The sequence below is a fragment of the Streptomyces sp. NPDC001903 genome (genome assembly GCF_042891345.1).
GTDB lineage: Bacteria > Actinomycetota > Actinomycetes > Streptomycetales > Streptomycetaceae > Streptomyces.
In genome coordinates, this window is the sequence record NZ_JBIASZ010000004.1 from 155,837 (window position 1) to 270,383 (window position 114,547).

103 protein-coding genes, 2 tRNA genes, 2 pseudogenes and 1 riboswitch (1 of these 108 only partly in view) are annotated in these 114,547 nt (G+C 70.4%); of the genes and pseudogenes, 64 read left to right on the top strand and 43 right to left on the bottom strand.

Annotated features, from left to right (window positions below):
* Nucleotides 1-3 precede the first annotated feature (3 nt).
* The 8 genes from ACFYZS_RS10360 to ACFYZS_RS10395 all read left to right on the top strand — a co-directional run bounded on the left by ACFYZS_RS10360 (nt 4) and on the right by ACFYZS_RS10395 (nt 8,848).
* Nucleotides 4-708 carry a YcnI family protein gene (locus ACFYZS_RS10360; RefSeq protein WP_389009212.1) on the top strand — a complete coding sequence of 235 codons (705 nt, stop codon included), beginning with the start codon at nt 4-6 and terminating at the stop codon, nt 706-708.
* Nucleotides 709-817: 109 nt separating this feature from the next.
* Nucleotides 818-1,471 carry an SCO family protein gene (locus tag ACFYZS_RS10365; protein WP_389009215.1) on the top strand — a complete coding sequence of 218 codons (654 nt, stop codon included), beginning with the start codon at nt 818-820 and terminating at the stop codon, nt 1,469-1,471.
* Complete coding sequence (locus ACFYZS_RS10370) at nt 1,468-1,953, top strand: copper chaperone PCu(A)C (protein WP_389009218.1); 486 nt, start codon at nt 1,468-1,470, stop codon at nt 1,951-1,953. Before ACFYZS_RS10365 ends, ACFYZS_RS10370 begins: the two co-directional genes overlap by 4 nt.
* 22 nt (nt 1,954-1,975) lie before the next feature.
* Nucleotides 1,976-3,976 carry a copper resistance CopC/CopD family protein gene (locus ACFYZS_RS10375; protein WP_389009221.1) on the top strand — a complete coding sequence of 667 codons (2,001 nt, stop codon included), beginning with the start codon at nt 1,976-1,978 and terminating at the stop codon, nt 3,974-3,976.
* Nucleotides 3,901-5,256: an iron uptake transporter deferrochelatase/peroxidase subunit gene (efeB, locus tag ACFYZS_RS10380; RefSeq protein WP_389009224.1), complete on the top strand. Its 1,356-nt coding sequence runs from the start codon at nt 3,901-3,903 to the stop codon at nt 5,254-5,256. Before ACFYZS_RS10375 ends, efeB begins: the two co-directional genes overlap by 76 nt.
* A gap of 42 nt (nt 5,257-5,298) precedes the next feature.
* The gene (gene pheA, locus ACFYZS_RS10385) at nt 5,299-6,234 is read left to right on the top strand and encodes a prephenate dehydratase (RefSeq protein WP_389009227.1); all 936 of its coding nucleotides are present in this window, start codon (nt 5,299-5,301) and stop codon (nt 6,232-6,234) included.
* A gap of 527 nt (nt 6,235-6,761) precedes the next feature.
* The gene (gene serS, locus ACFYZS_RS10390) at nt 6,762-8,039 is read left to right on the top strand and encodes a serine--tRNA ligase (protein ID WP_030153291.1); all 1,278 of its coding nucleotides are present in this window, start codon (nt 6,762-6,764) and stop codon (nt 8,037-8,039) included.
* Nucleotides 8,036-8,848: an HAD family hydrolase gene (locus tag ACFYZS_RS10395; protein WP_389009230.1), complete on the top strand. Its 813-nt coding sequence runs from the start codon at nt 8,036-8,038 to the stop codon at nt 8,846-8,848. The genes serS and ACFYZS_RS10395 overlap by 4 nt, the downstream gene beginning before the upstream one ends.
* 147 nt (nt 8,849-8,995) lie before the next feature.
* Here ACFYZS_RS10395 and ACFYZS_RS10400 read toward each other — a convergent pair whose 3' ends face one another.
* The 5 genes from ACFYZS_RS10400 to ACFYZS_RS10420 all read right to left on the bottom strand — a co-directional run bounded on the left by ACFYZS_RS10400 (nt 8,996) and on the right by ACFYZS_RS10420 (nt 13,251).
* Nucleotides 8,996-9,664: a rhomboid-like protein gene (locus ACFYZS_RS10400; RefSeq protein ID WP_389009233.1), complete on the bottom strand. Its 669-nt coding sequence runs from the start codon at nt 9,662-9,664 to the stop codon at nt 8,996-8,998.
* Nucleotides 9,665-9,748: 84 nt separating this feature from the next.
* Complete coding sequence (locus ACFYZS_RS10405) at nt 9,749-10,468, bottom strand: ABC transporter permease (RefSeq protein ID WP_389009236.1); 720 nt, start codon at nt 10,466-10,468, stop codon at nt 9,749-9,751.
* Between the two features lie 14 nt (nt 10,469-10,482).
* Nucleotides 10,483-11,394 carry an ABC transporter ATP-binding protein gene (locus tag ACFYZS_RS10410; RefSeq protein WP_229337996.1) on the bottom strand — a complete coding sequence of 304 codons (912 nt, stop codon included), beginning with the start codon at nt 11,392-11,394 and terminating at the stop codon, nt 10,483-10,485.
* The gene (locus tag ACFYZS_RS10415; protein ID WP_389009239.1) at nt 11,391-12,278 is read right to left on the bottom strand and encodes an ABC transporter permease subunit; all 888 of its coding nucleotides are present in this window, start codon (nt 12,276-12,278) and stop codon (nt 11,391-11,393) included. Before ACFYZS_RS10415 ends, ACFYZS_RS10410 begins: the two co-directional genes overlap by 4 nt.
* Complete coding sequence (locus ACFYZS_RS10420; RefSeq protein ID WP_389009242.1) at nt 12,268-13,251, bottom strand: ABC transporter ATP-binding protein; 984 nt, start codon at nt 13,249-13,251, stop codon at nt 12,268-12,270. The genes ACFYZS_RS10415 and ACFYZS_RS10420 overlap by 11 nt, the downstream gene beginning before the upstream one ends.
* Nucleotides 13,252-13,514: 263 nt before the next feature.
* On the opposite strand from ACFYZS_RS10420, the gene ACFYZS_RS10425 reads away from it, so the two are divergent.
* The 3 genes from ACFYZS_RS10425 to ACFYZS_RS10435 all read left to right on the top strand — a co-directional run bounded on the left by ACFYZS_RS10425 (nt 13,515) and on the right by ACFYZS_RS10435 (nt 17,239).
* Complete coding sequence (locus ACFYZS_RS10425; protein ID WP_389009245.1) at nt 13,515-14,372, top strand: M24 family metallopeptidase; 858 nt, start codon at nt 13,515-13,517, stop codon at nt 14,370-14,372.
* Between the two features lie 5 nt (nt 14,373-14,377).
* The gene (locus tag ACFYZS_RS10430; RefSeq protein WP_389010235.1) at nt 14,378-16,159 is read left to right on the top strand and encodes an SDR family oxidoreductase; all 1,782 of its coding nucleotides are present in this window, start codon (nt 14,378-14,380) and stop codon (nt 16,157-16,159) included.
* A 165-nt stretch (nt 16,160-16,324) separates the two neighbouring features.
* Entirely contained in the window at nt 16,325-17,239 is a 915-nt protein-coding gene (locus ACFYZS_RS10435) for a MerR family transcriptional regulator (RefSeq protein ID WP_389009248.1), read from the top strand.
* Nucleotides 17,240-17,389: 150 nt separating this feature from the next.
* Here the strand turns inward: ACFYZS_RS10435 and ACFYZS_RS10440 are convergent, their stop codons facing one another.
* Nucleotides 17,390-18,178 (bottom strand): aquaporin, encoded by a 789-nt coding sequence (locus ACFYZS_RS10440; RefSeq protein WP_389009250.1) that lies wholly within the window; start codon nt 18,176-18,178, stop codon nt 17,390-17,392.
* Between the two features lie 143 nt (nt 18,179-18,321).
* On the opposite strand from ACFYZS_RS10440, the gene ACFYZS_RS10445 reads away from it, so the two are divergent.
* The 3 genes from ACFYZS_RS10445 to ACFYZS_RS10455 all read left to right on the top strand — a co-directional run bounded on the left by ACFYZS_RS10445 (nt 18,322) and on the right by ACFYZS_RS10455 (nt 23,884).
* Nucleotides 18,322-18,861, top strand: coding sequence for an RNA 2'-phosphotransferase (locus ACFYZS_RS10445; RefSeq protein ID WP_389009253.1), 540 nt, complete (start codon nt 18,322-18,324; stop codon nt 18,859-18,861).
* A 119-nt stretch (nt 18,862-18,980) separates the two neighbouring features.
* A complete protein-coding gene (locus tag ACFYZS_RS10450; protein ID WP_389009256.1) occupies nt 18,981-20,858 on the top strand; it encodes an HSP90 family protein in 1,878 nt (625 codons plus the stop codon).
* A complete protein-coding gene (locus ACFYZS_RS10455; protein ID WP_389009259.1) occupies nt 20,855-23,884 on the top strand; it encodes a tetratricopeptide repeat protein in 3,030 nt (1,009 codons plus the stop codon). The genes ACFYZS_RS10450 and ACFYZS_RS10455 overlap by 4 nt, the downstream gene beginning before the upstream one ends.
* 52 nt (nt 23,885-23,936) lie before the next feature.
* Here ACFYZS_RS10455 and ACFYZS_RS10460 read toward each other — a convergent pair whose 3' ends face one another.
* The gene (locus ACFYZS_RS10460) at nt 23,937-24,842 is read right to left on the bottom strand and encodes an LLM class flavin-dependent oxidoreductase (RefSeq protein ID WP_389009262.1); all 906 of its coding nucleotides are present in this window, start codon (nt 24,840-24,842) and stop codon (nt 23,937-23,939) included.
* A gap of 148 nt (nt 24,843-24,990) precedes the next feature.
* Here ACFYZS_RS10460 and ACFYZS_RS10465 point away from each other — a divergent pair, with 148 nt between their 5' ends.
* Entirely contained in the window at nt 24,991-25,875 is an 885-nt protein-coding gene (locus tag ACFYZS_RS10465; protein ID WP_389009265.1) for a Cof-type HAD-IIB family hydrolase, read from the top strand.
* A gap of 59 nt (nt 25,876-25,934) precedes the next feature.
* Here the strand turns inward: ACFYZS_RS10465 and ACFYZS_RS10470 are convergent, their stop codons facing one another.
* The 4 genes from ACFYZS_RS10470 to ACFYZS_RS10485 are packed head-to-tail and all read right to left on the bottom strand — an operon-like array spanning nt 25,935 to nt 33,834.
* Nucleotides 25,935-27,671 (bottom strand): GAF domain-containing sensor histidine kinase, encoded by a 1,737-nt coding sequence (locus ACFYZS_RS10470; protein ID WP_389009267.1) that lies wholly within the window; start codon nt 27,669-27,671, stop codon nt 25,935-25,937.
* 24 nt (nt 27,672-27,695) lie between these two features.
* Nucleotides 27,696-31,259 (bottom strand): thiol reductant ABC exporter subunit CydD, encoded by a 3,564-nt coding sequence (gene cydD / locus ACFYZS_RS10475; RefSeq protein WP_389009270.1) that lies wholly within the window; start codon nt 31,257-31,259, stop codon nt 27,696-27,698.
* A 49-nt stretch (nt 31,260-31,308) separates the two neighbouring features.
* On the bottom strand, nt 31,309-32,310 hold the full coding sequence (cydB, locus tag ACFYZS_RS10480; protein WP_389009273.1) for a cytochrome d ubiquinol oxidase subunit II: 1,002 nt from the start codon (nt 32,308-32,310) through the stop codon (nt 31,309-31,311).
* 18 nt (nt 32,311-32,328) lie between these two features.
* Nucleotides 32,329-33,834: a cytochrome ubiquinol oxidase subunit I gene (locus ACFYZS_RS10485; protein WP_389009276.1), complete on the bottom strand. Its 1,506-nt coding sequence runs from the start codon at nt 33,832-33,834 to the stop codon at nt 32,329-32,331.
* 190 nt (nt 33,835-34,024) lie between these two features.
* Here ACFYZS_RS10485 and ACFYZS_RS10490 point away from each other — a divergent pair, with 190 nt between their 5' ends.
* The gene (locus ACFYZS_RS10490; RefSeq protein ID WP_229337969.1) at nt 34,025-34,393 is read left to right on the top strand and encodes a cyclophilin-like fold protein; all 369 of its coding nucleotides are present in this window, start codon (nt 34,025-34,027) and stop codon (nt 34,391-34,393) included.
* 29 nt (nt 34,394-34,422) lie between these two features.
* Here the strand turns inward: ACFYZS_RS10490 and hisC are convergent, their stop codons facing one another.
* Nucleotides 34,423-35,505 carry a histidinol-phosphate transaminase gene (hisC, locus tag ACFYZS_RS10495; RefSeq protein ID WP_389009279.1) on the bottom strand — a complete coding sequence of 361 codons (1,083 nt, stop codon included), beginning with the start codon at nt 35,503-35,505 and terminating at the stop codon, nt 34,423-34,425.
* Nucleotides 35,506-35,867: 362 nt separating this feature from the next.
* Here hisC and ACFYZS_RS10500 point away from each other — a divergent pair, with 362 nt between their 5' ends.
* The 3 genes from ACFYZS_RS10500 (at nt 35,868) to ACFYZS_RS10510 (ending at nt 39,404) form a co-directional block, all read left to right on the top strand.
* Nucleotides 35,868-36,983, top strand: coding sequence for a LacI family DNA-binding transcriptional regulator (locus ACFYZS_RS10500; RefSeq protein WP_099890691.1), 1,116 nt, complete (start codon nt 35,868-35,870; stop codon nt 36,981-36,983).
* 216 nt (nt 36,984-37,199) lie between these two features.
* The gene (locus tag ACFYZS_RS10505) at nt 37,200-38,417 is read left to right on the top strand and encodes a metallophosphoesterase (protein ID WP_389010237.1); all 1,218 of its coding nucleotides are present in this window, start codon (nt 37,200-37,202) and stop codon (nt 38,415-38,417) included.
* A gap of 150 nt (nt 38,418-38,567) precedes the next feature.
* A complete protein-coding gene (locus ACFYZS_RS10510) occupies nt 38,568-39,404 on the top strand; it encodes a hypothetical protein (protein WP_389009282.1) in 837 nt (278 codons plus the stop codon).
* 123 nt (nt 39,405-39,527) lie between these two features.
* Here the strand turns inward: ACFYZS_RS10510 and thiC are convergent, their stop codons facing one another.
* Entirely contained in the window at nt 39,528-41,315 is a 1,788-nt protein-coding gene (gene thiC / locus ACFYZS_RS10515; RefSeq protein WP_389009285.1) for a phosphomethylpyrimidine synthase ThiC, read from the bottom strand.
* Nucleotides 41,310-41,453, bottom strand: a riboswitch (TPP riboswitch). It overlaps the preceding gene by 6 nt.
* A gap of 72 nt (nt 41,454-41,525) precedes the next feature.
* Here thiC and ACFYZS_RS10520 point away from each other — a divergent pair.
* Complete coding sequence (locus ACFYZS_RS10520; RefSeq protein WP_389009288.1) at nt 41,526-42,935, top strand: YibE/F family protein; 1,410 nt, start codon at nt 41,526-41,528, stop codon at nt 42,933-42,935.
* Between the two features lie 94 nt (nt 42,936-43,029).
* Here the strand turns inward: ACFYZS_RS10520 and ACFYZS_RS10525 are convergent, their stop codons facing one another.
* From ACFYZS_RS10525 to ACFYZS_RS10540, 4 genes are all read right to left on the bottom strand, one after another.
* Entirely contained in the window at nt 43,030-43,479 is a 450-nt protein-coding gene (locus ACFYZS_RS10525; protein ID WP_365950912.1) for an SsgA family sporulation/cell division regulator, read from the bottom strand.
* A 97-nt stretch (nt 43,480-43,576) separates the two neighbouring features.
* A complete protein-coding gene (locus tag ACFYZS_RS10530; protein ID WP_389009292.1) occupies nt 43,577-44,323 on the bottom strand; it encodes an IclR family transcriptional regulator in 747 nt (248 codons plus the stop codon).
* Between the two features lie 296 nt (nt 44,324-44,619).
* The gene (locus ACFYZS_RS10535; protein ID WP_389009295.1) at nt 44,620-44,847 is read right to left on the bottom strand and encodes a DUF5326 family protein; all 228 of its coding nucleotides are present in this window, start codon (nt 44,845-44,847) and stop codon (nt 44,620-44,622) included.
* A gap of 164 nt (nt 44,848-45,011) precedes the next feature.
* On the bottom strand, nt 45,012-45,329 hold the full coding sequence (locus tag ACFYZS_RS10540) for a cupin domain-containing protein (RefSeq protein WP_389009298.1): 318 nt from the start codon (nt 45,327-45,329) through the stop codon (nt 45,012-45,014).
* 89 nt (nt 45,330-45,418) lie between these two features.
* Between ACFYZS_RS10540 and ACFYZS_RS10545 the strand changes: the two genes are divergently transcribed.
* The 5 genes from ACFYZS_RS10545 (at nt 45,419) to ACFYZS_RS10565 (ending at nt 49,105) form a co-directional block, all read left to right on the top strand.
* Nucleotides 45,419-45,799 carry a phage holin family protein gene (locus tag ACFYZS_RS10545; protein ID WP_389009301.1) on the top strand — a complete coding sequence of 127 codons (381 nt, stop codon included), beginning with the start codon at nt 45,419-45,421 and terminating at the stop codon, nt 45,797-45,799.
* A gap of 10 nt (nt 45,800-45,809) precedes the next feature.
* On the top strand, nt 45,810-46,301 hold the full coding sequence (locus tag ACFYZS_RS10550) for a low molecular weight protein-tyrosine-phosphatase (RefSeq protein ID WP_389009304.1): 492 nt from the start codon (nt 45,810-45,812) through the stop codon (nt 46,299-46,301).
* Nucleotides 46,298-47,470, top strand: coding sequence for a cystathionine gamma-lyase (locus ACFYZS_RS10555; RefSeq protein ID WP_389009307.1), 1,173 nt, complete (start codon nt 46,298-46,300; stop codon nt 47,468-47,470). The genes ACFYZS_RS10550 and ACFYZS_RS10555 overlap by 4 nt, the downstream gene beginning before the upstream one ends.
* Before the next feature lie 175 nt (nt 47,471-47,645).
* On the top strand, nt 47,646-48,551 hold the full coding sequence (locus tag ACFYZS_RS10560) for a LysR family transcriptional regulator (RefSeq protein ID WP_389009310.1): 906 nt from the start codon (nt 47,646-47,648) through the stop codon (nt 48,549-48,551).
* A 74-nt stretch (nt 48,552-48,625) separates the two neighbouring features.
* A complete protein-coding gene (locus ACFYZS_RS10565; protein WP_389009313.1) occupies nt 48,626-49,105 on the top strand; it encodes an NUDIX domain-containing protein in 480 nt (159 codons plus the stop codon).
* A 67-nt stretch (nt 49,106-49,172) separates the two neighbouring features.
* Here the strand turns inward: ACFYZS_RS10565 and ACFYZS_RS10570 are convergent, their stop codons facing one another.
* Together ACFYZS_RS10570 and ACFYZS_RS10575 are read right to left on the bottom strand one after the other, a co-directional pair.
* Entirely contained in the window at nt 49,173-50,543 is a 1,371-nt protein-coding gene (locus ACFYZS_RS10570; protein ID WP_389010240.1) for a globin domain-containing protein, read from the bottom strand.
* Nucleotides 50,498-51,148: an HAD family hydrolase gene (locus tag ACFYZS_RS10575; protein ID WP_389009316.1), complete on the bottom strand. Its 651-nt coding sequence runs from the start codon at nt 51,146-51,148 to the stop codon at nt 50,498-50,500. The genes ACFYZS_RS10570 and ACFYZS_RS10575 overlap by 46 nt, the downstream gene beginning before the upstream one ends.
* Before the next feature lie 154 nt (nt 51,149-51,302).
* Between ACFYZS_RS10575 and ACFYZS_RS10580 the strand changes: the two genes are divergently transcribed.
* From ACFYZS_RS10580 to ACFYZS_RS10590, 3 genes are read left to right on the top strand one after another with little or no spacing between them, the layout of a single operon-like run.
* On the top strand, nt 51,303-52,196 hold the full coding sequence (locus ACFYZS_RS10580; protein WP_389009318.1) for a GNAT family N-acetyltransferase: 894 nt from the start codon (nt 51,303-51,305) through the stop codon (nt 52,194-52,196).
* Between the two features lie 26 nt (nt 52,197-52,222).
* Nucleotides 52,223-52,684, top strand: a complete 462-nt coding sequence (locus ACFYZS_RS10585; RefSeq protein ID WP_389009321.1) for a GNAT family N-acetyltransferase — start codon at nt 52,223-52,225, stop codon at nt 52,682-52,684.
* A gap of 55 nt (nt 52,685-52,739) precedes the next feature.
* Complete coding sequence (locus tag ACFYZS_RS10590; RefSeq protein WP_389009323.1) at nt 52,740-53,915, top strand: winged helix DNA-binding domain-containing protein; 1,176 nt, start codon at nt 52,740-52,742, stop codon at nt 53,913-53,915.
* A 34-nt stretch (nt 53,916-53,949) separates the two neighbouring features.
* Here the strand turns inward: ACFYZS_RS10590 and ACFYZS_RS10595 are convergent, their stop codons facing one another.
* Together ACFYZS_RS10595 and dnaB are read right to left on the bottom strand one after the other, a co-directional pair.
* Nucleotides 53,950-55,335: a serine hydrolase domain-containing protein gene (locus tag ACFYZS_RS10595; protein WP_389009326.1), complete on the bottom strand. Its 1,386-nt coding sequence runs from the start codon at nt 55,333-55,335 to the stop codon at nt 53,950-53,952.
* A gap of 9 nt (nt 55,336-55,344) precedes the next feature.
* Nucleotides 55,345-56,808 carry a replicative DNA helicase gene (gene dnaB, locus ACFYZS_RS10600; protein ID WP_389010243.1) on the bottom strand — a complete coding sequence of 488 codons (1,464 nt, stop codon included), beginning with the start codon at nt 56,806-56,808 and terminating at the stop codon, nt 55,345-55,347.
* A 452-nt stretch (nt 56,809-57,260) separates the two neighbouring features.
* Between dnaB and ACFYZS_RS10605 the strand changes: the two genes are divergently transcribed.
* Complete coding sequence (locus tag ACFYZS_RS10605; protein ID WP_389009329.1) at nt 57,261-58,598, top strand: MATE family efflux transporter; 1,338 nt, start codon at nt 57,261-57,263, stop codon at nt 58,596-58,598.
* Between the two features lie 139 nt (nt 58,599-58,737).
* Here the strand turns inward: ACFYZS_RS10605 and rplI are convergent, their stop codons facing one another.
* The 4 genes from rplI to rpsF all read right to left on the bottom strand — a co-directional run bounded on the left by rplI (nt 58,738) and on the right by rpsF (nt 60,439).
* The gene (rplI, locus tag ACFYZS_RS10610) at nt 58,738-59,184 is read right to left on the bottom strand and encodes a 50S ribosomal protein L9 (RefSeq protein WP_030153214.1); all 447 of its coding nucleotides are present in this window, start codon (nt 59,182-59,184) and stop codon (nt 58,738-58,740) included.
* Nucleotides 59,185-59,202: 18 nt separating this feature from the next.
* Nucleotides 59,203-59,439 (bottom strand): 30S ribosomal protein S18, encoded by a 237-nt coding sequence (gene rpsR / locus ACFYZS_RS10615; RefSeq protein ID WP_005315025.1) that lies wholly within the window; start codon nt 59,437-59,439, stop codon nt 59,203-59,205.
* A gap of 43 nt (nt 59,440-59,482) precedes the next feature.
* Nucleotides 59,483-60,076 (bottom strand): single-stranded DNA-binding protein, encoded by a 594-nt coding sequence (locus tag ACFYZS_RS10620; RefSeq protein ID WP_030292604.1) that lies wholly within the window; start codon nt 60,074-60,076, stop codon nt 59,483-59,485.
* 72 nt (nt 60,077-60,148) lie between these two features.
* Nucleotides 60,149-60,439, bottom strand: coding sequence for a 30S ribosomal protein S6 (gene rpsF, locus ACFYZS_RS10625; RefSeq protein ID WP_004950685.1), 291 nt, complete (start codon nt 60,437-60,439; stop codon nt 60,149-60,151).
* 247 nt (nt 60,440-60,686) lie between these two features.
* Between rpsF and ACFYZS_RS10630 the strand changes: the two genes are divergently transcribed.
* The 3 genes from ACFYZS_RS10630 to ACFYZS_RS10640 all read left to right on the top strand — a co-directional run bounded on the left by ACFYZS_RS10630 (nt 60,687) and on the right by ACFYZS_RS10640 (nt 63,351).
* Nucleotides 60,687-61,001, top strand: a complete 315-nt coding sequence (locus ACFYZS_RS10630) for a hypothetical protein (protein ID WP_030857750.1) — start codon at nt 60,687-60,689, stop codon at nt 60,999-61,001.
* A gap of 131 nt (nt 61,002-61,132) precedes the next feature.
* On the top strand, nt 61,133-62,251 hold the full coding sequence (locus ACFYZS_RS10635) for a lipid II:glycine glycyltransferase FemX (RefSeq protein ID WP_389009334.1): 1,119 nt from the start codon (nt 61,133-61,135) through the stop codon (nt 62,249-62,251).
* A gap of 68 nt (nt 62,252-62,319) precedes the next feature.
* Nucleotides 62,320-63,351: an alanine racemase gene (locus tag ACFYZS_RS10640; RefSeq protein ID WP_030857746.1), complete on the top strand. Its 1,032-nt coding sequence runs from the start codon at nt 62,320-62,322 to the stop codon at nt 63,349-63,351.
* A gap of 4 nt (nt 63,352-63,355) precedes the next feature.
* On the opposite strand, the gene ACFYZS_RS10645 is transcribed toward ACFYZS_RS10640, so the two are convergent.
* Nucleotides 63,356-64,816 (bottom strand): glycosyltransferase family 87 protein, encoded by a 1,461-nt coding sequence (locus tag ACFYZS_RS10645; RefSeq protein WP_389009337.1) that lies wholly within the window; start codon nt 64,814-64,816, stop codon nt 63,356-63,358.
* 85 nt (nt 64,817-64,901) lie between these two features.
* Nucleotides 64,902-67,487, bottom strand: coding sequence for a transglycosylase domain-containing protein (locus tag ACFYZS_RS10650; protein ID WP_389009340.1), 2,586 nt, complete (start codon nt 67,485-67,487; stop codon nt 64,902-64,904).
* Nucleotides 67,488-67,760: 273 nt separating this feature from the next.
* On the opposite strand from ACFYZS_RS10650, the gene ACFYZS_RS10655 reads away from it, so the two are divergent.
* The 3 genes from ACFYZS_RS10655 to ACFYZS_RS10665 all read left to right on the top strand — a co-directional run bounded on the left by ACFYZS_RS10655 (nt 67,761) and on the right by ACFYZS_RS10665 (nt 70,866).
* Nucleotides 67,761-68,363, top strand: a complete 603-nt coding sequence (locus ACFYZS_RS10655; protein ID WP_030857740.1) for a PadR family transcriptional regulator — start codon at nt 67,761-67,763, stop codon at nt 68,361-68,363.
* Between the two features lie 49 nt (nt 68,364-68,412).
* Nucleotides 68,413-69,495: an inositol-3-phosphate synthase gene (locus ACFYZS_RS10660; RefSeq protein WP_389009344.1), complete on the top strand. Its 1,083-nt coding sequence runs from the start codon at nt 68,413-68,415 to the stop codon at nt 69,493-69,495.
* Between the two features lie 105 nt (nt 69,496-69,600).
* Entirely contained in the window at nt 69,601-70,866 is a 1,266-nt protein-coding gene (locus ACFYZS_RS10665; protein WP_389009347.1) for an MFS transporter, read from the top strand.
* A gap of 62 nt (nt 70,867-70,928) precedes the next feature.
* On the opposite strand, the gene ACFYZS_RS10670 is transcribed toward ACFYZS_RS10665, so the two are convergent.
* Nucleotides 70,929-72,371, bottom strand: coding sequence for a CCA tRNA nucleotidyltransferase (locus ACFYZS_RS10670; RefSeq protein WP_389009350.1), 1,443 nt, complete (start codon nt 72,369-72,371; stop codon nt 70,929-70,931).
* A 185-nt stretch (nt 72,372-72,556) separates the two neighbouring features.
* Here ACFYZS_RS10670 and ACFYZS_RS10675 point away from each other — a divergent pair, with 185 nt between their 5' ends.
* From ACFYZS_RS10675 to trxA, 7 genes are all read left to right on the top strand, one after another.
* On the top strand, nt 72,557-74,824 hold the full coding sequence (locus ACFYZS_RS10675) for a DUF6049 family protein (RefSeq protein ID WP_389009353.1): 2,268 nt from the start codon (nt 72,557-72,559) through the stop codon (nt 74,822-74,824).
* Between the two features lie 46 nt (nt 74,825-74,870).
* On the top strand, nt 74,871-77,045 hold the full coding sequence (gene murJ / locus ACFYZS_RS10680; protein ID WP_389009356.1) for a murein biosynthesis integral membrane protein MurJ: 2,175 nt from the start codon (nt 74,871-74,873) through the stop codon (nt 77,043-77,045).
* 117 nt (nt 77,046-77,162) lie between these two features.
* Nucleotides 77,163-78,899, top strand: a complete 1,737-nt coding sequence (locus tag ACFYZS_RS10685; RefSeq protein WP_389009358.1) for a protein kinase family protein — start codon at nt 77,163-77,165, stop codon at nt 78,897-78,899.
* 102 nt (nt 78,900-79,001) lie between these two features.
* Nucleotides 79,002-79,703, top strand: coding sequence for an RNA polymerase sigma factor SigM (gene sigM, locus ACFYZS_RS10690; protein ID WP_389009361.1), 702 nt, complete (start codon nt 79,002-79,004; stop codon nt 79,701-79,703).
* Nucleotides 79,700-80,659 (top strand): hypothetical protein, encoded by a 960-nt coding sequence (locus tag ACFYZS_RS10695; RefSeq protein WP_389009364.1) that lies wholly within the window; start codon nt 79,700-79,702, stop codon nt 80,657-80,659. The genes sigM and ACFYZS_RS10695 overlap by 4 nt, the downstream gene beginning before the upstream one ends.
* A 125-nt stretch (nt 80,660-80,784) precedes the next feature.
* Nucleotides 80,785-81,744 carry a thioredoxin-disulfide reductase gene (trxB, locus tag ACFYZS_RS10700; RefSeq protein ID WP_382986182.1) on the top strand — a complete coding sequence of 320 codons (960 nt, stop codon included), beginning with the start codon at nt 80,785-80,787 and terminating at the stop codon, nt 81,742-81,744.
* 52 nt (nt 81,745-81,796) lie between these two features.
* Complete coding sequence (gene trxA / locus ACFYZS_RS10705; protein WP_389009367.1) at nt 81,797-82,141, top strand: thioredoxin; 345 nt, start codon at nt 81,797-81,799, stop codon at nt 82,139-82,141.
* A gap of 87 nt (nt 82,142-82,228) precedes the next feature.
* Here the strand turns inward: trxA and ACFYZS_RS10710 are convergent, their stop codons facing one another.
* The 9 genes from ACFYZS_RS10710 to rpmH form a co-directional block, all read right to left on the bottom strand.
* Complete coding sequence (locus ACFYZS_RS10710; RefSeq protein WP_229337905.1) at nt 82,229-82,846, bottom strand: GNAT family N-acetyltransferase; 618 nt, start codon at nt 82,844-82,846, stop codon at nt 82,229-82,231.
* Nucleotides 82,847-82,951: 105 nt separating this feature from the next.
* Nucleotides 82,952-84,061 (bottom strand): ParB/RepB/Spo0J family partition protein, encoded by a 1,110-nt coding sequence (locus tag ACFYZS_RS10715; RefSeq protein ID WP_389009371.1) that lies wholly within the window; start codon nt 84,059-84,061, stop codon nt 82,952-82,954.
* Nucleotides 84,058-85,143 carry an AAA family ATPase gene (locus ACFYZS_RS10720; RefSeq protein WP_389009373.1) on the bottom strand — a complete coding sequence of 362 codons (1,086 nt, stop codon included), beginning with the start codon at nt 85,141-85,143 and terminating at the stop codon, nt 84,058-84,060. Before ACFYZS_RS10720 ends, ACFYZS_RS10715 begins: the two co-directional genes overlap by 4 nt.
* 246 nt (nt 85,144-85,389) lie before the next feature.
* Complete coding sequence (rsmG, locus tag ACFYZS_RS10725; protein ID WP_037835282.1) at nt 85,390-86,130, bottom strand: 16S rRNA (guanine(527)-N(7))-methyltransferase RsmG; 741 nt, start codon at nt 86,128-86,130, stop codon at nt 85,390-85,392.
* Nucleotides 86,131-86,242: 112 nt separating this feature from the next.
* Nucleotides 86,243-86,755 (bottom strand): protein jag, encoded by a 513-nt coding sequence (locus ACFYZS_RS10730; RefSeq protein ID WP_389009376.1) that lies wholly within the window; start codon nt 86,753-86,755, stop codon nt 86,243-86,245.
* 15 nt (nt 86,756-86,770) lie between these two features.
* A complete protein-coding gene (gene yidC, locus ACFYZS_RS10735; RefSeq protein ID WP_389009379.1) occupies nt 86,771-87,874 on the bottom strand; it encodes a membrane protein insertase YidC in 1,104 nt (367 codons plus the stop codon).
* 3 nt (nt 87,875-87,877) lie between these two features.
* Entirely contained in the window at nt 87,878-88,159 is a 282-nt protein-coding gene (gene yidD / locus ACFYZS_RS10740) for a membrane protein insertion efficiency factor YidD (protein ID WP_078613072.1), read from the bottom strand.
* Nucleotides 88,156-88,530, bottom strand: coding sequence for a ribonuclease P protein component (rnpA, locus tag ACFYZS_RS10745; protein ID WP_389009382.1), 375 nt, complete (start codon nt 88,528-88,530; stop codon nt 88,156-88,158). The genes yidD and rnpA overlap by 4 nt, the downstream gene beginning before the upstream one ends.
* Nucleotides 88,531-88,551: 21 nt before the next feature.
* Nucleotides 88,552-88,689, bottom strand: a complete 138-nt coding sequence (rpmH, locus tag ACFYZS_RS10750; protein ID WP_008741645.1) for a 50S ribosomal protein L34 — start codon at nt 88,687-88,689, stop codon at nt 88,552-88,554.
* Between the two features lie 355 nt (nt 88,690-89,044).
* Between rpmH and dnaA (ACFYZS_RS10755) the strand changes: the two are divergent.
* The 12 genes and pseudogenes from dnaA (ACFYZS_RS10755) to ACFYZS_RS10810 all read left to right on the top strand — a co-directional run.
* Nucleotides 89,045-89,578: pseudogene (gene dnaA, locus ACFYZS_RS10755) on the top strand (chromosomal replication initiator protein DnaA); the annotation flags it as partial.
* 117 nt (nt 89,579-89,695) lie between these two features.
* Nucleotides 89,696-90,829 (top strand): annotated as a pseudogene (gene dnaA, locus ACFYZS_RS10760) (chromosomal replication initiator protein DnaA); the annotation flags it as partial.
* Nucleotides 90,830-91,723: 894 nt separating this feature from the next.
* Entirely contained in the window at nt 91,724-92,854 is a 1,131-nt protein-coding gene (dnaN, locus tag ACFYZS_RS10765; RefSeq protein WP_389009385.1) for a DNA polymerase III subunit beta, read from the top strand.
* A 298-nt stretch (nt 92,855-93,152) separates the two neighbouring features.
* Nucleotides 93,153-94,028: a phosphogluconate dehydrogenase (NAD(+)-dependent, decarboxylating) gene (gene gnd / locus ACFYZS_RS10770; protein WP_389009388.1), complete on the top strand. Its 876-nt coding sequence runs from the start codon at nt 93,153-93,155 to the stop codon at nt 94,026-94,028.
* Nucleotides 94,029-94,102: 74 nt separating this feature from the next.
* The gene (recF, locus tag ACFYZS_RS10775) at nt 94,103-95,251 is read left to right on the top strand and encodes a DNA replication/repair protein RecF (protein WP_389009391.1); all 1,149 of its coding nucleotides are present in this window, start codon (nt 94,103-94,105) and stop codon (nt 95,249-95,251) included.
* Nucleotides 95,248-95,811 carry a DUF721 domain-containing protein gene (locus ACFYZS_RS10780; protein WP_389009393.1) on the top strand — a complete coding sequence of 188 codons (564 nt, stop codon included), beginning with the start codon at nt 95,248-95,250 and terminating at the stop codon, nt 95,809-95,811. The genes recF and ACFYZS_RS10780 overlap by 4 nt, the downstream gene beginning before the upstream one ends.
* 285 nt (nt 95,812-96,096) lie before the next feature.
* A complete protein-coding gene (gene gyrB / locus ACFYZS_RS10785) occupies nt 96,097-98,154 on the top strand; it encodes a DNA topoisomerase (ATP-hydrolyzing) subunit B (protein ID WP_389009396.1) in 2,058 nt (685 codons plus the stop codon).
* A gap of 44 nt (nt 98,155-98,198) precedes the next feature.
* Nucleotides 98,199-100,793, top strand: a complete 2,595-nt coding sequence (gyrA, locus tag ACFYZS_RS10790) for a DNA gyrase subunit A (protein ID WP_389009398.1) — start codon at nt 98,199-98,201, stop codon at nt 100,791-100,793.
* Between the two features lie 3 nt (nt 100,794-100,796).
* A complete protein-coding gene (locus ACFYZS_RS10795; protein ID WP_389009401.1) occupies nt 100,797-101,498 on the top strand; it encodes a DUF3566 domain-containing protein in 702 nt (233 codons plus the stop codon).
* 94 nt (nt 101,499-101,592) lie between these two features.
* Nucleotides 101,593-101,666: transfer RNA gene (locus tag ACFYZS_RS10800), tRNA-Ile, on the top strand.
* A 145-nt stretch (nt 101,667-101,811) separates the two neighbouring features.
* Nucleotides 101,812-101,946: a DLW-39 family protein gene (locus ACFYZS_RS10805; RefSeq protein ID WP_208809277.1), complete on the top strand. Its 135-nt coding sequence runs from the start codon at nt 101,812-101,814 to the stop codon at nt 101,944-101,946.
* A gap of 121 nt (nt 101,947-102,067) precedes the next feature.
* Nucleotides 102,068-103,372 (top strand): hypothetical protein, encoded by a 1,305-nt coding sequence (locus ACFYZS_RS10810; RefSeq protein WP_389009404.1) that lies wholly within the window; start codon nt 102,068-102,070, stop codon nt 103,370-103,372.
* Between the two features lie 4 nt (nt 103,373-103,376).
* Here ACFYZS_RS10810 and ACFYZS_RS10815 read toward each other — a convergent pair whose 3' ends face one another.
* Together ACFYZS_RS10815 and ACFYZS_RS10820 are read right to left on the bottom strand one after the other, a co-directional pair.
* Complete coding sequence (locus ACFYZS_RS10815) at nt 103,377-104,624, bottom strand: serine/threonine-protein kinase (RefSeq protein ID WP_389009407.1); 1,248 nt, start codon at nt 104,622-104,624, stop codon at nt 103,377-103,379.
* A 52-nt stretch (nt 104,625-104,676) separates the two neighbouring features.
* The gene (locus ACFYZS_RS10820) at nt 104,677-105,225 is read right to left on the bottom strand and encodes a transcriptional regulator (RefSeq protein ID WP_030857694.1); all 549 of its coding nucleotides are present in this window, start codon (nt 105,223-105,225) and stop codon (nt 104,677-104,679) included.
* A 164-nt stretch (nt 105,226-105,389) separates the two neighbouring features.
* Between ACFYZS_RS10820 and ACFYZS_RS10825 the strand changes: the two genes are divergently transcribed.
* A tRNA-Ala gene (locus ACFYZS_RS10825) sits at nt 105,390-105,462 on the top strand.
* A gap of 82 nt (nt 105,463-105,544) precedes the next feature.
* Here the strand turns inward: ACFYZS_RS10825 and ACFYZS_RS10830 are convergent.
* A complete protein-coding gene (locus ACFYZS_RS10830; protein WP_389009410.1) occupies nt 105,545-106,069 on the bottom strand; it encodes a GNAT family N-acetyltransferase in 525 nt (174 codons plus the stop codon).
* 148 nt (nt 106,070-106,217) lie between these two features.
* Here ACFYZS_RS10830 and ACFYZS_RS10835 point away from each other — a divergent pair, with 148 nt between their 5' ends.
* Nucleotides 106,218-106,652 carry a LysM peptidoglycan-binding domain-containing protein gene (locus tag ACFYZS_RS10835; RefSeq protein ID WP_389009412.1) on the top strand — a complete coding sequence of 145 codons (435 nt, stop codon included), beginning with the start codon at nt 106,218-106,220 and terminating at the stop codon, nt 106,650-106,652.
* Between the two features lie 93 nt (nt 106,653-106,745).
* Here ACFYZS_RS10835 and ACFYZS_RS10840 read toward each other — a convergent pair whose 3' ends face one another.
* Entirely contained in the window at nt 106,746-107,429 is a 684-nt protein-coding gene (locus ACFYZS_RS10840) for a DUF5324 family protein (RefSeq protein WP_389009415.1), read from the bottom strand.
* 175 nt (nt 107,430-107,604) lie between these two features.
* On the opposite strand from ACFYZS_RS10840, the gene ACFYZS_RS10845 reads away from it, so the two are divergent.
* Both ACFYZS_RS10845 and ACFYZS_RS10850 read left to right on the top strand, forming a co-directional pair.
* The gene (locus ACFYZS_RS10845) at nt 107,605-108,132 is read left to right on the top strand and encodes a peptidylprolyl isomerase (RefSeq protein ID WP_389010246.1); all 528 of its coding nucleotides are present in this window, start codon (nt 107,605-107,607) and stop codon (nt 108,130-108,132) included.
* 128 nt (nt 108,133-108,260) lie between these two features.
* On the top strand, nt 108,261-109,136 hold the full coding sequence (locus ACFYZS_RS10850) for a rhomboid family intramembrane serine protease (RefSeq protein ID WP_389009418.1): 876 nt from the start codon (nt 108,261-108,263) through the stop codon (nt 109,134-109,136).
* Between the two features lie 141 nt (nt 109,137-109,277).
* On the opposite strand, the gene crgA is transcribed toward ACFYZS_RS10850, so the two are convergent.
* On the bottom strand, nt 109,278-109,532 hold the full coding sequence (crgA, locus tag ACFYZS_RS10855) for a cell division protein CrgA (protein WP_359170072.1): 255 nt from the start codon (nt 109,530-109,532) through the stop codon (nt 109,278-109,280).
* A gap of 91 nt (nt 109,533-109,623) precedes the next feature.
* Between crgA and ACFYZS_RS10860 the strand changes: the two genes are divergently transcribed.
* The 6 genes from ACFYZS_RS10860 to ACFYZS_RS10885 all read left to right on the top strand — a co-directional run bounded on the left by ACFYZS_RS10860 (nt 109,624) and on the right by ACFYZS_RS10885 (nt 113,600).
* Entirely contained in the window at nt 109,624-110,412 is a 789-nt protein-coding gene (locus tag ACFYZS_RS10860; RefSeq protein ID WP_389009420.1) for a DUF881 domain-containing protein, read from the top strand.
* Complete coding sequence (locus ACFYZS_RS10865) at nt 110,369-111,160, top strand: class E sortase (RefSeq protein WP_389009422.1); 792 nt, start codon at nt 110,369-110,371, stop codon at nt 111,158-111,160. The genes ACFYZS_RS10860 and ACFYZS_RS10865 overlap by 44 nt, the downstream gene beginning before the upstream one ends.
* A gap of 89 nt (nt 111,161-111,249) precedes the next feature.
* The gene (locus tag ACFYZS_RS10870) at nt 111,250-111,426 is read left to right on the top strand and encodes a hypothetical protein (RefSeq protein ID WP_030153138.1); all 177 of its coding nucleotides are present in this window, start codon (nt 111,250-111,252) and stop codon (nt 111,424-111,426) included.
* Nucleotides 111,423-112,061, top strand: coding sequence for an aminodeoxychorismate/anthranilate synthase component II (locus ACFYZS_RS10875; protein ID WP_389009425.1), 639 nt, complete (start codon nt 111,423-111,425; stop codon nt 112,059-112,061). The genes ACFYZS_RS10870 and ACFYZS_RS10875 overlap by 4 nt, the downstream gene beginning before the upstream one ends.
* Entirely contained in the window at nt 112,058-112,870 is an 813-nt protein-coding gene (locus ACFYZS_RS10880) for a class E sortase (protein WP_389009428.1), read from the top strand. The genes ACFYZS_RS10875 and ACFYZS_RS10880 overlap by 4 nt, the downstream gene beginning before the upstream one ends.
* A 13-nt stretch (nt 112,871-112,883) precedes the next feature.
* Complete coding sequence (locus ACFYZS_RS10885; protein ID WP_389009431.1) at nt 112,884-113,600, top strand: class E sortase; 717 nt, start codon at nt 112,884-112,886, stop codon at nt 113,598-113,600.
* A gap of 97 nt (nt 113,601-113,697) precedes the next feature.
* On the opposite strand, the gene pknB is transcribed toward ACFYZS_RS10885, so the two are convergent.
* Nucleotides 113,698-114,547: the final stretch of a Stk1 family PASTA domain-containing Ser/Thr kinase gene (gene pknB, locus ACFYZS_RS10890; RefSeq protein ID WP_389009434.1), read on the bottom strand. 1,190 nt of this gene lie beyond the right edge of the window; only the last 850 of its 2,040 coding nucleotides appear in the window; its start codon lies beyond the right edge, outside the window; it ends in the stop codon at nt 113,698-113,700.

Consider the following 114,547-nt stretch of genomic DNA (forward strand, 5'->3'; position numbering starts at 1 on the left):
GCCATGAAGACCTCTCGCGTCTCCTTCGCCGCCGCCCTTGCCGCCGGCACCGTCCTCGTCCTGTCCGGCACCGCGTTCGCGCACGTCAGCGTGCAGCCCGGCGACGCCGTCAAGGGCGGCTACGCGACCATCAACTTCAAGGTCCCGAACGAGCGCGACAACGCCTCGACCACGCAGCTGGAAGTCAACTTCCCCGTGGACCAGCCGCTGACGTCCGTCATGCCGCAGGACATTCCCGGCTGGACCGTGACGGTCGAGAAGAGCAAGCTCGACAAGCCGCTCACCGTCCACGGCAAGCAGGTCAACGAGGCCGTCACCAAGGTGACCTGGAGCGGCGGCAAGATCGAGCCCGGCAAGTTCCAGCAGTTCCCGGTCTCCGTCGGCAAGCTGCCCGACAACGCCGACCAGATGGTCTTCAAGGCGATCCAGACGTACGACAACAACGAGGTCGTCCGCTGGATCGAGGAGACCAAGGCGGGCGCGGCGGAGCCGCAGAACCCGGCTCCCGTCCTGAAGCTGACCGCCGCCAAGGCCGCCGACGACCACCACGACGACGACAAGAACGCCGCCGCCAAGGACGACAAGGGCCACGACGAGGCCGCCAAGAGCACCTCCGACACGACCGCGCGCGCCCTCGGCGTCGCGGGCATCGTCATCGGCCTCGGCGGTGTCGCCTTCGGTGTCGCCTCGCGTCGCCGCGCCTCCTGACCCTGAGCGGCCCCAGGCCGTATCCCCTTGTCCAGAACGTGCGCTGCCGGCCCTTCTTCGTGGCCGGCCCGCCCGTGCACCACATCCCCGATCCCAGGGACATCCCTCCATGCGCACCACACGTGTGACGGTCGCCGCCCTCGTGGCGGCGGCCGCGCTCACCCTCACCGCCTGCGGCGGCGGTGAGACCGCCAAGACCAACGAGGTCACCCAACTCACCGGCCAGTCCAAGGCCGGCAAGGCCACGGTCCTCGACCGCCCCTTCGACAAGCCGGAACTGGTCCTGACGGACACCACCGGCAAGCCGTGGAACCTGCGCGAGCAGACCAAGGGCAAGCCGACGCTCATCTACTTCGGCTACACCAACTGCCCCGACGTGTGCCCCCTGACGATGAGCAACATCGCCGTCGCCAAGAAGGCACTGCCGAAGGCCGACCAGGACAACCTCCAGGTCGTGTTCGTCACCACCGACCCCGAACGGGACACTCCCGACTCCCTCGGCGCGTGGCTCAAGGCCCAGGACCCGTCCTTCACCGGACTGACCGGGGACTTCGCCACCATCCAGGCCGCCGCGCGCAAGCTCGGCATCGGTATCGAGGCACCGAAGAAGGAGGCCGACGGCACCGTCGTCTCCATGCACGGTGCCCAGGTCATCGCGTTCTCGCCCAAGACCGACGAGGGATACCTCCTCTACGGCGAAGGCACCACCGTCGACGACTACACCAAGGACCTGCCGAAGATCGTCAAGGGAGAGAACCCGTGAACGCCCGCACCACCCGCACCCTCGCCGCCGCCCTCTCCCTGACGGCAGCGCTCGCCATATCCGGCTGCTCCTCGGACTCCGACGCCAAGGCCGGCGCGGACAAGCCGAAGATGACGGTCAGCGGCGCCTTCATGCCGGAGCCCGTGAACGACAAGATGGCCGGCGCCTTCATGGTCATCAAGAACGAGTCCAAGACGGCCGACAAGCTCACGGCCGTCACCAGCCCGATCTCCGACGATCTCCAGATCCACGAGACCAAGGACCAGAAGATGCAGCAGGTGGCGGCCATGCCCGTGCCCGCCAATGGTGAGCTCCGGCTGGAGCGCGGCGGCAACCACGTCATGCTCATGGGGCTGAAGAGCGTGCCGAAGGTCGGCGACAAGGTCACCGTCGAGCTGCGCTTCGAGAAGGCCGACCCGGTCAAGGTCGAGCTGGACGTCAAGGAGCGTACGTACAACGCCCAGAACACCAGCGCCCACTGACGGACCGAGGTACTGACACGCCATGACGGCCATCGCCCCCTCCCCGGCCCGCGTCCGGGCCACGGCACTCCTGCCGCGGCTCGTGCTGGTCCTCGCAGCCCTGCTGGCGGCCCTGTTCACCGCCGCCGGCCCGGCCTCGGCACACGCCGCACTCACCGCGAGCGACCCCAAGGACGGGGCGGTGGTCGCCACGGCCCCCGCCCAGGTCACCCTCTCCTTCTCGGAGCAGGTCGCCATGGGCGACGACTCCATCCGCGTCATGGACCCACAGGGCAAGCGGGTGGACACCGGCGAGCTGCGCGACATGTGCAGCGGAACCACCATCCGCTACGGCACCGCGCTGCACTCCGGACTGCCGGACGGCACCTACACCGTCGCCTGGCAGGCCGTCTCCGCCGACAGCCACCCCGTCTCCGGCGCCTTCACCTTCTCCATCGGCGCCCCTTCGGCGACCAGCGTGGCCCTGCCCACCGCGCAGGTGGGCGGCGGGCCGGTCGGCATCGCGTACGACATCGCGCGCTACGCCGCCTACGCCGGTTTCACCGTCCTCGTCGGCGGCGCGGCCTTCATCCTGCTGTGCTGGCGGCGCGGTGCGGCGCAGCGCCCGCTGCAGAAGCTCATCGTGCGCGCGTGGGTCACGCTCACCGCCGCCACTCTCGTGATGCTGGTGCTCCGCACCCCGTACACCGGCTCGGGGAAGTTCGCCGACGCCTTGGACCTCGACGGTCTGAAGGCCGTCCTGGAGACCAAGACCGGCGCTTCCCTCGTCTCCCGGTTGCTCCTCCTCGGCGCAGCCGCGCTGTTCATCGCCGTGCTGTTCGGCGCCTACGCACGCAGGACCGCCGAGGCCGCGGAAGCGGACAAGCGCAAGGACAAGGGCAAGGGCAAGGACAAGGGCCGCGGGGCGGACAAGGAGCCGGAGGCCGGGGCCGACAAGGAGGCCAACGACCTGCTCTTCGGCCTCGGTATCGGCGGAACGGTCGTGGCCGGCGGCATCGCCGCCACCTGGGCCCTGTCCGAGCACGCCTCGACCGGCATCCAGCCCGGTATCGCCATGCCCGCCGACATCCTGCACCTGCTGGCCGTCGCCGCCTGGCTCGGCGGACTCACCGCGCTGCTCGTCGCCCTCCACAAGGTCCCCGGGATCGAGCGGGAGGCTGTGCAGCGGTTCTCGCGGGTCGCGTTCGTCAGCGTCCTGGTCCTCGCCGTCACCGGCGTCTACCAGTCCTGGCGCCAGATCGGCAGCTGGTCCGCCCTCACCGGTACCAGCTATGGGCAGCTCCTGCTGGTGAAGGTCGGGCTCGTCGCCGTCCTGGTCGCCATCGCCTACGTCTCCCGCTCGTGGACCGCACGGCTCTCCGATGCCCCCGCCGGGAAGGCGCCCAAGATCGCGCGGCAACGCGATGTTTCACGTGAAACATCGCCGGCCGCCGTCACCGTCCCCGAAGACCCCAAGCGGGCCGCCCAGCTCGCCCGGCAACGCGCCGCCCGGGAGAACGCCCGCGAGAAGCAGGTCCGCGACGCCGATCCGGCCCGGGCGGGACTGCGCCGCTCCGTCCTCGCCGAGGCCGGGGTCGCCATCGCCCTGCTGGCCGTGACCACCGTGCTCACCAGCACCGAACCCGGCCGGACCGCCGAGCAGGCGAGCGGGCGGAACTCCGCGACCACCGCCGTCCCCAACCGTGCCATCAAGGTCACCCTGCCGTTCGACACCGGCGGTCAGAACGGCAAGGGATCGGTCCGCATCGAACTCGACCCGGGCCGGGTCGGCGCCAACTCGCTCCACGTCTGGGTCGACGACCCCCAGGGCCAGCCCCTCGACATCCCCGAGATCAAGGTCGCTTTCACCCTCCCCGCCAAGGACATCGGGCCCCTGCCACTCCTCCCGGAGCGCGCGGCCCCCGGACACTGGAGTGCCTCCGGCGTCCAGCTTCCGCTGGCCGGGGAATGGCGGATCGACGTGACCGTCCGTACCTCCGACATCGACCAGACGACCGTGCAGAAGAACGTGAAGATCGGCTGACCAGCGTGACCGAGAGCAACCCCGACATCGAGATCTCCCGGCGCCGACTGCTGGGCACCGTCGGCGCCGCGGGCGCCGCCGGGCTCGCGCTGGGCGCCACCGGCGGCGCCCTCGTGCAGTCCGCGTTCGACGACTCCCCGGCCGGTGCCTCCGGATCAGCCGGGAGCCTCGCCTCCCTCGGCGCCACCCAAGTCGCCTTCCAGGGCGAGCACCAGGCCGGCATCACCGAACCGCTACAGGCCAAGGGCCACGTCCTCGCCTTCGACCTGGCCCCCGGGGCCGGCCGCAAGGAAGCCGCCGCCCTGATGCGGCGCTGGTCCGACACGGCCCGCCTGCTGATGGCGGGCAAGCCGGCCTCGGGCGCGGACTCCGGCATCGCCCTCGACGCCGGGCCGTCCTCCCTCACCATCACCTTCGGCTTCGGCCACTCCTTCTTCGAGCGCACCGGGCTCACCGCCCGCCGCCCCACCGCCCTCGACCCGCTGCCCGATTTCTCCGCCGACCGGCTCGACGCCCAGCGCAGCAACGGCGACCTGTGGGTCCAGATCGGCGCCGACGACGGACTCGTCGCCTTCCACGCCCTGCGCACCCTCCAGAAGGAGGCCGGGGAAGCCGCCCGGGTCCGCTGGCAGATGAACGGCTTCAACCGGTCCCCCGGCGCCACCGCCGCACCCATGACCGCCCGCAATCTCATGGGCCAGATCGACGGCACCGGCAATCCGAAGCCCGCGCAGCCCGACTTCGACAAGCGGATCTTCGTCCCCGCAGCCGGCCCCGGTCCCGCCGAGCACGCCTGGATGGGCGGGGGCTCGTACGCCGTCGTACGGCGCATCCGGATGCTCCTCGACGACTGGGACAAGCAGTCCCTGGCCCAGCAGGAGCAGGTCATAGGCCGCACGAAGGCCACCGGCGCGCCCCTCACCGGCGGCACCGAGACCACCAAGATGGCCCTCGACAAGATCGGCCCCGACGGGAAGCCCGTCATCCCGTCCAACGCGCACGCCCGGATCTCCGCCCCCGAGCAGAACGGCGGGGCCGCCATGCTGCGGCGCCCGTTCTCCTTCCATGACGGGATCGCCGCCGACGGCACCCCGGACGCGGGGCTCCTCTTCATCTGCTGGCAGGCCGATCCGCTGCGCGGCTTCGTCCCCGTTCAGCGCAAGCTGGACCGGGGCGACGCCCTGTCCGCTTTCATCCGGCACGAGTCCAGCGGGTTGTACGCGGTCCCGCCCGGCCCCCGCGACGGGGAGTACGTGGGGCAGCGGCTGCTCGAAGGATGAACAGCAGCCCGGCGGTCGGGGACCCGGCATTAGGCTGATCACATGTCGGCCACCCGCTTCACCTATCTCGGTCCCGAGGGCACCTTCACCGAAGCCGCCCTCCGCACACTGCCGGAAGCCGCGACCCGGGAGCTCGTCCCGATGGTGTCGGTCCCGGCCGCCCTGGACGCCGTACGCAACGGGGAGGCCGCGGCCGCCCTCGTGCCGATCGAGAACTCGGTGGAGGGCGGGGTCACCTCCACCCTGGATGAGCTGGCCTCCGGCGAACCGCTGATGATCTACCGCGAGGTATTGCTGCCCATCGCGTTCGCGCTGCTCGTGCGGCCTGGGACCAAGCTCTCGGACGTCAAGACCGTCACCGGGCACCCGGTCGCCCAGCCCCAGGTGCGCAACTGGCTGCGGGCGAACCTGCCCGACGCGATGTGGGAGTCGGCCGCCTCCAATGCCGACGGGGCCCGGCTGGTCCAGGAGGGCCGCTTCGACGCCGCCTTCGCGGGCGAGTTCGCGGCGGCCACGTACGGACTCGTCCCGCTGGTCACCGAGATCCACGATGCGGAGAACGCCGAGACCCGGTTCGTGCTCGTCGGGCGGCCCGCCCGGCCGGCCGCACCGACGGGCGCCGACAAGACCTCCGTCGTGCTGTGGCTCGGCGACGACCACCCGGGTGCGCTGCTGGAGCTTCTCCAGGAGTTCGCCGTCCGCGGCGTCAACCTGATGCTGATCCAGTCCCGGCCGACGGGCGAGGGCATCGGAAACTACTGCTTCGCGGTCGACGCCGAGGGCCACATCTCCGACCGCCGGGTCAGCGAAGCGCTCATGGGGCTCAAGCGCACCTGCCCCCAGGTCCGCTTCCTCGGCTCCTATCCGCGTGCCGGTGTCGCTCAGGGTGACGTGCGTGCCCCGCGGCCCGGAACCTCCGACGGTGACTTCATGGCCGCTTCCGACTGGCTGACGCGCTGCCTCGACGGCCGGGCGTAGCTCTTCCTCCACTGTCCACAGAGTTATCCACAGGCAGAGATGGGGACCTGTGGACTAGTCGACATCACGGCGCGACAAGGTCGACAAATCGGTCGGGTGGCCCAGGTTTCGTGCTGGGGAGCGGAAGGTGAACGGCGTCACCCCTGCATCGCCGATCAACTCTTTGGAGCGAGCCATTCCCACCCGAATGAGTGTGTGAGGGTGGTTTGAACCCTGAATCGCCCCGGCGGGCCACGGGTGGGGAATGATCTATTTCCGTGTCCACAGATGCGGCGCACAGCCTGTGGACAAGTCCCCGCGGTGGACAATTCCTGTGGACAAGGATGGCCTTCCCGCCCTGCTCAGAGGGTGCCCGGATACCGGGCTTGTGCCCCTTTTCAGGGAATGGGCCGCTTTTATTGACCACCCCGGAAGGACCAGTTCCAGCCAGCGGGTTCCGGGTTTTCCATTCTCCACAATTAGGACATAGCGACACGCAGCGTGATATCGGTGTGAGCCCAGGAAGCCCAGCCCGGTAGCCTGGAGGGGTGATTGACCTCCGGCTGCTCCGTGAAGACCCTGACCGTGTCCGCGCCTCGCAGCGCGCCCGTGGAGAGGACGTCGACCTTGTCGACGCGCTGCTCTCCGCCGACGAGCGCCGCAGGTCCTCGGGCATGCGCTTCGACGAACTGCGCAATGAGCAGAAGTCGCTCGGCAAGCTCATCCCGAAGGCCTCTCCGGAGGAGCGGGCAGAGCTGCTGAAGAAGGCCGAGCAGCTCAAGACGGACGTCAAGGCCGCCGAGGCCGAGCAGAACGAGGCCGACGAGGCCGCCAAGCGGCTGCTGCTCCAGCTCGGCAACATCGTCCACGAGGACGTCCCGGTCGGCGGCGAGGAGGACTTCACCGTCCTCGAGACGCACGGCACGATCCGCGACTTCGGCGCCGAGGGCTTCGAGCCCAAGGACCACCTGGAGCTCGGCGAGTCGCTGGGCGCCATCGACGTCGAGCGCGGCGCCAAGGTGTCGGGCTCGCGCTTCTACTACCTGACCGGTGTCGGCGCGCTGCTGGAGCTCGCCCTGGTCAACGCGGCGATCGCGCAGGCCACCGAGGCCGGCTTCATCCCCATGCTGACCCCGGCTCTGGTCCGCCCGCGCGCCATGGAGGGCACCGGCTTCCTCGGCCAGGCCGCGGAGAACGTGTACCACCTGGAGAAGGACGACTACTACCTGGTCGGCACCTCCGAGGTCCCGCTCGCCGCGTACCACATGGACGAGATCATCGACGCCGATAAGCTGCCGCTGCGGTACGCCGGCTTCTCGCCGTGCTTCCGCCGCGAGGCCGGTACGTACGGCAAGGACACCCGCGGCATCTTCCGCGTCCACCAGTTCGACAAGGTCGAGATGTTCTCGTACGTCGCGCCGGAGGACGCCGAAGCCGAGCACCAGCGCCTCCTGGAATGGGAGAAGCAGTGGCTGACCAGCCTCGAGCTGCCCTTCCAGGTGATCGACGTCGCCACCGGTGACCTGGGTGCCTCCGCCTCGCGCAAGTTCGACTGCGAGGCGTGGATCCCGACGCAGGGCAAGTACCGCGAGCTGACCTCGGCCTCGAACTGCAACGGCTTCCAGGCCCGCCGCCTGTCGATCCGCTACCGCGACGGCAAGAAGACCGCGCCGCTCTCGACGCTGAACGGCACGCTGTGCGCCGTACCGCGCACGATCGTGGCGATCCTGGAGAACCACCAGCAGGCCGACGGCTCCGTGCACGTGCCGGTGGCGCTCCGCCCGTACCTGGGCGGCCGCGAGGTCTTGGAGCCGATCGCCAAGTGAGCCCGGCCCCGTTCCCGTACAAGCTCGTCGCGACCGATCTCGACGGCACGCTGCTGCGTGGCGACGACACCGTCTCGGAACGCACCCGTGAAGCGCTCGCCGCGGCCACCGCGGCGGGCGCGGCGCACATCATCGTCACCGGCCGGGCCGTGCCCTGGACCCGGGGCGTGCTGGACGATCTCGGTTACCGGGGGATCGCGGTGTGCGGACAGGGCGCGCAGCTCTACGACGCCGGGGCGCACCGGCTGCTGACCTCGGTGACGCTGGACCGGCAGCTGGCCGGGCTGGCGCTGTCGAAGCTCGAGGCCGAGGTGGGTCCGCTGGCGCTCGCGGCCAGTCGGGACGGGGTGGACGGCGACGTGCTGTTCGGTCCCGGCTACCAGGTGCAGGAGGGTCTGCCGGCGCTCTACCTGGCGGACACCGCGGAGGTGTGGACGGCTCCGCTGAACAAGCTCTACATCCAGCACCCGGAACTCGGAGACGACGCGCTGGTCAAGGTCGCCCGGGAGACCGTGGGCTCGCTGGTCGACATCGTCATGGCCGGTCCGGGGATAGTGGAGATCCTGCCGCTGGGGCTGACGAAGGCCACCGGCCTTTCGCTGGCCGCGCGCCGGCTCGGTGTGAAGGCGGCCGACACGATCGCCTTCGGCGACATGCCCAACGACATCCCGATGTTCGGATGGGCGGCGCACGGAGTGGCGATGGCCAATGCCCACGCGGAGCTGAAGGCGGTGGCCGACGAGGTGACGACCTCCAACGAGGAGGACGGCATCGCGGTGGTGCTGGAGCGCCTGCTGGGCGCCGCCTGACGATCACCCCGGGAACGGGACGGAGAAGGTCCGGAACAGCCCGCGCCGCGAGGCGCGCTCGAAGTGGCTGTTCCGGACCTTTTTGTTGCTCCCCGCACGACTCACTCTGCCCGGGGCGCAGGTCCCGTACCAGTCAATTTCCGCGGATCAGCCGTCGTCGGCGTGGTGCTCTGTTTCACGTGAAACATGCCTGGGGTGCGGGTGCCGGGTGAGCGGCCAGGAGAGCAGGCCGACGGCGAGGGCAATGGCGTGCCCGAGGTCGGTGAACGTGCCTCCGGTGAAGAGCGGCAGCCCGAAGAAGGCGACGACGCCGGCGAGGTAGAGCCAGCGCAGCGGGTTCGGGAGCCGGTACGTGAGGACCCCGATCGAGGCCGCGAGGCCGTAGCTGACGCCGACGTCGACGACATGGACCATGCTGTGCGGGGCCCGGTGGTCCTGAATGGCCATCAGGACCACCTTCTGGCTGATCAGGGTGGCCGTGATGTGGGCGGTCGCGACGATGGCGAGCCAGCGCAGGGTGCCGAGCCAGCGTTCCACGGGGGCGTGGAAGAGCTCGAAGAGGACGGCGTACAGGGCGAGCGAGGCCGGGTTCTCGATCCAGAAGGCACTGGAGAGCAGGGCCCGCACGGGGTGCCGGGTGAGCTCGTGGATATTGCTGCTGTGGCGGTGGAGCAGGACGTGCTCGAGGTGGTCGGGCGCGATCACGACGATGATGCTCGTGACGGCGAGGAGCAGCAGCCATATGTGCGTACCCGGCGAGGAGCGTATCCAGGACCGTACGGGCCTGGACGGCTCGGGCTCGGGGTGCTCCACCATGCCCTGATTTTGCCCCGTACGGCGGTGCCCCGCCCGGCCTGTGGGCCGGGCGGGGCACCTTGGTGGAGCCGGTGGGGCGGGTGGCTACTCCTCGCCCGCCAGGGTGAGGCGGCGCAGCTTCTGGCCGGCGTAGACGGTGGCGCCCACGGTGACCACGCAGAGCAGGACCACCGCGGTGGGCAGGCCGACGGTGGCGTCGACATAGCCTTCGCCGGCGACCTTCTCGGCGAGGGACAGGGCCCACTGCTGGACGCTGAGGGTCTTCGCGCCGGAGACCAGGCTGCCGAAGAGCGACTCCCAGATCAGGGCGTAGACCAGGCCGAAGACGACCGCGTGCCGGCTGACGGTGCCCAGCAGCAGGAACAGGGCGCTGTAGGCGATCGAGGCGACGAGGGCCGCCACGGTGTAGGCGACGGCGATCTGCTGGCCGTTGCCGTTGAGGATGAACCCGGCGATCAGCGTCGGGATCGCGGAGAAGGCCATCGTGACGCCGATCGCGACGATGAGCTTCGTCATGATGATCGTCGGGCGCTTCACCGGCTTGGAGAGCAGGTAGACGATCGAGCCGTCGTCGATCTCCGGGCCGATGGCGCCGGTGCCGGCGATGACGCCGATCAGCGGGACCATCGTGGCGAGGGCGAAGCCGCCCAGGAGGTCGGCTGCGACCTTGTCGTCCAGGCCGGTGAAGGCGCGGACGGCGATGGAAATGACGATCAGCAGGACGGGCAGTCCGCAGAGGATCAGCGCGCGGCGGCGGCCGAGCAGCGCGCGGTAGGTGAGCCGGGCGACGGTGGGGTTGTACATGGGTGCCAGCTCCTTCAGGCCGCGACGAGGTAGGAGAAGACCGACTCGAGGGACTCGTCCGAGGGCGAGACCGTCAGCAGCCGGATGCCGTGCGCACGCGCGACCCGCGGCAGCAGCTCGGTGAAGCGGCCGAAGTCGACGGCCTGGATGCGCAGGGCACCCTCCTTGAGGTCGACCTCGATGCCCGCGGTGGACGGGTCGGCGATCAGGGCCGCGGCGAGGGCCCGGTCGTCGGAGGAGCGGACCACGTAGCGGTGCGGGCGGTCCGTCATCAGGCGGCGGATCTTGCGGAAGTCGCCGGAAGCGGCGTGCCGGCCGGCGACGACCACCTCGATGTGGGAGGCGAGCTGTTCGACCTCCTCCAGGATGTGGGAGGAGAAGAGCACGGTGCGGCCGTCGTCGCCCATGCGCCGCAGCAGGTCCATGAGCTGCATGCGCTGGCGCGGGTCCATGCCGTTGAACGGCTCGTCGAGCAGCAGCACCGACGGGTCGTGGACGAGGGCCGAGGCCATCTTCACGCGCTGGCGCATGCCCTTGGAGTACGTGGAGATCTTGCGGTCCTGGGCGTACTCCATCTCGACGGTGGCGAGCGCCCGCTGGGCGGCCGCGTCGTCGAGTCCGTGGAGTTCGGCGTTGGCGACGACGAACTCCCGGCCGGTGAGGAAGTCGTACATGGCTTCGCGCTCGGGCACGACGCCGATCTGCTTGTAGACCTGCTCGTTCTGCCAGATCGGTGCGCCGTCGAGTGTGACGGTGCCCGTGGAGGGGGCGAGGAAGCCGCCCATCATGTTGATGAGCGTGGACTTCCCGGCACCGTTGGGGCCCAGCAGCCCGGTGACGCCGGGGCCGATGTGCATGGTCACGTCGTTGACGGCGACGACGTTCCCGAACCAGCGGGAGGTGTGGTCGATGTCGATGGTGGTCACAGCCCGGCCTTCCGGTAGCGGGCCATCAGGGCGGCATAGGAGCCGGCGATGAGGCCGAGGACGACGAGCAGGTAGACGAAGCCGACGCCGGCCGAGGGGCCGTCTCCGCCGGGGAAGGCGGAGGTGGCGCCGAGGAAGGCCGTCTGCACGCCGTCGATCAGGGTGATCGGGGAGAACAGGCCCATCCACTCGATGGCACCGGTCGAACCGGTGTTGTACGCGATGCCCTGGACGGCGGTCACGGCGCCGTAGGGGATCAGGAGCAGGGCGATGATGGCGGCGACCCCGAAGCCGCGGCGCGGGGTGAGCGCGGCCATGATCAGGCCGAGGCCGGCGAACAGCACCGAGAGCAGCAGCACGGAGACCAGTCCCTGGGCGAACCCCTTGGTCTGGTCCGCGAAGTCGAATTTGGCCAGCAGCGAGCCGATCCACATGATCAGCAGCGGGGTGGCGGTGAGGATGAAGAGCGCCGAGGCCATCGCCGCGAACTTGGCGAGGACGTAGTCGACGCGCTCGATGGGCCGCGAGAAGTAGAGCGGCACGGTCTTGAAGCGCAGGTCCCGGGAGACCGACTGGGGTGCCTGCGAGGCGAGGTACAGGCCGATGATCACCTGGGTGGTCAGGGCGTACGTCGTGTACTTGATCGGCAGGCTGGTGGAGCCGGGCACCGCGATGGCGACGGCGACGATGATCAGCGCCGGGACGCACATCACCGCGAAGAGCAGCATCGGCAGGACCTTGGACTTGGCCGAGCGGCCGAGCCCGTACGCGCCGCGCAGGGACTGGGAGAACAGCGACTTGCGGGCGTAGGCGCGGCCGAGCCGGGCTCCTTCGTAGGACCGGTAGCCGATGTTGTGGATCTGGGTCGAGGTGTCAGGCGCCATCGGAACCGGCTCCCTTCCGGAGAAGCTGCTGCTGCTCGTTGTCGCGGAAGACCTCCGCGATGTGGTGGCGGCGCTGTTCCATGCGGACCAGGCCGAGGCCGAGGTCGGCGACGGTGTCGCGCACGATGTCGTAGGTCTCCTCGCCGGTGGCTTCCAGCAGCAGGATGTGGCCGGCTCCGGGCAGGCCCTGCTCCTCGCCCGCGTGCAGGGTCAGGCCCACGTCGGCGAGCGCCTTGCGCAGGGCGGCGGTGCCGTCCGGGTGGGCGTCGGTGTCGGTGACCTCGACCGCGAGGGTCGTGGTGATCTGGGTGAAGTCGCTGGTGGAGCTGGAGCGCAGCAGCTTGCCGCCGTCGACGACCACGACGTGGTCGCAGGTCCGCTCCAGTTCGCCGAGGAGGTGGGAGGTGACGAGGACGGAGATGCCGAAGTCGGTGTAGACGCGGCGGATCAGGCCGAGCATCTCGTCACGGCCGACGGGGTCGAGGCCGTTGGTGGGCTCGTCCAGCAGGACCAGCTGCGGGTCGTGGACGAGCGCCTGGGCCAGCTTGACCCGCTGCTTCATGCCCGTGGAGTAGCCGCCGATGGGGCGGTAGCGCTCCTCGTACAGACCCACGTGGCGCAGGGTGTCGGCGGTCCGCTCGCGGGCGGCGGTCGGCGGGAGTCCGGACATGCGCGCCATGTGCACGACGAACTCGGTGGCCGAGACGTCGGGCGGCAGGCAGTCGTGCTCGGGCATGTAGCCGACGCGTTCGCGGATGGCGCTGCCATGGGTGGCGACATCGAGTCCGAGCACGGCGGCGCGGCCCTCGGTGGCGGGGGACAGTCCAAGCAGGATCTTGATCAGCGTGGACTTGCCGGCTCCGTTGGCACCCACGAGGCCGGTCACGCCGGGCCCGATGTCCAGGGAGAGCCGGTCGATTGCGGTCACTCGGGGGTACCGCTTGCTCAGGCTTTCGGTCGCGATGACAGTCACGGCTTCGACGTTAGTGGCGCGGACCGCGCCGATCGTCAGACCATGAGCGTCATCCCGTCTCCGCCTTCAGGACTACACACCCTGACGAAAGGCTGATGCGGACCGGTCAAAGGGGACCGCCGAAGCGGACCGTACGCGGTGGATCGGACAAGTTGTCCACAGGTCCGTGCACGACCCTTGACGTGATCTCCGGTCATTGTCACATTCATCAGTGTCAAGTTACGGGCGCGTAGCGCGTACGGCTCTACGGACGGACGGCTGTCATGGCTGCGGACACCAGGCAACGCACCGCGCAACTCTCGCCGGACCTGCGCGGGTTCAGGGAAGTGCAACGGCTCTCGTACGAGTGCGCGGAGACCGTCGCGGCGCAGCTGCGGCCGGGGGTGACCGAGCGCGAGGCGGCGCGGATGCAGCGCGAGTGGCTGCGCGAGCGCGGGGTGCGGGACTGGTTCCACCTGCCGTTCGCGTGGTTCGGGGACCGCACCGCCTTCGCGAACTTCAAGATCCCCCTCCAGTTCTTCCCGACGAACCGGAAGCTGGAGCCGGGGATGCCGTTCATCCTCGACATGGCGCCCGTGTACAAGGGGTACGCGGCCGACATCGGGTATTCGGGCAGCCTCGGGCTGAATCCGGTGCAGGACCGGCTCATGTCCGATCTGCGGGTGCACCGCGAGCTGATCCTGGACCAGGTCCGCGAGCGCCGCCCGCTGCGCGAGATCTACGAGAACGTCGAGCGGCTGATGATCCGCCAGGGGTATGCGAACCGGCACCGCGCCTACCCCTTCGGCGTGATCGCGCACAAGATCGACCGGGTCGCGGAGCGGCGCTGGTCCCCGACCGCCTTCGGGTTCGGGACCCAGTCCCTCAAGGGGCTGGCCTCCGACGCCCTGCACGGACACCGCGAGGGCTGGTCCCCGCTGTGGAGCCCGTACCGCTTCTCCGACCACCCGCCGCAGCCCGGGCTGTGGGCGGTGGAACCACACCTGGGGTTCCGGGGCACCGGTGCGAAGTTCGAGGAGATCCTGGTCGTCACCGACTCACGGGATCCCGCGGAAAGCGCGTTCTGGCTGGATGACGATCTGCCGCACGTGCGGCGCTGGGCCGAGGAGAGGGCAGCATGAGCGGCATGAGCGGGATCAAGGGGGCGGGCCTCGCGGGGGCGCGCGAGCGCAGGGTGGGCACCGGCGGCATCGAGCTGTGCGTCGTCGAGCTCGGCGAGGCGGACCGGCCGACCGTGGTGCTCGTGCACGGGTATCCGGACAGCAAGGAGGTCTGGTCGGAGGTCGCGGAGCGGCTGGCGGCCCGCTTCCACGTGGTGCTCTACGACGTGCGCGGCCACGGACGCTCCACGGCTCCGGTGCCCCTGCGCGGCGGCTTCACCCTGGAGAAGCTGACCGACGACTTCCTGGCGGTGGCGGACGCGGTCAGCCCGGACCGCCCGGTGCACCTCGTCGGCCACGACTGGGGCTCCGTACAGGGCTGGGAGTTCGCGACCGTCGCCCGTACCGAGGGCCGGATCGCCTCCTTCACCTCGATCTCGGGCCCCTCCCTGGACCACTTCGGGCACTGGATCAAGAAGCGGATGGCCCGGCCCACCCCGCGCCGGGCCGCACAGCTCCTCGGCCAGGGCGCCAAGTCCTGGTACGTGTACATGCTGCACACCCCCGTTCTGCCGGAGCTCGCCTGGCGCGGGCCCCTCGGCAAGCGGTGGCCGCGGATGCTGGAGCGCGTGGAGAAGGTCCCGGCCGGCTCCTACCCGACGGCCTCGCTGCCTTCGGACGCCGCGCACGGAGCCTGGCTCTACCGCGACAACGTGCGGCCTCGGATGCGCCGGCCGCGCCCCGACGCGTACGCGCACGTACCCGTGCAGCTGATCACCCCGACCGAGGACGCCTTCCTCTCCGAGCGGCTCTACGACGACCTGGAGCTGTGGGCCCCCGACCTGCTGCGGCGCACCCTGCCCGCCAAGCACTGGGTGCCGCGGACCCGGCCCGACCAGCTGACCGCGTGGATCACGGAGTTCGTCACCGCCCGGGAGGAGCCCGCCACCCGGGCTCCGGAGCAGAAGGCCCCGGGCAGGTACGCCGACCGGTTCGGCGGCCAGCTGGTCCTGGTCACCGGCGCCGCCAGCGGCATCGGCCGGGCCACCGCGTTCGCTTTCGCCGAGGCCGGGGCGCGGGTGGTGTGCGTGGACCGGGACGCGGAGGGCGCGGCCCGTACGGCCGACATGGCCCGACTCGTCGGGGCCCCCGAGGCCTGGGGCGAGTGCGTCGACGTCAGCGACGAGCAGGCGATGGAGAAGCTCGCGGCGAAGACCGCCGCCGAGTACGGCGTCGTGGACGTCCTGGTCAACAACGCCGGGATCGGCCTCTCGGGCCCCTTCCTGGAGACCACCTCGGAGGACTGGAAGAAGGTCCTCGACGTCAACTTGTGGGGCGTCATCCACGGCTGCCGGATCTTCGGCAGGCAGATGGCCGAGCGCGGCCAGGGCGGTCACATCGTCAACACCGCCTCCGCCGCCGCCTATCTGCCGTCCAAGACGCTGCCCGCGTACAGCACGTCGAAGGCCGCGGTGCTGATGCTGAGCGAATGCCTGCGCGCCGAGCTCGCCTCTCAGTCGATCGGGGTCTCGGCGATCTGCCCCGGCATCGTCAACACCAACATCACCGCGACCTCGCGCTTCGCCGGGGTGGACGCGGCGGAGGAGAAGCGCCGCCAGGAGCGCTCCTCGCGCCTGTACGGGCTGCGCAACTTCCCGCCGGAGAAGGTCGCCGAGGCGATCCTGCGGGCCGTGGTGCGCAACGAGGCCGTGGTGCCGGTGACCCCGGAGTCGAAGGGCGCCCTGTGGATGTCCCGGTTCGCGCCGGGCGCCCTGCGGCGGCTCGCGAAACTGGAGCCCCGGCTGTGAGAGCGACAGAGCCCGGCACGGCCGTATCCCGCTCCTTCCCGCGGTCGTACCATCCCTCGCAGGAGGGCTCGCTGCGCAGGGCGGTCGAGTACCTTGCGGCTTCGCCTGCCGCCCGGGCCGGGGCGGCCACGGTCGGCCGAGCCGCCATGTCGTAGGGAGCCGGGATTGTCAGAACAGGCGGTGGCCGAGTACCGGATCGAGGATCTCGCGCACCACAGCGGGGCGACGGTGCGCACGATCAGGGCGTACCAGGACCGCGGGCTGCTGCCGAAGCCGGAGCGGCGCGGCCGCTCCAACGTCTACCGGGACACCCATCTGGCGCGGCTGCGCCAGATCGCCGATCTGCTGGACCGCGGCTACACCCTGGCCTCCATCAAGGAGCTGCTGGAGGCCTGGGACGCCGGGCGCGGGCTCGGCGGTGTGCTGGGGCTCGTCGCCGAGGTGCACGGACCGTGGACCGACGAGGAGGCCGCGCGCATCAGCCGGGCCGAGCTGAACGAGCGGTTCGGCGGCCGGCCCGACGACGACGCGGTGGGCGAGGCGTGCGAGCTGGGGGTGCTGGAGGCGATCCCGGGGCGCCCGGACGAGTTCCTGGTGCCTTCCCCGCAGGAGCTGGCCGTGGCCGCCGAGCTGTACGCGGCCGGGGTGCCGCTGTCGGCGATCACCGGGCACCTGCGGGAGCTGCGCGGACAGGTGGAGCACATCGCCTCGCGCTTCCTGGAGTTCACCACGGAGCACGTTTTCGCCCGCTACCTCGGTGAGGTCCCGCCGACGGACGCGGACGCGGCGGAGGCGGCGACGATGGTACGGAGACTGCGTCCCCTGGCCCAGCAGACGGTGGACGCCGAGCTGGCGCGGGCGATGCGGCTGTTCGCGACCCGGCACCTGCAGCGCCACCTGGGGGCGGCCGGGGCCCCTCAGCCCTCGGGGCCCGCCTCGGTGGCCCTGCCGGCGGAGACGGTACGGGCGGTGCAGGAGCTGGTCGGCGCCGAGCACGTGGGGCAGTTCGTCCGGGCCGCCACGGAGCGGGAGCTCCAGGCCCGGACGATGAACGAGCTGGCCCGCCGGGGCGGCGGGTAACGGCCGGCGGTACCCGGTCAGTAGTCCACAGGGCGGACCACTCGTTTGCCCACAAATCCAACCCAACCAGCTGTGGACAACTCGGTGTTGCCTGTGGGCAACTCTGTGGACGACCCTGTGGAAGCTCCTGTGGAAGCCCGTGCGGCCAGGTCAACCGATGGTCTCGTAGGCGGGGTTCACAGGGCTGATGGGGGTGGTGCGGCTGGCGGGACCGGCGACTCTGACGAGGTCGGCCGACGCCTCCTGTTCGCCGCGCCGGGTGCTCCCGTACAGGAGTGCGGCGAGGGCCAGGCCCAGGACGCCGCCGACCACCTGGGCCGCGACGAACCCGGGCAGCGACTGCGGGGCGATCCCGGTGAAGGAGTCGCTGAAGGCCCGCCCGATGGTGCCCGCCGGGTTGGCGAAGGAGCCGGACGAGGTGAACCAGATCGCGGCGGCGATGTACGCGGCGACCGCGGCCGGGATCAGCTTCGGACGCCCGATGCGCTCCAGGCCCTGGATGACGAGGACGAGCCCGGCGGTGGCGACGATCTCGCCGACGAGCAGGTGGCCGCCGCCTCGGATCTGTGTGGAGAAGGTGCCGGGGATGCGGCCGAACATCACCTCGGCGAGGACGGCCCCGCCGATGGCCCCGGCGGTCTGGGCGGCGGTGTAGACGAGGGCCTCCCGGCCGTCGAGCCCCTCGCCGCCGGTCCGCCGGGCCCACCAGGAGGTGAGGGTGACGACCGGGTTGAGGTGGGCTCCGGACAGCGGCCCGAAGAGGGTGATGATCAGGCCGAGGCCGATGGCCGAGGCGAGCGAGTTGGCGACGAGGGCGACACCGGTGTCACGGCTGAGTTCGGCGGCTTGGATGCCGGAACCGATCACGACCACGAGAAGGCCGGCGGTGCCGACGAACTCGGCAACCGCGCGGCGCGGCAGGGAAGCGTGGATTGTCATGGGTTCTCCCCCTGGGCAGCAGTACAGCGGAAAATGTATTCCGTATCTTGGAAACGCGATAGAGGGTGTCCCACGGTGCCCGGGCCCGGCGGAGCTCCGATAAATCCCTGCTCGACCGCCGTCCGACGCGGCAAGCTGGGTCCATGGACGACAGACGCACCGTGAAGGTGTCCAAATACGTCTCGAAACATCTGCGCCATCAGCCGGAACGCATCGGACTGGTGCTCGATCCCCAGGGCTGGGTGGAGATCGACGATCTTCTCCGCGCGGCCGCCGCCCACCGCTTCCCCATCAGCCGCGCCGAGCTCGACCACGTCGTCGCGGCCAACGACAAGCAGCGGTTCGCCGTCGACGGCACCCGCATCCGCGCCAACCAGGGCCACACCGTCCCCGTGGACCTGGACCTGCCGGAGGCCGAACCGCCCGCGTACCTCTACCACGGCACCGTGGCCGCCGCCCTGGACGCGATCCGCGCCGAGGGCCTGCGCCCCATGGCCCGCCACCACGTCCACCTGTCCCCCGACCGGGAGACCGCGACCCGCGTGGGCGCCCGGCGCGGCCGGCCGGTGGTGCTCGCCGTGGACGCGGGGGCCATGCGTGCGGCCGGGCACGTCTTCCGCGTCAGCGCCAACGGGGTGTGGCTGGCGGAGGCCGTGCCGCCGCAGTTCCTGCGCTTCTCCTAGCGCGGGAATTCAGGACGAGATTGTCAGATCATCCCCCTACTCTGTTCCTCATTCCGATCCGTGAGGGGGGTACCTCGCGATCGCCGAACCATCCATGCGAGCACGCGAGGTGACGCCCCGTGACGTCCACATCCTCTTCCTCCACCCCTTCCGACCCTTCCGCCAACAGCTTCCAAGTCGATTTGCGCGGACTGGTCGACCTGCTCTCCCACCACCTCTACTCCAGCCCGCGCGTCTACGTCCGTGAGCTGCTGCAGAACGCGGTGGACGCCGTCACCGCCCGCCAGGCGCTCGACCCGGAAGCGGAGATCCGCATCCGCCTGTCGGCGTCCGCGGGACGCGTGACCATCGAGGACAGCGGCATCGGCCTGACCGCCGCCGAGGCCCACTCCCTCCTCGCCACCATCGGCCGCAGCTCCAAGCGCGGCGGCGAGCACGGCCTCGAGACCACCCGCCGGGAGTTCCTCGGCCAGTTCGGCATCGGCCTTCTCGCCTGCTTCGTCGTGGCCCGCCAGATCCGCGTCATCACCCGCTCCGCCCGCGACCCCCAGGCCGCGCCCGTCGAATGGCTGGCCACGGACGACGGCTCCTACACCGTCCGCGAACTGCCCGACGAGGCCCGCCGGGAGCCCGGCACCACCGTCATCCTGCAGGCCCGCCCGGGCTCGGAGGAGTGGACCGTCCCCGCCAAGGTCGAGCAGCTGGCCCGCGACTACGGCTCCCTGCTCCCGTACGACATCACCTTCACCGAGGGCGGGGCGGACGGCGCCGAGGGCGGCGAACCGCGGGGCATCACCGACCGCCCCGCCGTGTGGGACCGCCCCTTCCCCACCCCCGCCGCGCGCCGCGTCGCGCTCGCCGGCCACTGCGCGCAGCTCTTCGGCTTCACCCCGCTCGACAGCATCGACCTCGACCTGCCCGTCGCCGGGGTGCGCGGAGTGGCGTACGTACTCCCCGAGCCGACCAGCCCCGCCCACCGGGCCGGACACCGCGTCCACCTCAAGGGCATGCTGCTCACGGACCACGCCGACAACCTGCTCCCGGACTGGGCGTTCTTCGTCCGCGCGGTCATCGACACGGACACCCTGCGGCCGACCGCCTCCCGCGAGAACCTCTACGACGACGAGACCCTGTCCGCGGTACGGGAGGCCCTCGGCGCCCGGGTCCGGGCCTGGCTCGCCGAGCTCGCCGCGAGCGAACCGGAGCGCCTGGCAGCCTTCCTGAGCGTCCACCACCTCGGGGTGAAGTCCCTGGCCCGGCACGACGCCGAGCTGCTCGGCCTGATGCTGCCCTGGCTGCCGTTCGAGACGAGCGAGGGCTCGATGAGCCTGCAGGAGTTCACGGCCGCCCACACCGAGATCCACTTCACGCGCACCGTCGAGGAATTCCGGCAGATCGCCCCGATCGCGGCCGCCCACGGCCTCGGTGTCATCAACGCCGGATACACCTACGACGCCGACCTGCTCGCCCTGCTGCCCGCCGTCCGGCCGGACCTCAAGGTCACGGAGCTGGACGCCGGAGCCGTCACCGAGCGGCTCGACCCGGTCCCGACCTCCGCCGAACTGGCCCTCGCGCCCTTCCTGTCCACGGCGCGCACCCGGCTGGAGGCGCAGGGCTGCGACGTCGTACTGCGTGCCTTCCAGCCCGTCTCCGTCCCCGCGCTCTACCTCGACGACCGCCAGGCCCGCCAGGAGCGCGACCGTACCGCGGCGCTGGACAGCGCCGACTCCCTGTGGAGCGGCATCCTCGGCGCGCTGCGCGGCTCCGCGCCCCGGGCCCGCCTGGTGCTGAACCACAACAACCCGCTGATCCGCCGGATCTCGGCGCTGCCCGACGAGGCACTGACCGCTACGGCCGTCGAATCGCTGTACGGGCAGGCGCTGCTGATGTCCCAGCGGCCGCTGCGCCCCGCCGACTCCACGCTGCTCAACCGGGCCTTCCTCGGGCTCCTGGAATGGGCGACCCACTCCACCGACTCCCCGGAGGGACAGAAGTGACCATGCTGACGCGCGAGGAGATCGAGCAGGGCCTGGTCGAGAACAGGAACTCCGCGAACGGAGCGGCGCGCAACGCGCACGCCGAGGCGCTCGTGGGCGCCGCGGAGGCGATCGGTGACGGGGCCCTGTTCCGCACGGCCCTGGACAACCTGATCAACGCCTATCTCTGGAGCGCCGAGTCCTCGAAGATGCTGGTGCCCTTCGCCCGGCTGCTCCAGGAGTACGACAAGGACCCCGGCGCCTTCGACCGGTGGGACGCCCACTCCCTGTTCTGGCAGTTCAAGTGGGTGGCCACGGCCATCAGCGATTCCCCCGAGATCCCGCTGGAGTCCGCCGCCGGCTGGCTGGACGAGATGGAGCGCCGCTACCGGATCGCCGGCTACAGCGAGCGGCCGGTACGCGAATCCGAGATGTGGCTCGCCGACGCGATCGGCGAGGACGACCGGGCCGAACGCGCCCACCACGCCTGGCTGGCGGCCGACCGCGACGACATGAGCGACTGCCACGCCTGCGAGCTCAACGGCCAGGGGGCGTACGCCGTCCTGCGCGGGGACGACGCCCGGGCCCTGGAGCTCTGGCAGCCCGTGCTGGCGGGCGAGCGGACCTGCGCCGAGGAGCCCCACCGGCTGCTCGCCACCTCGCTGCTGCCGCTGCTGCGCCTGGACCGCTTCGACGAGGCCCGTTCGCACCACGTCCGCGGCTACCGCATGGCCCGCGGCAACGAGAGCCTGCTGCCCTCCATCGGCAAGCACATCGAGTTCTGCGCCCTGAGCGGCAACGAGTCGCGCGGCCTGGAGATCCTCGCCGAGCATGCCGCCCACATGAGCCCGCTGGTCAATGTCGACGACCAGATGGCCTTCCACGGCGGCATCCTCGTCCTGCTGCGCCGGCTGACGGAGCTGGGCCACGGCCAGAGCCCGGCCGTCCCGTACGACGGCGTCCCGCGCACCGTCTCCGAGCTGTACGAGGTGCTGCGCGCGAGCTCGCTCGAGATCGCCCGGCGATTCGACGCCCGCAACGGCACCACCCGGGTCTCCGACCGCTTCCTGGCCCGCATCGGGCAGGAGCCCCTGGTCGGCGTACTCCCGCTGGGGGTGCGCAGCACGGCGCTGCCGCGGCCGGCCGCCGCCGTGAGCTCACCTGTGGCCGAGGCCGTGCCCGCGCCGCCCGCCGCCGATGTCGAGGAGCTGGTCGAGCGGGCCCGGCGGGCCCGGGACCAGCGGCACCCGGCCGCGGACGCGCTCTGGGCCGAGGTCGGCGTACGCGTCGACGCGCGCCCGGAGGCCGAAGTGGACCCGCTGCTCGCGGCCGATGTCGCGGACCAGCGGGCCCTGACGGCGGCGCGCGGCGGGGCCGCGAACGCGGAGGAGCTGCTGGAGGCGGTCCGCGACCGCTACCTGGAGCTGGGCCGGGCGGAGCGCGCGGCGCTGGCGCAGCTGCGGCTGGCGAGCGCGGCCGCGCAGTCCGGCGCCGAGCCGCGGCGGATCCGCGAACTGCTGGCGATGGCCCTGAAGTCCGCCGAGGCACTGGCCGCCGACGAGCCCCTGCGCGGACGCCGGATCGCGCTGGCGGAGCTGGCGTCGATCCGCGTGGAGTCGTACCTGCGCTCGCTGGAGGCCGGCCCCGAGCACGCGCACCTCCACGAGCCGGGACAGGACCACGGGCACGGTGAGCTGGCGGCCGAACTCGGCGCCTTCGTCGCCGCGTACGAGGAGGCTCTGCCCGATCTGGCTGCCGAGGCCGAGGAGATGCTGGGCCGCGTCGCGCTGTCTCAGGGCGACCCCGAGCGGGCCCTGCCGCTGCTGGCCGCGTCCGCGGCGCGCGCCGTCTCGGCGGGCCTGCCGTGGCAGGCGGTGGACGCGCTGGTGCTGCGGGCCGGTGTGCTGATGTCGGTGGAACGGCCCGAGGAGGCCGAGGAGGCGGCGCGTTCCGCGCTGGAGCACTCCGCGGAGGTGACGGAGGCCGAGACGCAGGGCGTCGTACGGCTCACCCTCGCGGACATCCTGCTGCGCCGGGCCGACGCCGCGGCGGAAGCGGCCGAGCACGCCCTCACCGCGGCGCACTGGTTCGACCAGGCGGGTCTGACCGCCGACGGCGGGGCGCAGGCCCGGCTGGTGTTGGCCCGGGCGTACGCGCGGGAGGGCCGGCACGCCGACGCGGCGGAGGTGTTGCAGTCGACCCTGCCCGATCTGCTGGAGCACGGCGAGGGCCAGGCCGTGTCCGTGCGGGAGTTCCTCGGCGATCTGCTGCGCCAGCTGAACGACTCCCGGGCGGCGGCGGAGCAGTACCTGCTGGCGGCGGAGGTGGCCAAGGGCTGGGAGGACCCCCGCCCGCAGGCCGCCCTGGCGCAGGCGGCCGCGGAACAGCTGTCCGCCGCTCGCCTGGACCAGGAGGCACGCGCCGCGTACGAGCGGTCCCTGGAGCTGTACCGGGTGACGGGGGATGCCCCGATCGCCGAGGTACGGATCCTGCGGTCCCTGTCCTGGATGGCTCCGCGCGGAGACGAGAGCGCGGCGGCCTGGGCACGGGCTCGGGACCTGATGGACCAGGCCGCCGGGGTCCTGGAGGCTGCGCTGGCCGAGAGCGCGGAGCCGGGCGGGGGCCCGGCCGCCCCGCAGCTGCGGGCAGAGCTCGCCCAGACCTGGCTCCAGCTGGCGCAGGTGCTCGACTGGCGGGTCACCTCGTACGAGCAGGCCGCGGACGAGGACGAGGACGAGGACGGCGGGGCCGCTGAGGACTCCGAGGACTCCCGCCGCGCCGAGGTGGACACCGAGGCGCTGAGGCGGGAGGAGATCGATCTGACCGCGCGGGCCGGTGACCTGTACGCGGAACTGGGCCCGGCCCATCTGGGGGACCGGCTCCAGTACGTGCAGTACGCCGCCTGGACCGAGCAGGAGATCGGTCGTGAGGAGGCGGGAGCCGCTCGGCTCGCGGCACTGATCGAGGAGCTCCGTGCCCTGCCGGAGGGGACTGCGGACGAGCTGCTGGAGCGCGCCCAGTCCTCCCTCGACAGTCTGCGGTCCTGAACACGATGCCCCGTCGCCCTGCGGCGACGGGGCATCGTGTCCGTTCAGCTCTTCAGCTGTTCAGCTGGGCCAGGCCCTCGGTGGCGATCCGCTCGAAGACGGTGTCGTCGGCGGCGAACTCGGAGTCCGGGATCGGCGCGTGGATCACGATCTCGGTGATGCCGAGCTCCTGGTGGCGGCCGGCGAAGTCGACGAACGCGTCGACGGAGTCCAGCATCGCGTTGCGGTCCGGGGTGAAGCCGGTCAGCAGGATCTTGCCCATCGGCTCGGACGCGCGCCCGATCTCGGCGCACGCCTTGTCGAGCCGGCCGAGCTGGCCGCGGATGGCCTCGCGCGACTGCTCGGGAGTGCCCTCTTCGAAGAGCTTCGGGTCGCCCGTGGTCACCCAGGCCTGGCCGTGGGCGGCGGCCAGCTTCATGCCCCGCGGGCCGTTGCCGGCGACGGCGAAGGGCAGTCGCGGCCGCTGCACGCAGCCGGGGAGGTTGCGGGCCTCCTCGGCGGAGTAGAAGGTGCCCTGTTCGCTGATCTCTGCCTCGGTGAGCAGCCGGTCCAGCAGCGGCACGAACTCCGCGAAGCGGTCCGCGCGCTCACGCGGGGTCCAGGGCTCCTGGCCCAGGGCGGTGGCGTCGAACCCGTTGCCGCCCGCGCCGATACCAAGGGTGAAACGGCCGCCGGAGATGTCGTCCAGCGACATCAGTTCCTTGGCCAGCGTCACCGGGTGCCGGAAGTTCGGCGAGGTGACGAGCGTGCCCAGACGCATCTTCTCGGTGGCGGCGGCCGCCGCGGTCAGGGTCGGGATCGCGCCAAACCACGGACGGTCGCGGAAGGACCGCCAGGTCAGGTGGTCGTAGGTGTACGCAGTGTGGAACCCGAGCCGCTCGGCTCGCACCCACTGGTCACGGCCGCCCTCACGCCACGGGCGTACCGGGAGGATCACAGTGCTCAGACGCAAACTCATGCATTCGAGACTACGGCCCCGCCCATGTTTCACGTGAAACATCGCCCGTCCCCGGTTCACCGCGGGTACCCGCGCAACAGCGGCCGGGGGAGAAACATCGCCATCCGGCGCAGGAGCCCGGACCGCTCTGGTCGGCGGTCGCAAGGCCATGGGCGAAGATGGATCCGTGACCTCGGCTCCCCAGCGCCCGGACGGGCCAACCCCCACTCCCCGGCTCATCGCCACCGACCTCGACGGCACCCTGCTGCGCGACGACAAATCCGTCTCGCTCCGCACGGTCGCCGCGCTCGCTGCCGCCGAGGAGGCCGGGATCGAGGTCTTCTTCGTGACCGGGCGCCCGGCTCGCTGGATGGATGTGGTCAGCGACCACGTCCACGGCCACGGCCTGGCGATCTGCGCGAACGGGGCCGCGGTGGTCGACCTCCACGCCGGCCGGGAGTTCGTACAGGTCCGTGCGCTGCCGCGAGCCACGGCGCTGACGGTCGTGGAGACACTTCGGGCCGCTGCGCCGGGTACCTCCTTCGCGGTCGAGATGACCACCGGCATCAACTACGAGCCGCTGTACCCGCCCTTCTTCCAGGACCCCGGTGCCCATGTGGCCACCGCCGAGAAGCTGCTGGAGGAGGAGGCGGACGACACCGCCGCCCCCGTCCTCAAGCTGCTCGCACACCATGCCGAGCTCGCCCCGGACGAGTTCCTGGCCCTCGCCCGCTCGGCCGCCGGCGCCTATGCGTCGATCACCCGCTCCAGCCCGACCGCCCTGCTGGAGATCAGCGGACCGGGGGTCTCCAAGGCCAGCACCCTGGAGCGGTGCTGCACCGAGCGCGGTATCTCCCCCGCCGAGGTCGTCGCCTTCGGGGACATGCCGAACGACGTGGAGATGCTCCGCTGGGCGGGCACCTCGTACGCGATGGGCAACGCCCACCCGGACGTCATCGCGGCCGCCTCCGGCCGTACGGTCGCCAACAACGAGGACGGCGTCGCCGTCGTCATCGAGCGCATCCTCGCGGAACGCGCGGCGCACCAGCTCTAGGAGGAGCCCCCGGGGCAGGAGGGGCGCCCGGGCGAGCGCGAGGCGTCAGAGCGGGGGCCTCAGAGCGGAGCCTCCCACACCAGGGTGGTCCCGGTGCCGTCCTCGCCGATGCCCGGACCGTAGGAGCTCGACCCGCCCAGCGACTCGGCCCGCCGGCGCAGATTCCGCAGCCCGCTGCGCCGGCCGCCCTCGGGGATGCCCACCCCGTCGTCGGCCACCTCCAGCCGCACCCCGGGCCGCCCGTCGGCCAGCGTGCCGGTGCAGTCCACGACCACCTCGATCCGGGACGCCTCCGCGTGGCGGAAGGCGTTCGACAGGGCCTCGCGCAGCGCCGCGATCAGGTTCTTGCCCACCAGCTCTCCGACCATCGTGTCGATCGGGCCGAGGAACCGGTGTGCCGGCTTGAAGCCCAGCGGCACGGCGGCCATGTTGATCTCCCGCAGGACCCGGGTGCGCAGTCCCGACGGAGCCTCGGCCGGTCCCTGCTGCAGCGCGAAGATCGCGGTACGGATCTCCTGGATCGTCACGTCCAGCTCGTCCACGGCCTTGCCGACCCCGTCGACGACCTCGGGGACCACGGACCGCCGCTGGGCGCCCTCCAGCATCATCCCGGTGGCGAACAGCCGCTGGATGACCAGGTCGTGCAGGTCCCGGGCGATCCGGTCGCGGTCCTCGAACACCGCGAGCCGCTCCCGGTCCCGCTGCGCCTCGGCCATCATCAGCGCGAGCGCCGCCTGGGAGGCGAACTGCGTGGCCAGGGTCCGCTCGGCCTCGCTGAAGGGCCTCTTGCCGCGGGCCCGCGGTGTCACCAGCGCGCCCAGCACCCGCCCGCCGCTGTGCAGGGGCAGCATCATGCAGGGCCCGTACTGGCTGGTCAGCCGACTGATCATGCGGGGATCGCCGGCAGCGTCGTCCACGAAGACCGGCTCGCCCTCGAGCAGCTTCGCCACCACCGGGCTCTCGGCCGGGATCACCAGGCCGAGCGAGGTCGCCGCGCTCTCGGCGGAGACGGCGACGATCTCCATGCCGCCCTCCTCGGCCGGCAGCATCACGATTCCGGCGGCGGAGTCCGCCAGGTGGCGGGCCTGCTCGGCCACCACCGAGAGGGCGTCGTCCGCGTCCCCGCCCGACAGCAGGGCCGTGGTGACGGCCACCGAGCCGTCGATCCACCGCTCCCGCTGGGTGGCGGCCTCGTACAGCCGGGCATTGCCGATGGCGATGCCCGCCTCCGTGGCCAGGACGCGGACCATGTGGACGTCGTAGTCGTTGAACCGGCCGCCGCCGTTCTTCTCGGCGAGGTACAGATTGCCGAAGATCTCCCCCTGCACCCGGATCGGGACGCCGAGGAAGGTCTTCATGGGCGGGTGGTGCGGCGGGAACCCGGCCGAGCGCGGGTCCTTCGTGAGATCGGCGAGCTGCACCGTGTCGGGATGCGAGATCAGCGCGCCGAGCAGCCCCCGCTTCCCGTCCGGCCGGTGCCCGATCCTGCGGGCCGTCTCGGCGTCGATGCCGAAGGTGACGAAGTCCGACAGCCCGCGGCCCTCGGTGTCGACGACGCCGATCGCCGCGTACCGGGCGTCCGCGAGCTCGGCCGCCGTCTCGCAGATGCGGTCGAGCGTGGAGTGCAGTTCGAGGCCGGTGCCCACGGAGCGCATCGCCTCCAGCAGTTGTGGCACCCGGGCAGTGAGCTCGGTGGAGAGGCCCTGCAGACTCCGGGTGGCCTGGGTGGCTGCCTCCAGCGGGTCCGGTGTTCCGGGTGGCGACTCCGGCGGTTCCTGCGACTCCTGCAACGACATGCCCTTGAGCCTAGTTAGTCCCTTTTACCGGGGAAAGTCGGCCAGGACTCCGTCGGCCGCCCGCTCCCGTTCCAGCAGGTTCCGCAGCGGACCCTCGACTGCGGCCAGCCCGGCGTACGTACCGCGCTGTACGACCGCTCCGTGCTCCAGTACGAGCACCTCGTCGACCGTCTCCAGACCTGCCAGCCGGTGCGTGATCAGCACCGTGGTGCGGCCCTCGGTCGCGGCGAGCAGATCCGCCGTCAGGGCGTCCGCGGTGGCCAGGTCCAGGTGCTCGGCCGGCTCGTCGAGCACCAGGACGGGGAAGTCGGCGAGCAACGCCCTGGCCAGGGCCAGCCGCTGGCGCTGACCTCCGGAGATCCGCTCGCCGTGCTCGCCGACCAGCGTGTCCAGCCCGTCCGGGAGACCGTCGGCCCACTCCAGCAGCCGGGCCGCCGCCAGGGCGTCCCGCAGCTGCTCCTCGCTCGCACCGGTTCGGGCCAGTCGCAGGTTCTCCCGTACCGAGCTGTCGAAGAGGTGCGCGTCCTGCGCGCACAGGCCCACCATCCGGCGGACCTCGTCGCCGTCGAGCGTGCGCGCGTCGGTGCCGCCCAGCGTGTACGTGCCTTCGTGCGGGTCCAGGAACCGCAGCAGGACCTGGGCCAGCGAGGTCTTGCCCGCGCCCGAGGAACCGACGACGGCGATCCGCCGGCCGGCCTCCAGGGTGAGGTCCATCCCGCGCAGCGCGTCCCGCTCCTGCCCGGGATGCCGGACGGCGAGCCCGGTCAACCGCAGCGGGAACGGGGAGACCGGCATCGCGGCCGGCCTCTCCGGCTCGACGACCGGGACGGGAGCATCGATGACCTCGTGGATCCGCTCGGCGCTGCGGCGCACCCGCTGCCGGTACTGGACCGCCTGCGGAAGCCCGTTGACGGCTTCGAAGGCCGCGAGCGGGGTCAGCACCGCGACGGCCATGGCCACCCCGGACAGCCGTCCGCCGTGCACGGCGTCGGCGGCCAGGGCCGCGGCGACCACCACCGTCAGCCCGCACACGAGGGCGGTCAGTGCGCTCCCGAGCCCGGTGGCGGCGGCCCCGCGCGCGGAGATGGCGGTCAGGGTCCGGTCGCACTCCTTCGCGGCGTCCTTGCGCCCGGCCAGCGCACCGGCGACGGTCAGCTCGGCGGTCCCGGTCAGCAGATCGGCCACCCGGGTGGCGAGCTCTCCCCGGGCGGGCGCCAGCCGCCGCTCGGCACGCCGGGCGCATGCTCCGCTGACCAGCGGCACTGCGACCCCGGCGGTGAGCAGCCCCACGGCGAGCGCGGCCCCTGCCCCGGGCAGCAGCCAGGCGGTGAAGGCGACCGAGCCGGTGCCGACGATCACCGCGGTGCCGACCGGCAACAGCCAGCGCAGCCAGTAGTCCTGGAGGGAATCGGCGTCGGCCACCAAGCGGGCCAGCAGGTCCCCGCGCCGCTGTTCGCGCAGCCCGGCGGGCGCGATGCGCTCCAGCCGGCGGAACACCGACACCCGCAGGTCGGCGAGCATCCGCAGCACGGCGTCATGAGAGACGAGCCGCTCCGCGTACCGGAAGACGGCCCGCCCGATCCCGAAGGTCCGGGTGGCCGTGACCGCCACCATCAGGTAGAGCACCGGCGGCTGTTGCGAAGCCCGCGAGATGAGCCATCCGGAGACGGCCATCAGACCGACGCTGCACCCGACGGCCAGCGCCCCGAGCAGCAGCCCGAGCCGGAACCGTCCCTGCCACGCCTTGGCCACGGCCCGTACCCGCCGGAGCGGATCGCCCCCGCCCGAGTCGGCGCCGCCCGCTCTGGCCATCCTCTCGGGGGCGCTGCCGAGGATCCACTCCCCGGGGCCCGACGGCCCGTTGCGCTCCCCTCCGAGGCGGCCCGAGGAAGCGGGTGCGCTCTTCCCGTGCCGGACAGCGGAGGGGGCCGGCAGGGCCCCCACGGCGCCCACGCGCACCACCCGGTCGGCCACGGCCAGCAGCGCCGGCCGGTGGACGACCAACAGCACGGTCCGCCCCACCGCGAGGCGTCGTACGGCGTCGACCACGGCCGCCTCGGTCTCCCCGTCGAGAGCGGCGGTCGGCTCGTCCAGCAACAGCACCGGCCGGTCCGCGAGGAACGCCCGTGCCAGTGCCAGCCGCTGTCGCTGCCCGGCGGACAGCCCGACGCCGCCTTCCCCGAGCTCCGTGTCGACACCGCGCGGCAGCGCGGCCACGAACTCCCATGCCCCGGCGTCCTTCAGCGCCCCGGCCACCGCGTCCGCGGACGCGTCCGGCCGTGCCAGCCGTACGTTCTGTGCGATCGTCCCGGCGAACAGGTGCGGCCGCTGCGGCACCCAGGCGATCCGCTCACGCCACTGTTCGAGCGACAGCGAGGCGAGGTCCACGCCCCCGATCCGCACCCGCCCCGCGGTCGGCTCGACGAAGCCCAGCAGTACCCGGAGCAGCGTGGACTTGCCCGCCCCGCTCGGCCCGGTGAGAGCCACGCACTCGCCGGGGCCGACCTCCAGCGAAACCGGTCCCGGGGAATCCTCGCCCCGGCCCTCGTAGCGGACCGCGACCCCGTCGAACTCGATCCGCACCCCCGCGGCCGGTACCGGGGCCACGCCACCGGAGGCGGCGACGGGGGTCTCGAGCACCTCGAAGATCTCCTCCGCGGCAGCCAGCCCCTCGGCAGCCGCGTGGTACTGCGCCCCGACCTGGCGCAGTGGCAGATAGGCCTCGGGCGCCAGGATCAGGATGACCAGCCCGGTGTAGAGGTCGAGCTCCCCGTGGACCAGCCGCATGCCGATGGTCACGGCGACGAGCGCCACCGACAGCGTCGCCAGCAGCTCCAGGGCGAAGGAGGACAGGAAGGCGATGCGCAGGGTCCGCACGGTCGCCTGCCGGTATTCGTCGGTGATCTTGCGGATCGACTCCGCCTGGGCCTTGGCCCGGCCGAAGACCTTCAGCGTCGGCAGCCCCGCCACCACGTCCAGGAAGTGCCCCGACAGCCGGGACAACAGCCGCCACTGGCGGTCCATACGGGACTGGGTGGCCATGCCGATCAGCACCATGAACAGCGGGATCAGCGGCAGCGTGACCACGATGATGGCCGCCGACACCCAGTCCTCGGTGACGATCCGCGCGAGGACCGCCACCGGCACGACCACCGCGAGTCCCAGCTGGGGCAGATAGCGGGAGAAGTAGTCGTCGAGGGCGTCCACGCCCCGGGTGGCCAGCGCCACCAGTGACCCCGTGCGCTGACCGCTCAGCCAGCCGGGTCCCAGATCCGCGGCCCGGTCCAGCAGCCGGCCGCGCAGCTGGGATTTGACCGCCGCACTGGCCCGGTGGGCGGCGAGCTCCGTGAGCCAGGCGAGCAGACCTCGGCCCAGCGCGACCGCCGCGAGAAGCAGCAGCGGCGTACGCAGCGCCTCTCCGTCCAGCCCCTGCTCGAAGGCTCCGACCACGATCTCGGCGATCAGCATCGCCTGGCCGACGACCAGCCCTGCCCCGGCGAGCCCCAGGGCCACCACGGCCGCCAGGAAGAGGCGGGTGGAGCGGGCGTACCGAAGCAGGCGCGGGTCGATCGGTTTCACGTGAAACATCCCCCAGAGCAGGGTCGGGCGGAAGGGTCAGGAATCCGTACTCGGCGGATCAGTGCGCATCCGCGATGTGCTGCGTACCGATCCGCTTGCGGAACACCCAGTACGTCCAGCCCTGGTAGAGCAGGACGAGCGGCGTGGCCACCGCCGCACACCAGGTCATGATCTTCAGGGTGTACGCGCTGGACGAGGCGTTGGTGACCGTGAGGTTCCAGGCCTCGTTCAGCGAGGACGGCATCACGTTCGGGAAGAGCGTCAGGAAGAGCATCGCGACCGCGGCCGCGATGGTGATCCCGGACAGGGCGAACGACCAGCCCTCGCGGCCCGCCAGGTTGAAGCCCAGGGCCCCGACCAGGGCCAGGACGGCGACGACCATGGCGATCAGGCTCTTGCCGTCACCGCGCGAGACCTGCGTCCAGATCAGGAAGACGAGGGCCAGTACGGCGGTGAGCACACCCAGCCGGGTCGCCAGCGTCCGCGAGCGCTCCCGTATGTCCCCGACCGTCTTGAGGGAGGTGAACACCGCCCCGTGGAAGGTGAAGAGGGTGAGCGTGACCAGGCCGCCGAGCAGGGAGTAGACGTTGAGCAGGTCGAAAAGGCTGCCGACGTAGTTCATGTGCTCGTCGATCTTCACGCCGCGCACGATGTTGGCGAAGGCCACGCCCCAGAGGAACGCGGGGATCAGCGAGGTCCAGAAGATGGCGTGTTCCCAGTTGGTCTGCCACCTGTCCTCGTCCCGCTTGTGCCGGTACTCGAAGGCGACGCCGCGGATGATCAGGCAGACCAGGATGAGCAGCAGCGGCAGGTAGAACCCCGAGAAGAGGGTGGCGTACCACTCCGGGAAAGCGGCGAAGGTGGCACCGCCGGCGGTGAGCAGCCAGACCTCGTTGCCGTCCCACACGGGTCCGATCGTGTTGATCAGGACCCGCCGCTCCTTGCGGTCGCGGGCGAGCAGCTTGGTCAGGACGCCGACCCCGAAGTCGAAGCCCTCCAGGAAGAAGTAGCCGGTCCACAGGACGGCGATGAGCACGAACCAGACGTCATGGAGTTGCATGGTGTGGTCCCCTCAGCCTCAGTAGGAGAAGGCCATCGGCCGGTCGGGGTTCTTGTCGTCCCCGCCGATCTTGGTGGGCGGGTTCAGGTCGGCTTCGGTCAGCTCGGGCGGGCCGATCTTCACGTACTTCACCAGGAGCCGGACTTCGATCACCGCGAGGACGGCGTACAGGAGCGTGAAGCCGATCATGGAGGTGAGCACCTCGCCCTGGGACACGTGGGGCGAGACCGCGTCGCGGGTACGCAGGACTCCGTAGACCACCCAGGGCTGGCGGCCCATCTCGGTGAAGATCCAGCCCCAGGAGTTGGCGATGAGCGGGAAGCCCATGGTCCAGAGGGCGACGATCCAGTACCACGTGGCGAACCGGGGGCTCAGCGCCTTCCTGAAGAGGACCAGGTGCGGGACCTCGTCCTCGCCGGTGCGCAGCCCCGGGGGCAGCATGAACTTCTTCCGGGTGAGCCAGAGCCCCAGCACGCCGACGCCGAGCGAGGCCATGCCGAAGCCGATCATCCAGCGGAAGCCCCAGTAGGCGACGGGGATGTTGGGCCGGTAGTCGCCGGGCCCGAACTTCTCCTGTTCGGCCTTGTTGACGTCGTTGATGCCGGGGACGAAGGAGGTGAAGTCGTCGTTGGCCAGGAAGGACAGCAGGCCCGGGATCTCTATCGCGACCTTGTTGTGTCCCTTTTCGACGTCTCCGTAGGCGAAGACGGAGAAGGGCGCGGGCGCCTCGCCGTCCCAGAGCGCCTCCGCGGCGGCCATCTTCATCGGCTGCTGCTTGAACATCACCTTGCCGAGCAGGTCACCGCTGATGGCGGTGCCCATGCCGGCGATGATCAGCGTGATCAGGCCGAGCCGCAGCGAGGTCCGCATCACCGGGACGTGCTTCTTGCGGGCCAGGTGGAAGGCGGAGATGCCGACCAGGAAGGCGCCGCCGACCAGGAAGGCCGCCGTGATGGTGTGGAAGAACTGGGTCAGCGCGGTGTTCTGGGTGAGCACCAGCCAGAAGTCGGTGAGCTCGGCCCGGCCCCGCTCCTCGTTGATCCGGTAGCCGACCGGGTGCTGCATCCAGGAATTGGCCGCGAGGATGAAGTACGCGGAAAGGATGGTGCCGATCGAGACCATCCAGATGCAGGCCAGATGGATCTTCTTCGGCAGCTTGTCCCAGCCGAAGATCCACAGACCGATGAAGGTCGACTCGAAGAAGAAGGCGATGAGCGCCTCGAAGGCCAGCGGCGCCCCGAAGATGTCACCGACGAAGCGCGAGTAGTCGGACCAGTTCATGCCGAACTGGAACTCCTGCACGATGCCCGTGACGACACCCATGGCGATATTGATCAAGAAAAGCTTGCCCCAGAACTTGGTGGCCCTGAGGTACTTCTCTTTCCCCGAGCGCACCCAGGCGGTCTGAAGGCCTGCCGTGAGCGCGGCGAGCGAGATCGTCAGTGGGACGAAGAGGAAGTGGTAGACGGTGGTGATGCCGAACTGCCATCGCGCCAACGTCTCTGGCGCCAAAGCTACGTCCACGTCGTCGTCTCCTTCGGTGCGCCGTGGTCACTGCCGCAGTTTGCCTGGCATGCCCTACCCAATACGGGATGAAGCAGGACACGCTTGTGAACGCGTTCACATTCACAAGCATTATGTCGTACCGGCTTCGGCACGTTTCAGCCGGGGTCCCCCCTAGCCAACACATTCAACAGATTGTTGAATGCCGCTCATGAGGATTCGTATCTCCTGGCCCGCGGGCCAGCTCACGGCAACCCTTGACGAGACCCCGACCAGCAAGGCGCTGGCCGAGGCCCTCCCGATCTCCGCCTCCGCCAACACCTGGGGCGAGGAGGTCTACTTCGACACCGGCGTCTCGGTGGCGCTGGAACACGACGCCCGACAGGTCGTCGATCCGGGCACGGTCGCGTTCTGGACCGAGGGCGACGCACTCGCGCTGCCCTACGGCCCCACTCCCATATCGCGCGGAGGCGAGAGCCGCCTGGCGAGCCCGTGCAATGTGCTCGGCTCGTTCGACGGCGACCCCCGCCTGCTGTCCACCGTCCGCGACGGCGACCCGATCCGCGTGGAACTCGCGTAACCCCGCAGGGCTCGCGCAGTTCCCCGGGACTACATCTCCTTGAAGAAGGCCTCGGCCGTGTGCAGGAAGATGTCGTTCGCCTCGGGCTCACCGATCGTGACCCGCAGGCCCTCGCCCGCGAAGGGCCGGACCACCACACCGGCCTTCTCGCAGGCCGCCGCGAACTCGACGGTCCGCTCCCCCAGCCGCATCCACACGAAGTTCGCCTGCGTGTCCGGCACCACGGTCCAGCCCTGGCCGAGCAGCGTCTTGTGGACCCGGGCACGCTCGCCCACCAGCGCCCCGACCCGGCCCATCAGCTCGTCCTCGGCGCGCAGCGAGGCAACCGCCGCGTCCTGGGCGAGCTGGCTGACGCCGAACGGCACGGCCGTCTTGCGCAGCGCCGCCGCCACCGGCTCGTGCGCCACGGCGAAGCCGACGCGCAGGCCGGCCAGCCCGTACGCCTTGGAGAACGTACGCAGCACGCAGACGTTCGGGCGGCTGCGGTAGAGCTCGATGCCGTCCGGCACCTCGGTGTCCCGGACGAACTCGTGGTACGCCTCGTCCAGCACCACCAGGATGTCCGAGGGCACCCGGTCCAGGAACCGCTCCAGCTCGGCGCGGCGGACCGCGGTGCCGGTGGGGTTGTTGGGGTTGCAGACGAAAATCAGCCGGGTCCGCTCGGTGATCGCGTCGAACATCGCGTCGAGGTCGTGCACGTCCCCGTCGGTCAGCGGCACCTGCACGGACGTGGCACCCGAGATCTGCGTGATGATCGGGTAGGCCTCGAAGGACCGCCAGGCGTAGATGACCTCGTCGCCCGGGCCGGCCGTCGACTGGATCAGCGACTGGGCCACACCCACGGAACCCGTACCGGTGGCGATGTGCTCGACCGGCACCCCGAACCGCTCGGCGAGCTCGTTCACCAGGCCCGTGCAGGCCATGTCGGGGTAGCGGTTGAACTGTCCGGCGGCCGCGACCGCACTCTCCAGCACCCCGGACAGCGGCGGGTACGGGTTCTCGTTCGAGGACAGCTTGTACGCGACGGGTCCGCCCGCGGCAGCGGGCTTCCCGGGCTTGTAGGTGGGAATGCCGTCCAGCTCGGCGCGCAGCTTCGGGCTCTTCTCGCTCACCGCAGGTCCTCCTCGACCGTCCCGTACGACGTCGCCGTCGACTCAATACTGCTCACCTTATGAGGATTCCGCTCTCCCGAAAATGGGTGGCGCCGGGATTGCGGGGGAGCGCACGCATATATGCGCACGCCGGTGGCCCACGCCGTGGCGCGCATCCCTCGTACAGGTGAGTTGAGACCGTCCCGAGACCACACCGCTTTGGCATGCCCGTACCCGACGACAAACGCCCCAGTCACTCTCCGCACCGATATTCCTTCATTTCCAAGGTCATTGGGGGTGGCGAACCATGCAGAATCGTGCCTGTCAACGCGTGCATATGCACCCGGACCACCCACCCCGCCGAGCCCTACTATCGGCTCGCCATGACAGCAGCAGGGAAGCATCAGGTGAGCCGGACCGAGACCACCCGGCGGGCCGCCGGCCGACAGGGCCGGGCCGGCATCAGGGACGTGGCCGCCGCGGCGGGCGTCTCGATCACGACCGTCTCCGACGCGCTCAATGGCAAGGGACGGCTGCCCGACGCCACCCGCCGCCACGTTCGCGAGGTCGCCGACCGTCTGGGCTACCGCCCTTCCGCCGCGGCCCGCACCCTCCGTACCGGCAAGTCGGGCCTCATCGGCCTGACCGTGACCACGTACGGGGATGAACCTTTCACCTTCACCGAATTCGCGTACTTCGCCGAGATGGCCAGGGCCGCCACCTCCGCCGCGCTCGCCCGCGGCTACGCCCTCGTCATCCTCCCCGCCACCTCTCGACACGACGTGTGGTCCAACGTGGCCCTCGACGGCACCGTCGTCATCGACCCCTCCGACCATGATCCCGTCGTCAGCGAACTGGTCCGCCAAGGGCTCCCCGTCGTCTCCGACGGCCGCCCGGCCGGCTCCCTTCCCGTCACCGCCTGGGTCGACAACGACCACGAGGCCGCCGTACTCAACCTGCTCGACCACCTCGCCGCCGCCGGCGCCCGCCGGATCGGGCTGCTGACCGGCACCACCACGGACACCTACACCCGGCTGTCGACCACCGCCTACCTCAACTGGTGCGAGCGCGTCGGCCAGGACCCCGTCTATGAGTCCTACCCCGCCCACGACCCGTGCGCGGGCGCCGTCGCCGCGGACCGGCTGCTCGCCCGGCCCGACCGGCCCGACGCCGTCTACGGGCTCTTCGACCCCAACGGGACCGATCTGCTGGCCGCCGCCCGGCGCTACGGCCTGCGCGTCCCCGAGGACCTGCTGCTCGTCTGCTGCAGCGAGTCCACCGTGTACGCCAACACCGAACCGCCCATCACCACCCTCTCCCTCAAACCGCGCCGCATCGGCACCGCCGTAGTACAGCTGCTGATCGACGCCATCGAGGGGGTCGACACCGGCCGCCCGGTCGAACAGGTGGTCCCGACCGAGCTGATCGTCCGCACTTCCTCGCAGCGCAGGCAGCCCCGTACGACCGTCAGCCCGCCCCGTTCACCGGCCAAGGACTGACCGCCGCAGCGCGATACCGGCGGGGCCGACGGTCCCGCCGGGGATTTCCGCAACACCTATTTCGGGAGAAAGCGGCAGGAACTATTGGTTCCGCCCAGGATTCACCACCCCTGGTGCGTCACAGAGCGCGAGCCGCATTCCTATGATGGGCGCACGACATCACGGACCCTCCGCCCAGGAGGTCAGGAGGGTCCGCAGGTGTACGGCAGCGCGACGGTGGTGGAGGGGTCGATGACTCAGGGGGCCGGTCAGGGACCCGCGATGCGGACGGAGACGCTGCGGGACTTCCGAGTTCCGGTCACCGAGCCCGTCCCGTACGGCGTGCCCGGCGCGCTTCCCGAAGAGGCCCCGGTGTACGGCGAGTACCCCGCGTACTACGGGGAGGGCGCGCCGGTGCCCCCGCAGCCCCCCGTGCCGCCCCAGCCACCCGTGCCCCCGCAGCCGCCCGTGGGCGAGAGCCCCGCAGCGGGCGGGCCGGCCCCGGCCGACGGGGACGAGCTCGACGAGGGCTACACCCCGACCCACCGCGATCTGCCGATCATCGGCCGCGGGGGACCGGGCGACACCGTGCAGGTCCAGTACGTTCCCCAGGAGTCCCCGGCCACGGGCCCCGGACCGCTGTACGTCGTCGGCGACGTCCACGGCTATCTGGACGAGCTCGTCCACGAACTCCAGGCCCAGGGCCTCATCGACGCCGACCGCCGCTGGTCGGCCGGCAACGCCCGCCTCTGGTTCCTTGGCGACTTCACCGACCGCGGACCCGACGGCATCGGCGTCATCGACCTCGTCATGCGGCTGTCCGCCGAGGCCGCCGCAGCGGGCGGCTACTGCAAGGCCCTGATGGGCAACCACGAGCTGCTGCTCATCGGCGCCAAGCGGTTCGGCGACACCCCCGTCGCCTCGGGCGCGGGCACCGCCACCTTCCAGGCCGCCTGGCTCCTCAACGGCGGCCAGCGCACCGACATGGAGCGCCTGGAGGACGTACACCTCCAGTGGATGCAGCGGCTGGACGCGGCCGTGCTGGAGGACGGGCACCTGCTGCTGCACTCCGACACCACCGCGTACCTCGATTACGGCGACTCCATCGAGGACGTCAACGACACCATCCACGAGCTGCTCAACCGCAACGACGCCGACATCACCTGGGACTTGTTCCGCAAGTTCACCAAGCGGTTCGCGTTCCGCGACGAGGAGACCGGCCCGCAGGCCGTACGCGAACTCCTCGACACCTACGGCGGCGGCCGCGTGGTCCATGGGCACAGCCCGATCCCGTACCTGCTGGGCGAGGTGGGCACCGAGGACGGCGACGAGTCGCGCGGACCGGAGGCCGTGAACGGCCCGCACGTGTACGCGGAGGGGCTCGCCATCGCGATGGACGGCGGGGTCACGATGGCGGGCAAGCTGCTGGTCGTGCAACTCCCCCTGAACGACTGACGGTTATCAGAAGGGGGGTAATTTCGGGAAAGCCCCTGTCACGGCGTGGCATGGGCGCTCTACCATCGCCCTATCCGTAGCAGGCTCTCCTCCGTTTGTGCCGGCGCCCGGGTCTACGCGGGCAAACCGGTCCCTACGGAGCATCGGGGGATGCACATGAACAGCGCTCCGCACCTGCTGACCGAAGACCGACCCGAGTTCGATCGGCTCCTCGACGAGGCGCTGCGCACCGCGCACGAACGGCCCGAGCTCGCCGCCCTCGGTGAGCGCCTGAACGCCGAACAACTGCGCACGATGGCCATCGGGGCCAGCTCCCTGCTCACGGCCGCGGCCGCGGCCGAGTACGACCACTACGTGAAACTCCGCGGAGAGCGGCGCGACGAGGTCCTGTCCACCCCCGGCTCGGCCGGGGACCAAGGTTCCGGGCTGCAGGGTGAGGGCGAGGACGGTGCGGGCGTCAGCGCCGTCGTCGCAGTGCTCGCGCCGGTCCTGGCGGGCACCGCGATGCTGATCTTCCTGCTGGTTGGCTACATCCTGAAGGCGGTCGAACCCGAACCGGCCTTCGCGGAGACGATGCTGACGGCGGGTTGGCTGTTCGGCGCGCTGACCGTGGTGTCGCTGGTGTTCGCCGTGATCGGGCTGCTGGTGACGGCCGTCCGCAACCGGGCGACCGAGGTGGTGGCCGAGGACGAGGCCGACGCGATACCCGACGAGGTCACGCGGGCCCGCGAGGCCTGGCGGCAGGCCCTGCTGGAACGGGGCATCCTGCCGTTCCTGCGGGACGCGCTGGCCGATCCGAGCGCGGGACCGGCGGGTCCGGCGTTTCCGGCCCCGCACACGCCGAAGGCCGGGCGCATCCCCAATCTGGGATACACCCGGCCCGACTTCACCAGTCCGGGGTCCCCTTCACAGGGCCCCCGCCCCGGCTACACCCCGCCTGACTTCACGAGTCCGGACTTCACCGGCCCGGACGGCGGCGCTCAGTAGCGCCGCGGCCCGCAGCGGGCCGCCTGTCCGTGTTTCACGTGAAACATCGCGTGACGGGCCGGGACACTGCCCTGGGAAGCCCCCTCAACCTCCCCAGAGCAGCGCCGGCCGTCACGGGCGGGGTCAGTCCGCCAGCGGGAGGTACACCCGGTTCCCGCTCGCCGCGAACTCGGCGGACTTCTCCGCCATGCCCGCCTCGATCTCGTCGGCCTTCAGGTCCCCACCGTGCTCACGGCGGATGTCCTGGGAGATCTTCATCGAGCAGAACTTCGGACCGCACATGGAGCAGAAGTGCGCGGTCTTGGCCGGCTCGGCCGGGAGCGTCTCGTCGTGGAACTCGCGGGCCGTGTCCGGGTCGAGGGCCAGGTTGAACTGGTCCTCCCAGCGGAACTCGAAGCGCGCGTCCGACAGGGCGTCGTCCCACTCCTGGGCGCCCGGGTGGCCCTTGGCCAGGTCCGCCGCATGCGCAGCGATCTTGTACGTGATGACGCCGGTCTTCACGTCATCGCGGTTGGGCAGGCCCAGGTGCTCCTTGGGCGTGACGTAGCAGAGCATCGCGGTGCCCCACCAGGCGATCATCGCGGCGCCGATGCCCGAGGTGATGTGGTCGTACGCCGGGGCGACGTCCGTGGTCAGCGGGCCGAGCGTGTAGAACGGCGCCTCCTCGCAGATCTCCTGCTGAAGGTCGATGTTCTCCTTGATCTTGTGCATCGGGACGTGGCCCGGGCCCTCGATCATGGTCTGCACGTTGTGCCGCTTGGCGATGGTGTTCAGCTCGCCCAGCGTCTTCAGCTCCGCGAACTGCGCGGCGTCGTTGGCGTCCGCGATGGAACCGGGGCGCAGGCCGTCGCCCAGCGAGTACGTGACGTCGTACGTCGCGAGGATCTCGCAGAGCTCCTCGAAGTTCGTGTAGAGGAAGTTCTCCTTGTGGTGCGCGAGGCACCAGGCGGCCATGATCGAACCGCCGCGGGAGACGATGCCGGTCTTGCGGCGGGCGGTCAGCGGCACGTACGGCAGCAGCACGCCGGCGTGGACCGTCATGTAGTCGACGCCCTGCTCGGCCTGCTCGATGACCGTGTCCTTGTAGATCTCCCAGGTCAGGTCCTCGGCACGGCCGTCGACCTTCTCCAGTGCCTGGTACAGCGGCACGGTGCCGATCGGGACCGGGGAGTTGCGCAGGACCCACTCGCGGGTGGTGTGGATGTTGCGGCCGGTCGAGAGGTCCATGACCGTGTCGGCGCCCCACTTGGTGGCCCAGGTCATCTTGTCGACCTCCTCCTCGATGGAGGAGGTGACGGCGGAGTTGCCGATGTTGGCGTTGACCTTCACCAGGAACCGCTTGCCGATGATCATCGGCTCGATCTCCGGGTGGTTCACGTTCGCGGGAAGCACCGCGCGACCCGCGGCGATCTCCTCGCGGACGACCTCGGGGGAGACGTTCTCCCGGATCGCGACGTACTCCATCTCCGGAGTGATCTCTCCGCGGCGGGCGTACGCGAGCTGGGTGACGGCGGCGCCGCCACGGCCTCGGCGGGGCTGGCGCGGGCGGCCCGGGAAGACCGCGTCGAGGTTCTTGAGGCCACCGCGCGGCGAGGTGTGCTTGATGCCGTCGTCCTCGGGGCGCACGGGACGGCCCGCGTACTCCTCGGTGTCGCCGCGGCCGATGATCCAGTTCTCACGCAGGGGCGCCAGGCCCCGGCGGACGTCGGTCTCGATCTGCGGGTCGGTGTACGGACCGGACGTGTCGTAGAGCGTCACGTCCTTGCCGTTGGTGAGGTGGACCTGGCGGACCGGCACCCGGAGGTCGGGCCGGGAGCCCGCCAGGTATCCCTTGTGCCAGCCGGGCTGGCGCTCGGTCTGGCCGTCGGCGTCCTGGCTGACGGCAGGCGTGCGTGCGTCCTGAATGGTCATGAGACCTGATCTCCCTACGCCGGCATTACCCGGTAACAGGTTCGGCGGTCGACGCAGCCTCTTCCCGTCCGCATGTGTGCTGCGTACGGTGATCAGCGCCCTCTCAGCCCGGTGCTCCGAGCTCCCGCGTTGTGCAAAGGTGCCCCCACGCTAGCGTCATCTGTGGCGTGCTGAACAGTGGGCCCCCTCAACTCTTGCGATGATCTGCCGGTGACGTCCTCGCCGCAGCCTCCCTCCTCGCCCACAGAGCCCCCGGGTCACACCGACCACGCACACGTGGGCCACGGGCATGACCACGGCCATGACCAGAGCCCAGCCCCGGCCCACTCCCACGGTCATTCCCACGGCCACGGGCCGGCGGCTCCCGTCTCGAAGCACCTGCGCAAGGTCATCGCCGCGGTCCTGATCCCCTTCGCCGTCGCCGTCTTCGTCGGCATGGTGGTGCTCTGGCCGGGCGGCGCCCCCGCCCACGAGCGCTCCGGGGTCGGCTTCGACCGGCAGACCCAGCAGGGCCGGGTCGTCGCGCTCGAACAAGTCGACTGCAAATCGGTGAACGCCTCGCAGGTGCCGACCACGGGCAGCGTCTCCACTCCGGAGGGCCGCCAGACCCGGGCCGAGCAGACCGGCGACTGCAAGAAGGCCACCGTCGAGGTCGGCACCGGGCCGGACAAGGGCCGCACGTTCATCGAGATCGTCCAGCCGGGCGCGCCACGGCAGTTGGAGGAGGGCCAGGAGGTGGTCGTCGCGTACGCGCCGGACGCGCCCCGAGACCTCCAGTACTCCGTGGTCGACGTGAACCGCAAGCTTCCCTTGGCGGTACTGGCCGGCAGCTTCGCGGTGGCCGTGGTCGTCGTCGGGCGGATGCGCGGCGTGTTCGCACTGGTCGCACTGGTCGTCAGCTTCGGCGTACTGACCCTCTTCATCCTCCCGGCGATCCTGCAGGGCTCGAACCCGCTGCTCGTCGCGGTCGTCGGGGCCAGCGCCATCATGCTCATCGCGCTCTACATGTGCCACGGCCTGAGCGCCCGTACGTCCGTCGCCGTCCTGGGCACGCTCGTATCGCTGCTGCTGATCGGCTTGCTCGGCTCGGTCTTCGTCGACTGGGCGTTCCTCAGCGGCAACACCGACGACAACACGGGGCTGATCCACGGGCTCTACCCGGACATCGACATGAGCGGTCTGCTGCTCGCGGGCGTGATCATCGGATCCCTGGGTGTGCTCGACGATGTGACGGTCACCCAGACATCGGCGGTCTGGGAACTCCACCAGGCCGATTCCTCGATGGGGTCCCGTGCCCTGTACCGGGCAGCCATCCGGATCGGCCGCGACCACATCGCCTCGGTGGTCAACACCTTGGTACTGGCCTATGCGGGCGCGGCGCTTCCGCTGCTGCTGTTGTTCTCGATCGCGAACAGCAGCATGGGCTCGGTGGCCAACAGCGAGCTGGTCGCGGAGGAGATCGTACGGACCCTCGTCGGGTCGATCGGCCTGGTGGCCTCGGTCCCGGTGACCACCGCGCTCGCCGCGCTGGTGGTCTCCGCCGACCGGCCGGGATCCCCGGCCGGAGCGGCGGCCTCGGGGCCGGTCCGCGGCGGCCGGGGACGGCGGCGCAAGCGCTGAGCGACCCGGGTGGCTCGGGGGCCCGGGGCAACTCGGCACGTACGCTCGGCTCGGCTCGGACGGTCGGCCCGCTCTGCTCGCCCGGTCGGTCCGCTCAGCCCGCGTTCTGCTCGTTCTGCCGGGACTCGGCCAGGATCCGGTCCAGCGCCTCGTCGAGGTTCTCCTCGAAGTCACCGAGGTTGCGCTCCTGACCGAGCGGAACAAGCCGATCGGTACGGTCGAGGAACGCGACGAGCGGCGCCGCGCCGGCGCGGAACAGGGCCCGGTCGCAGCCGACCTGGAGCCGGATGTGAACGTCGGACAGTTCCTCGGGGTCGGTGGGGGCGATGTGCACATCCCCGTCGCCGCACGGCTTGTTGATGCCGTCGAGGAGCAGCTCCCGGCCGAACGCCCAGGTCACGGGGGCGTCTCCGGGAAGGTGGAACGTCAGGCGCACTGCGTAGGGGTCACGGGTGTCGTACCGGAGTTCCACCGGGATCCGGAAGGAGAGCTCCTCGGAAACGAGGAAGCTCATCATGACCTCTGCCTGTACCGACTCGCGCATGGACTACCCCGCTGTAGTGGAAGTGGCCAGGAATGATCCCCCAGGGCCCTCTTGACAAGGGTGGTGGAAGCTCATGCAGATCACAAGGAGTGAGTTTTCAGATACTGATAGAGAACGAGAGGGTGCTCAACAGCGCGCCTACTTCACTCCGTAGTCGATCGACCACATACAGCAATCGTTCCTGCTGGTGCAAAGGGAGAGAAATCGCCATTGTTGCGGCGGTATCGCCCGCGGTGATGGGGATGGCTGCACAGACAGTGCCCAGCGCGTACTCCTGACGCTCCGTAACCGGCTCCATCCGTCCGAGAGAGCCGATGCGATCTTCGAGGGCTCTCTGATCCCGGACGGTGTACTGGGTGACGGCCTCGACCGGGTGCCGCTCGTAGTAGTCCCTGCGCGTCTTCTCGTCGAGCTGGGCCAGCAGGCACTGCCCGATGGCGTGCGCATGGCCGGTCGCGCGGAAATCGGCCCACTCCTCGACCGCGGGGCTGGCCGGGGTGTCCGAGACTCCCACGAGTTCGATCTCACCTTCGCGGAACACTGCGAAGTAGACGGGGGCCCCGACCGCGTCGCGGAAGTGCGCGAGGGAGTCGAGGATCATGCTGCGACGTTTCTGCTGCAGTCCGCCGCCCGCCAGCCGCCCGGCGGCGGCGCCGAGCACGAACACTCCACCCTCACGCCGGAGATAGTTCTCGTGCGTGAGGGTGCGCAGCAGGTGGTACGCGGTGGGGAGGGGGAGCCCGGCCTCGCGCGCCAGTTGTTTCGCCGGGGCTCCCTCGCTGTGGGAACCCACTGCTTCGAGCAGCCTCAACGCGCGCTGCACCGAACCGATCAGCGTCGGCACACCGGCATTGTGAACCGAAGACAAAGCTCACCCCCAGGCGTGGCGGCGGACCTGGGGAGGGCCCGCCCTGCGGGGGCCACCCCCGCACGCGCCGCGGCTCCTGGGAGTCGCACTCAGCCAGCACTAGAGAAAACCACAGGTCAGGGCGGCACCGACGGCGTCCGGCGCCCAGGAAACGGCACAGATTGCCACTCTATCCGCCGATTCCCACGGTGTGGGCGGTTTGCCACCTCACGTTCCCCCGCCCGGGTTAATCCCCTGCATTGACCCGGGGCCAGGGAGCTGGGCTCCGAGAGCTACCAGTCGCGGGAGGAGGACTTCGAACCGCTGCCGGTGAACTTCTTCACGACGAAGATCAGGCCGCCGACGAGTGCGACGAACAGCAGCAGCTTGAAGACGAACGAGATCAGGGCGCCGAGGATGCTCGTGATGACACCGCCGAAGACGAACAGCACCAGAAGCGGGATCGCGACCCACTTAACCCACCAGGGCATGCCTGCGAATGTCTCTCGGATGCCGTCCATGTCCTCAACCTCTTCCTGAGCTTCTTGAGCTTCGTGAGCCGTGACTTCCTGCTCTCGATGCTAGGAGGCCGCACAACCGTCCGGGGGCCCGCGAGCCCCCGGACTCCCCTGATCCGCCCCCTAGGGGGATCAGGGGGTCCGACCCTGGGTCGAGGCCTGCCCGGCTAGGCCTCCGGCGGGGAGAACACCACCAATACCCGCAGGTCCTCGGTGATGTGGTGGAACTTGTGCACCACCCCGGCGGGCACGTAGACGACGCTGCCGCGCGCCACCGTCGTCGTCTCCTCCCCGACCGTGATCGAGGCCCGACCGCTCACCACGAAGTACACCTCGTCCTGGCGGTGGGGCTGCTGCGGGTCGCTCTGACCGGCGTTGAGGGCGTACAGCCCGACCGACATGTTCCGTTCGCGCAGGAACTGCAGATAGGCGCCGTCGTTCGCGAGCCGCTCCGCCTCGAGCTCGTCCAGCCGGAAGGCCTTCATCGTCGTTGTGCCCCTTGCTCTCTCGCGTTCCCTGGCATCCGCTGATCTGCTGATGTCCCACCGGGATCTTCTCTGCCACGATCAGACACATGACGAATTTCGTAGTCAAGACGCTCGCGAACGCCGCGGCCCTGGCCGTCGCCATCTGGTTGCTGGCCGGCATCACGCTGGACGACCACAGCTCCCTGGGCCGGCGGACCCTCACGCTGATCCTGGTCGCCCTGGTCTTCGGCCTGGTCAACCTCATCGTCAAGCCCGTGGTGAAGTTGCTCTCGCTCCCACTGTTCGTCCTCACCCTCGGGCTGTTCACCCTCGTCGTGAACGCACTGATGCTGATGCTGACCTCCTGGCTGGCCAAGCAGCTTGATCTCAGTTTCCACGTCGACAACTTCTGGACCGCGCTGATCGGCGGCCTGATCATCTCCGTCGTCTCCTGGGCCGTGAACATGGCCCTGCCCGACAAGGACTGAGCCCACCGCCATGTACCGCGTCTGCTTCGTCTGCACGGGCAACATCTGCCGCTCCCCCATGGCCGAGTCCGTCTTCCGCGCCCGCGTCACCGAGGCGGGGCTCGATGCCCTGGTCGAGGTGGACAGCGCCGGCACCGGCGGCTGGCACGAGGGGGACGGCGCAGATCCGCGCACCGTCACCGTCCTGGAAGCCGCCGGCTACGAGCAGAACCACCGGGCCCGACAGTTCCGGGCCTCGTGGTTCGCCGGCCTCGATCTCGTCATCGCGCTCGACGCCGGGCACCTGCGGGACCTGCGGGCGCTGGCGCCCACCCCGGAGGACGCCGCCAAGGTACGGCTGCTGCGTACCTACGACCCCTCGGCGAAGGCCGAAGACGCCGACGTACCGGATCCCTATTACGGCTCCCTCGACGGGTTCGAGCAGTGCCTGGAGCTGGTCGAGGCGGCCAGCGCGGGCCTGTTGGACGCCGTACGCGAGACAGTGAAGGAGCGCACCGCATGAACGACCACACCGACGAGCCGGCGGCGGCCGGGGCCGGAGCGGACGGGATCGGCGACGGCACCCGGGCCGTACGCGCCGGGCTGCCCGAGCCCGTCAAGAACGAACCGCCGCTGCCCGGACCCGTCTTCGCCGCCCACTTCCACCTCCCCGGCGACGTGGCGGGCCCGTACACCTACGGCCGCGACACCAACCCGACCTGGACCCTGCTGGAGCGGGCCATCGGGGAACTCGAAGCGCCCGGCCAGGAGGTCGACACCGTCGTCTTCGCCTCGGGCATGGCCGCGGTCTCCGCCGTCCTCCTCTCCCAGGCCCGCACCGGCGACACCGTCGTCCTGCCCGACGACGGCTACCAGGCCCTGCCACTGGTCCGCGAACAGCTGGAGGCGTACGGGATCCACGTCCGCACCGCCCCGACCGGCGACGACGCACAACTCACCGTCATCGGCGGAGCCAAGCTGCTGTGGATCGAGACCCCGTCCAACCCCGGGCTCGACGTATGCGACATCCGGCGCCTGGTGGAGGCCGCCCACGCGGGTGGCACCCTGGTCGCCGTCGACAACACGCTCGCCACCCCGCTCGGCCAGCGGCCCCTGGAACTCGGCGCGGACTTCTCCGTCGCCAGCGGCACCAAGGGCCTCACCGGCCACGGTGACCTCCTGCTCGGCTACGTCGTCTGCCGCGACCCGGAGCTCGCTGCCGCCGTCCGGCGCTGGCGCAAGATCGTCGGTGCGATCCCGGGCCCGATGGAGGCCTGGCTGGCCCACCGATCCCTGGCCACCATCCAGCTGCGCGCCCAGCGCCAGTGGGCCAACGCGCTGGCCGTCGCCGAGGCACTGGCCGACCGTGCAGACGTCACCGGGCTGCGCTACCCCGGCCTGCCCGCGGACCCGTCGCACAAGACGGCCGCCCGGCAGATGCGGGGCTTCGGCTCCGTCGTCTCCTTCACCCTGCCGGACCGTGCGCACGCCGAACGGTTCATGGCCGCCCTGCACCTGGTCGAGGACGCCACCAGCTTCGGCGGCGTACGGTCCACCGCGGAGCGGCGCGGGAGGTGGGGAGGCGACCCCGTACCGGAGGGGTTCATCCGCCTGTCCGCCGGGGCCGAGGACACTGATGACCTGGTCGCGGACGTGCTGCGGGCTCTCGACGCGGCTGGCACGGGCGTCTGAGCAGCAGGAACGAGAGCGGTCCGAGCCTCCCCCCTAGTGGCTCGGACCGCTCCGGGTTCCGCGCGAAGAACCACGCTCACAAGGCTAGTTGACTCAGCGTCAGAGTCCAATCACGGTAACGACAGGGGCCTATCGGCATATTTATAGTTGAAGGCCCCCACCGAGAGGGGCCTTCATGGACCTGGCCCTGTTGCGCACCTTCGTCGCCGTGCACCGGGCGGGCTCGTTCACCCGGGCCGCCGCGCTCCTCGGGCTGTCGCAGCCCGCCGTCACCTCACAGATCCGCACCCTCGAACGCCAGCTGGGCCGACCGCTGTTCCACCGCAGGGCCCGCGGGGTCACCCCCACCGCGGTCGGCGACGAACTCGCCCACAAGGCCGCCCCCCACCTCGACGCACTGCTGCGGATAACCGAGGCGGAACGCGAGGCCGCCGGCGCGTTACGCACCCTGCACCTCGCCGGCCCGCCCGAGTTCCTGTGCCTGCGCGTCCTGCCCGCCCTCGCGCCGCTCGTCGGCCAGGGCCACACCCTGCGCACGGTGCTCCAGGCCGGAGCCGAGGAAGCCCTCGACGGGCTCGCCGCCGGCCACCACGACCTCGTCGTCACCACGGCCCGCCCACGCGGCGGACTCTTCAGCGCGACCGCCCTGTGCGACGAGGAGCACGTCCTGGTCGCCGCGCCCTACTGGGCCGCACTCGTCGATCCGGACCGGCTGCGCGAGGCCGGCCCCGCCGCCCTCGACGGCATTCCGCTCGTCGAGGTCCACGAGACCCTGCCGCTCGTCGCCCGCTACTGGGCCGCGGTCTTCGAGACCCGACCCGGCACCCGGCCGGACGCGGCCACCGTCGTCGCTCCCGACCTCCGGGCCGTACTGGAGTGCGTCCGGGCCGGCGCCGGACTGGCCGTCCTGCCTCGGTACCTGTGCCAGGACGCCCTCGACCGCGGGCAGATCGTCGCCCTGCTGGAGCCACCCGTACCGCCGCTGCGCACCTGGTTTCTCGTCGTACGGACCGGCAGCCTCGCCCTCGCCCACCTCGCCCGTGCGCACGACCGGCTGCTGCACGCCGCCGCCCACTGGTGAGCCTCCGCTTCCGGTGTGCGGCGCGTTTCACCGACACGCGTTTCAGACACCTCCGTCTGGGCCACTCTTCTCCCATGACCGAACGTCCCGTGGTCAAACGCACCGCCCGCGCGATCCTGCTCGACGGTGACGACCTGATCCTCATCAAGCGCACCAAGCCCGGCGTCGATCCGTACTGGCTCACCCCAGGCGGGGGAGTGGAGCCTTCGGACGCCACCGTCGTCGACGCCCTCCACCGAGAGCTCCACGAGGAACTCGGCGCGAAGATCACCGATGTGGTGCCCTGCTTCGTCGACACCGTCGAGCACATCGCCGACGGAGGGGTGACCGGAGTGAAGGTGCAGCACTTCTTCGTCTGCCACCTCGAATCCATGGACCCCAGCCAGCGGCACGGCCCCGAAGTCGACGAGCCCGCGGGCGAGTACGAGATCGTCCGCGTACCGTTCAGCCGGGTCGGCATCGCCGCCGTGCATCTCGTCCCGCTGTCCCTGCGTCACTACCTCGACGGCAACATCGAGGGCGTCCGCGCGATGCACGCTCCCGACCTGGGCTGATCCCGGCGGGCCTTCGCCCTGATCGGCCCGGGTCGCTTCGGCCCGGGCACGGTCGGCGGGCCGGCTCTCAGCCGGCCGCGCCCACCAGCTCCTCCACCGCGTCGAAGCGGATCCGGTCGACGGGTATCCCGATGCGCTTGAGCTCGCTCACACCGCTGCGGATCATCGCTGGCGGCCCCGAGACGAACGCGTCGTACGAGCTCCACGGCCCGTGTTCGCCGACCGCCTGGGGCAGTTGGCCCGCGAGGCCTTCACCGACCACGGGGCGCACCGACAGCCACGGGTGCGTGCGCTGCAAGCCCAGCAGGGTGTCCTTGTCGTAGAGGTCGCCGTCGCTGCGTGCCCCGAAGAACACCTCCACCGGGCGGCGCTCACCGTGCTCGGCCACGTCCTCGATCAGCGCCTTGATCGGGGCGATGCCGGTCCCGCCGCCCAGGCACAGCATCCCGTTGTCCGTGGTGTGGTCCACCACCATCGACCCGGCCGGCGGCCCGAGCCGCAGTACGTCGCCCGGGCGGGCGTGCCGCACCAGCGCGTTGGAGACCCAGCCCGCCGGAACGGCCTTGACGTGGAAGGACAGCAGCCCGTCGGCGCGCGGCGCCGAGGCGAACGAGTAGTGCCGCCACACCCGAGGCCACCACGGGGTCTCCAGGGTCGTGTACTGGCCGGCGAGGAAGGAGTACGGCTGGTCGGGGCGGACGGTGAGCACCGCGATGTCCGGGGTGCGCAGATCGTGCGAGACCACCTCCGCGTGCCACCACGCGGGGCTCTTCACCTCGTCTTCCGCCGCCGCGTCGATCATGGTCTGGGACATCACGGTGTAGGCCCGCACCCACGCGGCCTGCGTCTCGGGCCCCCAGGTGTGTTGCGCGTACCGGGACAGGGCGCCGATGAGCGCCTCACCCACCACCGGGTAGTGCCCGGCCATCGTCCCGTACTTCCGGTGCCCGGTGCCCAGCCGGCGCAGGTACGGGACGAGCACCTCCGGCTCGTCGATGTGCTCGGCTGCGGTCAGCAGTGCCTTCAGCAGCCGGTCCCGCTGTGCGTCCATGGCGGCCGGGAACATGCCCCGCACCTCCGGGTGGCCGGTGAACACCAGGGCGTAGAAGTACGAGGTCACCCGGTCGGCGATGGGTGCGATCTCCTCGAGGGTCCGGCGGATGAGGACCGCGTCCGGGGAGGGCTCGACCGCACCGCCCCCGGACAGTATCCGGGCCGTCCGTCTTGCCGATCTGGTGGGCGGAGCGTCCATGCGGTGCCTCGCTTCGAACATCTCGGTCGGTAAGCACGCCACGGCCTTCGAATCCGTGGTTCCGGGCCTCAGAGACTGCCAGTCGCCCCAACCGGTCGCGGGAAAACCCGGAAAGTCCGCGTTTCGAACCCGCTTTCCTCTTAAGATGCTCGGACTTCCGGGCGCGCCGCCCCGACGAGCTGGTATGCCTCTCGCAGGTCCCGGCCCTCGTAGACGTGTGTCGCCCGCTCCGCCAGGTACGGCCGTGCGTTCACCGCCACCGACACCGAGACGGCCTCGAAGAGCACCGCATCGGTCGCAGAATCGGCGTACGCGACACAGTCCGCCCGAGTGACCCCGAACTGCTCGCAGAGCCGGTCCGCCACCGCGACCTTTCCCTCGGGCGTCAGGAGCCCGGCCGCTTCCACGGGCCGTGTGAAGGGCACCTCGGGGAAGACCGAGCCGTGTGCGGCATGCGCCCCCCACTCCAGCAGCAGTTCCACGAAGAACGACGGGGACAGCGAGACCACCGCGCAGTAATCGCCGCGTTCCCTGATCTCCCGCCACACCTCGCGAATCCCCGCCAGCCAGGGGGCTCCGTCGAACGCCGCCCGAACGTGCGCGGGCGTCAGCCCCGCCCACAGCGCATGAGCCGCCACCGAGAACTCGTGCGGCCCTATCTCCTGCGCACCGAACGCCCGCTCCAGCTTGGCGATCTCCGCGCTCAGGCCGAGCTGTCGGGAGATCTCGACCGGCGCCGCCGAGCCGTACATCAGCGTCCCGTCGAGATCGAAGAGGTGAAGAAGGGTCATGGAAGACGAGGCTAGCGATGTTTCACGTGAAACATCCACGGCTCCCACCGAGCCGCCTCGGCGCCACGGCCCGGGGGAGGCAGCGCGATGTTTCACGTGAAACATCGACCCAAATCCTCTGGACGCCCCCCGGCTGATGATCCAGTCTGGGCCCGTGACACCACCACACCTCACCGACCTGCCGATCCGTGCGCTGACCGTGGATGATCTCCGCCACTGCGCCGACCTCTCCGAAGACCGCGGGTGGCCGCGCGAGGACCACAAGTGGGGGCTGCTTCTCGCTGCGGGCAACGGCTACGGCATCGATGCCCCCGATGGACAAGGGCTCGCGGCCGCCTGCATCGTCACCTCGTACGGGCACACCCACGCCGGCCCGGAACTGGCCGCCATCGGGATGGTCCTCGTCGCCGAGCGCTATGCCCGTCAGGGCCTGGGCCGCCGTCTCATGACGTACGTCTGTGACGATGTCCTCAAGGGCGTCCCGCTCACCCTCCACGCCACTCCCTACGGCCGCCCCCTCTACGAGGAACTCGGCTTCGACACCACCGGCCGTGCGGAGATGCTCCGGGGTACCTTCCTCACCGAACCCTCGGGCCCGGCGTCCGAGGCGGGCTCCGTTGCGGTCAGGCCGGCGACCGGCGAGGACATCCCGCGGATCGTCCGCCTGGACACCGAAGTCTTCGGCTCGGACCGGACACACATGATCACGCGGCTTCCTGCCTTCGCGGACCGGCTGCTGGTCGCCGAGGACAGCAGGGGCGAGCTCGTCGGCTACGCCGCGATCTGGCCCAACATGGAGACCCATGTGATCGGGCCGCTGATCGCGTGCGACACGGCCGGCGCCCAGGCACTCGTCACGGCACTCGCGGCTGCCACCGACCGGCCACTGCGGACCGACATCGACGTGCGCCACGAGGAGCTGCTCGCCTGGCTCAAGGACCGCGGCCTCGGCTCCGTGGCGTTCAACTCCGTCATGACCCGCGACATCCCGGCGCTCCCCGGCGACTGGACCCGCCGCTGGGCCCCGCTCACCGTGGCAGCGGGCTGAGAACGGGCCAAGGAAGGAACCTCGCCATGACCGATCCCGACGAGCCGGCGATCCGCCCCGCCACCGAGGAGGACCTGCCCGCCATCGTCGCCATGCTGGCGGACGACCCGCTGGGCGCCACCCGCGAATCGCCGGACGACCTCACCCCGTACCTCGCGGCGTTCAAGCGTCTGGCCGACGACCCCCACCAGCACGTGGTGGTCGCGGTCCGCGAGGGCCGCGTGGTGGGCACCCTCCAGCTCACCATCGTCCCCGGGCTGTCCCGCAAGGGAGCCACGCGCTCGATCATCGAAGGTGTCCGGGTCCACGCCGACGAACGGGGCAGCGGTCTGGGGACACGGTTCATCCAATGGGCCATCGAGGAGTCCCGCCGTGAGAACTGCCGACTCGTGCAGCTCACCTCGGACGCGACCCGCACCGACGCCCACCGCTTCTACGAGCGGCTCGGGTTCACCGCATCCCACGTGGGGTTCAAGCTCTCTCTCTGATCGCCCGTGAGGGCAGGCCGGGCCGGTGTCCGCGGCCCGGCCTACGATCGGGAGGATGAGCCCCAGCCTCCCCCTCGTCACCACCTCCGAGCGCCGCCACCGGCTCGGACGCAGACACCGCCTGGCTCCCTCGGCACACGCCTCCACCGTCGCCGAGGCCGCGGATGCCGTCGTCGCCCTGCACGCCACCGACGCCGCGACCCTGTTCCTCTCGGCTCGCGCCCGGATCGCGGGAGGCGGCCCCGGCGCCGTCGAACAGGCGCTCTACGAGGACGTCTCCCTCGTCCGGCTGCTCAGCATGCGCAGGACGCTCTTCGCCGTCTCCTGCGAACTGGCCCCGTACGTGGACTCCTCCACCGCCCGGGGCATCGCCGTCAAGGAGCGCCGCACCCTGCTCAAGCACCTCGACGAGGACGGCCAGGGTCTCGACGCCGAGTGGCTGGCCGGGGCGGAGGCCGCCACACTCGACGCCCTCGACGCCCAGGGCCCCTGCACCGGTAGCCAGCTTTCCGCTGCCGTACCCGCGCTGCGCCGGAAGATCACTGTCGGCCGGGGCAAGAGGTACGAGGCCGAGACCGGCGTCGCCACCCGGGTGATCCGGCTCCTGGCGGCCGACGGCCGGATCCGCCGTGACCGGCCGCGCGGATCGTGGACCTCCAGCCAGTTCCGCTGGGTGCATACCGAGCCCTGGCCCGCCGTACCGCCGGCCGAGGCACGTGCCGAGATCGCCCGCCGCTGGCTGCATGCCTACGGGCCGGCCACGGAGGCGGACCTCAAGTGGTGGACGGGCTGGACCCTCACCGACGTCCGCAAGGCCCTCGCAGTCGTCGGCCCCGAACAGGTCCGCCTCGACGACGGCAGCACCGCCCTGGTCGGCCCCGGCGACACCGCGCCCGAAACCGCACCGGAACCCTGGGCCGCGCTGCTGCCCGGCCTGGACCCCAGTGGAATGGGCTGGGCCGACCGGGGCTTCCACCTCGATCCCGCCCACCGGCCCGCGCTCTTCGACTACGCCGGCAACATCGGCCCCACGGTCTGGTGGAACGGGGAGATCGTCGGCGGTTGGGCCCAGCGCGCGGACGGCGAGATCGTCTGGCGGATGCTGGGCGATCGCGGCCGCGCCGCCGACGAAACCATCGCCGACGAAGCCGCCCGACTCGCCCGTTGGCTGGGCGAGGCCCGGATCACCCCGCGCTTCCGCACCCCGCTGGAACGCGAACTCGTCGCCTGAACCTGCCGGCCCGCCCTGATCCGAAAGAAACGGCCTAGCCGATACCCCGCCAGCCCTGCGGGTCCACCCCGCCGGGCACCGGGGCCTGTGCGTCGTACGGCTCCCTCGTGAACACGAACGAGCCCAGGTCGAGATGGCTCACCGAGCCGTCCTCACGCCGGACCGCCCGCAGGGTCTCCCCCGCGTAGTAGCCGGAGAGCCCGGTCCAACTGCCGTCGGGCTCCGCCCGGAACCGGGCCGCCCGACCCGTCGCTCCCACCGGCGCGAGCTCCAGCAGACCCTCCGCCTTCAGCCGCAGCACCTGTGGCGACGTGCCCCAGTACCAGGGGCCGCACAGGTCCAGGGCGACCGGATCGGCCTCCCGGAACGGCTGCCAAGGCTGCGGGAACCGCGGCTCGGCATCCGCGACGATCGCCACCAGGTCGGCGGCCACCGTCGCGGCGGGCAGTCCCGATGTGCAGTTCGCCAGCACCACCGCGGCCACGTCGTCCGCCTCGCTCAGCCAGAGCCCCGCCACGAACCCCGGCAGCGAACCGGTGTGGCCCGCGAGGCTGCGGCCGCCCGTGTCCATCAGCTGCATGCCGAGCCCGTAGCCGAGCTGGGCGAAACCGGGCTCCGGGGGCGCGGCCGGCGTCCGCATCTCCCGCACCGACTCCGCGCACAGCACCCGCTCGTCACCCCGGGCGAGGAACATCGCGAAGCGCGCCAAGTCGCGTGTCGTGGACCAGAGTTGTCCGGCGGCTGCCATCAGCCCCAGGTCCTCCGACGGCTCGGGCATCATCACGTCGGCCCATGGATGCACGGCCCAACCACCCGCGTGCGGGGCCTGCGGACGCGGGGTCGTACGGTCCAGACCGAGCGGCTCCAGCACCTCTGATCCGAGCACCTCGTCCCACGGCTTCCCGCGCAGGGCCTCGACGAGCGAACCCAGCAGCGTGTAGCCCGGGTTGGAGTAGTGGTGCCGTCGGCCGGGCCGGAAGCGGAAGGGCTCCTCGCCGAGCACGTCCGCGAGCTCGGGCCTCAGCGCCGCGGGCGTGCGCTCCCACCACTCGCCCGGCGTCTCGGCCGCCAATCCGCCGGTGTGGGCCAGCAACTGGGCGATCGTCACCTCTCCGGCGCCCGTCCCCGGCAGGTGCTTCTCCAGCGGGTCCTCAAGGCGCAGCAAGCCTTCGTCCCGCAGGCGCATCACCAGCACCGCGGTGAAGGTCTTGCTGATCGACCCGATCCGGTACTGCACGTCCCCGTCGGGACCGTGCCCCTCCACGGAGGTCCGGGAGCCCTCCCAGACCACCTCGCCACCGCGGGCCACGGCCGCCACCACCGACGGCGCCCGCCCCTCGCTCTGCGCGACGGCGATCCGGTGCCTCAGCGCACGTCGGGTCGCGGGGAGCAGATCCAGGTCTTCAGATACGGCATCCATGATCGGATGCTACGTGTTGGCCATGTCCACGAACCGCGAATAATGGCCCTGGAAGGCGACGGTGATCGTCGCCGTGGGGCCGTTACGGTGCTTCGCCACGATGAGGTCCGCCTCGCCCGCGCGGGGCGACTCCTTCTCGTACGCGTCCTCGCGGTGCAGCAGGATCACCATGTCGGCGTCCTGCTCGATCGAGCCCGACTCACGCAGGTCGGAGACCATCGGCTTCTTGTCGGTGCGCTGCTCGGGACCACGGTTCAGCTGGGACAGCGCGATCACCGGCACCTCGAGCTCCTTGGCCAGCAGCTTGAGGTTTCGGGACATGTCCGAGACCTCCTGCTGGCGGCTCTCGGGACGGCGCGAGCCGCCCGACTGCATGAGCTGGAGGTAGTCGATGACCACGAGCGAGAGGTCGTTGCGCTGCTTGAGGCGCCGGCACTTCGCCCGGATCTCCATCATCGACAGGTTCGGGGAGTCGTCGATGTAGAGCGGGGCGGCGGAGACGTCCGGCATCCGGCGGGCCAGCCGGGTCCAGTCGTCGTCCGTCATGGTGCCGGAGCGCATGTGGTGCAGGGCGACCCGGGCCTCCGCGGACAGGAGACGCATCGCGATCTCGTTGCGCCCCATCTCGAGGGAGAAGATCACGCTGGGCAGGTTGCTCTTGATGGAGCAGGCCCGTGCGAAATCGAGCGCGAGGGTGGACTTGCCCATGGCGGGGCGGGCCGCGATGACGATCATCTGGCCCGGGTGCAGGCCGTTGGTCAGGGAGTCGAGGTCCGTGAAGCCCGTCGGGACGCCCGACATCTGGCCGCTGCGCGAGCCGATGGCCTCGATCTCGTCGAGCGCGCCCTCCATGATGTCGCCCAGCGGCAGGTAGTCCTCCGAGGTCCGCTGCTCGGTGACGGCGTAGATCTCGGCCTGGGCGCTGTTGACGATCTCGTCGACGTCGCCGTCCGCCGCGTATCCCATCTGCGTGATCTTCGTACCGGCGGCGACCAGGCGGCGCAGGACGGCTCGCTCGTGGACGATCTCCGCGTAGTACTCGGCGTTCGCCGCGGTCGGCACCGACTGGACGAGGGTGTGCAGGTAAGAGGCCCCGCCGACCTTGCTGATCTCACCGCGGCGGGTCAGCTCGGCGCCGACGGTGATCGGGTCGGCCGGCTCACCCTTGGCGTACAGGTCGAGGATCGCCTGGTAGATCGTCTCGTGCGAGGGCCGGTAGAAGTCGTGGCCCTTGATGACCTCGACGACGTCCGCGATGGCGTCCTTGGACAGCAGCATGCCGCCGAGCACGGACTGCTCGGCGTCCAGGTCCTGCGGGGGCACCCGCTCGAAGCCGCCTCCGCCGCCGTCCCAGGAGCCGCCCTCACGGCCCCGCTCGTGCTGTTCGTCCCCGCGGCCGCGGCTGTCGTTGTTACGGCGCGGACGGGCGGGCAGACGGTCACCTGGACCGCTGTCGGCCCAGGGGTCGTCCATGGGCTCGGGCATACTCACCGGGCCGCCTCCTCCCGTCCGCAACGCGGACCTCGCCGTGCCACTCTTTCTACGACACGGCTCTGACATGTGGGGCACCCGAATCCGCCGTCGGCGAGTCGGGCAACGCACAACGGTAGGGCCGAGAGCGACGTCAGCCAATCTTGTTATCCACAGGCTGTGTGGATGAGATGTGGATGACCGACCCAATGCTGTGGGTAAGTCGCCGGAAGCTGTGCACGGACCGGGGGACGGCGCTGTGGACAAAATCACCTGCCCTACCCAACCACCCACCCTGACCTGCGATTTCTTCCTCCACGGGCTGTGGGGGAGAAATTTCTCGGCCCCAGTTCCGAGATCGCCTCCAATGGGGTGCCGAGAACGCGTGAACCAACTCGTCGGTAAGGATCCAATGACGGTTGCGTCCATTACCTGTGGAAGATTAGATTGAGCGCATGACACAGGCCATCGCCCCGCTGAAGCCTGCCCCGGGACGGCACGACCGCGAGATACTCGCGCTCGCCGTCCCGGCCTTCGGCGCGCTCGTCGCCGAACCCCTGTTCGTGATGGCCGACAGCGCCATCGTGGGGCACCTCGGCACTCCCCAGCTGGCCGGCCTCGGCATCGCCGCGGCCCTGCTCACCACCGCCGTCAGCGTCTTCGTCTTCCTCGCCTACGCCACCACCGCGGCCGTCTCCCGACGGGTCGGCGCGGGAGACCTCCGGGCAGCCATCCGGCAGGGCATGGACGGAATCTGGCTCGCCCTCCTGATCGGCGCCGCCGTCGTCGCCGTCCTGTTGCCGGCAGCGCCCTGGCTGGTCTCCCTCTTCGGAGCCTCCGACACCGTCGCCCCGTACGCGGTCACCTATCTGCGAATCTCCGCCCTGGGCATCCCGGCCATGCTGATGGTGCTCGCCGCCACCGGTGTCATCCGCGGCCTCCAGGACACCCGTACACCGCTCTACGTCGCCATCGCGGGCTTCGCCCTCAATGCGGGCCTGAACGTCACTCTCGTGTACGGGGCGGGCTTCGGCATCGCCGGTTCCGCCTGGGGCACGGTGATCGCCCAGTGCGCCATGGCCAGCGCCTACCTCTTCGTGGTCGTCCGCGGAGCCCGTACGCACGGAGCCTCCCTGCGCCCCGACCCCGCGGGCATCCGGGCCTGTGCCCAGGCCGGCGTACCGCTGCTGGTGCGCACCCTGTCCTTGCGCGCCGTGCTGATGATCGCGACTGCCGTGGCCGCACGGCTGGGCGATGCGGACATCGCGGCCCACCAGATTCTGCTCTCCCTGTGGAGCCTTCTCGCCTTCGCCCTCGACGCGATCGCCATCGCCGGGCAGGCCATCATCGGCCGCTACCTGGGCGCCGGCGATACCGAAGGGGCCAAGACCGTCTGCCGCCGCATGGTGCAGTGGGGGATCGCCTCCGGGATCGTCCTCGGTGCACTGGTGATCGCGGCCCGCCCCTTGTTCATCCCGCTCTTCACCAGCGACCCCGTGGTCGAGAACGCCCTGTTGCCCGCCCTGCTGGTCGTCGCGATCTCCCAGCCCGTGTGCGGCATCGTCTTCGTGCTCGACGGGGTCCTGATGGGCGCGGGGGACGGTCGCTACCTGGCCTGGGCCATGCTGCTGACCCTCGCCGTATTCACCCCGGCCGCCCTGCTCGTCCCGGCCATCGGCGGCGGTCTCACCACGCTCTGGTGGGCCATGACCCTGATGATGCTGGTCAGGATGGCCACCCTCCAGCTGCGTGCCCGCTCCGGCCGCTGGCTGGTCGCGGGGGCGACCCGCTGATCCGCGGGCCGGTGTTTCACGTGAAACATCGGCCACTCCCTCGGATGTTTCACGTGAAACATCGACCGGCGATCCCCGCGATCCCCAGGAACGACGAAGGGCCGCACCCCACAGGGGTGCGGCCCTTCGCTCGCAGCACTTAGGCGGCGACGACCTCGACGCCCACGTTCGCGGCGACCTCGGCGTGCAGACGCACGGAGACCTGGTACGAACCGAGGGTCTTGATCGGGGCAGCCAGCTCGACGCGGCGCTTGTCGACCTTCGGACCACCGGAAGCCTCGATCGCCGTGGCGATGTCGGCCGGGGTCACGGAGCCGAAGAGACGGCCGGCGTCACCCGAGCGGGTGGCCAGACGGACCTTCGTGCCCTCGAGCTTGGCCTTGACCTCGTTGGCCTGCTCGATGGTCGCGATCTCGTGGATCTTGCGGGCGCGGCGGATCTGCGCCACGTCCTTCTCGCCACCCTTGGTCCAGCGGATCGCGAAACCACGCGGGACCAGGTAGTTGCGAGCGTAACCGTCCTTGACGTCGACGACATCGCCGGCGGTGCCGAGGCCAGAGACCTCGTGGGTCAGGATGATCTTCATTAGTCGGTCACCCTTTCCTTATCGCGCGGTGGACGTGTAGGGCAGCAGCGCCATCTCACGGCTGTTCTTCACGGCCGTGGCGACGTCACGCTGGTGCTGCGTGCAGTTGCCGGTAACGCGGCGGGCACGGATCTTGCCGCGGTCGGAAATGAACTTCCGCAGCATGTTGGTGTCCTTGTAGTCCACGTACGCGGTCTTGTCCTTGCAGAACGCGCAGACCTTCTTCTTAGGCTTGCGCACAGGCGGCTTCGCCATTGTGTCTCTCCTGTGTGATCAAGAAGTGGGGATGCGAGCTTCCCTAGAAGGGAGGCTCGTCCGAGTAGCCACCGTTGGAGCCGCCGGAGCTTCCGCCCCAGCCGCCCCCGCCGCCCTGCTGCTGCTGGCCGCCGGCCGGTGCGCTGGACGCCCACGGGTCGTCGGAGGGAGCTCCGCCGCCCTGCGGGGCGCCGCCGCTGGGGGCTCCGCCCCAGCCACCGCCGCCGCCCTGCTGCTGACCGCCGCCGCCGTATCCGCCCTGGCCACCGCGACCGGTGGTCTTGGCGACCTTGGCCGTGGCGTTCTTCAGGCTGGGGCCGACTTCCTCGACGTCCAGCTCGTAGACCGTGCGCTTGACACCCTCACGGTCCTCGTACGACCGCTGCCTCAGCCGGCCCTGCACGATGACGCGCATGCCTCGCTGAAGGGACTCGGCGACGTTCTCGGCCGCCTGCCGCCACACCGAGCAGGTCAGGAACAGGCTCTCGCCGTCCTTCCACTCATTGGTCTGGCGGTCGAAGGTGCGGGGGGTGGACGCGACACGGAACTTCGCGACCGCCGCACCCGAGGGGGTGAAGCGCAGCTCGGGGTCGTCGACGAGATTGCCGACGACCGTGATGACGGTCTCGCCTGCCATGGATGAACCTCTCGGCGGGGATTGCTGCTGGGCTGCTGTGCTACTCGGTCCCGATTACCGCTGAACCGAAGTTCAGTGGGTCTCGGGGCGAAGGACCTTGGTCCGGAGAACCGACTCGTTCAGGTTCATCTGTCGGTCAAGCTCCTTGACGACCGCAGGCTCGGCCTGAAGGTCGATGACCGAGTAGATGCCCTCGGGCTTCTTCTTGATCTCGTAAGCGAGACGACGACGGCCCCAGGTGTCGACCTTCTCGACCTTTCCGTTGCCCTCACGGACGACGGAGAGGAAGTTCTCGATCAGCGGGGAGACAGCGCGCTCCTCGAGATCGGGGTCGAGGATGACCATCACTTCGTAGTGACGCATGTGGAACCCACCTCCTTTGGACTCAGCGGCCACGGTCGTTCCGTGGCAGGAGGGTCGTGATGCGTGCGCACGGCGTCTGTGAGCAGACACCGCGCAGCTGTACAGACTACCTGCTCCACTCCTTCCGGTTGAAATCCGACGGGAGGAGGCCACACTCTGTATGCATCGGGTGTGCTCGGTGCTATGCCCCCGGCCCCTGCCGGAGGCGCCCGTGCACCGCTCTGCTTCAGCCAGGAGGTGCCTTCCGATGGCACAGGCCATGCAACCCAAGTCCTCCATCTCGCTCCTCGCGACCGACGGCAAGCCCCATCCGCTGCAGGACACCCTCGTGGTCGCCACGGTGGTGCTCGGCATCGTGGCGTTCGTCACGGGGTTCTTCGACAATCTGCACCTGCTGAGCTCGTGGACCGGACTCGTCGGCATCCTCACCGGCGCGTACGGACAGTTCATCTCGGAGACGACACGCGAGCGCTTCGCACTGATCATCGGGCTTGGCGCCGCGGGCGTGGGCTTCTATCTCGGCATGGCGCACGGCGGTCTCTTCGGCGGCTGGGCGGGCTGACCAGGGCACCTCGGCGACAGGGCGTCGGCCACTCACCGGCCCGGGCCCGGCCCGTCCCCCAGATGGGTGGCGCCCTTGTCGCAGTAGGCTTCGCGCCATAGCCAGCGAAGCCGCCGGAGGAGACGCCCCGCATGAGCCTGTCCCTGAGGACCATCAGCCGAGAGCAGCATCTGGGATACCTCCAGAGCCTGCCCTCGGCTAGCCACTGCCAGGTCCCGGCGTGGGCCGACGTGAAGAACGAGTGGCGCTCCGAGAACCTCGGTTGGTTCGACCAGAACAACGAACTGGTCGGCGCCGCCCTCGTGTTGTACCGGCAGCTGCCCAAGGTGAAGCGGTACCTCGCGTACCTCCCCGAGGGCCCGGTCATCAACTGGTACGCCCCGAATCTGGAGGAGTGGCTCCAGCCGATGCTGGCCCACCTCAAGCAGCAGGGCGCCTTCACCGTGAAGATGGGTCCGCCCGTCGTCATCCGCCGCTGGAACTCGGCCGCCATCAAGGCCGGTATCCAGGACCCGGACGTGAAGCGCCTGCGCGACGTGGAGGCCTCGGTCATCGAGCCCCGCGCCTTCGAGGTGTCGGACAAGCTGCGCCGCATGGGCTGGCAGCAGGCCGAGGATGGCGGCGCCGGCTTCGGTGACGTCCAGCCCCGCTACGTCTTCCAGGTGCCGCTGGCCAACCGCTCGCTGGACGACGTCCTCAAGGGCTTCAACCAGCTGTGGCGCCGCAACATCAAGAAGGCCGAGAAGGCCGGTGTCGAGGTCGTCCAGGGCGGCTACGAGGACCTGCCGATCTGGCAGGAGCTGTACGAGGTCACGGCCGAGCGCGACAAGTTCCGCCCGCGCCCGCTCAGCTACTTCCAGCGCCAGTGGACGGCCCTCAACTCCGAGGACCCGAACCGGATGCGGCTGTACATCGCGAAGCACGAGGGGGAGCCGCTGGCCGCCGCCACGATGCTCACCGTCGGCCAGCACGTCTGGTACTCGTACGGCGCCTCCGCGAACCACAAGCGCGAGGTGCGGCCCTCGAACGCGATGCAGTGGCGCATGCTGCGCGATTCGTACGCACTCGGTGCGAGCGTCTACGACTTGCGCGGCATCAGTGACACGCTGGACGAGAACGACCACCTGTTCGGCCTCATCCAGTTCAAGGTCGGTACGGGCGGCGAGGCCGTCGAGTACGTCGGCGAGTGGGACTTCCCGCTCAACAAGGTGCTGCACAAGGCTCTCGACATCTACATGTCGCGCCGCTGACCCGCTGTCGCACCCCCACACACCGCACCGCTGCACAGGCAGCTTTTAGAGAGAGGCTCCGGACGGGCATGGCGCTCACGCTCTACGTCGACACCGCGCGCTGGCGTGCGCACCAGAAGCAGATCCAGGACCAGTTCCCCGGGATGATCCCGGTCTGCAAGGGCAACGGCTACGGCTTCGGCCACGAGCGGCTGTGCGAGGAGGCGACCCGGCTGGGCGCCGACGTACTCGCCGTCGGGACCACGTACGAGGCCGCCAGCATCAAGGACTTCTTCGGCGGCGACCTGCTCGTCCTCACCCCGTTCCGGCGGGGCGAGGAGCCGGTGCCGCTGCCGGACCGGGTGATCCGCTCGGTGTCCTCGCTGGACGGGGTCCGCGGCCTGGTCGGAGCCCGCGTGGTCATCGAGTGCATGAGCTCGATGCGCCGTCACGGCATCTCCGAGCAGGACCTGGGTCAGCTGCACGCGGCGATCGAGGACGTGCGGCTGGAGGGCTTCGCCCTGCACCTGCCGCTGGACCGCCCGGACGGCTCGGACGCCGTCGAGGAGGTCATCGGCTGGATGGACCGGCTGCGCGCGGCCCGGCTGCCGCTGCACACCATGTTCGTCAGCCACCTGCGGGCCGAGGAGCTGGCCCGGCTCCAGCAGCAGTTCCCGCAGACGCGCTTCCGGGCGCGGATCGGCACCCGGCTGTGGCTGGGCGACCACGAGGCGACCGAGTACCGCGGAGCGGTCCTGGACGTCACGCGCGTCGCCAAGGGCGACCGGTTCGGCTACCGCCAGCAGAAGGCCGCCTCCGACGGCTGGCTGGTCGTGGTCGCCGGCGGCACCTCGCACGGGGTGGGCCTGGAGGCTCCCAAGGCCCTGCACGGTGTGATGCCGCGCGCCAAGGGCGTGGCCCGGGCCGGTCTGGCGACCGTGAACCGGAACCTGTCGCCGTTCGTGTGGGCGGGCAAGCAGCGCTGGTTCGCGGAGCCCCCGCACATGCAGGTGTCGATCCTGTTCGTGCCGTCGGACGCCCCCGAGCCGAAGGTCGGCGACGAGCTGGTGGCGCACCTGCGCCACACCACGACGCAGTTCGACCGCGTGCTGGACGCCTGACCGGTCAGTCCCTGGGGGCCGTGCCCCACTCCACCCGCTGTCCCTCCGAGGGCGCCGCGTCCTGCGGCGCCCTCGCTGCGTCCGACAGCACGAACACGTCCTCGGCCCCGTCCAGGACTCCGCCGGACGGGTCGTCCGATCCGTCGCGGCGCACGACGTCCCGCTCGGGCAGCAGGATGTCGCGGACGACGACCGCGCAGAGGTAGAGGGTCGCCAGCAGATGGGCGGCGATCGCGAGCTGGTAGCCCTCCACGGGCAGGCCCTGGTGCTTGTCACCGCTGGTCGTGTAGGCGAGGTACAGCCAGATCCCGAAGAAGTACACGACCTCGCCGGCCTGCCAGATCAGGAAGTCCCGCCAGCGCGGCCGGGCCAGCGCCGCGAGCGGGATGAGCCACAGCACGTACTGCGGCGAGTAGACCTTGTTGGCCAGGATGAAGGCGGCCACGACCAGGAAGGCCAGCTGCGCGAAACGGGGCCGGCGGGGGGCGGTCAGCGTCAGCACGCCGATGCCCGCGCACAGCAGCAGCGTCAGGCCCGTCGCGTACGTGTTGGCGTCGTGCAGGGGGTTCCCGGAGCGCTGGGAGATGAGCAGCCACACGGAGCCGAAGTCGATCGGGCGCTCCTGGCTGAAGGTGTAGAACTTCTTCCAGCCGTCCCAGGCGTAGATCATGACGGGCAGGTTCACCACGAGCCAGGCGACGGCCGCGCCGAGGACTGCGGAGCCGAACGCCCGCCACTTCCCGGCCCGCCAGCACAGCACGAACAGCACGCCGAGCAGCAGGACGGGGTAGAGCTTGGCGGCGGTGGCCAGGCCGATGAGGACGCCGAAGAGCAGGGTGCGGCCGCGGGACCACATGAGCATCCCCGCGGCGGTCAGGGCGATGGCCAGCAGGTCCCAGTTGATCGTCGCGGTGAGCGCGAAGGCAGGCGCGAGGGCGAAGAGCAGCGCGTCCCAGGGCCGGCGGCGGTGGGTGCGCACGACGCACACGGCGATGACCGCGGTGCAGGCCATCAGCATCCCGGCGTTGACCATCCAGTACATCTGTTCGCGGTGCTGCAGGGAGCCGCTGCCCGGGGTCAGCCAGGAGGCGACCTCCATGAAGAGGCCGGTGAGCACCGGGTACTCCAGGTACTCCATGTCGCCGGGGAGGCGGTCGAAGTAGGGCGTGAGCCCGTCGGCGAAGCCGCGCACGGAGAACAGGTGCGGGATGTCGGAGTAGCAGGCGTGCGTGTACTGGGAGCCGGCTCCCCGGAACCACGCCCAGTCGTAGCAGGGCAGCTTCTGCACCATGCCGAGCGCGAACATCCCGAGGGCCACGAGGGCCACGACGCGGACCGGGGTCAGCCAGTGGCCGCCCAGCCGGGCGTAGCGGCCCATCGGGCCGCCGAGGAACTCACTGCCGGCCGCGGCGACCTCGTCCTGCTGGGTGGGCAGTACGGGCCTGTCCTCGTGCACCTTCGTCATGCGCTCATCCTGCCGTACCGGGCCGGACATGCGGGAGGGCCGCCGCACGGTGTGCGACGGCCCTCGTCGGAGCGGGGGAGGCGGGTCAGCCCGAGGTGCCCATCGAGGTCCCCCAGCTGGTGCCTCCGGGACGGCCCGGTTTGCCCGTTGGCGACCCCGTCGGCGAACCGCTGGGTCCGCCGGGTCCGCCGCCGGGGCCCCCGTTGGTGTTGCCGCTGTTCGTACCGCCGCTGGTGTCCGGGATGCAGTACAGCTCCCACGGCTTGCAGGTCGGCTTGCCGCCCTTCGACGGGGAGGGGGAGACCGGCGGGGAGGAGCTCGCCGAGGGCGAGGGCATCGAGGCGGAGGGCGAGGGCGCGATGGACGGAGACGGCGAAGGGGCACCGGACGCGTCCGCGGTGACGCCGATCTTCTCGGCCTCCGGGAAGTCCTTGACCGGGGCGCCCTTGAGGGCTTCCTTCATGTACTCGGTCCAGATCGCGGCGGGGATGTCACCACCGTGGATGGAGTCGACGCCGCCCACGCCGTTCATGGAGATCAGCTTCTTGTCCGCCGAGTTCGGGTCGGTACGGAACAGGGCGACCGAGGTGGACAGCTCCGGGGTGTAGCCGACGAACCAGGCCGACTTGTTCTGGTCGGTGGTGCCGGTCTTGCCGGCGGCGGGCCGGGTGAAGCCGAGCTTCCTGACCTTGGTGCCGGTGCCGTTGTCGACGACGTTCTCCAGCACCTTGGTGACGTTGTCGGCGATGGCGTCGTCCATCGCCCGCTGCTCCTTGGGCGCCCCGAAGCCGGGCACCTCCTTGCCGTCCTTCTCGACGCTGGTCACGGAGAACGGATCGTGGTGGGTGCCGGAGGCGGCGAAGGTGGCGTACGAGTCGGCCATGCGGATGGCGCTCGGGGTCGAGGTGCCGAGGGCGAACGAGGCGTCGTTGTTCGGGTTCATCGAGTCCTTGAGGATGCCCGTGGCCTCGGCCACCTCCCGGACCTTGTTGTGGCCGACGTCGAAGACGAGCTGTGCGAACGGCACGTTGATGGACTTCTCCATCGCCTCGTTGAGGGTCACGTAGCCGTAGGGGTAGGTGCTCTCGTTCTTCTGCTTGAACGGCTTGCCCGAGGCGTCCCGCAGCGGCTTGCCGTCGCGGTTGTTGATGACGGTCAGGTCGTTCGCGTTGTACTTGCTGTCGGCCGAGATGCCCTGGTTGTGCGAGTTCTGGGTGCCGTACTGCATCGCGGCCGCCAGGACGTACGGCTTCCAGGTCGAGCCGACGGGGACACCGAGCGTGTCGGCGTTGTTGCTGAAGTACTTCTTGTCCATGCCCGGGCCGCCGTACAGGGCCACGATCGCCCCGCTCTTCACGTCGACCGAGGCGGCCCCGAACTGGACGAAGGTGTCGTACTCGGGCCGCGCCTTCTCGTCCAGGAAGTCGTTGCGGGTGTCCTCGACGGCCTTGACCAGGGCGTCCACCTTGGGCTTCTGGAAGGTGGTCTTGATCTGGTAGCCGCCGCGGGCCATCTCCTCGGCCGTGAGGCCGGTGACCTTCATCACGTACTTCTTGGCCGTGTCGACCAGGTAGCCCGTCTGTCCGGACAGGCTGCGGGCCTGCTCGGAGTCGACGATCTTCGGGAACTCCGTGAACTGGTCCCGCTCGGTCTTCTGCATCCGGCCGACCGCGACCTCGCGGTCCAGGACCCAGGCCCAGCGCTCCTTGGCCCGCTCGGTGTTCTTCTCGGGGGTGGCCGCGGTACCGACGCCGCCGTCCGGGTTGTAGAGGTTGGGCCCCTTGAGCACGGAGGCCAGGAAGGCGCTCTCGGACGGTGTGAGGTCCTTGCAGTCCTTGCCGAAGTAGGCCCGCGCGGCCGCCTGGATGCCGTAGGCGTCACGGCCGTAGTAGGCGGTGTTGAGGTAGCCGGCGAGGATCGTGTCCTTCTCCTCGGACACGCCCAGCTTTATCGAGATGAAGAGCTCGGTGACCTTGCGCTTCAGCGTCTGGTCGGAGTCCAGGTACGTGTTCTTCACGTACTGCTGGGTGATGGTCGAGCCACCCTGGGTGGAGCCGCCCTTGGCCATGTTCCACACGGCGCGGGCGATGCCCATCGGGTCGACGCCCTTGTCCGTCTCGAAGGACTCGTTCTCCGCGGCGATCACCGCGTTCTGCATCGACTTGGGGATCTTGTCTATGGGCACGATCTGGCGGTTCATCGAGCCGCCGGTGGCCACCATCTGGGTGCCGTCGGCCCAGTAGAAGACGTTGTTCTGGGCCTGGGCCGCCTTGTTCGGGTCGGGGGTGTTCACCGACGCGATGCCGATGCCGGCGCCCGCCGTGACGACGGCGAAGAAGCCGAGGGCGGTGCCGGAGACCAGCTTCCAGGACGGTACGAACCGCTGCCAGCCCTCCTTGTCGGAGCGCGGGTAGTTGATCAGCCGCTTGTCCGGGCGGCCCGCGCCGGCGGCGGCTCCGCGTCCGCGCCCTCCGGATCCGCGGGGGACGGCCCGGCGCGCACCGGCCCGGCCGCCGTGGCCGGGCGGATCTGCGTACGGTCCGCTCGGCGACGCGGTGGGGACGTCACGTGCGGGTCCGGCACCCCGGCCGGGGCGCTGCTGGGCGGCCCGACGGGCCGCGGCACGTCCGCCCCCTTCGGGCTGCGGCGGTTTGCGGCGGTGCTCGCTCATCGAACGACTACTCCTCGGGCAGGCGAGTGGCCTGGAAGCGGCAGGTGAATTCCGGTTCCCCCGTTGTCATGGCCCACAGACTACGCACGCTCAAAACCCGAACAGTGCCGAAGTTCACCCCAAATCAGGCAACTCGCTTGGTACGAATTAGTGATGTGACACCGGTCACCACATCTCCCCTTGTCGTCGGAGACAGCCCGCTCTATCGTCTGGATGTATCGAGCCGATACATCAGCTCGGTATAAAACTCAGGGGCGAGGGAGAGGCAGGCGGATGAGCAGGCGCTCAGGCATCCTCGAGTTCGCCGTCCTCGGCCTGCTCCGCGAATCCCCCATGCACGGGTACGAGCTCCGCAAGCGGCTCAACACCTCTCTGGGGGTGTTCCGGGCGTTCAGCTACGGAACGCTCTATCCCTGCCTCAAGACGCTGGTCGCCAACGGCTGGTTGATCGAAGAACCGGGCAACGCCCCGGAAGACGCTCTCGCCACTTCACTCGCAGGGCGCCGCGCCAAGATCGTCTACCGGTTGACGGCAGCGGGCAAGGAGCACTTCGAGGAGCTCCTGTCCCACACGGGCCCCGATGCCTGGGAGGACGAGTCCTTCGCCGCGCGCTTCGCCTTCTTCGGCCAGACCGAGCGAGAAGTGCGCATGCGGGTCCTGGAGGGCCGCCGCAGCCGGCTGGAGGAGCGTCTGGAGAAGATGCGCGCCTCACTCGCCCGCACGCGGGAGCGCCTCGACGACTACACGCTTGAGCTGCAGCGGCACGGTATGGAGTCCGTGGAGCGCGAAGTGCGCTGGCTGAACGAGCTCATCGAGAGTGAGCGGGCGGGACGGGATCGGAGACGACCCGGTCCGCCCGACGAAACTGCAAAGTGAGGCCTGCATCTCGCAGGCCTCGTCCAAGAACGAACAGGGAGCAACCGGAATGGGTTCGGTTCGCGTAGCCATCGTCGGCGTGGGCAACTGCGCCGCCTCGCTGGTGCAGGGCGTCGAGTACTACAAGGACGCCGACCCGGCGGCCAAGGTCCCCGGTCTGATGCACGTCCAGTTCGGCGACTACCACGTGGGTGACGTCGAGTTCGTCGCCGCGTTCGACGTCGACGCGAAGAAGGTCGGCCTCGACCTTTCGGACGCCATCGGCGCCAGCGAGAACAACACCATCAAGATCTGCGACGTCCCCAACGCGGGCGTGACCGTGCAGCGCGGCCACACCCTGGACGGCCTGGGCAAGTACTACCGCATGACGATCGAGGAGTCCGCCGAGGCCCCGGTCGACGTGGTCCAGGTCCTCAAGGACCGCGAGGTCGACGTTCTGGTCTGCTACCTGCCCGTCGGCTCCGAGGAAGCGGCGAAGTTCTACGCCCAGTGCGCCATCGACGCCAAGGTCGCCTTCGTCAACGCCCTCCCGGTCTTCATCGCCGGCACCAAGGAGTGGGCCGACAAGTTCACCGAGGCCGGTGTCCCGATCGTCGGCGACGACATCAAGTCGCAGGTCGGCGCGACCATCACGCACCGCGTGATGGCGAAGCTGTTCGAGGACCGCGGTGTCCGTCTTGAGCGCACCATGCAGCTCAACGTCGGCGGCAACATGGACTTCAAGAACATGCTGGAGCGCGACCGCCTGGAGTCGAAGAAGATCTCCAAGACGCAGGCCGTCACCTCGCAGATCCCCGACCGTGAGCTCGGCGAGAAGAACGTCCACATCGGCCCGTCCGACTACGTGGCGTGGCTCGACGACCGCAAGTGGGCCTACGTCCGCCTCGAAGGCCGCGCCTTCGGCGACGTCCCGCTGAACCTCGAGTACAAGCTCGAGGTGTGGGACTCCCCGAACTCCGCCGGTGTCATCATCGACGCCCTGCGCGCCGCGAAGATCGCCAAGGACCGGGGCATCGGTGGCCCGATCCTGTCGGCTTCGAGCTACTTCATGAAGTCCCCGCCGGTGCAGTACTTCGACGACGAGGCCCTGGCCAACGTCGAGAAGTTCATCAAGGGCGAGGTCGAGCGCTAAGTCGGACCCCACGGGTCTTCGGACACCTGGTCTTCGGCTGTTCTTCCGCGGAGGGTCCCCGGGCAATGTGCCCGGGGACCCTCCGCGTATGTGACCCTTGCCCTCATGCCTGTCGTACGTGATCTGCGCGTACTCCTGCGCCTGAGGGATTTCCGCAACCTGCTCGCCGTACGGCTGCTCTCCCAGGCCGCCGACGGCGTGTACCAGGTGGCGCTCGCCACGTACGTGGTGTTCTCCCCCGAGAAGCAGACCTCGCCCGCGGCCATCGCCTCGGCCATGGCGGTCCTGCTGCTGCCGTACTCGGTGATCGGCCCCTTCGCCGGGGTGCTGCTCGACCGCTGGCGCCGCCGTCAGGTCTTCCTCTACGGCAACCTGCTGCGGGCGGTCCTGGCCTGCGTGACGGGCGTGCTGATCGTCGCGCACGTCCCCGACTGGCTCTTCTACGCCTCGGCCCTGTCGGTCACCGCCGTCAACCGCTTCGTACTGGCCGGGCTCGCCGCCTCGCTGCCCCGCGTCGTCGCCCCCGCCCAGCTGGTCACCGCCAACTCGCTCTCCCCCACGGCCGGGACGCTCGCCGCGGTCGCCGGCGGCGGGCTCGCCTTCCTCGTCCGGCTGCTGGCCTCCGACTCCAACGCCCTGGTCGTGCTGCTCGGCGCCGGGCTCTACCTGTGCGCGGCGCTGCTCTCGCTGCGCCTGGCCGTGGGCCTGCTCGGCCCGGACCACCCCGCCGGACGGGCCCACCCCTCGGCGGCCCAGGGGATAGCCCTGACCGTCCGCGGCATGGCCGAGGGGCTGCGGCACCTGGCTTCCCGACGCGAGGCGGCCCAGACGCTCACCGCCATGACCCTGATGCGCTTCTGCTACGGGGCCCTGTTCGTGACGCTGCTCATGCTCTGCCGGTACTCCTGGTCGGACAGCGAGTCCGCCGGCCTCGCCCTGCTGGGCATCGCGGTCGGCGTCTCCGGGGCCGGGTTCTTCGCGGCCGCCGTCGTCACCCCCTGGATGGTGGGCCGGCTGGGCACCCGCGGCTGGATCACGGCCTGCTCCGCCGGGGCGGCGGTCCTGGTGCCCCCGCTCGGCCTGTTCTTCACACCCGGACCGATGCTGGCCGCGGCCTTCGTGCTGGGCCTCGCCACCCAGGGCGCCAAGATCTCCACCGACACCGCCATCCAGTCCCATGTGGACGACGACTTCCGCGGCCGGGTGTTCTCCGTCTACGACGTGCTCTTCAACATCGCGTTCGTGAGCGCGGCCGCCGTGGCCGCCCTGATGCTCCCCCCGGACGGGCGGTCCGTCGCGCTGATCGTGAGCGTGGCCGTCCTCTACGCGGTGACGGCGGTCTACCTGAGGCAGCGCGGAGCGCAATCGTGACGCGTCCGAGGCATCGGTCGGGTCGATGTTTCACGTGAAACATCGACCCGGCCGACCGCGGGTCAGGCCTGCCCCGCCCACCACTCCTTGAGGGCGGCGACCGCGGCGTCGCGCTCCATCGGGCCGTTCTCCAGCCGCAGCTCCAGCAGGAACGCGTAGGCCTTGCCGATCACCGGCCCCGGGCCGACACCCAGGACCTGCATGATCTCGTTGCCGTCCAGGTCGGGCCGGATGGCGTCGAGCTCCTCCTGCTCCTGAAGCTGCGCGATGCGCTCCTCCAGACCGTCGTAGGTGCGGGAGAGGGCATTGGCCTTGCGCTTGTTGCGCGTGGTGCAGTCGGACCGGGTGAGCTTGTGCAGGCGGTCCAGGAGGGGACCGGCATCGCGGACGTAGCGCCGCACCGCGGAGTCGGTCCACTCGCCGTCCCCGTAGCCGTGGAAGCGCAGGTGCAGCTCCACCAGCCGGGACACGTCCTTGACCATGTCGTTCGAGTACTTCAGCGCGGTCATGCGCTTCTTGGTCATCTTCGCGCCCACCACCTCGTGGTGGTGGAAGGAGACCCGGCCGTCGTTCTCGAACCGGCGGGTGCGCGGCTTTCCGATGTCGTGGAGCAGGGCCGCCAGGCGCAGCACCAGGTCCGGGCCGTCGTGCTCCAGCGCGATGGCCTGCTCCAGCACGATCAGCGAGTGGTCGTAGACGTCCTTGTGCCGGTGGTGCTCGTCACTCTCCAGCCGCAGGGCGGGCAGCTCGGGCAGCACGTGATCGGCGAGCCCGGTGTCCACGAGCAGGCCCAGTCCCTTGCGCGGGTGCGCGGACAGCAGCAGCTTGTTCAGCTCGCCCTGCACCCGCTCCGCCGAGACGATCTCGATCCGGTCCGACATCGCCTTCATCGCCGCCACGACCTCGGGGGCGACCTCGAAGTCGAGCTGCGCGGCGAAGCGCGCCGCGCGCAGCATCCGCAGCGGGTCGTCGGAGAAGGAGTCCTCCGGAGTGCCGGGAGTGCGCAGGATGCCCGCCTGGAGGTCTTCCAGGCCCCCGTGCGGGTCCACGAACTCCTTCTCCGGGAGCGCGACCGCCATCGCGTTCACGGTGAAATCGCGGCGGACCAGGTCCTCCTCGATCGAGTCGCCGTAGGAGACCTCCGGCTTGCGCGAGGTACGGTCGTACGACTCCGACCGGTACGTGGTCACCTCGATCTGGAAGCCGTTTTTCTGGGCTCCGACGGTGCCGAAGGCGATGCCGACGTCCCAGACCGAGTCGGCCCACGGCCGGACGATCTTCAGGACGTCCTCGGGACGGGCGTCGGTGGTGAAGTCGAGGTCGTTGCCGAGACGCTCGAGCAGCGCATCGCGTACGGACCCGCCGACCAGGGCAAGGCGGAAGCCGGCCTCCTGGAACCGGCGGCCGAGCTCGTCGGCGACAGGGGCGACCCGCAGCAGTTCACTGACCGCGCGGCGCTGCACCTGACTCAGGGCACTGGGGTTGTCTTCGTTGGCGTTCGGCACAACAGAAAAGGGTACGTGCCCCGCCCGGCGGGGGCTTCCCCGTTTGTGGCCGCCCCGGCATGCGCCGCCCCCGGGGCGGCCCCGATCATGTGGAGCAAGGCGCGGCACTCGCGCACAGCGCGTCTCGTTACCATGCGTGGACGCACAAACGACGACCACTGACACTTCGAGGGACGGGCTAGCGCGTGGCCGAGGCGGCAGACATCCAGGGGGCTTCCCCCGCACCTGCCCGGCGCCGCTGGCTGCGGCGCGCAGTCGTTCTGCTGGCCGGGACCCCCGTGCTCGCCGCTCTGGTCTACTCACCCGCCCCACAGGCCGCCCAGGCCGCCGAGGCGGGCACCGTCGACGTGCAGCTGGACGCCATGGCCCCGGCGGCCCCGGTCAAGGGCGACACGCTCACCATCTCCGGCAGCGTGGTCAACAACGGCCGCGAGACGATCACCGGCGCGCACGTGGGTCTGAGGGTCGGGCCGGCGCTCGGCGACCGGGCCTCCATCGACGAGGCGGCGGAACGCGCCGGGTTCCGGGCCGGCACGGATCCCGGTGAGATCGACCCGGCCTACGCCGTGAAGATCCCCTCGCTGCCTTCGAAGGTCAAGCAGGACTTCACCCTCACCATCCCGGTGAACAAGCTGGAGCTGGACAAGGACGGCGTCTACCAGCTCGGCGTCTCGCTCTCCGGAGAGACCGAGAGCCGCCAGTACGAGCAGGTGCTCGGCATCAAGCGGACCTTCCTGCCCTGGCAGCCGGAAGCCGCCTCCAAGCGCTCCCAGCTCACGTACCTGTGGCCGCTGATCTCCACCACGCACCTGACCGCGGAGACCGGCTCGGACGAGCTGCAGACCCCCGTCTTCCTCGACGACTCCCTCGCCGAGGAGCTCAAGTCCGGCGGGCGCCTCCAGCAGATGGTCGCCCTCGGCAAGGACCTGCCCGTCACCTGGGTCATCGACCCCGACCTGCTCTACACGGTCGACGCCATGACCAAGGGCTACCGCTACCGCACGCCGGACGGCCGGATCGTCCAGGGCAAGAACAAGGCCGTCGCCGAGCAGTGGCTGAGCGCCCTGGAAGCCGCTGTCCAGGGCAAGAAGATCGTCGCGCTGCCATTCGCCGACCCCGACATCGCCTCCCTCGCCCACCAGGGCAAGGACGTCTCGGGCACCCTGGGCCAGCTGAGGCCGGCCACCGACAAGGCGAAGCAGGCCGTGGAGACCGTCCTGCACGTCACCCCGTCCACCGACTTCTCCTGGCCCGTGGACGGCGCCATCGACCCGTCGATCGTCAACGTGGCGACCTCGGCGGGCGCCCACAACGTCCTGACCCGCAGCGACAGCCTCCAGGAGACCGGCGCCCTCGGCTACACGCCCTCCGCGGCCCGTCCCATCGGCGCGGGCACCACCGCCGTCGTCGCCGACGCCGACCTGTCCACCGCCTTCGAGGGCGACATGCTGAACGCCGGGAACGCCACGCTGGCCGTGCAGCGCTTCCTCGCCCAGAGCCTCGCCCTGAACCTGCAGAAGACCGACAACCAGCGCAGCTTCGTCGTCACGCCGCAGCGGATGCCGTCCACCAGCCAGGCACAGACGATGGCGGCCGCCGTACGGGGGCTGCAGGCGGGGCGCTGGACCCAGCCGGCGGACCTCGACACCGCGGCCGCGGCCAAGCCCGACCCCGGCGTCAACACCCAGGTCCCGGGCGCGGGCCAGTACCCCGAGGCGCTGCGCAAGACGGAGCTGCCGGTCTCCGCCTTCGAGAAGATCCGCACCACCCAGAACACCCTGGACCACTTCAAGGTGATCCTCAGCGCGCCCGACCGCGTGGAGATCCCCTTCGGCAACACCACCAACCGCGAGATGTCGACCTCCTGGCGCGGCCGCCCCGAGGAGGCGCGGCTCTACCGGGACCAGGTGCAGGAGTACCTGATCGGTCTCACCGAGAAGGTCAAGGTCGTCCCCAAGTCCGACGCCACCCTGTCCGGACACAGCGCGACCATCCCGGTCAGTGTCCAGAACAGCCTCGTCCAGGACGTGCACAACCTCGTCCTGCGGGTGAAGTCGGCCAACCCGACCCGCCTGATGTTCGGCGACAGCGGTCAGGCCGAGCAGGAAGTGACCGTCACGGGCGGACACAGCCAGACGGTCAAGTTCACCGCCAACGCCACCGCGAGCGGCCCCGTGGAAGTCACCGCGCAGCTCTACACCACGGACGGCGTGCCCTACGGCAAGGCGCGCAAGTTCACCGTGGAGGCCACCGAGATCACTCCGACCGTCATGCTCGTCATCGCGGGCGGCGTTCTCCTCCTCGTCCTGGCGGGCATCAAGATGTACGCCAGCCGCAAGCGCGTCGCGGCCCGCGCGACCGGCGAGGAGAGCACGCAGCCGAGTGACGAGACCCCGGACACCGGACCGCAAAGCACCGGGCCGTCCGGCACGGGTGAGACAGTGGACCGTTGAGCGATGCCGTGGCCGGTCGGCCTGGGGACGATGAGGTGGGGTTTCGATGAACGCGCCGTACGACGGTGACCGCGCGCAGGGCACTGGTGGGCCCGCGCCCTACCAGGGCGCTGCCCCGGGCACCCCGGTGGCCGGGCAGGTCCCCGCACCTGCGCCCGCGCCGGACCGTGACCCGTACGTCCAGGACGCCTACGACTACGACCCGTACCGGTCCCAGGACCTGTCGGCCCAGGACCCCGTGGCCGAGGTCCTCTACGACCGGGCCTCGCACCCTCCGCCGCCGCCCGGCACCTACCAGGAGCCCGGACCGCTCTACGCGGCGCCGCAGGCCCCCGTGCACGCCCCCGACCCGCACGTCTGGGCCCAGACCCCGCCGCCCGAGCCGGACGGACCCTCCCGGCACCTGCCCTACGGCGACCACGCGACGACCACCCAGTTCGTCGGCGTGGACTCCCTGGTCACCAAGGCCGCGGACGAGAAGCCCGAGCCGGACGCCTTCGCGCACCTCTACCGGGACCAGCAGGGCACGCCCGGCACGCCCGCGGAGGACGCCCCCGTCGCCGCCCCGGCGCCGAGCAAGCCCGCCGGCCGCGCCTCCAGCCTCCTCAAGTCCAGCGCCCTCATGGCCGCCGGCACGATCGTCTCCCGCATCACCGGCTTCCTGCGGACCCTGGTCATCGCCGGCGCCATCGGCGTGGGCACCTTCAACGACACGTACCAGATCGCCAACACCCTGCCGACGATGATCTACGTACTGGTCGGCGGCGGCGCGCTCAACGCCGTCTTCATCCCGCAGCTGGTGCGGGCCATGAAGCAGGACGACGACGGCGGCGAGGCCTACGCCAACCGCCTGCTGACGCTCGTCGTCGTGCTGCTGGCCGCCATCACCACGATCTGCGTCCTCGCGGCACCGGTGTTCATCACGATGATGTCGCCGAAGCTCGCGTCCGACCCCCAGCAGATGGAGGTCGCGGTCGCCTTCGCCCGCTACTGCCTGCCGACCATGTTCTTCATGGGCGTGCACGTGGTCCTCGGGCAGATCCTCAACGCACGCGGCCGGTTCGGCGCGATGATGTGGACCCCCGTCCTCAACAACATCGTCGTCATCGCCACGTTCGGCGCCTTCATCTGGGCCTTCGGCGGCTTCACCACCTCCGGGGTGGGCGCGACCACGGTCACCCCCGAGGGCATCCGCCTGCTGGGCCTCGGCACCCTCCTGGGCCTCACCGTCCAGGCCCTCGCGATGCTGCCCTACCTGCGCGACGCCGGCTTCAGGCCGCGGCTGCGCTTCGACTGGCGGGGCCACGGCCTCGGCAAGGCCGCCCGCCTGGCCAAGTGGACGTTCTTCTTCGTCCTGGCCAACCAGGTCGGCCTCGTCGTCGTGACGCAGCTGGCCACCTGGGCCGGCTCCGTCGCGGAGAAGCAGGGCCACCCCGGAACCGGCATCACCGCCTACAACTACGCGCTGCTGCTGTGGCAGATGCCGCAGGCCATCATCACCGTCTCCGTCATGACGGCCGTGCTGCCGCGCATCTCCCGCTCCGCCCACGACGGGGACGCAGCCGCCGTCCGCGACGACATCTCGTACGGTCTGCGCACCTCGGCCGTCGCGATCGTGCCCTGCGCCTTCGCGTTCCTCGCCCTCGGCGTCCCCATGGCCACACTGCTGTACGCCGGTTCCGGATCCGGCGCCCAGAACATCGGCTACGTCCTGATGGCCTTCGGCCTCGGACTCATCCCGTACTCCGTCCAGTACGTCGTCCTGCGCGGGTTCTACGCCTACGAGGACACCCGGACGCCCTTCTACAACACGGTCATCGTCGCCGGCGTCAACGCGGCCGTCTCCACCGCCGCGTTCTTCGTGCTCCCCGCGCGCTGGGCCGTCGTCGGCATGGCCGCCGCCTACGGACTCGGCTACACGGTCGGCGTGGGCGTCGCCTGGCGGCGCCTGCGCAACCGGCTGGGCGGCGACCTCGACGGCGCCCACGTGATGCGCACCTACGCCCGCCTCACCGGCGCCTGCGTGCCCGCGGCCGCCGTCGCGGGCGCGGCCGCCTACGCGGTCACCCAGTGGCTCGGAAGCGGAGTCACCGGCTCCCTCGCCGCGTTGGCCGCCGGCGGTGTCGCGCTGGCCGCCGTATTCCTCGTGGCGGCCAAGCGGATGCGCATCGAAGAGCTCAACGCCATGGTCGGAATGGTCCGCGGACGCTTGGGTCGCTGATGCGCACAACCGTCGGACCCTTTCGCGTGTCGTGCATAGCGCCGGACTGTGGGCACAATTGGCATGGCTTCGCAGACTGGCCGACAGCGCGTAACGGATGGGGAGGCAGGAACGACGGTGGCGGAACGTAGCACGGCTGCCGTCGACGTGGCCGACAACGGCGGCGACGAGCCGCCGGCCGCAGATGCGGCGAAGGCCACGGCCGACGGGGTGGACACCCAGAACGGACGAGCCGCGGACGGATCCATGCCCGAAAAGGACGGCGAGCGCAGAAAAGCGGCCCCTGCTGCCGCCCCCGAACTCCACAGCGGCCACAAGCTCGCCAGGCGGTACCGCCTCGAAGAGTGCGTCACCCGTCTGGACGGATTCAGCAGCTGGCGCGCCATGGACGAGAAGCTGCGCCGCGCCGTGGGCGTCCACCTGCTGCCCGCCGACCACCCGCGGGCCCGCGCCGTCCTGGCCGCGGCCCGCTCCTCCGCGCTGCTCGGCGACCCGCGGTTCGTCCACGTCCTCGACGCCGTGGAGGAGAACGACCTCGTCTACGTCGTCCACGAATGGCTGCCGGACGCCACCGAGCTGACCGCGATCCTCGCCGCGGGCCCCCTCGAGCCCCACGAGGCCTACCAGCTCGTCACCCAGGTCTCCCAGGCGATGGCCGCCGCACACCGCGAAGGCCTGGCCCACCTGCGGCTGACGCCCAGCGCCATACTGCGGACCTCCACGGGCCAGTACCGCATCCGCGGGCTCGCCGTGAACGCCGCCCTGCGCGGCATCACCAGCGACACCCCGCAGCGCGCGGACACCGAGGCCATCGGCGCACTCCTGTACGCCGCCCTGACACAGCGCTGGCCGTACGAGGACGACGCGTACGGGCTGACCGGCCTGCCCAAGGGCGTCGGCCTGATCGCGCCCGACCAGGTCCGTGCCGGGGTGCACCGCGGGCTGGGCGAGCTCGCCATGCGCGCCCTCGCCAACGACGGGGCCACGGCCTCCAGGCAGGAGCCGCCCTGCACCACCCCGGAGGAACTGGCCAAGGCAGTCGCCGCGATGCCCCGCATCCGGCCGCCGGAGCCCGCTTTCACCGCTCCGCCCGAGTACCAGCACACCACCTACCAGCAGGGCAGCTACGGCCGTCCCCAGCCGCACCACGGCGGCCCGGGCAACCACACCATGGCCATCCCGCCACCGCCGCCGCCGTTGCAGAGCCGCACCGGTCGCGTCCTGAAGTGGGGCGTGGCCGCCCTGCTCATCGCCGCGCTCGGCCTGGGCAGCTGGCAGCTCGCCGACACGCTCCTGGAGCGCGTCAAGGGCGACACCGGCAGCAACGGCTCCAACCAGCAGCCCAAGACGGACGACGCCTCCAAGGGGGCCAAGCCGAGCAACCCGGGCAAGCCCCTGCGCATCGGCAACGCCACGACCTTCGGCAAGGAGCCGATCAAGCCGGAGGACGCGGACAAGGCCGTCGACGGCAACGCCGACACCGCCTGGATTACGAAGGTGTTCTACGGGTACGCCAACTTCGGCAACCTGGACAGCTACGACGACGGCAGCGGCATCATCGTCGACCTCGGCAGCGTCCAGGAAGTGGCCGGCCTCGACGTCGACCTGTACGCGGCGGGGCAGAAGGTCGAGGTCCGGGCCGCCTCTCCGGAGGCCTCTCAACCCCGTTCCCTCTCGGACTTCTCCCACGAGATCGTCAAACTGACCACCGCGGGGAAGAACCTGAAGACCACGCTGGAGACCCCGGTGAAGACGCGCTACCTGGTGATCCACATCACCGCGCTGCCCACCGACTCGAACGGCGGCTACCGGGGCGGCATCAACGAGATCAAGGTGCTCGGCACGGCCGAGTAGAGGCCGGGCCGCCACGCGTACGGGACCGCTGCGCCGACTGGGCAGCGGTCCCTCGTATTCATCCCGTGCGACCCGTACGCTCCCTTCCGGAGGGGAGGTGTGATGCACTCAGCAACGGGAGACGACCGGAGCGACCAAGAGCTGCTGGCGCTGCACGCCGCCGGTGATCCCGATGCCTTCGGGGAGCTCGTACGGCGGCACCGCGATCGCCTGTGGGCCGTGGCCCTGCGCACCCTCGGCGACCGCGAGGAAGCCGCCGACGCGGTGCAGGACGCGCTCGTCTCCGCCTACCGGGCCGCCCACACGTTCCGCGGCGAATCGGCCGTCACCACCTGGCTGCACCGCATCACCGTCAACGCCTGCCTCGACCGGGCCCGCAAGGCCGCCTCCCGCAAGACCTCGCCGCTGGACGACACGGAGCGCCTGGAGCGCCTCCTGGAGCCCCACGAGTCCGCCGAGGCACCTGCGGAGCGCCAGGACCTCCACCGGCAGCTCCTGGCCGCTCTGGGCACGCTCCCGGCCGAGCAGCGGGCCGCCCTGGTCCTCGTCGACATGCAGGGATACCCCGTCGCCGAGGCCGCACGTATCCTCGACGTCCCCACCGGCACCGTGAAGAGCCGGTGCGCGCGCGGCCGGGCGAAGCTCCTCCCGATGCTCACTCATCTGCGCTCGAATGCCGGGGATAACACCGCCGCCGAGCGGGGAAGGAACCGGACGCCGGGGACACCCGTCCCACCAGCGGCAGACCCCAGTCGGCCGGCCCCAGACGCAGACACGGTGAAGGGCGGAGGTGGACGAACGTGACTCCCACAACCGGCACGATCCGGCACCCTGACGTCTCGGAGATCTCCGACCTGACGGAGGGGCTGCTCTCCCCGGTCCGGAGCGGGGAGGTGCGCCGCCATCTGGGTGACTGCCCGCTGTGCGCCGACGTCCTCGCCTCCCTGGAGGAGATCCGAGGGCTTCTCGGCACCCTGCCGGGGCCTCCCCGGATGCCCTCCGACGTCGCCGGACGCATCGACGCGGCCCTCGCCGCCGAAGCCCTCCTCGATTCCACCGCGCCCAGGGCGGAGGCCGCGGCCCCGGTCTCCGATGGTTCACCGGGAGCGCCCCCGGAGGTGGCCGGGGGAGGAACGTCGCCTGCCGCGCCCTCGGCTCCGGGTACCGGCCGGCCTGCCGGTCACCCGGCCGGAGCAACCGGTCCCGGTCGCCGTCGAGCCCGCCGCCGGATCGCCGTCATCGCCGGCCTGGCCGGAGCGGCCGCCTGCGCACTCGGCGTCTTCCTCGCGGGCAACCTGCTCGGGAGCGGCTCCCCGGACACCGCCGCCCGCAGATCCGCGACGAGCACGGCAGCCGCGTCCCCCGGCGACGGCACGTACACCGCGCAGGGCCTCCAGGACAACGTGCGCCGACTCCTGGCCTCCGGACCGGGCGCCAAGACCGCCCCGCAGGAGGAGCAGCAGAACACGTACGGACTGGAGAAGAGCACCACGCCCCCGCCGGGCATGCCCCCCGGCGACGGCAACCGGACGACCGCCTCCTCCGTGCCGGCGTGCGTCCAGGAAGCCACCGGCCGTCCCGACACCCCGCTCGCGGCCGAACAGGGCAGCTACCAGGGCACCGAGGTCTACCTCCTCGTCCTGCCGCACCCCGGAGACTCTGCCCGCGTGGACGCCTACCTGGTGGGCGCCGCGTGCAGGAACGCAGGGTCGGGCAGCCTAGACAAACCATTGCTGACCAGGACATATCCTCGAAGCTGACACCTTCGCGCTCGCGAGGGAGCGGGTCGGGAATGCATGCGCCGTAGGATCCGTTGGGTGGGGTGAGACAACACACCGGCCCCTCCGGCAGCAGCGTGCAGTCCACAGAGACGAGGAAGAAACCCGTGAGCGACGTACGAAACGTGATCATCATCGGTTCCGGGCCGGCCGGCTACACCGCCGCCCTGTACACCGCACGCGCTTCGCTCAAGCCGCTGGTCTTCGAAGGCGCGGTCACTGCCGGTGGCGCCCTGATGAACACCACCGAGGTCGAGAACTTCCCCGGCTTCCAGGACGGCATCATGGGTCCGGACCTCATGGACAACATGCGCGGCCAGGCCGAGCGCTTCGGCGCCGAGCTCGTCCCCGACGACGTCGTGTCCGTGGACCTCACCGGTGACATCAAGACCGTCACCGACACCGCCGGCACCGTGCACCGCGCCAAGGCCGTGATCGTCACGACCGGCTCCCAGCACCGCAAGCTCGGTCTCCCCAACGAGGACGCCCTGTCCGGCCGCGGTGTCTCGTGGTGCGCCACCTGTGACGGGTTCTTCTTCAAGGACCAGGACATCGCCGTAGTCGGCGGCGGCGACACCGCGATCGAGGAGGCCACCTTCCTCTCGCGCTTCGCCAAGTCCGTCACCATCGTGCACCGCCGTGACAGCCTGCGTGCCTCCAAGGCCATGCAGGACCGTGCGTTCGCCGACCCGAAGATCAAGTTCGCCTGGGACAGCGAGGTCGCCGAGATCCACGGCGAGCAGAAGCTCTCCGGTCTCACCCTGCGCAACACCAAGACCGGTGAGACCTCCGAGCTCCCCGTGACCGGCCTCTTCATCGCCGTCGGCCACGACCCGCGCACCGAGCTGTTCAAGGACCAGCTGGAGCTCGACGAGGAGGGCTACCTCAAGGTCGACGCCCCCTCGACGCGCACCAACCTGACCGGCGTGTTCGGCGCAGGAGACGTCGTGGACCACACGTACCGTCAGGCCATCACCGCCGCGGGCACCGGCTGTTCGGCCGCCCTGGACGCCGAGCGCTTCCTCTCCGCCCTCGCGGACGCCGAGAAGGCGCACGCGACGGTCTGACCCCCGCCTACTCCCCACCCCACACCCCGCAGGAAAGAATTAGGAGGCCGCAGTGGCCGGCACCCTCAAGAACGTGACCGACGCCGACTTCGACGCCGAGGTCCTGAACAGCGACAAGCCTGTCCTGGTGGACTTCTGGGCCGAATGGTGCGGCCCGTGCCGCCAGATCGCCCCGTCCCTGGAGGCCATCGCGGCCGAGTACGGCGACGAGATCGAGATCGTCAAGCTCAACATCGACCAGAACCCGGACACGGCCGCCAAGTACGGCGTCATGTCCATCCCGACCCTGAACGTCTACAAGGGCGGCGAGGTCGTCAAGACCATCGTCGGCGCCAAGCCGAAGGCCGCCATCCTGCGTGACCTCGACGGCTTCGTGACGATCAAGCCGGCCGTCTGACGGTTGGAACCCCCGCCCGGCGACAGCCGGGAATGTTTCACGTGAAACGGGGCCGCCCCTTGAAGGGGCGGCCCCGTTTTTCGTCCATCACAGCGGGCGCAGCGCGGGCTCCTTGCGTGCCGCACCGAGCAGCCGGTCCAGCGCGAGCTCCACGTCTTCCTTCCACGAGAGCGTCGAGCGCATCTCCAGCCGCAGTCGCGGGTGGACGGGATGCGGCCGTACCGTCTTGAAGCCCACGGCCAGCAGGTGGTCCGCCGGCAGCAGACAGGCCGGGCCCTCCCAGCGCGCGTCCCCGAACGCCTCGATCGCACGGAACCCGCGCCGCAGCAGGTCCTTCGCCACCGTCTGGACCATCACCCGGCCCAAGCCCTGGCCCTGATAACCCGGCATGATCCAGGCCGTGATCAGCTGCACCGCATCCGGGGAGACCGGACTCGTCGGGAACGAAGCGGCCCGCGGTACGTATGCCGGCGGCGCGTACAGCACGAATCCCACGGGGATCTCGTCCACGTAGACCACGCGACCGCACGAGCCCCACTCCAGCAGGACGGCGGAGATCCACGCCTCCTTCTCCTGCGCCGGAGTCCCCGCCTTCACTGCGGCTTCACCGCTGACGGGATCCAACTCCCAGAACACACAGGACCGGCAACGCCGAGGCAGGTCCTGGAGGTTGTCCAGCGTGAGTGGTACCAACCGACGCCCCATGAGCGCATCGTATCCACAGCCCGAATCAGGCGAAACCGCGACAAGGCAAAGGGGCGGACCGCGCCGATTCGCACCGGCACGATCCGCCCCTCGGCGGCCGGGGACTCACTCCCCGGACAGGCCCTGCTCCAGCACCCGGCCCTCGCCCGGCGCCAGCGTCCCCAGAATCCGCTCCAGATCCTCCATCGAGGCGAACTCGACGGTGATCTTGCCCTTCTTCTGGCCCAGATCCACCTTCACCCGCGTCTCGAACCGGTCCGACAGCCGCGTCGCCAGCTCGCTCAGCGCCGGAGCCACCCGGGTACCGGCCCGCGGACCCTTCGGCTTCACAGGCCCCTCGGGCTCGGAGCCCATCAGCGAGACGATCTCCTCGACCGCACGCACCGACAGTCCCTCGGCCACGATCCGGTGCGCCAGCTTGTCCTGGGCCTCGGAGTGCTCCACCGACAGCAGAGCCCGCGCATGTCCGGCGGACAGCACCCCCGCGGCCACCCGGCGCTGCACCGGAGGCGACAGCTTCAGCAGGCGCAGCGTGTTGGACACCTGCGGACGCGAACGCCCGATCCGGTCCGCCAGCTGGTCGTGCGTGCAGTTGAAGTCCTGGAGCAGCTGGTCGTACGCGGCCGCCTCCTCCAGGGGGTTCAGCTGCGCCCGGTGCAGGTTCTCCAGCAGCGCGTCCAGCAGAAGCTTCTCGTCGTCCGTCGCCCGGATGATCGCCGGAATGCGCTCCAGCCCGGCCTCCCGGCAGGCCCGCCAGCGGCGCTCACCCATGATGAGCTCGTAGCGGTCCGGAGCCGACTGGCGCACGACCACCGGCTGGAGCAGACCCACCTCCTGGATGGAGGTGACCAGCTCCGCCAGAGCGTCCTCATCGAACACCTCACGGGGCTGCCGCGGGTTCGGCGTGATCGAGTCCATCGGGAGCTCGGCGAACGTCGCCCCGGCCACCACGTTGGCCTCGGGCGCCACCGTCTCCGGCTCATCCACCACGGCGACCGCGTTCACGCCGGCAGCAGCAACCGATGTTTCACGTGAAACATCGGCCTGCGCCAGCGAAGCCAGCTTCGCCGCCGCGACCCCGCGCTCCGAAGGCAGCGTCGGCACCGCCGACGGAGACGTCGAGCCGGCACCGATCACCGGCGGCGTCTTCTCCTGGGGAGCGGCGGGGATCAACGCGCCGAGCCCCCGCCCCAGACCCCTACGTCGCTCACTCACTGGATCCCCTCCGCCACACTCTGCGTGCTGTTCATGCCCGCGCCCAGATGGGCGTGCTGGGCGTCGTACGAAATTCCGGCCCCCCGCAGCGCGATCTCACGCGCCGCTTCCAGATAGGAGAGAGAACCACTCGAACCCGGATCGTAGGTGAGCACCGTCTGGCCGTAGCTCGGCGCCTCGGAAATGCGCACCGAACGCGGGATGCTCGTGCGCAGCACCTCCTTGCCGAAGTGGGTGCGCACCTCCTCCGCCACCTGCGAGGCCAGCCGGGTCCTGCCGTCGTACATCGTCAGCAGGATCGTCGACACGTGCAGCGACGGGTTCAGGTGGGCCCGCACCAGGTCGACGTTGCGCAGCAGCTGCCCCAGCCCCTCCAGTGCGTAGTACTCGCACTGGATCGGGATCAGTACCTCGGCGCCGGCCACCAACGCGTTAACGGTCAGCAGTCCCAGCGAGGGCGGGCAGTCGATCAGGATGTAGTCCAGCGGCTGCTCGTATGCCTGGATGGCCCGCTGGAGCCGGCTCTCGCGGGCCACCAGGGACACCAGCTCGATCTCCGCACCCGCCAGGTCGATCGTGGCCGGAGCGCAGAAGAGCCCCTCCACGTCCACCACCGGCTGGACGACCTCCAGCAGCGGCCGGCTGTCCACGAGCACGTCGTAGATCGAGGGCACATCCGCGTGGTGGTCGATACCGAGCGCCGTGGACGCGTTGCCCTGCGGGTCGAGGTCGACCACCAGGACGCGAGCACCGTGCAGGGCCAGTGAGGCCGCCAGGTTCACGGTCGTCGTGGTCTTGCCCACGCCGCCCTTCTGGTTGGCGACCACGATGACCCGTGTCTGCGCCGGGCGGGGCAGCCCCTCGCCGGCGCGCCCCAGAGCTTCGACCGCCATCTGGGCGGCACGGCCGATGGGCGTGTCGTTGTCTACAAGAGGCGACGATGTTTCACGTGAAACATCGTCCCCCGCTGATTCAGAGCGGGGACCGGGGACCGGGTCGGCCATCGGCCCCGCGAGGTTGGCGTCGGACCGCACGGTGTCACTCTCCTCGACATCAGGCTCGCGATGAACAGAGCCTGCCATGACACCCGGGTCGCGAACCAGCGGGGCCCGTACTCCTGTGGATGAATCCACCGTTGTGGACAACTCCGTCCCCCCTTCGCCCTTGCGCGAACGAGGGGACGCAGCCGCACGGCCGCGGCTGATGATTCCGTGCAGCAGAGAGCGACGTTTCACGTGAAACACGATGCCCGGACACAGCCCAGACAGGGTCTTCGGGCCGCTACGACACTCCGAAATCCATACCTATAGGGCTCAATACCCCGGAAATCAGCGGCGTCGACGAGTCCGGCTGGTCCGCGCGGCCTTAGCCCGCTTGGCCGCGAACCTCACCCCACCGGGGCTTTCTCCGACCTCGACCCGGACCACGGTGGACAGCGGATCCACCACACCTTCGCCCACCTGCAGCACCGAGGTCTTCACCACACCGAGCTTCGCCAGTGCGGTCTTCGCCGCCACCAGCTCCTCCTCGGCGGTGTCGCCCTTGAGCGCCAGCATCTCCCCGTACGGACGCAGCAGGGGCACGCCCCAGCCCGCCAGACGATCCAGCGGAGCCACGGCTCGCGCCGTCACCACGTGCACCGGCTGCACCTTGCCGAGCATCTCCTCGGCCCGGCCGCGCACCACCGTGACGTGGTCCAGGCCCAGCAGCTCCACGGCCTCCTGCAGGAAGGTCGTACGCCGCAGCAGCGGCTCCAGCAACGTGATCTTCAGATCACGCCGCACCAGAGCGAGCGGAATGCCGGGCAGGCCGGCACCCGAGCCGACATCGCAGACGGTGACACCCTCGGGCACCACCTCCGAGAGCACCGCACAGTTCAGCAGGTGCCGCTCCCACAGCCGCGGTACCTCACGCGGGCCGATCAGGCCGCGCTTGACCCCCGCGTCCGCCAGCAGCTCCGCATACCGCACAGCTTCCGGGAAAAACTCGCCGAACACCGCGCGCGCCTCTTCAGGCGCCGGGGGAAGCTCCGCTGCCTCCGTCACGGGGACCGTCCTTCCGTACCGCATGGATCGTTGAAAACGCACTGCTCGAACTGGCACCGCCGGGACCGGCACTGCCAGGCTGACAAACTTCGGCCCCGTCTGCGACACAGACGGGGCCGAACACTCAGGCTTGCGATCAGGCCGGGAGCACGACGACGAAGCGCTGCGGCTCCTCGCCCTCCGACTCGCTCTTCAGGCCGGCGGCCGCCACGGCGTCGTGGACGACCTTGCGCTCGAAGGGGGTCATCGGCGCCAGCTTCAGCGGCTCACCGGAAGCCTTCACGTCCGCCGCAGCCTGGGCACCGAGCGCCGCCAGCTCATCGCGCTTCTTCGCACGGAAGCCCGCGATGTCCAGCATCAGGCGGCTGCGGTCCCCGGTCTCGCGGTGCACGGCGAGGCGGGTCAGCTCCTGCAGAGCCTCCAGGACCTCACCGTCGCGGCCCACGAGCTTCTGAAGGTCACGGCTGGCCGAGTCACTGACGATCGACACCGCGGCCCGGTCGGCCTCGACGTCCATGTCGATGTCCCCGTCCAGGTCGGCGATGTCCAGCAGACCCTCGAGGTAGTCGGCCGCGATCTCACCCTCCTGCTCGAGGCGGGTCAGGGTGTCGCCACTCTCAGCGGCGGCGGTGGTGGTGCCTTCCGTCACGGGAGGGACTCCTTCTTACTTCTTGGAAGAGGGCTTGGGGGGCGTCTGGCGCTGCGACTTCGTCTGCCGCTTCGGCTGCTGCCGCTTGGCGGCACCGCCGCTCGCCGCGTCAGAGTCGGCCGTGGCCTCGGCGCTCTTGATCACAGACCCGTCCGCCTGCGCAGCCAGACCCTGCTTCGTGAGAGCCGTGATGAACTTGCGCTCGTTGTCATTGCGGTCCGGGCCCTTGGCCACGATCGCCGCGACGATCTTCTTCTTGCCCCGACCCTTGACCTCGCCGTGCGTGGTCACGTGCTTCACCAGACGGGTCAGGTACTGGTCCTGCGCCTTGCTTCCCGGCGTCGGGTTCTGGTTGATCACGTACATCTGCTGGCCCATGGTCCACACGTTGGTGGTCAGCCAGTAGACGAGAACACCCACGGGGAAGTTGATGCCCATGAAGGCGAAGATCAGCGGGAAGATGTACATCAGCATCTTCTGCTGCTGCATGAACGGCGTCTTGACCGAGAGGTCGACGTTCTTCTGCATCAGCTGACGCTGGGTGTAGAACTGCGACAGCGACATCAGGACGATCATGACCGCGGTCACGATCCGGACGTCGGTCAGAGAGGCGCCGAGCGCGGCGACCTTCTCCTCGCTGTCCGTGAACTTCGCCGCCAGCGGGGCACCGAAGATGTGCGCCTGGCGGGCGCTCTCAAGCAGCGACTCGTTGATGACGCCGATGGTCTTGCCGTTGGCGATGGCCGAGAGCACGTGGTACAGCGCGAAGAAGAACGGGGACTGCGCGATGATCGGCAGGCACGAGGAGAGCGGGTTGGTACCCGTCTCCTTGTACAGCTTCATCATCTCTTCGGACTGGCGCTGCTTGTCGTTCTTGTAGCGCTCCTGGATCGCCTTCATCTTCGGCTGGAGCGCCTGCATGCCACGCGTCGCCTTGATCTGCTTCACGAAGAGCGGGATCAGGCAGATCCGGATCAAGACCACCAGGGACACGATCGACAGGCCCCAGGCCCAACCGCTGTCCGGGCCGAAAATCGCGCCGTACAAGCTGTGGAACTGGACGATGACCCACGAGACGGGCGTGGTGATAAAGCTGAACAGACTGGCAATCGTGTCCACTAATCAGGCTCCTTGAGCATTGCGAGATCTACGCAACGCACTGCGCAGCTGCTCGTGCCAACGCGGGCGTTTACGGGGTGGGACATGATCGACACCACCGGCGGACCACGGATTGCACCGCAGGATCCGCCAGCCGGTCAGAACCGTCCCCTTCACCGCACCATGCCGGTCGATGGCCGTGAACCCGTAGTGCGAGCACGAGGGGTAATAACGGCACACCGGCCCGAGCAGCGGACTGATCGTCCACTGGTACAGCTTGATCAATGCGAGCAGCGGGTACTTCATCGAGCCACGCCTCCCAGGAGCCGCGTCAGAGCGGCATCCAGGTCCCGGGCCAGTTCGTCGGCACCGGCATCACCCGCGCCGGGCAATGCCCGCACTACCACCAGGCTACCGGCGGGCAGCCGGGAGAGGCGCTCGCGGACAAGATGGCGCAAACGGCGCTTCACCCGGTTACGGACGACGGCGCCACCCACGGCCTTGCTGACGACGAAACCCGCACGCGTCGAGGGATCGATCTCCCCCGGCTCGTGCGGGTCCGTTGCACCGCTTGTACGTAGGTGGACGACGAGGAGCGGGCGACCAGCCCGTCGACCTCGGCGTACCGCGCTCGCGAAGTCCTCGCGCCGCCTCAGCCGATTCTCGGGAGACAGCACGACGTCACGACCTGCGCGTTGTTACGCGGAAAGGGCGGCGCGGCCCTTGCCACGGCGGTTCGCGAGGATCGCGCGACCGGCACGGGTACGCATCCGGAGACGGAAGCCGTGGGTCTTGGCACGACGGCGGTTGTTCGGCTGGAAGGTGCGCTTGCTCACTCGGGGGCTCCAGAGAATGAATCGTTGTGGCGGGACATCGCCTGGCTGTCACCGTGCGCCCACGAGGAAACTCGCGTGTTCGCCCGAGTGGCACCGCTAAACGATCACAAAAGGTGATCTTCGCCCATCGGTAGGCAGGCGGCAGCAGCCATCGACAACTCGACCTCGTTACGGTACGCGCGGCTACGCCATCCGGTCAAACCGAGGTGATGTGCCCCCACACTGTGCACAGGCTGTGGACAACGACTTGAACCGTACCCGTCGGCCTGACTACCGTTGTCTGATCCCGGATTTTTTGTCCCGACCGTCCCAAAGAACCACACATTCGTGGGACCCCTGTGAGAGAGCGTGCTCTGTGGCTGACGTACCTGCCGATCTTGCCGCAGTGTGGCCAAGGGTGCTCGAAAAGCTCCTCGGGGAGGGACAGCAGGCGATCGAGCCCAAGGACAAGCAGTGGGTCGAGCGCTGCCAGCCCCTGGCCCTCGTCGCCGACACCGCGCTGCTCGCCGTCCCCAACGAGTACGGCAAGCGCGTCCTGGAGGGCCGGCTCGCCCCGCTGATCAGCGATGCGCTCAGCCGCGAGTGCGGCCGCCCCATCCGCATCGCCATCACGGTCGACGACTCCGCGGGAGAGCCCGCGCCCCTGCCCGCGGCCGCGCAGCAGCGCTCCGAGTCGTACGAGCCGTACGGCAACCAGCGCGGCGGCGGCCACAACGGCCCCGGCGGACCCTCCGAAGACCAGCTCCCCACCGCCCGCCCCGCCTACCCGGACTACCAGCAGTCGCGCCCCGAGCCCGGCTCCTGGCCCCGCGGCGGCCAGCAGGACGACTACGGCTGGCAGCAGCCGCGCCTCGGCGGCTTCCCCGAGCGCGATCCGTACGCCTCCCCGCAGCCGGGCTACCTCCAGCAGTCCGATTCCGGCGGGTACGAGCAGGGCTCCTTCGACCAGCAGCAGTACGAGCAGCAGCAGTACGAGCCCCGCCCGCCCCAGCAGTCCCATCAATACGAGCAGCAGCCGTACGAGCAGCCGGCCCCGCGCCCCGCGCCCGGCCGGCCCGCGCCGCCCCCGTCCTCCTCGGGCGGCTCGACCTCGGGCCCGCTGGAGCCGACCGCCCGGCTCAACCCCAAGTACCTGTTCGACACGTTCGTCATCGGCGCGTCCAACCGCTTCGCGCACGCCGCCGCGGTGGCCGTCGCCGAGGCGCCCGCCAAGGCGTACAACCCCCTCTTCATCTACGGGGAATCGGGCCTGGGCAAAACGCATCTCCTGCACGCCATCGGGCACTACGCGCGGAGCCTGTACCCCGGCACGCGGGTGCGGTACGTGAGCTCCGAGGAGTTCACCAACGAGTTCATCAACTCGATCCGCGACGGCAAGGGCGACGCGTTCCGCAAGCGCTACCGCGAGATGGACATCCTGCTCGTCGACGACATCCAGTTCCTCGCGAGCAAGGAGTCGACGCAGGAGGAGTTCTTCCACACCTTCAATACGCTCCACAACGCCAACAAGCAGATCGTGCTGTCCTCCGACCGGCCGCCCAAGCAGCTCGTCACCCTCGAGGACCGGCTCCGCAACCGCTTCGAGTGGGGCCTGATCACCGACGTCCAGCCGCCCGAGCTGGAGACCCGCATCGCGATCCTGCGCAAGAAGGCCGTACAGGAGCAGCTCAACGCCCCGCCGGAGGTACTGGAGTTCATCGCCTCCCGCATCTCGCGCAACATCCGCGAGCTGGAGGGGGCGCTGATCCGGGTCACGGCCTTCGCGAGCCTGAACCGGCAGCCGGTCGACCTGGGTCTGACCGAGGACGTCCTCAAGAACCTGATCCCCGGCGGCGAGGACTCCGCCCCCGAGATCACGGCGACGGACATCATGGCGGCCACCGCGGACTACTTCGGCCTCACCGTGGACGACCTGTGCGGCTCCTCGCGCAGCCGCGTGCTGGTCACCGCCCGGCAGATCGCCATGTACCTGTGCCGGGAGCTCACGGACCTCTCACTGCCCAAGATCGGGGCACAGTTCGGCGGCCGCGACCACACCACCGTCATGCACGCGGACCGCAAGATCCGGGCCCTGATGGCGGAGCGGCGGTCGATCTACAACCAGGTCACCGAGCTCACCAACCGCATCAAGAACGGCTGAGCCGGGGGCCTGTAGCCGTGCCGGCGGGCCCGGCCGGGCCTCTTCAAACGCTTCCAGAGGGCGCTCCCGGGGTACTTCGGGGGCGCCCTTCTTCGTCCGCGCGCCCCTGACCTGTTCGAATACGCCCCCTGTGGAGCAACTCATCCACAGATTCCCCGACTTTCTTCCGTCCACAGGCTGGGGACGGGTTCGGCCACCCACAATCTGTCCACAGGGCTGCCTGATGAGGCACCATCAGCACTGGTCAGAACCCTGTGGATTTGTGCGCAAGCCCCATCCACAGGCTGTGGACAGAACTTTCATCCACAGGCTCATCCACTCCTTCGTCCACCGCCGACCCACAGGTTCCCGCACTCTGTGCACAGGATCCGACGAGTTACCCACACCGCTGTCCACTGTTCGGCAACATTCCACCTCCCGTCACCACCGGGAGTGAAAGCGGTCACACGGAAGTCGACGTTTGGGCTGTGGAGTACTGGGGGAAACCTGGGGACACACCTGTGGAGTAGTCGGGGCCACCTGGGGACGGCCTGTGCAGAAGTTTTTGTTCTCCACAGACACACCGTGTTGTCCACCGGTGTCACCCACAGGCCCGGTGGATAAAAAACGCGGGTTGACCTGCGACAACGGGCTTATCCACCGTTTCCACAGGCCCTACTACTACCCCCATAGAGAGTTAGCCCGGTTTCGGCTTTCAAGCGGGTCCTGTGCACAACTCGGTGGGGACGCCTCCCCGACACCTCGCTCCCGACTTGACCTCCGGCAGCACCGACTGTCGGCGCCGTACGTCAGACTGGTGCCCGGCACCGAGGCTCCGAGCCATCGAGGGCATCGAGGCATCGGGCCGAGAACGAAGGCCGGCAGACGAGCGAGCAACAGCAGGAGGCGGTTCCGGTGAAGATCCGGGTGGAGCGCGACGTACTCGCGGAGGCGGTGGCCTGGGCTGCCCGTAGCCTCCCGGCCCGGCCGCCGGTGCCCGTTCTCGCGGGCCTGCTGCTGAAGGCCGAGGAGGGCACGCTGTCCCTCTCCGGCTTCGACTACGAGGTCTCGGCCCGCGTCTCCGTCGAGGCGGACGTCGAGGAGGACGGCACCGTCCTCGTCTCCGGCCGGCTGCTCGCCGACATCTGCCGCGCCCTCCCCAACCGCCCGGTGGAGATTTCCACAGACGGTGTACGGGCGACCGTGGTCTGCGGCTCCTCGCGGTTCACACTCCACACCCTGCCTGTGGAGGAGTACCCGGCGCTGCCGCAGATGCCGACCGCGACCGGCACCGTGCCCGGTGAGGTCTTCGCCTCCGCCGCCGCCCAGGTCGCCATCGCGGCCGGCCGCGACGACACGCTGCCCGTGCTGACTGGTGTCCGCATCGAGATCGAGGGCGACCGCGTCACCCTGGCCTCCACCGACCGCTACCGCTTCGCGGTCCGCGAGTTCCTGTGGAAGCCGGAGAGCCCGGACGCCTCCGCCGTGGCCCTGGTGCCCGCGAAGACGCTCCTGGACACCGCCAAGTCCCTGACCAGCGGTGACACCGTCACCCTGGCGCTGTCGGGCTCCGGCGCGGGCGAGGGGCTCATCGGCTTCGAGGGCGCCGGCCGCCGCACCACCACGCGCCTGCTCGAAGGCGACCTGCCGAAGTACCGCACGCTGTTCCCGACGGAGTTCAACTCCATCGCCGTCATCGAGACCGCCCCGTTCGTCGAGGCCGTCAAGCGCGTGGCCCTGGTCGCCGAGCGCAACACCCCGGTCCGCCTCAGCTTCGAGCAGGGCGTGCTGATCCTGGAGGCCGGCTCCTCCGACGATGCACAGGCTGTGGAACGTGTGGACGCCAAGCTCGAGGGCGACGACATCTCGATCGCCTTCAACCCGACCTTCCTGCTGGACGGCCTGAGCGCGATCGACTCGCCGGCCGCGCAGCTGAGCTTCACCACCTCCACCAAGCCGGCGCTGCTGAGCGGCCGTCCGGCGGTCGACGCCGAGGCGGACGAGGCCTACAAGTACCTGATCATGCCGGTGCGCCTGTCCGGCTGACGCGCGCGTTCGTCGGGCCCGGTCTCGCAGGCGCGGGGCCGGGCCCGACGTCGTCCGCCCCCGTACGGAAGAGCCCGTACGGAGCAGCCCGTACGAGAGCCGTACGCGGGGCCCGCGCGCAAAGGCCGCACGGACCCCGCACCGGCCGCGTACAGACCCCGCACGGGCCCCGTACGGCCCTCCCTGGAGCGCCCGTGGCGCCCGGCGGCACCGCCCGGCGTAGGCTCGGAGCCTGGGTGCCCCGGGTGATTTCCGGGAAACCCGGCACAGACGGCCACAACGCTTAAGGAACCACCTGATGGAGCTTGGTCTCGTCGGTCTCGGCAAGATGGGCGGCAACATGCGCGAGCGCATCCGCCGCGCAGGCCACACCGTCATCGGATACGACCGCAACCCGGACCTTGCCGATGTCCACAGCCTGCGGGAACTTGTGGACAGCCTGCAGGCCCCCCGCGTGGTGTGGGTGATGGTCCCGGCAGGTGCGGCGACGCAGTCCACCGTCGACGAGCTCGCCGAGCTGCTCTCGATCGGCGACATCGTCGTCGACGGCGGCAACTCGCGCTGGACCGACGACGAGAAGCACGCCGCGGAACTGGCCACCAAGGGCATCGGCTTCGTCGACTGCGGTGTCTCCGGCGGCGTGTGGGGCCTGGAGAACGGCTACGCGCTCATGTACGGCGGCGAGAAGGACCACGTCGCACGGGTCCAGCCGATCTTCGACGCCCTCAAGCCCGAAGGCGAGTTCGGCTCCGTGCACGCGGGCAAGGTCGGCGCGGGCCACTTCGCGAAGATGGTCCACAACGGCATCGAGTACGCCATGATGCAGGCTTACGCCGAGGGCTGGGAGCTGCTGGAGAAGGTGGACTCGGTCACCGACGTCCGCGAGGTCTTCCGCTCCTGGCAGGAAGGCACCGTCATCCGCTCCTGGCTGCTGGACCTGGCCGTCAACGCCCTCGACCAGGACGAGCACCTGGAGCAGCTGCGCGGCTTCGCGCAGGACTCGGGCGAGGGCCGGTGGACGGTGGAGGCGGCGATCGACAACGCCGTGCCGCTGCCCGCCATCACCGCCTCGCTCTTCGCGCGGTTCGCGTCCCGCCAGGAGGACTCCCCGCAGATGAAGATGATCGCCGCGCTGCGCAACCAGTTCGGCGGCCACGCGGTCGAGAAGGCGTAATCCACAGCCTGTCCACAACCGCTCCACAGCAGCACAGAGCAGAGCAGCAGGAAGCCGGGGGAGGTCGGCGCCGTATGCATGTTTCGCATCTCTCACTGGCCGACTTCCGCTCGTACGCCCGGGCCGAGGTACCCCTCGACCCGGGCGTCACCGCTTTCGTGGGACCCAACGGCCAGGGCAAGACGAACCTGGTCGAGGCCATCGGCTACCTGGCCACGCTCGGCAGCCACCGCGTCTCCTCGGACGCCCCGCTGGTCCGGATGGGCGCGGACCGCGCCGTCATCCGCGCGGCCGTCACCCACGGCGCGCGCCAGCAGCTGGTCGAGCTGGAGCTGAACCCGGGCCGCGCCAACCGCGCCCGCATCAACCGGTCCTCGCAGGTCAGGCCCCGGGACGTACTGGGGATCGTCCGGACGGTGCTGTTCGCGCCGGAGGACCTGGCCCTGGTGAAGGGGGACCCCGGGGAGCGCCGGCGGTTCCTCGACGAGCTCGTCACGGCCCGCTCGCCGCGGATGGCGGGGGTCCGCTCGGACTACGAGCGGGTGCTGAAGCAGCGCAACACCCTGCTGAAGTCCGCGGCGATGGCGCGCCGGCACGGCGGCCGCTCCATGGACCTGTCCACCCTCGACGTCTGGGACCAGCACCTCGCGCGCGCGGGCGCGGAGCTGCTGGCGCAGCGCCTCGACCTGATCGCGACGCTGCTGCCGCTCGCGGACAAGGCGTACGAGCAGCTCGCGCCGGGCGGCGGCCCGCTGGGGCTGGCGTACAGGTCCTCGGCCGCCGGCGAGGCCGGGGAGGCCGTCGACGGCGGCGGGGCCCGCACCCGCGAAGCCCTGTACGAGGTCCTGCTGGCGGCCCTGGCCGAGGTCCGCAAGCAGGAGATCGAGCGCGGCGTGACCCTCGTCGGCCCGCACCGGGACGACGTGCTGCTGCGCCTGGGCGAGCTGCCAGCGAAGGGGTACGCGAGCCACGGCGAGTCCTGGTCGTACGCGCTGGCGCTGCGGCTGGCCTCGTACGAGCTGCTGCGTTCGGAGGGCGCCGAGCCGGTGCTGATCCTGGACGACGTGTTCGCCGAGCTGGACGCGCGGCGCCGGGAGCGGCTGGCGGAGCTGGTGGCCCCGGGAGAGCAGGTACTGGTGACGGCGGCGGTGGACGACGACGTTCCGGGGGTGCTGGCGGGGACCCGGTTCGGGGTGTCCGGCGGTGAGGTGACCCGGCTGTGAGCGACACCAAGGGCGACGACAAGGGCGACGGCAAGAAGGAATCCGGTACGACCGGCCCCCGCAAGGTCCCCGAGCCCTCGGGCGTGGACCTCGCCCGCCAGGCGCTGGCGGCCGCCCGCGAACAGGCGCGGGCCCGGGGCAACGCGGCCGGCGGGAAGAACAGGCACCGGCCCGGTCTGCGCTCGGGCGCCCGCGCCGACGGCCGCGACCCGATGCCGCTCATGGCGGCGCTGGACCGGCTGCGCACCGAGCGCGGCTGGGAGATGCCGATGGCGGTCGCGGGCGTGATGGAGCGCTGGCCGGAGATCGTCGGGCCGGAGATCGCGGCGCACTGTGAACCGGACCGGTACGAGGACCGTGAACTTCTCGTGCGCTGTGATTCCTCGGCCTGGGCGGCGCAGCTGAAGCTGCTGGCCCCGCAGCTGGTGGCCCGGCTCAACGCGGACCTGGGCCAGGGAACGGTCCGGATGATCAAGGTCCAGGGCCCGGGCGGGCGCCCGAAGCGGTACGGGCCGCTGCGCGCGCCGGGCAGCACGGGGCCGGGGGACACGTACGGATAGCCCCGGATCGCGTGGCGTCCCTCACGGTAGCGAGAGGTTGACAGGCCGAAGCGCTGGACGCCCGCGTGAGCCTCTTTGAGCCCCTTCCCGGATATGGGGAGTCGGAGAGAGGAGGTTCAGGGCGGCACATGCGGACTGAGGTACCGGCAAACCCCCATTCATGTCCGTGGTACCGGTAGACTGAAGCGAATCCCGCCCTGTGGCGGGATCCCGCTGACAAACGCTGACAACGCAGATCGACGCAGCCGCTCCTGCTTGCATGCCTGCTGGCCCGGAGTACGGCCTGTGCTGTGCCAGAAAGGGCGCTTCGTGGCCGATTCCGGCAACCCCAACGACAACCAGTCCACAGCCGGCGAGAACGGCGAGGTCACCGCCTCGTACGACGCGAGTGCGATCCAGGTCCTCGAGGGCCTGGACGCGGTCCGCAAGCGGCCAGGCATGTACATCGGCTCGACCGGTGAGCGCGGGCTGCACCACCTCGTGTACGAGGTGGTGGACAACTCGGTCGACGAGGCCCTGGCCGGGCACGCGGACACCATCGACGTGACGATCCTCGCCGACGGCGGGGTGCGCGTGGTCGACAACGGCCGAGGCATCCCGGTCGGCATCGTGCCGTCCGAGGGGAAGCCGGCCGTCGAGGTCGTCCTGACGGTCCTGCACGCGGGCGGCAAGTTCGGCGGTGGCGGCTACGCCGTCTCCGGCGGTCTGCACGGCGTGGGCGTGTCCGTTGTGAACGCCCTGTCGACCAAGGTCGCGGTCGAGGTCAAGACGGACGGCCACCGCTGGACCCAGGACTACAAGCTGGGCGTGCCGACGGCCCCGCTGGCCAAGAACGAGGAGACGGTCGAGACCGGCACCTCGGTCACCTTCTGGGCCGACGGCGACATCTTCGAGACGACCGAGTACTCCTTCGAGACGCTGTCGCGGCGCTTCCAGGAGATGGCCTTCCTCAACAAGGGCCTGACCCTGTCGCTGACCGACGAGCGCGAGTCGGCGAAGGCGACCGTGGGCGCGGACTCGGCCGAGGAGGCCGACGACCAGCAGGCGCGCACGGTCAAGTACCACTACGAGGGCGGCATCGTCGACTTCGTGAAGTACCTGAACTCGCGCAAGGGCGAGCTCATCCACCCGACCGTCATCGACGTCGAGGCCGAGGACAAGGAGCGCATGCTCTCGGTCGAGATCGCGATGCAGTGGAACTCGCAGTACACGGAGGGGGTCTACTCCTTCGCGAACACGATCCACACGCACGAGGGCGGTACGCACGAGGAGGGCTTCCGGGCCGCGCTGACGGGTCTGGTGAACCGTTACGCGCGCGACAAGAAGCTGCTGCGCGAGAAGGACGACAACCTCGCCGGCGAGGACATCCGCGAGGGTCTGACGGCGATCATCTCGGTGAAGCTGGGCGAGCCGCAGTTCGAGGGCCAGACGAAGACCAAGCTGGGCAACACCGAGGCCAAGACCTTCGTGCAGAAGGTCGTCCACGAGCACCTCAACGACTGGTTCGACCGCAACCCGGTCGAGGCCGCGGACATCGTCCGCAAGTCGATCCAGGCGGCCACGGCCCGCGTCGCGGCCCGCAAGGCCCGCGACCTGACCCGCCGCAAGGGCCTGCTGGAGAGCGCCTCGCTGCCGGGCAAGCTGTCCGACTGCCAGTCGAACGACCCGACCAAGTGCGAGATCTTCATCGTCGAGGGCGACTCCGCCGGCGGCTCCGCGAAGTCCGGCCGAAACCCGATGTACCAGGCCATCCTGCCCATCCGCGGCAAGATCCTGAACGTCGAGAAGGCCCGTATCGACAAGATCCTCCAGAACACCGAGGTCCAGGCGCTGATCAGCGCCTTCGGCACCGGTGTGCACGAGGACTTCGACATCGAGAAGCTCCGCTATCACAAGATCATCCTGATGGCGGACGCCGACGTCGACGGCCAGCACATCAACACCCTGCTGCTCACCTTCCTCTTCCGCTTCATGCGGCCGCTGGTCGAGGCCGGTCACGTGTACCTGTCCCGCCCGCCGCTCTACAAGATCAAGTGGGGCCGGGACGACTTCGAGTACGCGTACTCGGACCGCGAGCGCGACGCGCTGGTGGAGCTCGGCAAGCAGAACGGCAAGCGGATCAAGGAAGACTCGATCCAGCGCTTCAAGGGTCTGGGCGAGATGAACGCCGAGGAGCTGCGCGTCACGACCATGGACGTGGACCACCGCGTGCTCGGCCAGGTCACCCTCGACGACGCGGCCCAGGCCGACGACCTGTTCTCCGTGCTGATGGGCGAGGACGTCGAAGCACGACGCTCCTTCATCCAGCGCAACGCCAAGGACGTTCGGTTCCTCGACATCTGAGTCGGCCTCCGCTGACCGCCGCCTGAAAGGACTTCTGACCAGCAATGGCCGACGAAACCACCCCCACCGCCGAGAATCCCGCGGAGGAGCAGCCCGTGCTGCGCATCGAGCCCGTCGGGCTCGAGACGGAGATGCAGCGCTCCTACCTCGACTACGCGATGTCCGTCATCGTGTCCCGCGCGCTGCCCGACGTACGGGACGGCCTCAAGCCGGTCCACCGCCGCGTGCTGTACGCGATGTACGACGGCGGCTACCGGCCCGAGAAGGGCTTCTACAAGTGCGCCCGCGTCGTCGGCGACGTCATGGGCACGTACCACCCGCACGGCGACAGCTCCATCTACGACGCCCTGGTCCGCCTGGCCCAGCCGTGGTCGATGCGCATGCCGCTGGTGGACAGCAACGGCAACTTCGGCTCCCCGGGCAACGACCCGGCGGCCGCGATGCGCTACACCGAGTGCAAGCTGATGCCGCTGGCCATGGAGATGCTCCGGGACATCGACGAGGAGACCGTCGACTTCACGGACAACTACGACGGCCGCAACCAGGAGCCGACCGTCCTGCCGGCCCGCTTCCCGAACCTGCTGGTCAACGGCAGCGCCGGTATCGCGGTCGGCATGGCCACCAACATCCCGCCGCACAACCTGCGCGAGGTCGCGGCCGGCGCCCAGTGGGCGCTGGAGCACCCGGACGCCTCGCACGAGGAGCTGCTCGACGCGCTCCTGGAGCGGATCAAGGGCCCCGACTTCCCGTCGGGCGCGCTGGTCGTGGGCCGCAAGGGCATCGAGGAGGCGTACCGGACCGGGCGCGGCTCGATCACGATGCGCGCGGTGGTCGAGGTCGAGGAGATCCAGAACCGCCAGTGCCTGGTGGTCACGGAGCTTCCGTACCAGACCAACCCGGACAACCTGGCGCAGAAGATCGCCGACCTCGTGAAGGACGGCAAGATCGGCGGCATCGCCGACGTCCGCGACGAGACCTCGTCGCGCACCGGCCAGCGCCTGGTGATCGTGCTCAAGCGCGACGCCGTCGCCAAGGTCGTGCTGAACAACCTGTACAAGCACACCGACCTGCAGACGAACTTCGGCGCGAACATGCTGGCGCTGGTGGACGGCGTGCCGCGCACGCTGTCGATCGACGCGTTCATCCGCCACTGGGTCACGCACCAGATCGAGGTCATCGTCCGGCGGACGAAGTTCCGCCTGCGCAAGGCGGAGGAGCGCGCGCACATCCTGCGCGGCCTGCTCAAGGCGCTGGACGCGATCGACGAGGTCATCGCACTGATCCGGCGCAGCAACACCGTCGAGATCGCGCGCGAGGGCCTGATGGGCCTGCTGGAGATCGACGAGATCCAGGCCAACGCGATCCTCGAGATGCAGCTGCGGCGCCTGGCGGCCCTGGAGCGGCAGAAGATCGTCGCCGAGCACGACGAGCTCCAGGCGAAGATCAACGAGTACAACGCGATCCTGGCCTCGCCGGAGAAGCAGCGCTCGATCGTCAGCGAGGAGCTGGCGGCTCTCGTCGAGAAGTTCGGCGACGACCGGCGCTCCAAGCTGGTGCCCTTCGACGGCGACATGTCCATGGAGGACCTGATCGCCGAAGAGGACATCGTCGTCACGATCACGCACGGCGGCTACGTCAAGCGCACCAAGACCGAGGACTACCGCTCGCAGAAGCGCGGCGGCAAGGGCGTGCGCGGCACGAAGCTGAAGCAGGACGACCTGGTCGACCACTTCTTCGTGTCCACCACGCACCACTGGCTGCTGTTCTTCACGAACAAGGGCCGGGTCTACCGCTCCAAGGCGTACGAGCTGCCGGACGCCGGCCGCGACGCCCGCGGGCAGCACGTGGCGAACCTGCTGGCCTTCCAGCCGGACGAGAAGATCGCCCAGATCCTCGCGATCCGCGACTACGAGGCCGCCCCGTACCTGATCCTGGCCACCAAGGGCGGCCTGGTGAAGAAGACGGCGCTCAAGGACTACGACTCGCCCCGTTCGGGCGGCGTCATCGCCATCAACCTCCGGGAGACCGAGGACGGCAGCGACGACGAGCTGATCGGCGCCGAGCTGGTCTCCGCCGAGGACGACCTGCTGCTCATCAGCAAGAAGGCGCAGTCGATCCGCTTCACGGCGACCGACGACGCGCTGCGCCCGATGGGCCGCGCCACCTCGGGCGTGAAGGGCATGAGTTTCCGCGAAGGTGACGAACTGCTCTCCATGAGCGTTGTGAGGCCGGGTACGTTCGTCTTCACCGCGACCGACGGCGGCTACGCCAAGCGGACGCCGGTCGACGAGTACCGCGTCCAGGGCCGTGGCGGTCTGGGCATCAAGGCCGCCAAGATCGTGGAGGACCGCGGATCGCTCGTCGGGGCGCTCGTGGTGGACGAGACGGACGAGATTCTCGCCATCACGCTGGGCGGTGGTGTGATTCGTACGCGAGTCAACGAAGTCAGGGAGACCGGCCGTGACACCATGGGCGTCCAGCTGATCAACCTGGGCAAGCGCGATGCCGTGGTCGGTATCGCTCGTAACGCCGAGGCCGGTCAGGAAGCTGACGAGGTCGAGGAGACCGACGCAGCCGAAGGACAGGCCGCCGAGGCCGCCGAGGGCACGCAGCCCTCGGCCGGGGAGCACGAGGAGTAAGTCGTGAGTGGAGCCACGGGCGCCGGACCGGCCAAGACTGGGGAGGACGGTACCCGTGGCCCCGCCGCGGACTCCCCGGACGCGGGCGCCGAGGCCGCCGAGGGCAGGGGGAGAACCGTGACGGACACCCGCAAGCCGAAGTCGAAGCCGGATCCGGAGCCGAAGGCGGCCGCTGCGGCGGCCACCGGTGCCGCGCCTGCGGCCGGCCGGCCGCAGGAGCAGCCGTACCACCCGCCGCAGGCGTACGCGGCGCCTGCGGCCCCGGGCGCGCCCCGCGCCGCCGGGGACGCCGCCGCGCAGCGCAAGGCGCGTACGGGGGCCCGTACGACGCCCAGGACGCGCAAGGCGCGGCTGCGGGTGGCCAAGGCCGACCCGTGGTCGGTGATGAAGGTCAGCTTCCTGCTGTCGATCGCGCTGGGCGTGTGCACGATCGTGGCGGCGGCGGTGCTGTGGATGGTCATGGACGCCATGGGCGTCTTCTCGACCGTCGGCGGCACCATCAGCGAGGCGACCGGGTCGAACGAGAGCAACGGCTTCGACCTCCAGTCGTTCCTGTCGCTGCCGCGCGTTCTGATCTTCACGTCGGTGATCGCGGTCATCGACGTGGTGCTGGCGACGGCGCTGGCGACGCTGGGCGCGTTCATCTACAACCTGTCGGCGGGCTTCGTCGGCGGTGTGGAGCTCACGCTCGCCGAGGACGAATGACCGCTGATTGACCTGCGGGGACTGCCCCGGGGAACGGATTTTGGCGGGACCGTGTCTGTGCGCTAATCTTCAGGAGTCAGCGCGCAGCGCGGATGGGGCTATAGCTCAGTTGGTTAGAGCGCATCCCTGATAAGGATGAGGCCACAGGTTCAAATCCTGTTAGCCCCACAGTGAAGAAGACCCCCAGGCCCCCGGCCTGGGGGTCTTCTTCGTAGGGTCAGTTGAGGGCTTCCCAGGTCACCGAACGGTATCGGTGCGTGTGTATTGTTGGCCGTCAGAAGTCCCCAACGTCAATGAAAGACGAGGTCGCGCGGTGAAGAAGCTGCTCCTGGTCGCACTGGCCGCCATCGGCGGGCTCCTCGTGTACCGCCAGATCCAGGCGGACCGCGCCGAGCAGGACCTGTGGACGGAGGCAACTGACTCCGTGCCCTCTGGTTCCGGTGTGTGAGACCGAAAGCTGATCTCATGAAGCCCCGGCTGCCGCTGCGGCCGGGGCTTTGTGCTGTTCTGTGACAAAAAGTTACGTTATGCAAAGATTTGGCTTGCGCTAGCAAAATCGGGGTGGCGTGATGGGGCGGGTACGGACGACGGCGCTGGCGGGGGCGGCGGCCCTGGGGCTGGCCGGAGGCCTTCCGGGGGCGGTGCAGGCCGCCACGGCGCCCCCGCAGCCGGTTCCGGCGTACCAGGGCGCCGAGGGCGCCAAGAGGATCGAGGGCAGGCCCAGCAGCGCGGACGCCCCGCTCGTGGCGGCCGGGCAGGCCTACACGGACGCCGTCGGCCCGGGCGAGCGCTACTACCGGCTGAATCTCGACGACGCCTCCAGCGTGTACTTCTCCGCCGTCCTCCAGCCGCCGCGCGGCGCCAAGGTCGGCTACGGCGACGGCCTCGAGGTCGAGATCATGACCAAGGAGGGCGATCGCTGCCCGACCAACCCCGGCCGGGCCGGTTTCGGCTACGACCCCGTCCCCCTCGGTGCGGTCGCGGTCCGGCGGCTCGAGGAGGACGCCGAATGCCAGGGCGCCGGCGTCTACTTCGCGAAGGTCACCCGCACCGCCGCCAAGACCTCCGATCCGGGCGCGTGGCCGGTGGAACTGCTGCTCCAGCGCGAGCCCGGCCTCGTCGCCGGCAGCGCCCCCACCACCGCGCCCAGCGTCTGGCCCTCGGCCTCGCCCACGCTGCCCGGCAGCGAGCCGGTGGCGCGCAGCGGGGGCACCGGCTTCAACGACGCCCGGGCGCTGGGCAGCGGGGTCTGGCGGGACGACCTGCGGCCCGGCCAGACCCGCTTCTACCGGGTCCCGCTCGACTGGGGACAGCAGTTGGGGCTCAGCGCCGAGCTCGCCGACGCCAGGATGACCAAGTCGTACGGCTCGGCCTCGGGCGGGCTCAGCGTCGCGCTGTACAGCCCGTACCGGGGCCTGGTCGAGGACAAGGACATCTCGTACGGCGGCAAGCAGGCGGGCCTCACCCTGCCGAAGACGGCGCCGGTGGCGTACGAGAACCGCTTCTCGGACGCCAACGAGGTACGGGGGGCCCGGCTGGCGGGCTGGTACTACATCGCGGTGACCCTGGGCGGGAAGGTCGCCGAGTTCACGCAGGACGCGAGCCCGGTGCCGCTGACCCTGCGCATGGACGTCACCGGTGCCCCGGCCAAGGGGCCCGCGTACAAGGAGAGCCTGACCGCGGCCGGGTTCGGGGTGGGCGCGGACGAGCGGGCCGCGGCCAAGGACGGGCTCACCGCCCCGGAGGCCGCGGAGGCGGCCGACGGGCGCTCGGTGATGCGGGTGGTGGCCGGTGCGGGCTTCGGTACCGGGACGGCGCTGCTGCTCGTACTCGGCGGCTGGTACTTGCTGGCCCGGCGCGGGCGCCGCGCCTAGGGGGTCAGATCCGGGTCAGGGCCCAGACGCCCACCGCGAAGCACAGCAGCGCGGCGGCCAGGATGCCGGCGGCGGCCTTCGGCGGGGGCGGGGCGATCCCGCCGGTCCGTACGGGAGGCGCGTACGGGGAGGACACGGCGGCGGCGACCGCGGTGCCGGCGGTCGTGCCGGCGGTCGTGGCCGGGGCGCCGGGGGCATCGGGCCGCCCCGGCGGCGGGAGGTGGAAGCTCCCCGTCTCCGAGGGCCCGAACACCCCGGCCGGCGGCGGCCCGAACCCCGCGGGGGCGGCCGGTACGGGGGCGGCCGCGGTCGCGGGAGCCTGCGCAGGGACCCCCGCCGCGGTGGGGGACTCGGGGGTCACCGCGGCGGTGCTCTGCGGCCCCTGGGGGCCGAAACCGGGCGGGAGCGGACCGAGTTGGTCGAACACCTCCACCGGGTCCGCGTCCGGTGCGGACCGAGGGAGCAGCTCCACCGCCTCGGCGAGGGCCTTGCGGGCCCCTGTGGCCGTCTTGAACCGGCTCCGGGGGTCCGGCTGGAGGAGGCCCGCGACGACGTCCCAGAGCGGCGCCGGAACGCCATCGGGGGCCGCGGGGGTGCCGCGGGCGAGGAAGTGCTCCACCAGGGCCTGGGAATCGGGCTTGGCGCCCCGCAGGAGGTAGAGGGCGACGAGCCCGACGGCGAAGAGGTCGGCGGGGAAGTCGGGTTCGGAGCCGAGCAGTTGTTCCGGGGCGAAGTAGCCGGGCGTGCCCACCACGTAGTCGGTCTCGGTGAGGCGGGGCTCGCCCTTGCGCATCGAGATGCCGAAGTCGGACAGCCGCAGGTGCGGCCGTCCGGACCCGGTGGCCTCCATCAGGATGTTGGCCGGCTTGATGTCGCGGTGGACGACGCCTTCCGAGTGCACCGCCGCCAGCCCCGACAGGAGCTGGTCGAGCAGCGTGCACACGAAGCGGGGCGGCAGCGGGCCGTAGTCCCCGATGACGTGGGCGAGGGAGCCGCCGGCGACGAGGTCCATCGTGAACAGGACCTTGTCGTCGTCCGCCGCCCAGCTGGCGGGGGCCAGCACGTGCGGGTGGTCGATGCGCAGGGCCTGCTCCCGGACGAACCGGAGGAGGGTGTGGGCGTCGCTCTGGCGCAGGACCTTGGCGGCGACGTACCGGCGGCGCCGGTGGTCCCAGGCCCGCCACACGGCGCCGGCGCCCCCGCGCCCGATCGGATCGATCAGCTCGTACCGGCCGGCGAAGATCTCACCCATCGCTGCGCCCGTCCCCCGTCTCGTGCGTGCGTCCCGTGCGTGCGGTGTCGCGTCAGTTCTGGTGGGACTCGTAGTGGGCGACCGCGTCGGCGGTGCGGCCCGCGCCGTAGACCCGGAGGAACTCTGCCAGTTCGGGATGGCTGGGGGCGAGGGAGTCGGCCGCGTCGATGATGTCGCCGGCCGCGGAGACCGAGCGCAGCAGCGACTGGATCTCGCGGACGACGCGCTTGACGGTGGGTGCGCCCGAACCGGTGGTGGTCTGGCCGCTGTTGCTGAGGACGGAGCCTCCCTGGGTCTTCTTGATCTCGTCCATCCGGTCGGTGGCCTCGGCCGCGCTGACGCTTCCGTCCGCCACCTGGCCCGCGAGATCCTGGAGGGCCTGGACGCGCTGCACCACGGCCGGGTTCCCGATCTTGGCCCGCTGGCCGCTCATCAGCTGGGACAGCATGGGCGCCGACAGTCCGAGGACGGCAGCGAGGCGGGCCTGGTTCAAGCCGAGGTCATCTATGAGCCGGCGGAAGAGAGCGCCCAGCGGCTCCCCGTACCAACTGCGCTGAAGCTCTCTGGCTCTGGCCGTGGCCTCTTGCTGAACAGCGTCCACTCTTACTACTCCCCTACTTCGCTGGTGCGAACCTCGCGAGCATCTTACGGAGGGTGGTCGCATGGCGGGAGCCCCCATAATTTTGCGAGATGCGGGGGTACACCCGGTACTCTGTTCTGCGGAACGGCCACACCTTCACGGGAGGCGGTCGCGTCCATCTTTTCGGGGCTTTAGCTCAGTTGGTAGAGCGCTGCCTTTGCAAGGCAGATGTCAGGAGTTCGAATCTCCTAAGCTCCACAGCACCAGAGGCCACCTGACCAGCGGAAACGCAGGTCAGGTGGCCTCTTTGCGTGGTGCGGTGCGCCCGGTGGCGGCCCGGTTAGAGGTCGATCCAGTACCGGCGCTTGGGGCCTATGAGGGTCTCGCGGACGTCCTCCAGGACGCCGCCGCAGCCCTCTATCGTGCGCACGGAACCCGTGTTGCCGGGGTCGCACGTCAGGAGTACCCGGTCCATCCCCAGGAGCCGGGCCTCGTACAGGACCGAGCCGAGGGCCCAGCCGGCCAGCCCGCGCCGCCGTGCGGAGGGGCGGACTCCGTAGCCGATGTGGCCGCCGGCGTCGAGGAGGAAGCCGTTCAGGTAGTGGCGCAGGTCGATGGCACCCAGATAGGTGTCTTCCTCGGTGATCCACCAGTACGTGGCGTGCACGCGACCCTGCTCGACGGGGCGGGTCCGGTCCCCGTACCCGCGCAGCCGCTCCGTCCAGGCGGCGAAGCCCTCGGGGCTGTCCACATCGTCTTCGCAGCCGAGTCCGGCGCCGTCCATGTGGGCGTCGGACCCCCACTCCTCCCGGGCTTCGAGCCAGGAGGCGTGCAGGCGGGAGGAGGGGAAGACGAGCTCGGGCATCCGTCGACGGTAACAGCCGGGGGCCCCGCGCCCGGGTCCCCCGGTTGGCCCTGTCACAGGGCCGGGCGGCCCCGGCTGCCCGACAGTGGGGGAAGGCACCGGAAGGCACCGAGCCAGGGGGCGACACCACGCCGGAGGCGCACAGACCATGGGACTCTTCGACTTCCTCAAGTCCGACAAGAAGAAGCACGAGGCGGCAGAGAAGGCCGCGGCGGCCGCCTCGGCGGACTACGCGGCGAAGTACAGCGACGGCGTATCGGCCACCAAGGCCGCCGCCGAACGCATGGCCGCGGCGGCCCGGCCGAAGGCCGCACCGGCTCCGCACACCCCTACGCCCACGTCCGCCGCGCACAAAGCGGTTCCGGCGGCTCCGGCTCCGGCTCCCGCTTCGGCGCCGAAGCCGATGCCGGCGGCCAAGAAGCGTACGTACACCGTGCGGTCGGGCGACTCGCTCTCCGCGATCGCCCGCCGGGAGCTGGGCAACGAGGCCCGCTGGCGCGAGCTCTACGCCATGAACCGGGGCGTCATCGGGTCGAACCCCGAACTGATCCACCCCGGCCAGGTGCTCACCCTCCCGCACTAGGGCGGGACGTGGCGCAGGGCCCGGATCCGACGGATCCGGGCCCTGTCGCCGTCTGCGGTCCGCGGTCGGGAACCGTCCGCGGTCAGGACCGGCTCACTCGTCCGCCGCGCCGTTGGAGGCCTCGCGCTCCTTGGCCGCCAGCTCGTCGTCGAAGCTGGCCGGCTCGCGCTCGCGCGAGAGCTCGGTCGCGGCCGGCGGCTCGACGAGCCAGTCCGGGTTCGACTGCTGGTCCCACCACCGCCACGCCAGGTACGCCCCGGCGGCCAGGACCCCGACCACCGCCGTGAACTTGAGCGCCCGGCCGGCCCGGCACCGTCGCTCGTGGCGCTTCACCAGCTTCTGGACCTCCTTGGCCGACACCTGGCCGCGCAGCGCTGCCAGGGCCGCCGTCGACCGGGACGCGGCCTCCTCGGCCACCGGCTGGGCCGCGGCCAGCGCGCTCTCCAGCCTCGGCTGCGTGTAGTCGGCCGCCTGCCGCGCCGCCCGGCGCGTGTGGTGCACGGCCATCGTCGCCGCCCGGTCCACGTTCGGGGGCACGTGCGTGCGGGCCGCCCTCATCCTCGGGTGCAGATGCTCGTCGTACGCCGTACGGGCCTGCCGGGCCGCCTCGGCGGTCGCGTACGAGACCTTCGGTGCCAGCCGCTCGTTCGCCTCGGCCGCGTAGTGCGCAGCGGCGTCCCTGGCGGCTGCTGCGTACGGCGCCACCGCTTCCGCTGCGTGCCTCGCCGTTTCCCTGGCGCTTTCGGCGGCCAGGTGCACGCTGTCCTTGCGGGTCACAGGATCCTCCTCCTCGGTGGCGGACACAGTTCACCTTTCCACCCTTTGTCGGATCATGCCTGCCATACCGCCGGGCGGCATGCGTGACAGGGCATACGGGTGGAGGATTTCTGTGCCGCGCGGCGCTCCGTGGGAGGATCTGGAACCGACAGTGATGACTATGGAAGGCAGATCCGTGGCCGAGAAGCTCTACGCCACCCTGAAGACCAACCACGGCGACATCGAGATCGAGCTCCTGGCGAACTTCGCTCCGAAGACGGTCAAGAACTTCGTGGAGCTGGCCACGGGCGCCCGCGAATGGACCCGTCCCACCGACGGCCAGAAGACCACCGATCCGCTGTACGACGGCACCGTCTTCCACCGCGTCATCAGCGGGTTCATGATCCAGGGCGGCGACCCGCTCGGCAACGGCACCGGCGGCCCCGGCTACCAGTTCGCCGACGAGTTCCACCCCGACCTGGCCTTCACCAAGCCGTACCTGCTCGCCATGGCCAACGCCGGCCCGGGCACCAACGGGTCCCAGTTCTTCATCACCGTCGCGCCCACCGCCTGGCTGACCCGCAAGCACACCATCTTCGGCGAGGTGACCGACAAGGCCAGCCAGAAGATCGTGGACGACATCGCGGGACTGAAGACGAACCCGCGCACCGAGCGCCCCCTCGACGACGTGATCATCCAGTCCGTCGTCGTCGAGAAGCGCTGACCGCCCCCGCGCCGCCCCGGGAACCTTTCCGCCCCGCCCGTCCGTCCTGCTTGCGTGGGAACCGACGGGGCCACGGCCGGACGACCGGCGGGGTGCGCCGCCCGTCCGGCCGCTGATCGAGGGGACCGATGGACACCGACCGTCTGCCGGGCTGCTACCGCCACCCGGACCGCGACACGGGGATCCGCTGCACGCGCTGCGAGCGCCCCATCTGCCCCGAGTGCATGATCAGCGCCTCGGTCGGCTTCCAGTGCCCCGAATGCGTCCGCGGCGGATCCGGTACGGGGCACGCCCCGGCCGCGAACGTGCCGCGCACCGTCGCGGGCGGGGTGGTCGCCGCCGATCCGCACCTCGTCACCAAGATCCTCATCGGGCTCAACGCCGCGGTGTTCCTGGTGGGCCTGCTCGCACCGGCGGTCGTCGTGCGGCTGGAGCTGCTCGGGCGGTACGTCGAATACTTCGGCGGCCCCGTCGAAGGCGTGTCCACAGGCGAGTACTACCGGCTGCTGAGCTCGGTGTTCCTGCACGTGGAGTGGTGGCACATCGGGGGCAACATGCTGGCCCTGTGGGTGATCGGCGGGCCGCTGGAGGCGGCCCTGGGCCGGGTCCGCTACCTCGCCGTGTACCTGCTGTCGGGCCTGGGCGGAAGCGCCCTCGTCTATCTGCTGACCGCGCCGAACACCCCGACCCTCGGCGCCTCCGGCGCGATCTTCGGCCTGCTCGGCGCCACCGTCGTGCTGGTGCGCCGGCTGCGCTACGAGATGCGGCCGGTGATCACCATGGTCGTGCTCATGCTGGTGCTGACCTTCGTGCCCTTCGGCGGCAGCCTGTCCGTGTCCTGGCAGGCCCACATCGGCGGCCTGGTGACCGGCCTGCTGGTCGGTCTGGGCATGGTCGGACCGGCCGCCGGCAGGACGCGCGCACTGGTCCAGTGGGGGACCTGTGGAGCGGCATTCCTGCTGGCAGCGGCGGTGGTCCTGGTGCGTACGGCCGAACTCACCTGATCACACCGGCGTCAACACTCCACAGGGTTATCCACAGATCTTCTGTCTTTTCCTCAGGTGTGGATGACGCTGTGGATAACTCATGGGGAGAGCTTGCCGGACCCGGTGCGCCTGTGCTTGCGGCGCCCGGTCAGGGGCCGGTCATTTCCACTGCGTGGACACGCCGAATCCCGCCGCGATGAAGCCGAATCCGACCACGATGTTCCAGTTGCCCAGCGCCTCGATCGGCAGCTGGGTCTCGGTCACGTAGAAGACGACGATCCACGCGAGACCGATCAGGAAGAACGCCAGCATGACCGGGGCGACCCAGCTGCGGTTGGTCAGCCTGATGGCCTGCGCCTGCTTCGCCGGCGGCGGCGTGTAGTCGTCCTTCTTGCGGATACGTGACTTCGGCACGAGGGGCTCTCCTGTCGATGCGCTGGGGACCTTGCCTGCCCCGGGCGTCCGTTAGCGTAGTGGACCTGTGGCGTTGAAGGAGAAGGGTACGTTGAGCAATTCCGACGACTCCTCCGCGGGTCCCCGTCGCCGGGCCAGACCGGTCCGGCTGCTGACGGCCGCCGTTTTCGCCCTGGCCGGTCTCATCTTCGTCACCAGCTTCAACACTTCCAAGGGTACGAACATCCGGACGGATGCCTCGCTCCTCAAGCTCTCGGACCTCATCCACGAGCGCAGCCAGAACAACGCGCTGCTCGAACAGAGCACCGCGGCCGTCCGCGGCCGGGTGGACGCCCTCGCCGACCGCGACGACGGCAGCACCAAGGCCGAGGACGCCAAGCTGGCCGCCCTGCGGGCCGCCTCGGGCACCGAGCCGCTGTCCGGCAAGGGCCTCACGGTCACCCTGAACGACGCCCCGCCGAACGCCACCGCCCGCATCCCCAACGTGCCCGAGCCGCAGCCCAACGACCTGGTGATCCACCAGCAGGACCTCCAGGCCGTCGTGAACGCCCTGTGGCAGGGCGGCGCCGAGGGCATCCAGGTCATGGACCAGCGGCTGATCTCCACCAGCGCGGTGCGCTGCGTCGGCAACACGCTGATCCTCCAGGGCCGCGTCTACTCGCCCCCGTACAAGGTGAGCGCGGTCGGGGACCCGGCCGCGCTGCGCAAGGCGCTGGCCGCCTCCCCGGCCCTGCAGAACTACCAGCTGTACGTGTCGGCGTACGGGCTGGGCTGGAAAGTGGACGAGCACAAGGAGCTGACACTCCCCGGCTACTCCGGCACAGTGGACCTCCACTATGCGAAGCCGCTGGACGCCACCTCCGCGAGCAGTACGCCGTGACGTCGTACTGCGCCTGGTGGTGCGGACGTTCAGCGAGGTGTGCCTGACGGCGGGCACGCTGATCGTGCTCTTCGTGGCGTACGTACTGCTGTGGACCGGGGTCAAGGCCGACCGGGCCATGGACGGGGAGATGGCCCGGATGCGCGACCGCTGGGCCGCGGCGCCGGCCGCGGCCCCCGCTCCGGGCCCCACCCCCGCCCCCACCGCCCCGCAGCAGCAGACGCCGGCCCCGCAGGCCCCGCCGGCCGCGTCGCCCGCGCAGGAGCAGTCCGGATACCCGCCCGGCCGGGCCTTCGCCGAGATGTACATCCCGCGCTTCGGCCCGGACTGGAACAAGCCGGTCCTGGAGGGCACCGGCACGGAGCTGCTGAAGAAGGGCCTCGGCCACTACACGGGCACCGCCCGCCTCGGCGGCACCGGGAACTTCTCGGTCGCGGGCCACCGGCGGACGTACGGCGACCCCTTCAAGGACTTCCCCGAGCTGCGGCCCGGAGACGCCGTGATCCTCAAGGACGCGACGGCCTGGTACACGTACACGGTCCGCAGCGAGCCGCTGCGCACCGTGCCCACCGACATCGGGGTGGTCGACCCGGTGCCGCGCCGGTCCCCCTTCACCGGGCCCGGGCGGTACCTGACGCTGACGACCTGCGACCCGGAGTGGGGCCACAGCCACCGGCTGGTCGTCTGGGCGGAGCTGACGCAGACCCGCACGGCCGCCCAGGGCCGTCCCGAGGGTTTGCCGAGCTGACCCATCCGGCCGGGCCGCTGCCTTTAGTCTGTTGGCGTACCGCCCCCGCGGTGCGGTGGTCGATCGTGGACGGATAGGAAACAGACGGCATGTACGGCTGGATCTGGCGGCATCTGCCGGGCAACGCGTGGGTTCGCGCGCTGATCTCTCTCGTACTGGTCCTCGGAGTGGTCTTCGTGCTGTTCCAGTACGTCTTCCCGTGGGCCGAGCCGCTCCTGCCGTTCAACGACGTAACGGTGGACGAGGGATCGGGAGCCACTCCGTGAGCGCGCGCATTCTGGTTGTCGACAACTACGACAGCTTTGTCTTCAACCTGGTCCAGTACCTGTACCAGCTCGGCGCCCAGTGCGAGGTGCTGCGCAACGACGAGGTCGAACTCGCCCACGCGCAGGACGGCTTCGACGGCGTGCTGCTGTCGCCCGGACCGGGTACGCCGGAGCAGGCGGGCGTCTGCGTCGACATGGTCCGCCACTGCGCCGACACCGGTGTCCCGGTCTTCGGCGTGTGCCTCGGCATGCAGTCCATGGCCGTCGCGTACGGCGGTGTCGTGGACCGGGCGCCGGAGCTGCTGCACGGGAAGACCTCCCCGGTGGTGCACGAGGGCCTCGGCGTCTTCGAAGGGCTGCCGTCGCCGTTCACCGCGACCCGCTACCACTCGCTCGCGGCCGAGCCGGCGACCCTGCCCGACGTGCTGGAGGTCACCGCCCGCACCGAGGACGGCATCATCATGGGGCTGCGGCACCGGGAGCACGACGTCGAGGGCGTGCAGTTCCACCCCGAGTCGGTGCTGACCGAGTGGGGCCACCGGATGCTCGCGAACTGGCTGGTGCGCTGCGGGGACGCGGGGGCCGTCGAGCGCTCGGTGGGGCTGGCCCCGGTGGTGGGCAAGGCCGTCGCGTGACCGCGGTCGCGCCGTCCGCGCCCACGGAGGGCCGGGCCGCGCGGCGCAGGGCAGCTCAGGAGGCCGCGAAGCGCACGCGCAGGCGCGGCGGGGGCCGTCGGCGCAGGCGGCCCGCTTCGGGCGGTCCGGTGGTCGTGGCGAGCCGGCTCGCCGGTGAGCTGTTCATCACGCTGGGCGTGGTGATGCTGCTGTTCGTCGCCTACCAGCTCTGGTACACGAACGTACTGGCGGAGCGGACGGCGAACGGGGCGGCCGGCTCGCTGCGGCAGAACTGGGAACGCACCCCCGGCGGGGCCGCCGCCCCGCAGGTCTCGGCGTTCGAACCCGGGGAGGGGTTCGCGATCCTCCACATCCCGAAGCTGGACGTGAAGGTGCCGGTGGCGGAGGGGGTCAGCAAGCCGAAGGTGCTCGACAAGGGAATGGTCGGGCACTACGCGGACGGCGCGCTGAAGTCGGCGATGCCGGCCGACAAGCAGGGCAATTTCGCGCTGGCGGGCCACCGCAACACCCATGGCGAACCGTTCCGCTTCATCAACAAGCTGGTGCCGGGCGACCCGGTCGTGGTCGAGACGCGGGACGCGTACTACACGTACGAGATCACCTCGTCGCTGGCGCAGACCCCGCCGACGAACGTGTCGGTGATCAAACCGGTGCCGGTGGGCTCGGGTTTCACCGCCCCGGGCCGGTACATCACGCTGACGACCTGCACCCCCGAGTTCACGAGCACCTACCGGATGATCGTATGGGGCAGGATGACCGACGAACGCCCCCGCAGCCAGGGTGCTCCGCCCGCGCTGGCCAGCCCGTAAGGACGAACAAGCAGTGTCACGTGCCGCGTCGCCGCCCCAGAACCGCAGTGTGCTCGCCGGCTTCCTGAGCCTGCTGGGCGAGTTCCTGATCACCGTGGGCCTCGTCCTCGGCCTGTTCGTCGCGTATTCGCTGTGGTGGACCAACGTGATCGCGGACCGGCAGGCGCAGGCGCGCGGCGACGAGATCCGCCAGCGGTGGCAGACCGCCCCGGGGGCGAACGGGTCCGCGGCGCCGGGGGCGCTGGACACCGGGGACGGGATCGGCTTCCTGCACGTACCGGCGATGAAGAACGGCGAGGTCCTGGTCAAGAAGGGCACGGCGCCGGACGTCCTCGACGACGGCGTGGCGGGGTACTACACGGACCCGGTGAAGGCGGCCCTGCCCTGGGAGGCGTCGGGGAACTTCTCCCTGGCGGCGCACCGGGACGGGCACGGAGCCAAGTTCCACGACATCGACAAGGTGAAGAACGGCGACGCGGTCGTCTTCGAGACGCGGGACACCTGGTACGTCTACAAGGTCTTCGCCGAGCTGCGCCAGACGTCGAAGTACAACGTGGACGTGATCTCGGCGGTCCCGAAGGAGTCCGGGCGGACGGCGCCGGGCCGCTTCATCACGCTGACGACCTGCACGCCGGTGTACACGTCGAAGTTCCGGTACGTCGTGTGGGGCGAGCTGGTGCGCACGGAGAAGGTGGACGCGCAGCGCACGCCCCCGGCGGAGCTGCGCTGACACCGGGCACCGCAGGCTCGCGACGGGAAAGCCCCTGTGAGCGGCTCTGAGGCCGCTCACAGGGGCTTTCGCGTGTCTCCGTGAGGAAGGGGACCGACTAGCTCCGGCCGCCCGTCAGGCCGTCGAAGATGCCGCCGCCCCCGTTGTTGCCGCCGTTCTGCTGGCCGCCCAACGTCTGGACGTTGATGACCCGGCCCGCTTCGACCGGGGTGCCGGCCTGGGGGTCGGTCGCCACGATGACCGCCTTGTCGTCCGTCGAGCCCGCGATGACCTGGAGGCTCAGGCCCCGGGTCGCGAGGTCCGCCTTGGCCTGGGCGACGGTCTTGCCGATCAGCTGCGGGACCTGGGTCTGCTGCGAGGCCTTGGCGATCTGGACGTTGACCGTCGTGCCCACCGCGAGCTGCTCGCCCGGCTGGTACTGCTGCTGGACGATCGTCTTCGGCGCGGCTCCCGGGGAGTCGACCTCCGTCTGGCTGCCCAGCTTGAGCTTGGCGTCGTTCAGCGCCTTGATCGCCTGCTCCCGGGTCTTCCCGAGGAGGTCCGGCATCTCGGCCTTCGCCTGCTCCTTGGCGACGGTCACCGTGACGGTCGAGCCCTTCTGGGCCTTCGCGCCGCTCTTGGGGCTCTGGTCCAGGACGGTGCCGGCCGTCCGGTCCGACTCCTGGGTCTTCTTCTCGACCGCGAAGCCCTTGTCCTTGAGAGCCTTCTCCGCATCCTCGAACTTCACGTTGAGGACATCGGGCACGGCCACGTCCGGCGCGCCCGAGGAGACCTTGACCTTGACCGTGGTCCCCTTGTCGACCTTGGTGTCGGGCTCCGGGTTCTGCGAGCAGATGTTGCCCTTGGGCTGGTTGTCGCAGGCCTCGTCGGCTTCCTTCTCGACCTTGAGGCCGACGTTGTCGCCGGTCTTCTGGGCCTGCTCGAGGGTCTGGCCGATGAGCTTGGGC

Coding starts and splice junctions, on each gene's coding strand:
- gyrA (WP_389009398.1), top strand. CDS start 98,199: ATGGCCGACGAAACCACCCCCACCGCCGAGAATCCCGCGGAGGAGCAG.
- ACFYZS_RS10835 (WP_389009412.1), top strand. CDS start 106,218: ATGGGACTCTTCGACTTCCTCAAGTCCGACAAGAAGAAGCACGAGGCG.
- ACFYZS_RS10510 (WP_389009282.1), top strand. CDS start 38,568: ATGCACATGAACAGCGCTCCGCACCTGCTGACCGAAGACCGACCCGAG.
- ACFYZS_RS10440 (WP_389009250.1), bottom strand. CDS start 18,178: ATGACAATCCACGCTTCCCTGCCGCGCCGCGCGGTTGCCGAGTTCGTC.
- ACFYZS_RS10655 (WP_030857740.1), top strand. CDS start 67,761: ATGAGCAGGCGCTCAGGCATCCTCGAGTTCGCCGTCCTCGGCCTGCTC.
- ACFYZS_RS10465 (WP_389009265.1), top strand. CDS start 24,991: ATGGGCGAAGATGGATCCGTGACCTCGGCTCCCCAGCGCCCGGACGGG.
- ACFYZS_RS10375 (WP_389009221.1), top strand. CDS start 1,976: ATGACGGCCATCGCCCCCTCCCCGGCCCGCGTCCGGGCCACGGCACTC.
- ACFYZS_RS10550 (WP_389009304.1), top strand. CDS start 45,810: ATGTACCGCGTCTGCTTCGTCTGCACGGGCAACATCTGCCGCTCCCCC.
- ACFYZS_RS10595 (WP_389009326.1), bottom strand. CDS start 55,335: ATGGATGCCGTATCTGAAGACCTGGATCTGCTCCCCGCGACCCGACGT.
- thiC (WP_389009285.1), bottom strand. CDS start 41,315: ATGACCATTCAGGACGCACGCACGCCTGCCGTCAGCCAGGACGCCGAC.
- ACFYZS_RS10400 (WP_389009233.1), bottom strand. CDS start 9,664: ATGGTGGAGCACCCCGAGCCCGAGCCGTCCAGGCCCGTACGGTCCTGG.
- ACFYZS_RS10665 (WP_389009347.1), top strand. CDS start 69,601: ATGCCTGTCGTACGTGATCTGCGCGTACTCCTGCGCCTGAGGGATTTC.
- rplI (WP_030153214.1), bottom strand. CDS start 59,184: ATGAAGATCATCCTGACCCACGAGGTCTCTGGCCTCGGCACCGCCGGC.
- ACFYZS_RS10560 (WP_389009310.1), top strand. CDS start 47,646: ATGGACCTGGCCCTGTTGCGCACCTTCGTCGCCGTGCACCGGGCGGGC.
- ACFYZS_RS10360 (WP_389009212.1), top strand. CDS start 4: ATGAAGACCTCTCGCGTCTCCTTCGCCGCCGCCCTTGCCGCCGGCACC.
- rpsR (WP_005315025.1), bottom strand. CDS start 59,439: ATGGCGAAGCCGCCTGTGCGCAAGCCTAAGAAGAAGGTCTGCGCGTTC.
- ACFYZS_RS10605 (WP_389009329.1), top strand. CDS start 57,261: ATGACACAGGCCATCGCCCCGCTGAAGCCTGCCCCGGGACGGCACGAC.
- ACFYZS_RS10710 (WP_229337905.1), bottom strand. CDS start 82,846: ATGGGGCGTCGGTTGGTACCACTCACGCTGGACAACCTCCAGGACCTG.
- ACFYZS_RS10645 (WP_389009337.1), bottom strand. CDS start 64,816: ATGACGAAGGTGCACGAGGACAGGCCCGTACTGCCCACCCAGCAGGAC.
- ACFYZS_RS10575 (WP_389009316.1), bottom strand. CDS start 51,148: ATGACCCTTCTTCACCTCTTCGATCTCGACGGGACGCTGATGTACGGC.
- ACFYZS_RS10525 (WP_365950912.1), bottom strand. CDS start 43,479: ATGCGCGAGTCGGTACAGGCAGAGGTCATGATGAGCTTCCTCGTTTCC.
- ACFYZS_RS10585 (WP_389009321.1), top strand. CDS start 52,223: ATGACCGATCCCGACGAGCCGGCGATCCGCCCCGCCACCGAGGAGGAC.
- ACFYZS_RS10815 (WP_389009407.1), bottom strand. CDS start 104,624: ATGGGTGAGATCTTCGCCGGCCGGTACGAGCTGATCGATCCGATCGGG.
- ACFYZS_RS10470 (WP_389009267.1), bottom strand. CDS start 27,671: ATGTCGTTGCAGGAGTCGCAGGAACCGCCGGAGTCGCCACCCGGAACA.
- cydD (WP_389009270.1), bottom strand. CDS start 31,259: ATGTTTCACGTGAAACCGATCGACCCGCGCCTGCTTCGGTACGCCCGC.
- sigM (WP_389009361.1), top strand. CDS start 79,002: ATGCACTCAGCAACGGGAGACGACCGGAGCGACCAAGAGCTGCTGGCG.
- gnd (WP_389009388.1), top strand. CDS start 93,153: ATGGAGCTTGGTCTCGTCGGTCTCGGCAAGATGGGCGGCAACATGCGC.
- murJ (WP_389009356.1), top strand. CDS start 74,871: ATGAACGCGCCGTACGACGGTGACCGCGCGCAGGGCACTGGTGGGCCC.
- ACFYZS_RS10415 (WP_389009239.1), bottom strand. CDS start 12,278: ATGGCGCCTGACACCTCGACCCAGATCCACAACATCGGCTACCGGTCC.
- ACFYZS_RS10565 (WP_389009313.1), top strand. CDS start 48,626: ATGACCGAACGTCCCGTGGTCAAACGCACCGCCCGCGCGATCCTGCTC.
- cydB (WP_389009273.1), bottom strand. CDS start 32,310: ATGCAACTCCATGACGTCTGGTTCGTGCTCATCGCCGTCCTGTGGACC.
- ACFYZS_RS10555 (WP_389009307.1), top strand. CDS start 46,298: ATGAACGACCACACCGACGAGCCGGCGGCGGCCGGGGCCGGAGCGGAC.
- ACFYZS_RS10865 (WP_389009422.1), top strand. CDS start 110,369: ATGCGAAGCCGCTGGACGCCACCTCCGCGAGCAGTACGCCGTGACGTC.
- ACFYZS_RS10850 (WP_389009418.1), top strand. CDS start 108,261: ATGGACACCGACCGTCTGCCGGGCTGCTACCGCCACCCGGACCGCGAC.
- ACFYZS_RS10630 (WP_030857750.1), top strand. CDS start 60,687: ATGGCACAGGCCATGCAACCCAAGTCCTCCATCTCGCTCCTCGCGACC.
- ACFYZS_RS10460 (WP_389009262.1), bottom strand. CDS start 24,842: ATGAGTTTGCGTCTGAGCACTGTGATCCTCCCGGTACGCCCGTGGCGT.
- ACFYZS_RS10405 (WP_389009236.1), bottom strand. CDS start 10,468: ATGTACAACCCCACCGTCGCCCGGCTCACCTACCGCGCGCTGCTCGGC.
- ACFYZS_RS10430 (WP_389010235.1), top strand. CDS start 14,378: ATGAGCGGGATCAAGGGGGCGGGCCTCGCGGGGGCGCGCGAGCGCAGG.
- rpsF (WP_004950685.1), bottom strand. CDS start 60,439: ATGCGTCACTACGAAGTGATGGTCATCCTCGACCCCGATCTCGAGGAG.
- yidD (WP_078613072.1), bottom strand. CDS start 88,159: ATGAAGTACCCGCTGCTCGCATTGATCAAGCTGTACCAGTGGACGATC.
- ACFYZS_RS10650 (WP_389009340.1), bottom strand. CDS start 67,487: ATGAGCGAGCACCGCCGCAAACCGCCGCAGCCCGAAGGGGGCGGACGT.
- ACFYZS_RS10365 (WP_389009215.1), top strand. CDS start 818: ATGCGCACCACACGTGTGACGGTCGCCGCCCTCGTGGCGGCGGCCGCG.
- efeB (WP_389009224.1), top strand. CDS start 3,901: ATGGCGGATCGACGTGACCGTCCGTACCTCCGACATCGACCAGACGAC.
- ACFYZS_RS10500 (WP_099890691.1), top strand. CDS start 35,868: ATGACAGCAGCAGGGAAGCATCAGGTGAGCCGGACCGAGACCACCCGG.
- ACFYZS_RS10810 (WP_389009404.1), top strand. CDS start 102,068: ATGGGGCGGGTACGGACGACGGCGCTGGCGGGGGCGGCGGCCCTGGGG.
- ACFYZS_RS10425 (WP_389009245.1), top strand. CDS start 13,515: ATGGCTGCGGACACCAGGCAACGCACCGCGCAACTCTCGCCGGACCTG.
- ACFYZS_RS10590 (WP_389009323.1), top strand. CDS start 52,740: ATGAGCCCCAGCCTCCCCCTCGTCACCACCTCCGAGCGCCGCCACCGG.
- pheA (WP_389009227.1), top strand. CDS start 5,299: ATGTCGGCCACCCGCTTCACCTATCTCGGTCCCGAGGGCACCTTCACC.
- ACFYZS_RS10540 (WP_389009298.1), bottom strand. CDS start 45,329: ATGAAGGCCTTCCGGCTGGACGAGCTCGAGGCGGAGCGGCTCGCGAAC.
- ACFYZS_RS10830 (WP_389009410.1), bottom strand. CDS start 106,069: ATGCCCGAGCTCGTCTTCCCCTCCTCCCGCCTGCACGCCTCCTGGCTC.
- ACFYZS_RS10660 (WP_389009344.1), top strand. CDS start 68,413: ATGGGTTCGGTTCGCGTAGCCATCGTCGGCGTGGGCAACTGCGCCGCC.
- ACFYZS_RS10720 (WP_389009373.1), bottom strand. CDS start 85,143: ATGGCAGGCTCTGTTCATCGCGAGCCTGATGTCGAGGAGAGTGACACC.
- ACFYZS_RS10635 (WP_389009334.1), top strand. CDS start 61,133: ATGAGCCTGTCCCTGAGGACCATCAGCCGAGAGCAGCATCTGGGATAC.
- ACFYZS_RS10535 (WP_389009295.1), bottom strand. CDS start 44,847: ATGGACGGCATCCGAGAGACATTCGCAGGCATGCCCTGGTGGGTTAAG.
- rsmG (WP_037835282.1), bottom strand. CDS start 86,130: ATGCGGTACGGAAGGACGGTCCCCGTGACGGAGGCAGCGGAGCTTCCC.
- dnaB (WP_389010243.1), bottom strand. CDS start 56,808: ATGGACGACCCCTGGGCCGACAGCGGTCCAGGTGACCGTCTGCCCGCC.
- ACFYZS_RS10490 (WP_229337969.1), top strand. CDS start 34,025: ATGAGGATTCGTATCTCCTGGCCCGCGGGCCAGCTCACGGCAACCCTT.
- ACFYZS_RS10620 (WP_030292604.1), bottom strand. CDS start 60,076: ATGGCAGGCGAGACCGTCATCACGGTCGTCGGCAATCTCGTCGACGAC.
- recF (WP_389009391.1), top strand. CDS start 94,103: ATGCATGTTTCGCATCTCTCACTGGCCGACTTCCGCTCGTACGCCCGG.
- ACFYZS_RS10545 (WP_389009301.1), top strand. CDS start 45,419: ATGACGAATTTCGTAGTCAAGACGCTCGCGAACGCCGCGGCCCTGGCC.
- ACFYZS_RS10445 (WP_389009253.1), top strand. CDS start 18,322: ATGGACGACAGACGCACCGTGAAGGTGTCCAAATACGTCTCGAAACAT.
- ACFYZS_RS10640 (WP_030857746.1), top strand. CDS start 62,320: ATGGCGCTCACGCTCTACGTCGACACCGCGCGCTGGCGTGCGCACCAG.
- ACFYZS_RS10870 (WP_030153138.1), top strand. CDS start 111,250: ATGTACGGCTGGATCTGGCGGCATCTGCCGGGCAACGCGTGGGTTCGC.